Source organism: Delftia sp. S65 (assembly GCF_016516495.1).
GTDB lineage: Bacteria > Pseudomonadota > Gammaproteobacteria > Burkholderiales > Burkholderiaceae_C > Comamonas > Comamonas acidovorans.
Window position 1 is genome coordinate 280,697 of the sequence record NZ_JACVUR010000002.1, and the last position, 86,643, is coordinate 367,339.

General features: G+C 64.7%; 79 protein-coding genes (1 of these 79 running past the window's edge). 41 read left to right on the forward strand and 38 right to left on the reverse strand.

From position 1 onward, the window contains the following. From hsdR to IAE24_RS03230, 5 genes are all read left to right on the forward strand, one after another. Window positions 1-2,088: the 3' portion of a type I restriction-modification system endonuclease gene (gene hsdR, locus IAE24_RS03210; RefSeq protein WP_199958637.1), read on the forward strand. The gene continues 1,389 nt to the left of window position 1, outside the view; the window shows 2,088 of its 3,477 coding nt (coding positions 1,390-3,477); its start codon lies beyond the left edge, outside the window; its stop codon occupies window positions 2,086-2,088. Between the two features lie 175 nt (window positions 2,089-2,263). Then, a complete protein-coding gene (locus tag IAE24_RS03215; RefSeq protein ID WP_199958635.1) occupies window positions 2,264-3,718 on the forward strand; it encodes a class I SAM-dependent DNA methyltransferase in 1,455 nt (484 codons plus the stop codon). Next, the gene (locus IAE24_RS03220; protein WP_199958631.1) at window positions 3,715-5,058 is read left to right on the forward strand and encodes a restriction endonuclease subunit S; all 1,344 of its coding nucleotides are present in this window, start codon (window positions 3,715-3,717) and stop codon (window positions 5,056-5,058) included. The genes IAE24_RS03215 and IAE24_RS03220 overlap by 4 nt, the downstream gene beginning before the upstream one ends. A 95-nt stretch (window positions 5,059-5,153) precedes the next feature. Continuing rightward, window positions 5,154-5,918 (forward strand): DUF3944 domain-containing protein, encoded by a 765-nt coding sequence (locus tag IAE24_RS03225; RefSeq protein WP_199958629.1) that lies wholly within the window; start codon window positions 5,154-5,156, stop codon window positions 5,916-5,918. Then, the gene (locus IAE24_RS03230; RefSeq protein ID WP_199958627.1) at window positions 5,915-6,865 is read left to right on the forward strand and encodes a hypothetical protein; all 951 of its coding nucleotides are present in this window, start codon (window positions 5,915-5,917) and stop codon (window positions 6,863-6,865) included. Before IAE24_RS03225 ends, IAE24_RS03230 begins: the two co-directional genes overlap by 4 nt. Window positions 6,866-7,494: 629 nt before the next feature. Here IAE24_RS03230 and IAE24_RS03235 read toward each other — a convergent pair. The 7 genes from IAE24_RS03235 to IAE24_RS03265 all read right to left on the reverse strand — a co-directional run bounded on the left by IAE24_RS03235 (window position 7,495) and on the right by IAE24_RS03265 (window position 14,736). Beyond that, window positions 7,495-7,803 (reverse strand): hypothetical protein, encoded by a 309-nt coding sequence (locus IAE24_RS03235; RefSeq protein WP_199958625.1) that lies wholly within the window; start codon window positions 7,801-7,803, stop codon window positions 7,495-7,497. Window positions 7,804-7,910: 107 nt separating this feature from the next. Beyond that, window positions 7,911-9,734 carry a TniQ family protein gene (locus IAE24_RS03240; protein WP_199958623.1) on the reverse strand — a complete coding sequence of 608 codons (1,824 nt, stop codon included), beginning with the start codon at window positions 9,732-9,734 and terminating at the stop codon, window positions 7,911-7,913. Beyond that, window positions 9,731-10,696, reverse strand: a complete 966-nt coding sequence (locus tag IAE24_RS03245) for a TniB family NTP-binding protein (RefSeq protein WP_199958620.1) — start codon at window positions 10,694-10,696, stop codon at window positions 9,731-9,733. Before IAE24_RS03245 ends, IAE24_RS03240 begins: the two co-directional genes overlap by 4 nt. Beyond that, window positions 10,693-12,759, reverse strand: a complete 2,067-nt coding sequence (locus IAE24_RS03250) for a Mu transposase C-terminal domain-containing protein (RefSeq protein WP_199958618.1) — start codon at window positions 12,757-12,759, stop codon at window positions 10,693-10,695. Before IAE24_RS03250 ends, IAE24_RS03245 begins: the two co-directional genes overlap by 4 nt. After that, entirely contained in the window at window positions 12,722-13,444 is a 723-nt protein-coding gene (locus IAE24_RS03255; RefSeq protein ID WP_199958616.1) for a TnsA endonuclease N-terminal domain-containing protein, read from the reverse strand. The genes IAE24_RS03250 and IAE24_RS03255 overlap by 38 nt, the downstream gene beginning before the upstream one ends. Window positions 13,445-13,685: 241 nt before the next feature. Continuing rightward, window positions 13,686-14,117 (reverse strand): helix-turn-helix domain-containing protein, encoded by a 432-nt coding sequence (locus IAE24_RS03260; protein ID WP_199958614.1) that lies wholly within the window; start codon window positions 14,115-14,117, stop codon window positions 13,686-13,688. 289 nt (window positions 14,118-14,406) lie between these two features. Continuing rightward, window positions 14,407-14,736, reverse strand: a complete 330-nt coding sequence (locus tag IAE24_RS03265) for a hypothetical protein (RefSeq protein ID WP_199958612.1) — start codon at window positions 14,734-14,736, stop codon at window positions 14,407-14,409. A 41-nt stretch (window positions 14,737-14,777) separates the two neighbouring features. Here IAE24_RS03265 and IAE24_RS03270 point away from each other — a divergent pair, with 41 nt between their 5' ends. The 3 genes from IAE24_RS03270 to IAE24_RS03280 are packed head-to-tail and all read left to right on the forward strand — an operon-like array spanning window position 14,778 to window position 17,064. Beyond that, window positions 14,778-15,095, forward strand: a complete 318-nt coding sequence (locus IAE24_RS03270; RefSeq protein ID WP_199958610.1) for a DUF4031 domain-containing protein — start codon at window positions 14,778-14,780, stop codon at window positions 15,093-15,095. Then, a complete protein-coding gene (locus IAE24_RS03275) occupies window positions 15,092-16,396 on the forward strand; it encodes a nucleoside triphosphate pyrophosphohydrolase family protein (RefSeq protein ID WP_233626073.1) in 1,305 nt (434 codons plus the stop codon). The genes IAE24_RS03270 and IAE24_RS03275 overlap by 4 nt, the downstream gene beginning before the upstream one ends. Further along, window positions 16,393-17,064, forward strand: a complete 672-nt coding sequence (locus tag IAE24_RS03280; RefSeq protein WP_199958607.1) for a uracil-DNA glycosylase — start codon at window positions 16,393-16,395, stop codon at window positions 17,062-17,064. The genes IAE24_RS03275 and IAE24_RS03280 overlap by 4 nt, the downstream gene beginning before the upstream one ends. 20 nt (window positions 17,065-17,084) lie before the next feature. Here IAE24_RS03280 and IAE24_RS03285 read toward each other — a convergent pair whose 3' ends face one another. The 8 genes from IAE24_RS03285 to dnaA form a co-directional block, all read right to left on the reverse strand. Continuing rightward, window positions 17,085-17,804 carry a hypothetical protein gene (locus IAE24_RS03285; RefSeq protein WP_199958606.1) on the reverse strand — a complete coding sequence of 240 codons (720 nt, stop codon included), beginning with the start codon at window positions 17,802-17,804 and terminating at the stop codon, window positions 17,085-17,087. A 104-nt stretch (window positions 17,805-17,908) separates the two neighbouring features. Then, the gene (locus tag IAE24_RS03290; RefSeq protein WP_199958604.1) at window positions 17,909-18,544 is read right to left on the reverse strand and encodes a C1 family peptidase; all 636 of its coding nucleotides are present in this window, start codon (window positions 18,542-18,544) and stop codon (window positions 17,909-17,911) included. Then, complete coding sequence (locus tag IAE24_RS03295) at window positions 18,544-19,647, reverse strand: ImmA/IrrE family metallo-endopeptidase (protein ID WP_199958602.1); 1,104 nt, start codon at window positions 19,645-19,647, stop codon at window positions 18,544-18,546. Before IAE24_RS03295 ends, IAE24_RS03290 begins: the two co-directional genes overlap by 1 nt. Next, window positions 19,644-20,012 (reverse strand): helix-turn-helix domain-containing protein, encoded by a 369-nt coding sequence (locus tag IAE24_RS03300; protein WP_199958599.1) that lies wholly within the window; start codon window positions 20,010-20,012, stop codon window positions 19,644-19,646. The genes IAE24_RS03295 and IAE24_RS03300 overlap by 4 nt, the downstream gene beginning before the upstream one ends. Next, on the reverse strand, window positions 20,009-20,290 hold the full coding sequence (locus IAE24_RS03305; RefSeq protein ID WP_199958595.1) for a hypothetical protein: 282 nt from the start codon (window positions 20,288-20,290) through the stop codon (window positions 20,009-20,011). Before IAE24_RS03305 ends, IAE24_RS03300 begins: the two co-directional genes overlap by 4 nt. 260 nt (window positions 20,291-20,550) lie before the next feature. Continuing rightward, window positions 20,551-23,130 (reverse strand): DNA topoisomerase (ATP-hydrolyzing) subunit B, encoded by a 2,580-nt coding sequence (gene gyrB, locus IAE24_RS03310; protein ID WP_012201943.1) that lies wholly within the window; start codon window positions 23,128-23,130, stop codon window positions 20,551-20,553. 202 nt (window positions 23,131-23,332) lie between these two features. Beyond that, window positions 23,333-24,451: a DNA polymerase III subunit beta gene (dnaN, locus tag IAE24_RS03315; RefSeq protein WP_199958593.1), complete on the reverse strand. Its 1,119-nt coding sequence runs from the start codon at window positions 24,449-24,451 to the stop codon at window positions 23,333-23,335. Between the two features lie 121 nt (window positions 24,452-24,572). Then, entirely contained in the window at window positions 24,573-25,979 is a 1,407-nt protein-coding gene (gene dnaA, locus IAE24_RS03320) for a chromosomal replication initiator protein DnaA (protein ID WP_012201941.1), read from the reverse strand. 414 nt (window positions 25,980-26,393) lie between these two features. On the opposite strand from dnaA, the gene rpmH reads away from it, so the two are divergent. The 7 genes from rpmH to IAE24_RS03355 all read left to right on the forward strand — a co-directional run bounded on the left by rpmH (window position 26,394) and on the right by IAE24_RS03355 (window position 32,240). Beyond that, window positions 26,394-26,528, forward strand: coding sequence for a 50S ribosomal protein L34 (gene rpmH, locus IAE24_RS03325; protein ID WP_012207856.1), 135 nt, complete (start codon window positions 26,394-26,396; stop codon window positions 26,526-26,528). A gap of 58 nt (window positions 26,529-26,586) precedes the next feature. Then, on the forward strand, window positions 26,587-27,096 hold the full coding sequence (locus tag IAE24_RS03330; protein ID WP_199958591.1) for a ribonuclease P protein component: 510 nt from the start codon (window positions 26,587-26,589) through the stop codon (window positions 27,094-27,096). After that, the gene (gene yidD, locus IAE24_RS03335) at window positions 27,093-27,383 is read left to right on the forward strand and encodes a membrane protein insertion efficiency factor YidD (RefSeq protein WP_012207854.1); all 291 of its coding nucleotides are present in this window, start codon (window positions 27,093-27,095) and stop codon (window positions 27,381-27,383) included. The genes IAE24_RS03330 and yidD overlap by 4 nt, the downstream gene beginning before the upstream one ends. Next, window positions 27,380-29,092 carry a membrane protein insertase YidC gene (gene yidC, locus IAE24_RS03340; protein WP_013804811.1) on the forward strand — a complete coding sequence of 571 codons (1,713 nt, stop codon included), beginning with the start codon at window positions 27,380-27,382 and terminating at the stop codon, window positions 29,090-29,092. The genes yidD and yidC overlap by 4 nt, the downstream gene beginning before the upstream one ends. Window positions 29,093-29,190: 98 nt before the next feature. Then, window positions 29,191-30,612: a tRNA uridine-5-carboxymethylaminomethyl(34) synthesis GTPase MnmE gene (gene mnmE / locus IAE24_RS03345; RefSeq protein WP_199958589.1), complete on the forward strand. Its 1,422-nt coding sequence runs from the start codon at window positions 29,191-29,193 to the stop codon at window positions 30,610-30,612. A 219-nt stretch (window positions 30,613-30,831) separates the two neighbouring features. Beyond that, window positions 30,832-31,311 (forward strand): Crp/Fnr family transcriptional regulator, encoded by a 480-nt coding sequence (locus tag IAE24_RS03350; RefSeq protein ID WP_012207851.1) that lies wholly within the window; start codon window positions 30,832-30,834, stop codon window positions 31,309-31,311. 176 nt (window positions 31,312-31,487) lie between these two features. Further along, window positions 31,488-32,240, forward strand: coding sequence for a hypothetical protein (locus IAE24_RS03355; RefSeq protein WP_013804808.1), 753 nt, complete (start codon window positions 31,488-31,490; stop codon window positions 32,238-32,240). 17 nt (window positions 32,241-32,257) lie between these two features. On the opposite strand, the gene IAE24_RS03360 is transcribed toward IAE24_RS03355, so the two are convergent. After that, window positions 32,258-32,815 (reverse strand): adenine phosphoribosyltransferase, encoded by a 558-nt coding sequence (locus IAE24_RS03360; RefSeq protein WP_199958588.1) that lies wholly within the window; start codon window positions 32,813-32,815, stop codon window positions 32,258-32,260. Between the two features lie 98 nt (window positions 32,816-32,913). On the opposite strand from IAE24_RS03360, the gene IAE24_RS03365 reads away from it, so the two are divergent. Genes IAE24_RS03365 through IAE24_RS03380 form a run of 4 tightly spaced genes read left to right on the forward strand, consistent with a single transcriptional unit; the run spans window position 32,914 to window position 35,931 of the window. Beyond that, on the forward strand, window positions 32,914-33,915 hold the full coding sequence (locus IAE24_RS03365) for a KpsF/GutQ family sugar-phosphate isomerase (RefSeq protein ID WP_034397490.1): 1,002 nt from the start codon (window positions 32,914-32,916) through the stop codon (window positions 33,913-33,915). Beyond that, a complete protein-coding gene (locus IAE24_RS03370; protein WP_012207847.1) occupies window positions 33,915-34,475 on the forward strand; it encodes a KdsC family phosphatase in 561 nt (186 codons plus the stop codon). Before IAE24_RS03365 ends, IAE24_RS03370 begins: the two co-directional genes overlap by 1 nt. Then, a complete protein-coding gene (gene lptC / locus IAE24_RS03375) occupies window positions 34,472-35,089 on the forward strand; it encodes an LPS export ABC transporter periplasmic protein LptC (protein ID WP_013804806.1) in 618 nt (205 codons plus the stop codon). Before IAE24_RS03370 ends, lptC begins: the two co-directional genes overlap by 4 nt. 41 nt (window positions 35,090-35,130) lie before the next feature. Next, window positions 35,131-35,931: an SDR family oxidoreductase gene (locus IAE24_RS03380; RefSeq protein WP_199958586.1), complete on the forward strand. Its 801-nt coding sequence runs from the start codon at window positions 35,131-35,133 to the stop codon at window positions 35,929-35,931. A 105-nt stretch (window positions 35,932-36,036) separates the two neighbouring features. On the opposite strand, the gene IAE24_RS03385 is transcribed toward IAE24_RS03380, so the two are convergent. Together IAE24_RS03385 and IAE24_RS03390 are read right to left on the reverse strand one after the other, a co-directional pair. Next, window positions 36,037-36,564, reverse strand: coding sequence for an RNA recognition motif domain-containing protein (locus IAE24_RS03385; protein ID WP_199958584.1), 528 nt, complete (start codon window positions 36,562-36,564; stop codon window positions 36,037-36,039). Window positions 36,565-36,818: 254 nt separating this feature from the next. Beyond that, window positions 36,819-37,193 carry an RNA recognition motif domain-containing protein gene (locus IAE24_RS03390; protein WP_012207843.1) on the reverse strand — a complete coding sequence of 125 codons (375 nt, stop codon included), beginning with the start codon at window positions 37,191-37,193 and terminating at the stop codon, window positions 36,819-36,821. A gap of 493 nt (window positions 37,194-37,686) precedes the next feature. On the opposite strand from IAE24_RS03390, the gene IAE24_RS03395 reads away from it, so the two are divergent. The 4 genes from IAE24_RS03395 (at window position 37,687) to IAE24_RS03410 (ending at window position 41,337) form a co-directional block, all read left to right on the forward strand. Then, window positions 37,687-38,265, forward strand: coding sequence for a TMEM165/GDT1 family protein (locus IAE24_RS03395; protein ID WP_034397481.1), 579 nt, complete (start codon window positions 37,687-37,689; stop codon window positions 38,263-38,265). 106 nt (window positions 38,266-38,371) lie between these two features. Continuing rightward, entirely contained in the window at window positions 38,372-39,520 is a 1,149-nt protein-coding gene (gene metX / locus IAE24_RS03400; RefSeq protein ID WP_012207841.1) for a homoserine O-succinyltransferase MetX, read from the forward strand. Then, the gene (metW, locus tag IAE24_RS03405; RefSeq protein WP_199958582.1) at window positions 39,517-40,101 is read left to right on the forward strand and encodes a methionine biosynthesis protein MetW; all 585 of its coding nucleotides are present in this window, start codon (window positions 39,517-39,519) and stop codon (window positions 40,099-40,101) included. Before metX ends, metW begins: the two co-directional genes overlap by 4 nt. Before the next feature lie 72 nt (window positions 40,102-40,173). Then, on the forward strand, window positions 40,174-41,337 hold the full coding sequence (locus IAE24_RS03410) for a glycerophosphodiester phosphodiesterase (protein ID WP_199958581.1): 1,164 nt from the start codon (window positions 40,174-40,176) through the stop codon (window positions 41,335-41,337). Here the strand turns inward: IAE24_RS03410 and IAE24_RS03415 are convergent. Further along, window positions 41,321-41,971, reverse strand: a complete 651-nt coding sequence (locus IAE24_RS03415) for an NAD(P)H-dependent oxidoreductase (protein ID WP_199958579.1) — start codon at window positions 41,969-41,971, stop codon at window positions 41,321-41,323. The genes IAE24_RS03410 and IAE24_RS03415 overlap by 17 nt on opposite strands. Window positions 41,972-42,023: 52 nt before the next feature. Continuing rightward, window positions 42,024-42,410 (reverse strand): MerR family transcriptional regulator, encoded by a 387-nt coding sequence (locus IAE24_RS03420; RefSeq protein WP_043796959.1) that lies wholly within the window; start codon window positions 42,408-42,410, stop codon window positions 42,024-42,026. Window positions 42,411-42,532: 122 nt separating this feature from the next. Here IAE24_RS03420 and IAE24_RS03425 point away from each other — a divergent pair, with 122 nt between their 5' ends. Beyond that, window positions 42,533-44,041 carry a M20 family metallopeptidase gene (locus IAE24_RS03425; protein WP_199958577.1) on the forward strand — a complete coding sequence of 503 codons (1,509 nt, stop codon included), beginning with the start codon at window positions 42,533-42,535 and terminating at the stop codon, window positions 44,039-44,041. Further along, window positions 44,041-44,925 (forward strand): alpha/beta hydrolase, encoded by an 885-nt coding sequence (locus IAE24_RS03430; RefSeq protein WP_199958576.1) that lies wholly within the window; start codon window positions 44,041-44,043, stop codon window positions 44,923-44,925. The genes IAE24_RS03425 and IAE24_RS03430 overlap by 1 nt, the downstream gene beginning before the upstream one ends. Here the strand turns inward: IAE24_RS03430 and IAE24_RS03435 are convergent. Both IAE24_RS03435 and IAE24_RS03440 read right to left on the reverse strand, forming a co-directional pair. After that, entirely contained in the window at window positions 44,912-45,664 is a 753-nt protein-coding gene (locus tag IAE24_RS03435) for a 16S rRNA (uracil(1498)-N(3))-methyltransferase (protein ID WP_199958575.1), read from the reverse strand. The two genes, IAE24_RS03430 and IAE24_RS03435, sit on opposite strands and share 14 nt — an antisense overlap. 13 nt (window positions 45,665-45,677) lie before the next feature. Further along, window positions 45,678-46,775, reverse strand: a complete 1,098-nt coding sequence (locus tag IAE24_RS03440) for an aminoglycoside phosphotransferase family protein (RefSeq protein ID WP_199958574.1) — start codon at window positions 46,773-46,775, stop codon at window positions 45,678-45,680. 92 nt (window positions 46,776-46,867) lie between these two features. On the opposite strand from IAE24_RS03440, the gene IAE24_RS03445 reads away from it, so the two are divergent. The 3 genes from IAE24_RS03445 (at window position 46,868) to rsmA (ending at window position 51,616) form a co-directional block, all read left to right on the forward strand. Next, window positions 46,868-49,303, forward strand: coding sequence for an LPS-assembly protein LptD (locus tag IAE24_RS03445; RefSeq protein WP_199958572.1), 2,436 nt, complete (start codon window positions 46,868-46,870; stop codon window positions 49,301-49,303). Between the two features lie 41 nt (window positions 49,304-49,344). Next, window positions 49,345-50,772 (forward strand): peptidylprolyl isomerase, encoded by a 1,428-nt coding sequence (locus tag IAE24_RS03450; protein WP_013804794.1) that lies wholly within the window; start codon window positions 49,345-49,347, stop codon window positions 50,770-50,772. Between the two features lie 76 nt (window positions 50,773-50,848). Then, window positions 50,849-51,616 carry a 16S rRNA (adenine(1518)-N(6)/adenine(1519)-N(6))-dimethyltransferase RsmA gene (rsmA, locus tag IAE24_RS03455; protein ID WP_071953983.1) on the forward strand — a complete coding sequence of 256 codons (768 nt, stop codon included), beginning with the start codon at window positions 50,849-50,851 and terminating at the stop codon, window positions 51,614-51,616. 80 nt (window positions 51,617-51,696) lie between these two features. Here rsmA and IAE24_RS03460 read toward each other — a convergent pair whose 3' ends face one another. From IAE24_RS03460 to IAE24_RS03505, 10 genes are all read right to left on the reverse strand, one after another. Further along, window positions 51,697-52,122: a barstar family protein gene (locus IAE24_RS03460; protein WP_013804792.1), complete on the reverse strand. Its 426-nt coding sequence runs from the start codon at window positions 52,120-52,122 to the stop codon at window positions 51,697-51,699. A 149-nt stretch (window positions 52,123-52,271) separates the two neighbouring features. Next, window positions 52,272-52,691, reverse strand: a complete 420-nt coding sequence (locus IAE24_RS03465) for a ribonuclease domain-containing protein (protein WP_013804791.1) — start codon at window positions 52,689-52,691, stop codon at window positions 52,272-52,274. 310 nt (window positions 52,692-53,001) lie between these two features. Further along, window positions 53,002-55,311: an NADP-dependent malic enzyme gene (locus IAE24_RS03470; RefSeq protein WP_012207827.1), complete on the reverse strand. Its 2,310-nt coding sequence runs from the start codon at window positions 55,309-55,311 to the stop codon at window positions 53,002-53,004. 208 nt (window positions 55,312-55,519) lie between these two features. Further along, complete coding sequence (locus IAE24_RS03475) at window positions 55,520-56,986, reverse strand: M81 family metallopeptidase (protein ID WP_199958571.1); 1,467 nt, start codon at window positions 56,984-56,986, stop codon at window positions 55,520-55,522. Further along, a complete protein-coding gene (locus IAE24_RS03480; RefSeq protein ID WP_043820692.1) occupies window positions 56,983-58,278 on the reverse strand; it encodes a Zn-dependent hydrolase in 1,296 nt (431 codons plus the stop codon). Before IAE24_RS03480 ends, IAE24_RS03475 begins: the two co-directional genes overlap by 4 nt. Before the next feature lie 32 nt (window positions 58,279-58,310). Then, window positions 58,311-59,021 (reverse strand): ABC transporter ATP-binding protein, encoded by a 711-nt coding sequence (locus tag IAE24_RS03485; RefSeq protein ID WP_013804788.1) that lies wholly within the window; start codon window positions 59,019-59,021, stop codon window positions 58,311-58,313. Then, a complete protein-coding gene (locus IAE24_RS03490) occupies window positions 59,018-59,797 on the reverse strand; it encodes an ABC transporter ATP-binding protein (protein ID WP_043820693.1) in 780 nt (259 codons plus the stop codon). The genes IAE24_RS03485 and IAE24_RS03490 overlap by 4 nt, the downstream gene beginning before the upstream one ends. Beyond that, window positions 59,794-60,786 (reverse strand): branched-chain amino acid ABC transporter permease, encoded by a 993-nt coding sequence (locus IAE24_RS03495; RefSeq protein ID WP_170962116.1) that lies wholly within the window; start codon window positions 60,784-60,786, stop codon window positions 59,794-59,796. The genes IAE24_RS03490 and IAE24_RS03495 overlap by 4 nt, the downstream gene beginning before the upstream one ends. 5 nt (window positions 60,787-60,791) lie before the next feature. Continuing rightward, window positions 60,792-61,652: a branched-chain amino acid ABC transporter permease gene (locus IAE24_RS03500; protein ID WP_012207821.1), complete on the reverse strand. Its 861-nt coding sequence runs from the start codon at window positions 61,650-61,652 to the stop codon at window positions 60,792-60,794. Between the two features lie 172 nt (window positions 61,653-61,824). Next, window positions 61,825-63,030 carry an ABC transporter substrate-binding protein gene (locus IAE24_RS03505; protein ID WP_063328574.1) on the reverse strand — a complete coding sequence of 402 codons (1,206 nt, stop codon included), beginning with the start codon at window positions 63,028-63,030 and terminating at the stop codon, window positions 61,825-61,827. Between the two features lie 244 nt (window positions 63,031-63,274). Between IAE24_RS03505 and IAE24_RS03510 the strand changes: the two genes are divergently transcribed. Together IAE24_RS03510 and IAE24_RS03515 are read left to right on the forward strand one after the other, a co-directional pair. Further along, the gene (locus IAE24_RS03510) at window positions 63,275-64,291 is read left to right on the forward strand and encodes a FadR/GntR family transcriptional regulator (RefSeq protein ID WP_013804785.1); all 1,017 of its coding nucleotides are present in this window, start codon (window positions 63,275-63,277) and stop codon (window positions 64,289-64,291) included. 113 nt (window positions 64,292-64,404) lie between these two features. Further along, window positions 64,405-65,421: a Bug family tripartite tricarboxylate transporter substrate binding protein gene (locus tag IAE24_RS03515; RefSeq protein WP_013804784.1), complete on the forward strand. Its 1,017-nt coding sequence runs from the start codon at window positions 64,405-64,407 to the stop codon at window positions 65,419-65,421. Window positions 65,422-65,500: 79 nt separating this feature from the next. On the opposite strand, the gene IAE24_RS03520 is transcribed toward IAE24_RS03515, so the two are convergent. Further along, on the reverse strand, window positions 65,501-66,859 hold the full coding sequence (locus tag IAE24_RS03520; RefSeq protein ID WP_199958570.1) for an aspartate aminotransferase family protein: 1,359 nt from the start codon (window positions 66,857-66,859) through the stop codon (window positions 65,501-65,503). 245 nt (window positions 66,860-67,104) lie between these two features. Here IAE24_RS03520 and IAE24_RS03525 point away from each other — a divergent pair, with 245 nt between their 5' ends. Then, window positions 67,105-68,073 carry a LysR family transcriptional regulator gene (locus IAE24_RS03525; protein ID WP_071953990.1) on the forward strand — a complete coding sequence of 323 codons (969 nt, stop codon included), beginning with the start codon at window positions 67,105-67,107 and terminating at the stop codon, window positions 68,071-68,073. 427 nt (window positions 68,074-68,500) lie between these two features. Here the strand turns inward: IAE24_RS03525 and IAE24_RS03530 are convergent, their stop codons facing one another. After that, window positions 68,501-68,761, reverse strand: a complete 261-nt coding sequence (locus IAE24_RS03530) for a DUF2061 domain-containing protein (protein WP_013804781.1) — start codon at window positions 68,759-68,761, stop codon at window positions 68,501-68,503. 150 nt (window positions 68,762-68,911) lie between these two features. Between IAE24_RS03530 and IAE24_RS03535 the strand changes: the two genes are divergently transcribed. The 5 genes from IAE24_RS03535 to sigJ all read left to right on the forward strand — a co-directional run bounded on the left by IAE24_RS03535 (window position 68,912) and on the right by sigJ (window position 75,912). Beyond that, window positions 68,912-72,682, forward strand: coding sequence for a PAS domain S-box protein (locus IAE24_RS03535; protein ID WP_199958569.1), 3,771 nt, complete (start codon window positions 68,912-68,914; stop codon window positions 72,680-72,682). Beyond that, window positions 72,679-73,680 carry an HD-GYP domain-containing protein gene (locus tag IAE24_RS03540; RefSeq protein ID WP_012207812.1) on the forward strand — a complete coding sequence of 334 codons (1,002 nt, stop codon included), beginning with the start codon at window positions 72,679-72,681 and terminating at the stop codon, window positions 73,678-73,680. Before IAE24_RS03535 ends, IAE24_RS03540 begins: the two co-directional genes overlap by 4 nt. Window positions 73,681-73,774: 94 nt before the next feature. Then, window positions 73,775-74,299, forward strand: a complete 525-nt coding sequence (locus IAE24_RS03545) for a GNAT family N-acetyltransferase (RefSeq protein WP_199958568.1) — start codon at window positions 73,775-73,777, stop codon at window positions 74,297-74,299. Window positions 74,300-74,378: 79 nt separating this feature from the next. Then, complete coding sequence (locus IAE24_RS03550; RefSeq protein WP_043796522.1) at window positions 74,379-74,879, forward strand: NUDIX hydrolase; 501 nt, start codon at window positions 74,379-74,381, stop codon at window positions 74,877-74,879. Between the two features lie 70 nt (window positions 74,880-74,949). Continuing rightward, on the forward strand, window positions 74,950-75,912 hold the full coding sequence (sigJ, locus tag IAE24_RS03555; protein WP_199958567.1) for an RNA polymerase sigma factor SigJ: 963 nt from the start codon (window positions 74,950-74,952) through the stop codon (window positions 75,910-75,912). On the opposite strand, the gene IAE24_RS03560 is transcribed toward sigJ, so the two are convergent. From IAE24_RS03560 to fur, 3 genes are all read right to left on the reverse strand, one after another. Then, on the reverse strand, window positions 75,900-77,114 hold the full coding sequence (locus tag IAE24_RS03560) for a DUF1501 domain-containing protein (RefSeq protein WP_199958566.1): 1,215 nt from the start codon (window positions 77,112-77,114) through the stop codon (window positions 75,900-75,902). The genes sigJ and IAE24_RS03560 overlap by 13 nt on opposite strands. A gap of 17 nt (window positions 77,115-77,131) precedes the next feature. Then, entirely contained in the window at window positions 77,132-78,709 is a 1,578-nt protein-coding gene (locus tag IAE24_RS03565; protein WP_199958565.1) for a DUF1800 domain-containing protein, read from the reverse strand. A 143-nt stretch (window positions 78,710-78,852) separates the two neighbouring features. Next, complete coding sequence (fur, locus tag IAE24_RS03570) at window positions 78,853-79,278, reverse strand: ferric iron uptake transcriptional regulator (RefSeq protein ID WP_013804774.1); 426 nt, start codon at window positions 79,276-79,278, stop codon at window positions 78,853-78,855. A gap of 156 nt (window positions 79,279-79,434) precedes the next feature. Here fur and IAE24_RS03575 point away from each other — a divergent pair, with 156 nt between their 5' ends. The 4 genes from IAE24_RS03575 to IAE24_RS03590 all read left to right on the forward strand — a co-directional run bounded on the left by IAE24_RS03575 (window position 79,435) and on the right by IAE24_RS03590 (window position 82,247). Beyond that, window positions 79,435-79,983, forward strand: a complete 549-nt coding sequence (locus IAE24_RS03575) for an outer membrane protein assembly factor BamE (RefSeq protein WP_034397436.1) — start codon at window positions 79,435-79,437, stop codon at window positions 79,981-79,983. Between the two features lie 124 nt (window positions 79,984-80,107). Further along, on the forward strand, window positions 80,108-80,944 hold the full coding sequence (gene dapB, locus IAE24_RS03580; protein ID WP_199958563.1) for a 4-hydroxy-tetrahydrodipicolinate reductase: 837 nt from the start codon (window positions 80,108-80,110) through the stop codon (window positions 80,942-80,944). A gap of 64 nt (window positions 80,945-81,008) precedes the next feature. Then, window positions 81,009-81,743, forward strand: a complete 735-nt coding sequence (locus IAE24_RS03585; RefSeq protein WP_192368499.1) for a MotA/TolQ/ExbB proton channel family protein — start codon at window positions 81,009-81,011, stop codon at window positions 81,741-81,743. 24 nt (window positions 81,744-81,767) lie between these two features. Then, entirely contained in the window at window positions 81,768-82,247 is a 480-nt protein-coding gene (locus IAE24_RS03590; protein WP_012207802.1) for an ExbD/TolR family protein, read from the forward strand. A 27-nt stretch (window positions 82,248-82,274) separates the two neighbouring features. On the opposite strand, the gene IAE24_RS03595 is transcribed toward IAE24_RS03590, so the two are convergent. After that, window positions 82,275-83,489, reverse strand: a complete 1,215-nt coding sequence (locus IAE24_RS03595) for a mechanosensitive ion channel family protein (protein ID WP_043783749.1) — start codon at window positions 83,487-83,489, stop codon at window positions 82,275-82,277. Between the two features lie 362 nt (window positions 83,490-83,851). Here IAE24_RS03595 and leuS point away from each other — a divergent pair, with 362 nt between their 5' ends. After that, on the forward strand, window positions 83,852-86,587 hold the full coding sequence (leuS, locus tag IAE24_RS03600; protein ID WP_063328564.1) for a leucine--tRNA ligase: 2,736 nt from the start codon (window positions 83,852-83,854) through the stop codon (window positions 86,585-86,587). The last annotated feature ends 56 nt before the right edge of the window (window positions 86,588-86,643 follow it).

Genomic DNA, 86,643 nt, shown 5'->3' on the forward strand with positions numbered 1-86,643 from the left:
GGAACGGGCAAAACGCGCACCATCATCGGGCTGATCTATCGCCTGCTCAAAGCCGAGCGCTTCAAGCGCATTCTGTTTCTGGTTGATCGCACGGCATTGGGCGATCAGGCACTGGAAGCCTTTGGCGACATGCTGCTTGAGCAGAACATGCCGCTGTCCAAGCTCTACAACATTGCCGAACTCGGTGATATGGCGGCCGAGGCTGAAGACCGTGTACAGGTCGCCACGGTGCAAGCCATGGTCAAGCGCGTCTTTGGCAGCGACAGCCCGCCACCCGTAGACCTGTTTGACTGCGTCATCATCGATGAAGCCCACCGTGGCTACACGCTGGATCAGGAGATGACCGAAGGCGAAATAGAGCTGCGTGATCAGTCCCAGTACCTGTCCACCTACCGCCGTGTGCTGGACTACTTTGATGCCGTCAAAGTAGGACTCACGGCCACGCCTGCCAAGCACACCAGCGATATCTTTGGCCATCCCATCTACACCTACAGCTATCGCGAAGCCGTGGCGGACGACTGGCTGATCGATCACGAGCCACCGATTCGCTACACCACGCTGCTCTCCAAGAACGGCATCCACTTTGACAAAGGGGATGCGGTGGAAAGCATTCACCTGCAAACCGGAGAGATAGACAAGGCCGAGCTCGAAGATGAGCTGCACTTTGACGTGGCCAGCTTCAACAAGGGCGTGCTCAACGACAACTTCAACCGTGTCATCTGCAACCAGCTGGCACAGGAACTGGACCCGTTCAGTGACGAGAAGACCATGATCTTCTGCGCGACCGACACCCATGCAGACACTGTGGTGCGCATGCTCGGAGAAGCGTTCAAGGAACTGCACGGAGATGTCTATAACCAGGCCACCGTCACCAAGATCACGGGGAAGACCGACAAGGTCAGCCAAATGATCCGCAACTACAAGAACGAGGCCTATCCCAAGGTGGCAGTCACGGTGGATTTGCTCACCACCGGCATCGATGTGCCACCCATCTGCAATCTGGTCTTCATGCGCCGCGTGCGTTCACGCATCTTGTACGAGCAGATGATCGGCCGCGCCACACGCCGTTGCGACGATATTGGCAAAACCGTCTTTCGCATCTATGACCCGGTAGACCTGTACGCCGCGCTGCAAAAGGTCAACACCATGCAGCCGCTGGTCAAAAATCCCAACGTCACCATCGAGCAGCTGGTGGATGAGCTGAACAGCCCGGCTGCCTACGAAGCACCGGGCAGCACGCCGGAGCGCAAGCACGCCGACGACGTGCTCGACCAGTTGAACCAGAAGCTCATGCGCGTGCTGCGCAAGGCCGAGCACAAGGCCGAGAAAAAGCCCGTGCTCAAGGAGCGCCTGCAGCAGCTCGAACAAAGCTGGGGGGTGCCGCCGGCCCAACTGCACAAGCACCTGCATGAAGTCGCCAAGACGCAAGGAACACAGGCCGCCGCCAATTTCCTGAGGGACAACACCCGGTTGCTGCAGCAACTGGGCGAGGTGCAGGAACTCATGGGAACGGCCTACCGCCCTGTCTTGTCCGATCACCATGATGAACTCGTAGCCCGCGAGCAGAGCTGGGGTTACTACGCCAGGCCTGAAGACTATCTGGATGGTTTTGCCAGCTTCATCAAGGAGCAGCTCAACCAATCGGTGGCACTGTCCGTCATCGTCAACCGTCCCAAAGATCTCACACGCGAGCAGCTGCGCGAAGTGCGCCTGCTGCTGGACGGCGCGGGCTTCTCGGAGGCCGCCCTCAAGGCGGCCTGGCGCAACCAGAGCAACCAGGACATCGCTGCAGGCATCGTGGCCCACATTCGCAAGGCGGCGCTGGGTGAAGCACTGCTGCCTTTTGAGGACCGCGTCAACCGTGCCATGCAGCGTATCTACAGCCTGCACAGCTGGACGACGGCGCAGCGCAGCTGGCTGGACCGCATTGCCAGGCAGCTCAAGCATGAGACCGTGGTGGACAGCAGTTTTCTGAACGAGGCTTTCCGCCAGCAAGGCGGTACCAAGCAGGTAGACAAGGTACTGGGCGGACAGCTCGATACCGTTGTCATCCACCTGGCCGAAGCCCTCTGGCAAAAGGTGGCCTGACGCACCAGTGCTTGCCACTATGCTCTGCACCCAGCGCTGCCATCACTACAAGCTGGTGGCATCCAAAAAACAGTCGCCTGCGCACGATAGACGCCGGTTTCAGGCATGCACTGTGCCGAAACCAATCCCTATCAGGCGCTAACAGCGATCAAAAGACAGACAACTCTCATCTCCAATGACCACCTCCGACATCGTCCAGAAACTCTGGAACCTCTGCGACGTCCTGCGCGACGACGGCATCAACTACAGCGACTACGTCACCGAACTCGTGCTGCTGCTCTTCATCAAGATGGAGCACGAGAATCTCAAGTCCGGCGTCATAAAACAGCCGCTGCTGCCCGAGTACGCGCGCTGGAACCAGCTGCGGGGCCTCTCCGGCATCAACCTGCTCAACACCTACCGCCGCACGCTGCAGCAACTGTCAGAGTCCACCAGCCCCCGCATTGCAGCCATCTACGCCAATGCCCAGACCAGTCTGAGCGAGCCGCGCCATCTGGAGCAGCTCATCAGCGACCTTGACCGCATCGACTGGTTTGACACCGACAAGGATGGCCTCGGCGACCTGTACGAAGGCCTGCTGGAAAAGAACGCCTCCGAGACCAAAAGCGGCGCAGGCCAGTACTTCACCCCGCGCCCGCTGATCGACGCCATGATTGCCGTCATGCGCCCACAGGTCGGCGAGACCATTCAAGACCCGGCCGCTGGCACCGCAGGCTTTCTGATTGCCGCAGACCGTGCCATCCGCGCGCAGACCGATGATCTGCTGGATCTGACCGAGGCCCAGCGCGCCTACCAGATCCGCAAGGCCTACGCCGGCATGGAACTGGTGCCCAACACCCGGCGGCTGGCGCTGATGAACTGCCTGCTGCATGGCATCGAGGGCGATAACGAAGGCGCCATCCATCTGGGCAACACCCTGGGCACGGCGGGCCAGCGCCTGCCCAAGAGCGACATCATCTTCAGCAACCCGCCCTTTGGCACGGCCAAGGGCGGAGGCGGCCCCACGCGGGACGACCTGACCTACGTCACCAGCAACAAGCAGCTGGCCTTTGTGCAGCACATCGTCAAGCACCTCAAGGACGGTGGCCGCGCCGCCGTGGTGCTGCCCGACAACGTGTTGTTTGAAGTCGGCGTGGGCGCCGACATCCGTCGGGTCTTGATGGACAAATGCCGCCTGCACACCATCCTGCGTCTGCCCACAGGCATCTTCTACGCGCAGGGTGTGAAGACCAATGTGCTGTTCTTTGAGAAGGTGGGTGAAGCCGCCACCGGCAGCACCAAGAACGTGTGGGTGTATGACATGCGGGCCAACGCACCCAAGTTTGGCAAACGGACTCCGCTGACGGAGGCACACTTTGACGACTTCATCACAGCTTATGGTGAAGATGCGAACGGCAACAGTGTCCGCCCCGATGGGGGCGAGCAAAGCCGCTGGCGCAGCTTTAGCCGCGAATGGATCCGCACCGAAAAGCAGGACAGTCTGGATATCGCCTGGCTCAAGGACGATAGCGTGGAAGATGCCGCTGACTTGCCCGAACCTGCGGTGCTGGCGCGGGATATTACAGATGAACTGAATGCGACGCTGGAGGAGCTGGAAGGGATTTTGGCGGAACTGGGGGAGGGCGCATGACTATTGCTATTCCATCTGGCTGGCTCAATTTAGAGCTAGGCGAGGTGCTTGATTATGGATTAACCCAAAAAATTGAACCACAAGAAATATCTGCTGAAACATGGGTTTTAGAACTTGAGGATATCGAAAAAAACTCTAGCCGAGTTCTACAACGCTTCAACTATGCTCAGAGGAATTCAAAAAGTACTAAAAACAAATTTGCAGCAGGTGATGTGCTTTATGGAAAATTGCGACCCTATCTAAATAAGGTGATTTTTGCAGATTCTGAGGGTGTCTGTACCACAGAGATTGTTCCTTTGAGGTCGAATTTTGCAGTGCATGCAAAATATCTATTCCATTGGTTGAAGCATCCAAAATTTCTGAATTACGTCACTGAAGTCAGCCACGGTGTGAACATGCCAAGGCTAGGCTCAGACGCCGGCCGAAAGGCTCCATTTATACTGGCGCCGTTCCAGGAACAGTGTCGCATCGCCGACAAACTCGACACCATCCTGACCCGCGTCGATGCCCTGAACGACCGTCTCGCCCGCATCACCCCCTTGATCAAACGCTTTCGTCAGTCCGTCTTGGCTGCCGCCACTTCGGGGCGGTTGACAGAGGGTTGGCGAGCTCATTATAAATGTAATTACATTCAAACTTCACTTAAAGCAGTTTGTGAGAAATCTCGGGTCATCACTTATGGAGTAGTCAAACTCGGCAATGAGACGCAGGATGGCGTTCCGTGTTTACGCACAAGCAATGTCCGATGGCTTCGGTTTGATCTCGATGGCACGAAGCTTATTGATCCCGGTCTTTCGGCTGAGTACGCGCGAACGGTACTTCAAGGTGGTGAAGTCCTTGTCAATGTCCGAGGCACGTTGGGTGGGGTGGCTGTAGCACAGCCGAGTATGGTTGGTTGGAATGTTTCTCGCGAAGTGGCTGTCGTTCCGGTTGATAAAGATATTGCAGTTCCCGCCTTCATTGCTTTATGGATTGCTAGCGATGAATGCCAGAGATGGTTGACTGGCGTAACTAAGGGTGTTGCGTATGCGGGTATTAATATCGAAGACTTGCGAGCACTACCAGTAATTTTGCCGATTGTGGCCGAGCAAACCGAAATCGTCCGCCGCGTAGAAATCCTGTTCGCCTATGCCGACCGGCTGGAAGCCCGTCTACAAACTGCCCGCACCACTGCCGATCGCCTGACACCTGCGCTGCTGGCCAAGGCCTTTCGCGGTGAGCTGGTGCCACAAGACCCAAATGACGAACCAGCCACCGAGCTGCTGCGCCGCCTGCGCGAGGCGCGTGCAGCCGAGGCACCTGCCAAAAAGGTGCGTGGCCGCAAGGCGCAGGTGGTCTGATTTTTGATGACCAACATTTGCTCCGCCAGCACTGCGAAAATGCGCTGCGCTGGCGGAGCGGGCATTCCATATTCCTGAGAAAGAGGCAAGCCGTTATGGCAATCAAGTACCGTGAAGATCCAGGCCTGAAATTTCTGGCATTGTGCGACAACGATGATGTGTCGAATCTGGCGCAGATCCTGATTTATGACACGGATGGCGAGATGCGCCGTACCAGCAGCATCCTGACGGACCCCGGCTTTACCGCGCACTTGGATATGCCCGAAAAATGGCTCAGGAGCTGGCAGGCGGTGGCGGGCGAGTTGCAACTGTACGGCGGTGATTCGGTGGTGAATTTTTTCCGTGGCAACGGAGTGTTGTACGAGGAAATTCTGTCCGATGTGTGCGAGCGCGTAGGGGTGAAACTGAGCGCTGAGGATACCGAGGCTGTCCGAAAGGAAGAAAAGCTCATCGAGTTTCTGGCTGACAAAGCCTGGGAAAAGATGAATGAGGCGCAGCGCGCAGAGTTCTTGCAAAAGATCAATCTGCTGGAACGCTTTAAGCAGGCCAGTGGCCTGTCGCCCGTGCGACTGGCATTGGCTACGGGTGGTGCCGCTGCCATGCTGCTCTATGAATATGTCGCGGGGGCCATGCTGGCTTCGCTGGGGGCTGGGTTGGCTGCACGTTTTGCTGGCCCCATGGCTGCGCAGTTCATTGGTACGCGTTTGGGTACAGCGGCCTTTGCCGGGCCATTTGCCGTGGTCCTGGGTGTGGCGCTGACGGTGCCCATGCTTTCCGGTACCGCCTATCGCGTGACCATGCCTGCAGTGATTCAGATCGCCTATATGCGCAAGAAGTATCTTCAGAGGGACGTATTTTGATCAACAACATTGCAGATTTGGTGACCAAGATCTGGGTCCTGGACGAAGAATCCATTGGTGCGACTTTGGTGGAAGCCCTGCAAAAAAGCCAGGCCGTGATTTACGACGGAGTGGCGTATTGGGCGCAGGGCAGTGGCAAGACGGGCATCATCCAGCACCTGAAATTTACCGAGCGCACGATGGATGCGAGCAAGGAGATTCTGGAGCAGCTGAAGTCCGTGGCCTCTTCAGCGCAGGCCATACAGCATATGCAGAATGTGCTGATGGCGGTGCAGGTGCTCAGCACGGTGGCTGTGGTGGGCGCGATTGTGGTGCAGACGCAGTATCTGGGCCGCAAGCTGGATGCGATCCAGAGCACGGTCGATGAAATAGGCGCCTCGCAGCACGAGCAGAATCTGGTGTTCTACATGGACAAGATTGGCGACTACATGGGCGGCGTGGAATATGCGCGATCGCTTTTGCAGGACCGCGCACTGGTGCCTGAAATTCGCGATGTGGCTGCCCAGCTGCTGCCACAGATGGGCGCCAAGCGCAATCACATCATCTCGCTTGTGGACAATATTGCAGCTTATGTGCGCTCAAGCAGCAAGGAGCGCAATGAGAGCAAGAACTTCAAGCTGATGCTGGACTTCATTCACCTGCTGGTGGATGTGCTGCCGGCCGCACTGCATACGGAACATCTGCTGGCCGCACGTGTGGGCAAACCTCGTCTGGCACAGCAGATCTTGCAGACGGGCGCCACAAAGTATGAGCAGGTGCTTGGCAGCTACCGGGCGCTGATGAATCAGCTGCACCGAGAAGCGGTTGCTGGCGCATTGGGCTCCAGCGGGGAGAGGGCGTTCATGGAAAACAAGCCCAAGCTGCTGGAGCTGATGCAGTCACCCGTGAATCAGTTGTTGCTGTTCAGGCAGCCCGCCAGTATTGCCATAGAGCAAATGGCTGCCTAAGCTGCGGGCGTTTTGACCCATCGTGTGCGAGCAAGCGAGGAAGGATCACATGCCCGCTAGCGCTCTCGCGTCGCCACAATCGGATGCTCTTCATCCGTTTTCATCCGTTTTTGCCCGCGCTCTCCCATCCGATAGAACGCTCCACGCCCTGCACCTTCCAGCCGCAGCAACTCCGATCCCTGCATCCGTTTCAGCAAGTCCTTGGCCTGCCCTTCACTCAGGTGGCACAAGCCCATGATCTCTGCTCGGCGGATTTGCCCATGCTGCCGCGCGCAGGTATACGCCGACTGCCGTGGCTACCATCGATGGCACCTTGGGCACCGTAGTCAGTCCCGCCAGTTTGCGGTGCTCGGCATGCAGGCCGGTAGGCCTGCCGTCGCCCTCCACGCCCAGCGTCTGGGTATCTGTCGAGTGTCAGACAAACTGAAACTGAAGCGCCAGGCTCCGCGAGCAGTTTTTCATGGTTAGATGGCGGCGATCATCTAGAAGCATGGCGTAGAACTTGAAAAAATCTGTGGTGGCTGCCAAAGAAGCTGAAATGGTATGGAAGTGCAAGTTCAGCCGCATGTGACGAGCCTATGAAAGGCATTTCTATGTCGCGACAACCTGCTGAAAAATTAGCGCCACGCTCATAGGTCGGATGCATCCTGCTTTTTCAGCACATGGGCAGGAATCGCAAACTCCGCATCCAGCTCGGCTTGTGTCGGCTGTTTCCTTGATGGCTTATCCACAGGCGTGAAGAATTCAGGCTGCACGAAGCGGCGGCGTTGCTCGATGTCCTTGTGCCTGGCTTCAGCAGATGCGTCGGCCGTGGTTTGCCTGTCCTCCCGAGCCGATGCGGTCGCTGCGATGCCTTCCTGAACGCCCTGGTTCATCAGCGTATTCAAGCGGCCGTTGAGCATCATCTTGCGGAAAGCGGCGGTAGTTGGGTTCACCATCACAAACCTCCTGGTCCAATCGTCCTATTGTCCACAGGCCGGCAAAGCCCCTACCTCGAAGAGATGCGCTGAGAGCCACCGAACGGCACTATTCAATTCTGTCCCATTCAGTCCTCTACCGCCGCCGGGAGATTCAACCCTGCAAGGTCTTGCCTCCGGAAAAAATACTGCCGGCCGCCATCAATACGTGGCCCCGTCACAGGCTTGGCAGGTAGCATGGTGAGCAGGGCTGTCGCTGTGGTTCCTGCGGCCTTGGCGAGCGTGCTGAGTGAAACATAGTCGCGTTGAAAGGCTTTTAGGCTGTCATGCTGGATGCGCTTGAGCATCGAGCGTCCCCCGGAGACAAGATCAGCCACCAGCAGGTGCTTGCCGATGAGCTCGTACACCACCTGCTCCTTGACTTCAAGAAGCTTGGACGCCTGGGTCGGCGTTAGCCATGGGATCGTGCGGCGGCGGTGATCTTCAAGCCACGAGCGGGTGCGGTTGCCGTCAAGCACCATTGCCGAAATGACTGTGTTCTCGGTCATTCTCAGTGGCAGCTCACCACTCCAGAGCGCATCGAATAGGGCGCGCAGCTCCTGCGGCGCCAGCTGCCAGAACTGCAGCACCTCCCCGAGAGTCACGCAGGACCCCAGGGCTTCACCAGTGCTGAGCATGCGAAGGCGCGCGATGAAGTCTTGCAGCGCTGCTTTGTGGAAGTGCCAATGTGATCTCCGGCTCCAGTCAGGCCGGCAATCGGCCTGCAGGATGCCCAGCGCAACGAACTGGCGCAAGCGGGAGCGCTTCAAACCCAGTAACTGCGCCGTGCTCTTGAGATCCCGGTAGGCCGCCCGATCAGGCAGCAGCTCAGCAACTTGGGAGGCATTGACGGTAATCGTTTCGCGCCCCTGACCCGAGAGCGACCGGAATCGGATTCCCGGTAGGTAGTCGTTGTGCACCAGGCGTTTGAGCAGGCTACGGCCCATACCCGCTTCGCGGGCGAGTTTGGCGAGCCCCTTGCGGGGATGGTTTTGTAAGGTTTCGGGCCTGAAAGCTCGGTGCCGCCCACAAAGCTCTCCGCGCCAGTGTTCGAGCAGAAAGGTTTCAAATCCGTCGCGCAGGAACTGAAAAGCAGGCTCGGGCAACCGTTGATAGATCACCGTATACAAGGGCGTGAATACACGTCGGATGCTGCCATCCCACGGCGCGGCATCAACGAACTTTTGAAGGCAGCGCCAATACGCGTCTGGCCAATCCTGCAGCAAGGCCAACGTGCCTTGCACGATACCTCTTGCAACGTCCAGATCTTCCAGTGCGGCGATTTGTCCAGGGTGCTCCAGCGTCGGACCTTGAATCAGCCGGCCTGCATAGCGGAGCAACTTGGACCACTCGGCCGTGTTCATCCGCAGGGCAAGGTCTCCAGACACCAAATTGCCCGCTCCATGGAGCGAATCATCAATGGCGCGCATGAGTGCCCGTTCGGCGCTACCGACCTGGTGCGCCGAAGCGCGGTAGTGGAGGCCGCAGCCGCAGGCACCCGTGAGCGCGGTGTTCAAGCGTACGGGCTCATGGCATCGACGGCAGTGCTGAACTAGGGTGATGCCATGCACGGGGCACGCCGTCACTACCTTCAGGCGCCATAGCGGCCGAATCCACGGAGATTCGGCAACGCAGCTTGGGCAGACGCGCATGCGACGATGCGTAAAGCTGGTGGCGGGGAGGCCGAAGGATCGGACTGGAATGCCGATTTTCGGAATCGCGGGAGATCCAAAAGCCACCAGCGATTGACCACCCAGTAGGCCGGCAAGTCCTGCCAGGTGGTCATCTCCGCACTGGCGGATCAAGCGGGTCAGTTCGGAGGCGGTGCAGTCATTGGCATGGGCCAGCCGCTCGATATAGCTGTCCAGGGGCTCGCCAGCGATTGGAGCAGGTCGAAGGGGCAGGGCTTTCATTGCTTGCCCCTTCTCGCCGGCTGGGTGCCGACATCTCCCATCTGGAACGGTTCGCCTTGGCGATCAAGGTTTCGCCACTGAAAACCATGGTCAAACGGGTTCAACGGCCCGATGCCGGCGGGCCAGATGGAGGCCGTAAAAGCCTGGGCCAGTTCGGTGGCCGTGATGCAGTCGCTGCCGTTGTCGATCGCGCAACCATAGGCATGAACCAGTAGCTGCTTGACATAGGCGATACGCCCTTGCGTGGCGAAATGCAGCCGCAGTCCCAACTCCCGCCAGCCTTGAGGACTGGGACTCAGAGGAAGCGGCAGCGCCTCTGCCAACGAGGCGAGCAAGGCAATGCTGTCGGCTTCGTCGGGCTGCTGGTTGCCAGACTCCATCGAGAGCGAGAGGCAGTGAGAAAACCGTCGCCGCAGCTGCTCGTTGACCTGGAGCAAGCGTTGGGTGCGTGGTAGTCCCAGTAACGTCACCGGCAGGGACAGCGCATCGATGAATGCTTTGAGCCAGTCGCCCACGAAGTACTGGCTTTGCGATTTGCCGCGGTCCTGGATGTGCTGGGCCTCGTCGAAGACCAGCATTTCCACGGCGCAGCCTTTGGCCAGCTTGACGGCCCGGGCCGTCTTGACGGAAATCGTGCCACGGTCGGGCTGCAGGTCGCCCAACTGCGTCAGTATGGCTTCGACCGTGCCGGCAATGGTGGCTGCCGCGGGAACGCTGGCGTAGATCACCGGAACCACGTCGCGCTCGAGCAGAGCTTGCCTGGGATAGCGCTCGATGAACAACCGGGCCAGTGTGGTCTTGCCGGTACCGCTTTCGCCCAGCACCAGAAGATTCTGGGCGATGCCGGTTTTCCGATACAGACGCAAATTGGCATCCATGCGCTCAAAGGCCGTTTGGAATGCCGGAAACATCAAGCAAGTACTTTGTAGCTGCTTGACGGTGTCGTAGAACACCTCTGTCATGGACGGCCTCCGTTATTTTGCAGGTCCTGGACAGACCGCAGCAAGGGATACCGCTGAGGGGTGAAGTCCCCTCGCGGGTCCGTAGCGCGCGACGTCGGGATGGGGGTGGACTGCGGGGTCGATGTAGACGCCATGGGGCGAGGTGCCGGGGCTCGTGGCGGCCGCAATGAGCCAGGCGTATCCGTTGGCTTATCCTGCCGGCTGCTGTCTCCCTGGAGCTTGGCAGCCCGCTTGCGGTCACCGAGTTTGCGGCTGGCCATTTGCTCGCGCATCATGTCGATGAGGGTCAGCCGGGCCTCCTGCCTGGCCTGGACGTTGGTTTGTGCCGCGCCGCGTTCTTGCACCATCTTGCGTATGAGCTGGTTCTGCAATTGGGTGAGGCCATGGGCGTATTCCCAATCCAGTGCCTTGACCGTGATCGGGTCGGCCTGGTCCGGCCCCCAGACATGGATCTCGCCCAAATCATCGGGATCAAAGACGATACGCACTTCGACGCCAGGACCATGGGAGCGCAACAGTGGGAGCAATTCCGGGCCGCTGTACCGGATGCCATCAAGGAGGATGCCCTCCCTGCTGAGCTTGCGCTGGCTCACCTGTCCAATGCGCTGTGCCAGTGTGTGGCGGCTGCGGGGCAAGGTCGGCTCATAGTTCTGCAAGCCCTGGTGCCAGCGCGCCCATGGGGTCTCCTGGGTGGTGCGATGCACGGTTTGGGCGTAGTCGTCGAGCAGCCACTTTTCGAACATCTGCGTGAAGTCACCCAGCGTGAGCACCGCATGCTTGAGCGGGTCATAGTCCCCTCGATGGTGCCATCGAGAAAAACTGGTGCCAGGCAAGGTATGCAGGAAACGGCGCGAGATGCTGCCAAAAAAGCGCTCCACAGATCCTTTAAACCAGGGCTGGTATTTGGGGCAGAACAGCACTGCCATCCCCAGGTCCATGCCTATGCTCTGGAGCGCGTGGGCATGGAACTCCAGACCGTTATCTACGACGAGAACCTGCGGTAGCCCATGGCATGTCCACGCATGGGTAGGTACAAGTGATGCCTTTGCTGAAGTGCCGTCATGCTGCGTTGCCGCTGGCTTGGGAAGAATGGCATGCCGCAGCGCGCCAACCACGGCCGCAATGGATGGTGCCTGGTAGCTCACGTAGTAGCCCAAGGGCATCTTGCTGTAGTGGTCGATGCAAACCGTCAGCGTGGGGCGCCCCAATGGCAATTGGGTGCGCTCGTCGATCAGAAAGAGATCCAGGACCGTGTGATCGCACTCGACCCGTTCCAGAATGCGCTTGGAGACGACGGGGCCCTTCAGTACGCGAAATTTGCGCTCGGCTTCCGCTGAGCCATTGCGCAAGCTGAAAGCCTCGTAGGCCTCGACCCGCTGAAGCAGCCGGTACAACGTGCGCATAGAGGGCATGATCAGGAGCCCTGGCCCGTTGTGGCGGGAGATGTTTTCCTGATCGACCTTGCCCTGCAGGATGGATTGGATCACCGCCATGGTCGCGCGGCGCGAGAGCTTGTAGGCTTCGGTGACGGCTTCCTCTGCCAGTGCCAGGAGGCGGTCGGACTGGCGCGGATGGCGGCTTCCGCGGCGGTCATGGCGGGGGATCAAGGCCCGGAAATCGTTGTCGCGCTGGTAGCTCCTGATCCAGCGCCAGAAGGTAGGCGCCGATGGCGGCTGGGGATCGCCTATTTTCCTGGCAATCTCCTGCAATCGCGGCGCGAGGTACGCCTTGGTGAACAGGGGCGAGCCGTCGGCCAGTATCCCCTGCACATAGGCTTGGCGGCGCCGCAACTCCTGCTGCACCTTGGGCGTGAGATCGCTCAACGGGCGTGTGTACACATTGCCAGCAATGATGGGCTCGGAGGTGTTGGATGTCGCGGTGCTCATCGCAGACAGGCTTCCATCGGTATACGCCGTCAGCAACTCAGTGCGCGTCGATGAAACGAGTTGTCCCGAGTTCAGGCGCTCCAGCCAGACGTCGCCATTGGGATGAAGACGCTCGATGCGGTGCTGCGCACCTTGCCATTCAAAAACCGTGTGCTTGCGAAAGGCAAAACCATTCATGGCTTTTCTCCTCAATCAGGTGAAGTTCGGTGGAGGGGCCGAACGGAGTGCTCAGGTCGCACCAGAGGTAACCCATGAGCAGCAGATTGGCCGGGCGTAGGCGCATGGCGGCAACGGCTTGCTGGGCCTCTAGGTACGCCATGGGGAAGCGATGTTCGAGCTGGCGAAATGCGACAGTGACTGCCGTTGAGGTCGGCATCAGGTGGTCGGCTTGTTGCAGGATCTGCCTCAGATTGGTGAGGCGTGGCTCTTGTCGGATGACGGCGCTATCGAGCACCACAAAGGGCTGTCCGGTACGCTCGAGGTGCGCCGCGATGCAAGAGAGCTTGTGCTGTACCTCGGGGTTCTGCAGGCTGCGTACCGGCTTGATCTCGACAAGGAGAGCTTTTCCGGTATCAAGCACCACCTCGAAATCCGGGGTGTAGCGTCGCAAACGAGGGCCGTCCGGGTACTGCAGCGTCATGGGCTGCTCGCGGTACTGAGCGACCCGGTGATGGGCCTCAAAGAGCGTGATGGCATCGCGCTCCAATAGGCCCTCGTGGTGCACAAGGCGGCCGTTCTTTCTGCTGGGAACAAAGCCGCGCAGGATGCCGCCCGTGGGCCGTACGACTTCACGCGCGCGCTGATGGACCTGGCCAGCCGCGTTGCGGCCTTGCCAATGGCCGCGCCAAAAATGCGTGGACATAGGTTCTCCCTTCCGCCCGGTTTTGTTGTGCTCGGGCTGGAAACACGTCAAAGAGTCCCGCGTTTTTGGGCAAAAAGATGCCCGCACCGGGTCATGAACCGGTGTCACACGGGGATGGAGATTGGGGGGTGCCTTGACGCTGGGAGGGCAGCTGGGGATACTTGCGGTGCAAAACGACGTATCGAAAGATGCTTCACCCAGCGGGACGGTCCGAAAGGCTGTCCCGTTTTTTATTGCGCGATCACATGGTGGCCTCCTGTTTGGCATGAGGACGCTGGCGGGCGCCGCATGCATCTGCGGTGCAGGCAACCGCTTGCCCTTCTATAGGTAGGCTGAGCACGTCACGGATGACGCGTATCTGCGTGGGCGATAGCTTGTGCAGCCGCTCCCGCAACTCCTTGAGTAGCCAGTAGGCATCTTCCGGGATGTCGCTGTTCACGACCACTTTGCGCCGAGATGCATCGGCGGCCTCATGGAGGTGCTGGCGTTCTGCTTCGCTCAGCGACAGGGCGCGGACCAGTCTGTCTATGAATTCCGGCGTTGGAGGCCCCTTCAGACCCACCTCGACAGCTGAGATGTAGGTCTTGTCGTAGCCCATTTTTTCGGCAAGCGCGTTCTGCCTCAGATCGTGTCTTTGGCGTAATTCATGCAGCAGGCGAGAGAAGGGACTCACGATGACTCAGATGGGGCACTGGATTGGCTGTGAGCGTAATCGAGCGGTCAAGAAAAGTCAAAATAATCAATAAAAACAAGCACTTAGTGATATATTTCTATCGCACTGATTCGCGTTTTCCAGCGAGATGGCTTCGTACCGCCCTAGCTTTTTGAGGCATTTCTGCTGTGCAACATCCGCCGTGGGATTCTGGGCTAGCAGCGCTCCCGACCCGATGGGACTTTCTACAACTCACACATTTTTCTCAAAATGCTAGGTTGTGCGCATAGGGAAATAATTACCAACTGTGTCACATAAGCTGCTCTAGTGCGTCGATGAACGCCTTAGCAGCATCGGCGTGACGCTTAGAACGCTCAACGATCGCCTCAAACCGTTCAATAAGACTAGGTGTTGTCGGTGGTCGCTCAGCCTCCTCAAGTTCTTGCAAAATTAGAAGAAATTTTTGCAAATTTCCTCCTTCCCTTTTCATGTGGCCGTTCTCGAGACGTGACAACTGGCCTACGTTTACCGCGGTGAGTGCAGAGATTTCTGTCAGAGTTCTTCTGAGGGACTTCCGCCGGTTGCGAAGCTCTAAACCAAGAACCTTTGGATCAATAATGGGCTTGCGTTTTTGATTCATTTTGCATAAAATTATGCAATTAAATTTGCATGAGGGCAAGTATGGCCGTCTATGTTGATGACGAGCTGATCCCTTGGCGTGGGAAGCTCTGGTGCCACCTGGTAGCTGACAACCTCCCTGAGTTGCATGCGTTCGCGCGCCAACTGGGGTTGCGGCAGGCCTGGTTTCAGGCAAGCGCTGCTTATCCGCACTACGACGTGACGGTACGCGTACGCGACCGCGCTCTAAGCATGGGGGCAAGCATGGGGGATCGTCAGACCATCATTGCATGCGCAAGAGTCTTAAAGCATGAATTGCAATCGGAAAACGATCTATGGCACAGTCTTGATGCAGAAGATTGTATGAGGACGACAATATGAAAAATGCTGGAAGCGTGAGTAATGGCAAGTCCCCTATGTCACTTCAAGAGTATCAGGAGCGAGCTGATGCTGCGAATCAATTTAAGGGTAAGCCTGAAGCGCTCAGTCAACTAAGATTTGGCCTATTCGGAGAAGTTGGTGGTTTGCTTGCAGCGGTGAAAAAATCTTATCGTGACATTGGAGCTGCTCAGCAAGCAATCGTTCGAGAGGAGTTAGGAGATTGCTTTTGGTATTTGACGGCTGTCTCCGTTGAGTACGGACACTCGCTTTCCAGCGTCGGAATGGCAGGGTTTAATGAATTGCAACGCCGTTTTTCCATCTCTAGTTCGCAGCCTGTTGAGCAAATTACTTTCTTGCGATTTGATGGCGTTTACGCGATGTGCCACGAGCAGCTTCCATCGCTTGATCGTACTCAACAGCTATCGGATTTTGGGATCCATGCCGGTCAGCTGATGAGCATTACAAGTTCTCCTCAACTCTCGAACTCATCCTCTTTGGAGTTGCTTGCCAAGCTGTTGGCAGACCTAGTAACTGTAGGATGGATGTTCGAACTAAAATTTGCTGATATAGCTACTACCAATCTTGAGAAATTTGAATCACGCTGGCCTAAGGCGGGAACGCAATATATCCCCCCATTTGACGAGAAATCACCATCGCACGAAAAATTCGAGCGCAGGTTCGAGGTTTCCTTTATCGAACGTTTTTACAATGAAGGGCAAGATAATGAGCGCCCTTATGTCATCCAGCAAATCCGAAATGTCAACATCGGTGACCGCTTAACCGATAACCGAACAGAGTTGGACGGCTACCGATTTCACGATGTATTTCATCTCGCTTACGTAGCGCATTTAGGTTGGTCGCCAGTGATTCGATCTCTATTGAAAATCAAGCGGAAAAGCGATCCGAAGCTTGATGAGAATGAGGATGGAGCTCGGGCTGCTATTATAGAAGAAGGTATTGCAACCTGGATTTTTAATCACGCTGATCGTCACGACTTCTACGAAAACACAGAAATAGGTAAGCTAGAGTACGGACTATTAAAGCAAGTGCAGGATATGGTCGAAGGCTATGAAGTAGCGGTTTGTCCTCTCTGGCAGTGGGAACGGGCCATCCTCGATGGTTTCAAGGTGTTCCGCCAACTGCGTGACAGTGGTAGTGGTGTCGTCACTGTCGATATGGAAATGCACTCGGTAACCTTTGCTCCTTTAGATCTGCCACCTGAGTCCGCTCCGCAAACAAAGTCGCGACGCTCGCGGGAGATCGGCGTCACTTTGCCTCTCAAACCTGAATTTAAAGTATGACTCCACGCACATTTGTCGCTGCTCTTGCGAGCATCCAACTGCACGGCGTCTTCAATCCTTATAGTGATCACTGTGAAGTGCATGATCTAGCCAATGCACCCGCGATGCGACGAAAGAATCTACGAGACTACCTTGCTGCTGTCGAGAGTCTTGGCACAGACACGATATGGATGGGACGCGATTTGGGTTATCGTGGAGGGCGGCGCACAGGTCTAGCGTTAACAGATGAGGCACGCTTGCCCCTGATTGCAGCACATTACCCAGGCACGTCACCATGTAAAGCAACTAAGGGGCCGTCGATCGCCGAACGCACTGCGACAGAAATTTGGACAGTTTTGGCGCGCCTAGAGCAACCACCTCTTCTTTGGAATGTTTTCCCGCTCCATCCCCATGATCCCGATGACCCAATGACCAATCGGCGGTTTGCTGCTCGTGAGTTATCTGAGGTCACTGAACTCAACAATGCGCTCATTAACTGGTTGGGAATTCGTCGCATCGTTTGTATTGGACAAGATGCCGTAACTTATGCTTCAACCTTCGGTATTGAGGTAGAGTGCGTCCGTCATCCAAGCTATGGGGGGGTCACAGAGTTCCGGCAGGGCATGCATCGCATATATGGCGATGCAATGAAGCCAAATCAGATAGGGTCGCAGGCTGATTTGTTCTGAATAGGGTTTTGCTGAGTTATTTAAACGCCAAGAATGGAGTCTGTCTTTGAAACTCCACCCCATTCACTGACGTCGAGTTCAGCGTGAGTCGAGAGACAACTGAGCATGCCCACCTCGAGGTGGCTCTCTCTCGCCACGAAAGAAAGTAATTGAGCAAGGCCTAGAAGATTACCAAGCGCTCGTGCGCAATAGTGATGTGATCTATAAATTGCTGTTAGATCAACCGCATAGCCATTTTCGTGTGGAACGCGTTTAAAGCTTAGGTGCGAGAGGCATGGAAGGCCAAGCCATCTTTTCATGTCAAGCGCTGGGTTGTAGGTGGGTATTTCGCCTCCAACCTCTAGCTGGGGCTGCAAATCCTCTTGAGGATCTGCAACACTCAATTCATACGTTGAGACATACTGCGCCTTTACACCATCTTTTCTCTGTGGCTGCCCTTCGTTGGCTAGCTTGTTTACAAGGTACTCTAATGGATTAATTGTTGTGCCTGGTTCCTTCCCTGGTCGAGAAATCATCCGATGGGCATAGGTGCCCCATGTGTTTGCAGCCTTGCCGCGCTGCAGCATTTCCGCGTATTTTTCGTAGTAGCCGGGTCTTCCATATTTTTTGTACATGGCTATTGGAAATATCGTTCCAGCGACTGTTTTCAACGTAAGTGCAGACGTCGCTAGTGCCTGATCGACTTGGCCCATCACTGCGAGGTCCTCAGCAGTCAATTCCAGGGGATTCGAGATCTCCAAAAGAAGATTTTTCCCCTGTCTGGGTCGCTGTGTATTGAGGTACCGTGCTGCCGCCAACCAAGTTGGAACAATGCGATCTTGGGAATCAAAGAGTGTAGCCATATTTATATTAAAAAGCCGTCTACGAGAATAATATCCAGCAGCGCAGTTGGCATCCAGGCATGCCCGCTATGGCCCCAAGATGGACCCCATGAGTTGCGCAATAACACATGATTATCTCCGGATCCCGAATCAATACCGAGTCCCACACCAATCAGTGCATGATACTGATCTGGAATGACGAGAGGGTCGAATTCAATGATTCCATCCTTTGGTGCCAAGAGTGACTGACATACTTGAACAACCAAGCCAACGGGTTTATTATTGCTCAGTTGTCTTACAATCTCAGCGCTAGTCAGATCTGCCTGACGTGCAGTTGGTGAGTTGAACAGCTCGAAGTCGCCACTGGGAACAACTAGTGGCGTATCGTGACCGTATGGTTGATACGGATAGTGTATCTCGATTGGCTGGCCTGGGGTTCGAAGCGCACCGAGGACATGTTCAATTTGGAAGCCGCGGCCCGGTTGCCAATTCCCTGCTAGCTTCGCAGCGTAGTGGCACAGAAATTCTGTGCTTAAATGTCCAACACCTTTTGAATCTGCATTCAAGTCGGAGCCGGCGAAAATTAGACAGGTAGGCCTTTGGCCCTGGTCTCGAGCTTCACCCATTCGTGCTGAAAAATCGATTTGTGCGGTAATCATTAGACGTGTCGCATCCCTGCCAATCGCCGATCACGCTCAGGTTGCGAAAAACCATCCTCAACCCGTTCGAACTCCGCGAACAGGCTAAGTTGGCCAGTTGGCATTCGCCCCGGCTGCCATGGCGCACGTTCGCTAAGCGAAATCTTTCTCCTACGTGAATTTAACCTTAAAACGAGGTCTCCATCAGCAGCATAATTTTCGACCTCACCGTTTTCTATAGCCCAAGGAGCTGCAATATCGGAAGGCGTGGTCAGCTCATAGCGGAGCGTCGATCCATTACCTCCAACAAAAACATCTGAGCCGCGAGGCGCTGGCATAAGGCGGGCATCTCGCACAAATGGTTTTAGCAGAAAGCCTTCGCTCTGTGCCTCGTCGACCGACCAGATATGCCCTGAGCTAGCATGATTAGGTAAGTCAAAGACTATCTGGTCACTCATGCCTGGTTCTAATATGCGGTCACGGTCAGTTTCTGTCAGCATCCACACGTCACTGCGTGGATTGCTGAGGGTGGTGCCGCCAAGGAGTTCGCGCTTGAGTGAGCTCGGCTGAACATCGACGATTCCAAGAGCATCATTAAGCGAGAGGTGACCCAGACGATTGAGCGACCACACCATTGCTTTGTAGCTCATACCCAACCGCAACGACATCTGATAGACGATCGATGGGCGTCGGATACTGTCGCGGCCCCAGCTTTGACGGCGCATTGTTTGGGAAACCAGCCAGGATGGTGCTAGTAGAGCGTATGCAAATTGATTCGCGGTGCGCTCAATTAGGGCGGCCTGCTTAGAAACATCGACGGTTATGTCTGAGGTGCTCTCGTGACCAAGCGCGAAATGGCCGAGCTCATGAGCACAGGTCATGTGTACAAGGCCGCGCGGTCGATCCCAGTTAACGATGATTCCTGGGTTCCCGTCTTCGAGTAAAAATCCGCCGAGCAGCCGTTCGAATTTTCGATACATTACGATGACTTCTGAGGCAGACGCGATCAGCTCGGCATCTATCCGGGTGTAACCCGTATCAATGCGCTTCCTGACTTCAAATTCCTCAAGAACTTCGGTTGCTCTACGTGCGGCGGCCATTAGGGCTTCGTCATCGGCCTTCATACAGCGCGCCTTTTAGATTTCGGTGAATACTTCAGGAATGAAGCAAAGCGGGCAAGTTCATCTAAGTCGCTTTCAGACAGCCCTTGGGTCGCGCGTGCGAGGAAGGCGATGCGCGTGTTGTCTGCCGGAGCGTTCCCCGTTAAAAAATAGTCCACTGTTCTACCGTACAAATCGCTCAGTTTGCTTAGTTCAAACGCGTCAACTTTTCTTGCACCTGCTTCAATGTTGCCTACGGCTGGCCGGGATATTGATAGAGCGAAGGCTACTTCTTCCTGCGAAAGACCGACATACTCTCGCGCAGCCCTAAGACGTTGACCTAGCTGCAATCGGTCTAGCTCATCCACATCGGCCGTAGTCTTTTTCATAACTTCGCCTTCTTCGTTACATGGGCTAGTACAGCAGCACTGAGCTTGTTGACAAATTCATCCTTTGTGTTGTACCCGCCGGGTTGGATGATGGAATTGGGCAGCTGAACCCCAGTGATCTTATCCAAGACAACCAGTACTTCAACCGCAATCATAGACTCGACCGGGCCGATGAGATCATCGACGGTAGCTGCGGCCCCTTCTTCTGGTGGAATGGCGCGTTCATCCCAGAATGCCACCAATGCTGCTTTGATCTTGGCTGCTAGTTCATTAATCATTGTAGACCTCGTCATAAAAATCAACATTAAACGTACGAAAATCGTACATCAAGACTGATGTCCAAGCAAGCGATAGCGGTGGAGGGGTGTGGTGGTGACTATCAGTGCATCGACCGGCTACAGCAGTTCATGGCGCTTAGGTTGCACATATACGAAAAAAAAGTGAGCCCGGATTGCTCCGGGCTCACTTTTTGAAAAACTGTGTCAGAGATTTTTCACCAACTTGGCACAGTTTTCACTTTCTCTGTCACCCGACAGTATCACACGTCGATATTCCCGGCCCGCAGCGCATTCGTCTCGATGAATTCCCGGCGTGGCTCCACTTCATCGCCCATGAGCATGGTGAACACGCGGTCGGCCTCGATGGCGTCGCCGATCTGCACCTGCAGCAGGCTGCGCACGGTGGGGTCCATGGTGGTTTCCCACAGCTGCTCGGGGTTCATTTCGCCCAAGCCCTTGTAGCGCTGGCGGGCCGTGGTGCGTTCGGCTTCGTGCAGCAGCCATTGCATGGCCTGGCGGAAGTCGCCGGCCTTGTCGCTCTTGGCCTTTTCGCCCTCGCCACGCGTGACCTTGGCGCCTTCGCCCAGCAGGCCGTTGAAGTTCTGGGCTTCGTCGGCCAGCGCGGCGTAGTCGTGGCTGCGCACGAACTCCTGGGTGAGGATGGAGCTCTTGATGTTGCCGTGGTGGTGGCGGCTGATGCGCAGCACGGGCTTTTCGGAGACCGGGTCGATTTCGGCCGTGACCTCGGCGGGCACGCCCGTGGTGGTCAACTCGCGCAGCTTGGCCTCCAGGATGGGGGCGCAGGCCTGGGCCGCCTCGATGCTGTCCAGCGTGATCTGCACGCCGTCGGCGATGGCGCGCAGGGCCTCGGCATCCATGAAGTTGGACAGGCGGTCGATGACGGTCTCGGCAGCCAGGTGCATGTTGGCCAGCTTGGCCAGTTCCTCGCCGTCCAGCGTGCGCGGGTTGGCACCGCCGGTGCTGACGCTGGCGTTCATCAGCGCGATGCGCAGCAGGTACTGGTTGAGCGCGGGGCCGTCCTTGATGTACAGCTCTTCCTTGCCGTTCTTGACCTTGTACAGCGGCGGCTGGGCGATGTAGATGTGGCCGCGCTCGACCAGGTCCGGCATCTGGCGGTAGAAGAAGGTCAGCAGCAGGGTGCGGATGTGGGCGCCGTCCACGTCCGCGTCGGTCATGATGATGATGCGGTGGTAGCGCAGCTTGTTGGGGTCGAAGTCGTCGCTGCCGCTCTTGCCCGATTCGGCCGTGGCCTTGCCGATGCCGGTGCCCAGGGCCGTGATCAGGGTGACGATTTCGTTGCTGGTCAGCAGCTTTTCGTAGCGGGCCTTTTCCACGTTCAGGATCTTGCCGCGCAGCGGCAGGATGGCCTGGAACTTGCGGTCGCGACCTTGCTTGGCGGAGCCGCCGGCGGAGTCACCCTCGACGATGTAGATCTCGCACAGCGCCGGGTCCTTTTCCTGGCAGTCGGCCAGCTTGCCGGGCAGGCCCATGCCGTCGAGCACGCCCTTGCGGCGCGTCATCTCGCGGGCCTTGCGCGCGGCTTCGCGGGCACGCGCGGCATCGACGATCTTGCTGCACAGGATCTTGGCGTCGTTGGGCTTTTCCTCCAGGTAGTCGGTCAGCGCCTTGGCGACGATGTCCTCCACGGGCGCGCGTACTTCGCTGGAGACCAGCTTGTCCTTGGTCTGGCTGCTGAACTTGGGCTCGGGCACCTTCACGGACAGCACGCAGCACAGGCCTTCGCGCATGTCGTCGCCGCTGACCTCGACCTTGGCCTTCTTGGCCAGTTCGTTCTGCTCGATGTACTTGCCGATCACGCGCGTCATGGCGGCGCGCAGGCCCGTCAGGTGGGTGCCGCCGTCGCGTTGCGGGATGTTGTTGGTGAAGCACAGCACCTGTTCGGCATAGCTGTCGTTCCACTGCATGGCGACTTCGACGCCGATCTCGGTGCCGGGGATGCCGCCGTAGCTTTCCGCAGGACGCGTGCCGTTGGCGTGGAAGGCCGTGGGATGCAGCACCTTCTTGTTGGCGTTGATGAACTGCACGAAGCCCATGACGCCGCCGGCGCCGGAGAAGTCGTCTTCGCGGCCGTCGCGCTCGTCCTTGAGGCGGATGCGCACGCCGTTGTTCAGGAACGAGAGTTCGCGCAGGCGCTTGGCCAGGATCTCGTAGCGGAACTCATGGTTCTGCGTGAAGATTTCCGTGTCGGGAAGGAAGTGGACCTTGGTGCCGCGCTTGTCGCTCTTGCCGACCACGCGCATGGGCGAGACCTCGACGCCGTCCACGATCTCGATCGGGCGGTTCTGCACGTGGCCGCGCGAGAAGTCGATTTCGTAGACCTCGCCGTCGCGGCGCACGTTGAGCTTGAGCCAGATGGACAGCGCGTTCACGCAGGACACGCCCACGCCGTGCAGGCCGCCCGAGACCTTGTAGCTGTTCTGGTTGAACTTGCCGCCCGCGTGCAGTTCGGTGAGGGCGATCTCGGCCGCCGAGCGCTTGGGCTCGTGCTTGTCGTCCATCTTCACGCGCGTGGGGATGCCGCGGCCGTTGTCGATGACGGACAGGGAGCCATCGGCATGGATGGTGACCAGGATGTCGTCGCAGTAGCCGGCCAGGGCTTCGTCGATGGAGTTGTCCACCACTTCGAAGACCAGGTGGTGCAGGCCCGTGCCATCGGAGGTATCGCCGATGTACATGCCGGGGCGCTTGCGCACGGCCTCCAGGCCTTCGAGGATCTGGATCGCACCTTCGCCATAGCCGCTGGAGTCTGAGCCTTCGGGGGCAATGGTCTGGTTTTCTGGCTTGTTCTCGTCGGTCATGGAAGGCCCTGGGGTAGTTCCGTCGGAAGCTGTCGCTTCGCTTGAAAATGTTCGATTCGGCCGCTGGCGCGGTGCGTAGGGACGCGCGCTGCGGGCTACGAGTCGGGTAGGGTGGTTGCGCTCCGTGCACCGGCTTGTGCCACCGGGCGGCGGGTGCAGGGGCTGCGCAATGTGTCAGGCATCGGTGTCGTGTGGCGCGCGGTCAGATGCGCATGGGCATCACGACGTACTTGAAGCTGTCGTTCTCGGGGATGGTCAGCAGGGCCGAGCTGTTGCCGTCCTGCAGGTCGATCCTGATCATGTCCTGGCTCATGTTGGACAGGGCGTCGATCAGGTAGGTGACGTTGAAGCCGATCTCGATGGTGTCGCCACCGTAGTCGATGTCCAGCTCGTCCGTGGCCTCTTCCTGCTCGGCGTTGTTGGACGCCACGCGCAAGGTGCCGGGCTCCACCGTCAGGCGCACGCCCTTGAACTTGTCGCTGGTCATGATGGCCGTGCGCTGCAGGCTGGCCAGCAGCGGGGCGCGGCCCAGGGTCACGCTGTTGGTGTGGTTGCGCGGGATGACACGGTTGTAGTCGGGGAACTTGCCCTCGACCAGCTTGGTCACGAACTCCATGCCGCCAAAGGTGAACTTGGCCTGGTTGTTGGCGAACTGCATCTCGATGTGGGGCTGGTTCTCGCCGCCGGCATCCGACAGCAGGCGCTGCAGTTCCAGCACGGTCTTGCGCGGCAGGATCACTTCCTGCTTCGGCACTTCCACGTCCAGCTGGCTGCTTGCAAACGCCAGGCGGTGGCCGTCGGTGGCCACCAGGGACAGCTGCTTGCCCTCGGCCACGAACAGGATGCCGTTGAGATAGTAGCGGATGTCCTGCACGGCCATGGCGAAGGAGACCTGGCCCAGCAGGTCCTTGAGCACCTTCTGCGGCACGCTGAAGGAAGGGCCGAAGGCCGCAGCCTCCTGCACCAGCGGGAAGTCCTCGGCCGGCAGGGTCTGCAGCGTGAAGCGGCTCTTGCCGCCCTTGAGCACCATCTTGGCCTGCTGGGTCTCCAGGCTCACGGTCTGGTCGCCGGGCATGGTCTTGAGGATGTCGATCAGCTTGCGCGCGCCCACGGTGGTGGTGAAGTCGCCGGTGTCGCCGCCGAGCTCGGCGGTGGTGCGGATCTGGATTTCCAGGTCGCTGGTGGTCAGCTGCAATGCGTTGCCGGTCTTCTTGATCAGCACGTTGGCCAGGATGGGCAACGTGTGGCGGCGTTCGACGATGCCGGACACCGATTGCAGGACCGCGAGAACTTTGTCTTGTGTGGCTTTCAGGACGATCATGTCAACCTCTGATTTAAGGATGCGGGTCTCGGTAGGAGCGGCGGCTCACAAATGAGCCCCCTCTTGCCGCTCGAATCCCCCATTTTGCCGCGTACATACGACCAGAACGGGGGAGTTTTCATCAACCTTTGAGAGTTTGCTCCAGCACGTGCAGCTGCTGGTTCAGCTCGGTCAGTTGCTGGCGTTCGCCGGCGATCTTGCGCACCGCGTGCAGCACGGTGGTGTGGTCGCGCCCGCCGAACAGCTCGCCGATCTCGGGCAGGCTCTTCTGGGTCAATTCCTTGGCCAGGTACATGGCAATCTGGCGCGGCCGGGCGATGCTGGCCGGGCGCTTCTTGCTGTACATGTCGGCCACCTTGATCTTGTAGTAGTCGGCCACCGTCTTCTGGATGTTCTCCACACTGATCTGGCGGTTCTGGATGGACAGCAGATCACGCAGGGCCTCGCGGGCCAGCTGGATGGAGACTTCCTTTTGGTTGAAGCGCGAATAGGCCAGGATCTTGCGCAGCGCGCCTTCGAGCTCGCGCACGTTGGAGCGCACGTTCTTGGCCACGAAGAAGGCGACTTCCTCGGGCATCTCGGCGTTCTCGGCGCGGGCCTTGTTGATCAGGATGGCCACGCGCATCTCCAGCTCGGGCGGCTCGATGGCCACCGTCAGCCCGGAGTCGAAGCGCGATACCAGCCGCTCGTGGATGTTCGCCAGACCCTTGGGATAGGTGTCCGAGGTCATCACGATGTGGCTCTTCTTGGCCAGCAGCGCCTCGAAGGCGTTGAAGAACTCCTCCTGCGTGCGGTCCTTGTTGGCGAAGAACTGCACGTCGTCGATCAGCAGCAGATCCAGCGAGTGGTAACGCTCCTTGAATTCGTCAAAGGTGCGGCGCTGGTAGGCCTTGACCACATCCGAGACGAACTGCTCGGCGTGGATGTAGAGAACTTTCGCGTCGGGCTTGTCGGCCAGCAGCTTGTTGCCCACGGCATGCACCAGGTGGGTCTTGCCCAGGCCCACGCCGCCGTAGATGAACAGCGGGTTGTACAGGTGTCCGGGCGAGCCCGCCACATGCATGGCGGCCGAGCGTGCCATGCGGTTGGCCGTACCTTCCACCAGGGTCTCGAAGGTCAGCGCGGCGTTCAGGCGCGTGCGAAAGACGGGCGCTGCCGCGTCTTCGCTGGTGACCGTGGGCACCGAGGTGACAATGGTTTCCGGCGGGGCCGAGCGCTCGCTGGAGGAGGGGCGGACGTAAGTCCGCACAACGCTTTCCCGCTGAGCAAGTGCCAACTCAAGCGTCACCGGCTGGCCATAGAGCGACTCCAGCATGGCCGAGATGCGGCCTGCATATTGGGCGCGGATCCAGTCGAGCTTGAAGCGGTTGGCCACGTAGACGGTGACTTTGGAGAAGTCTTCGGCGACGTGCGCGGTCAGGGGCTTGATCCAGGTGTTGAACTGCTGTTCGGGCATTTCCTGCCCCAGTTGCTCAACGCAGACTTGCCACAGGCCCTGGCCTGCATCGTTCGTAGGTTCCTCTGTCATTGTCGAAGTCTAGTTGTGGATAGGAGGAACTGTTGCGAGGCTGCCATTGTAGCTTTTGCGGAAGTTATCCACAAAATATCAGGAGCTTGTCCTCCGCCTTGTCGCAAAATGGGCAGGCATCCTTCGGGTTCGAAGGGCATTGCATCAAGTGGACAACGCTGTGATAATCGCGGGTTTCCCTGAATGTGTTCAGGGTGATATGTCCCGCCCGTCTGCATCGGGTCTGCATGCTGCCGCTGGCGGCCTTGGGCGAAACCTCTCGGGGTTGCTCCTTGGGCTGCACATGGCAAGTGCATCGTGCAGATTTTTGGCAGGTGGCCTGGCGGTTTGCCTTTGTGGCGGCTGCTGACTGCACTGCGTGTAGCGTGCCGGATACGGGACCGGTGCAAAACTGAACCTTCTCTAGGAACCAACATGAAACGTACTTACCAACCCTCCAAGACCCGTCGCGCCCGCACCCACGGCTTTCTGGTCCGCATGAAGACCAAGGGCGGCCGCGCCGTGATCAACGCTCGCCGCGCCAAGGGCCGCAAGCGTCTGGCCGTCTAAGGCCAGCCATTGCTGGGCGGTTTGCTCGCTGCACTGAACCCCTGAACGGGGTGCTGGCATGCAACGGCTGAAAACACGTCCGCAGTTTCAGGCCGCCATGGCTGCCGGTACGGTATCGCGTACCGCGCATTTCGCCCTGCACCGTCTCGTTCTGACGGAGCAGGGCGGCGCCATGGCGCCACCGACAGGGCCCGGGTCGCAAGACCCGCAGGCCCTGTTCGGCGTTGGCGCCGTGCGCCAGGATGCCTGGCTGGGCGCCATGGTGCCCAAGCGCTGGGCGCGCCGCTCGGTGACGCGACACACCATCAAGCGGCAGATCTATGCCGTGGGCAGCGAGCATGAGACCCTGATGCTCCAAGGCGCCCATGTAGTGCGGCTGCGCTCGGGCTTTGACCGGCGCCAGTTCGTGAGCGCCACTTCTGATGTGCTCCGGCAGGCCGTGCGCGCCGAGCTGCAGCAGTTGTTCGCCTGTGCGGCGAAACGCCTGTCGCAGCCTGCGCCCGAGCTGCCGCAGCCTGCACAGGAACGCGCCGCAGCCGCTGGCGAGAGCATCGGGGTTGCGCCATGATGCAGCGGCTGCTGATGGCGCTGGTGCGCGGCTATCGGCTGATGCTCAGTCCCTGGCTGGGCTCGGCCTGTCGCTTCACGCCCACCTGCTCGGCCTATTCCCTTGAAGCGTTGGAGCAACACGGCGCTGCGGTAGGCTCCTACCTGACGCTGCGCCGCCTGGCGCGCTGTCATCCGTGGTGTGACGGGGGGCATGACCCTGTGCCAGAGCAAAAGCCCAGGCTGTTCACCAGCCTGACGGCTGCGCCCGAAAACACCCAACCTTCCTCACCTAAGAAGTCTTCATGAACGATATTCGCCGCACCATCCTGTGGGTGATATTTGGCTTTTCGCTGGTCTTGCTATGGGACAAATGGCAAGTGCACAGCGGCAAGAAGGCCACTTTCTTCCCCGCGCCTGCCGTTGCCACGGCCCCGGCACCTGAAACGGGCAAGGCGCCCGGCGATGCCAGCGTGCCCTCGGCGGCTGCTGCGGCAACGGCCGGTGCCGGCGAAGTGCCTGGCGGCGCTGCCGCCGCGCCCGAGGCAGCCCCGCGCCAGAACGTCACCATCAGCACCGACGTGCTGCGCCTGACTTTCGACAGCCAGGGCGGCACGCTGCGCCATGCCGAGCTGCTCAAGTACGCGGATTCCGTGCACAAGGACAAGCCCGTGGTGCTGTTCGACGAGAGCGTGCACCGCGTGTACCTGGGCCAGTCGGGCCTGATCGGCGGCGGTTTCCCCACGCACAAGACGACCATGACCGCGCTGCCCGGCGCGCGCGAGCTCAAGGACGGCGAGGACCAGATGGAACTGCGCTTCGAGTCGCCCGACATGGGTGGCGTGAAGCTGGTCAAGATCTGGACGCTCAAGCGCGGCGCCTATGACATCGGCGTGCGCCATGAAGTGGTGAACACCGGCACGGCGGCCGTGAGCCCGCAGCTGTACCTGCAACTGGTGCGCGACGGCAACAAGCCCGAAGGCGAACAGTCCACCATGTACTCCACCTTCACGGGCCCGGCCGTCTACACCGACGAGAAGAAGTACCAGAAGGTCGAGTTCAAGGACATCGAGAGCGGCAAGGCCAGCGTCGAGAAGTCGTCCACGGGCGGCTACGTGGCCATGGTCCAGCATTACTTCGCCAGCGCCTGGCTGCTGGCCGAAGGCATCCAGCGCGACAACTTCCTGCGCAAGGTGGACAACAACCTCTACGCCGTCGGCATGATCACGCCGGTGGGCACCATCGAGCCTGGCCAGAGCAAGAGCGTGGAAGCGCGCCTGTTCGCCGGTCCCCAGATCGAAAAGCGCCTGGAATCGCTGGCGCCCGGGCTGGAGCTGGTCAAGGACTATGGCTGGCTGACCATCCTGGCCAAGCCGCTGTACTGGTTGCTGGACAAGCTGCACGGCTTCCTGGGCAACTGGGGCTGGTCCATCGTGGCCCTGGTGCTGCTGCTGAAGATCGCCTTCTACTGGCTCAATGCCAAGGCCTACTCCTCGATGGCCAAGATGAAGGCCATCAACCCGCGCATCATGGAAATGCGTGAGCGCCTCAAGGACAAGCCCCAGCAGATGCAGCAGGAGATGATGCGCATCTACCGCGAGGAAAAGGTCAACCCCATGGGCGGCTGCCTGCCCATCATCATCCAGATCCCGGTATTCATCGCGCTGTACTGGGTGCTGCTGTCCAGCGTGGAAATCCGCAACGCGCCCTGGATCGGCTGGATCACCGACCTGTCGGCCAAGGATCCTCTGTTCATCCTGCCCGTGCTGATGACCCTGTCCTCGCTGCTGCAGACCGCGCTGAACCCCGCTCCGCCGGATCCGATGCAGGCCAAGATGATGTGGATCATGCCCCTGGTCTTCAGCGTGATGTTCTTCTTCTTCCCGGCCGGCCTGGTGCTGTATTGGCTGACGAACAACATTCTGTCCATTGCCCAGCAGTGGATCATCAACACCCGCATGGGCGTGCCGCCGCAGTTCAACCTGCCCAAATTCGGCAAGTCCACGCCGGCCAAGTAAGCCTGCGAAGGCCCTTGCTCCAAAGCCCGCTTCGGCGGGCTTTTTCATGGGCGGCCTATCATCGGCGGCCTGAAATCCCTCCCAAGAAAGCTCCATCCATGCTGCCCCGCCACAACGACCCCATCGCCGCCATCGCCACCGCCCCGGGGCGGGGTGCCGTGGGCATCGTGCGTGTGTCCGGCAAGGGCGTGGCGCCGCTGGTGCGGGCGCTGTGCGGGCGCGACCTCAAGCCGCGCGAGGCCACCTATCTGCCGTTTCGCGATGCCCAGGGCGGCCCCATCGACCACGGCCTGGCCCTGTTCTTCCCGGCGCCGCACAGCTATACCGGCGAGGATGTGCTGGAGTTGCAGGCCCACGGCGGCCCCGTCGTTCTGCAACTGCTGCTGGCGCGCTGCCTGGAGGCTGCGCAAGCCTCGGCAGAAGACCATCGCAGCGTGCTGCCGGGCCTGCGCCTGGCCCAGCCCGGTGAATTCACTGAGCGTGCCTTTCTCAACGACAAGATCGACCTGGCCCAGGCCGAGGCCATTGCCGACCTGATCGATGCCAGCACCGAGGCCGCCGCGCGCAGTGCGAGCCGTTCGCTGTCGGGCGCTTTTTCCGAGGAAATCCATGGCCTGCGCGACGCGCTGGTGCACCTGCGCATGCTGGTCGAGGCCACGCTGGACTTTCCCGAGGAAGAGATCGACTTCCTGCAAAAGGCCGATGCCAGCGGCCAGCTCGCGCGGCTGCGTGGCAAGCTGGACCAGGTGCTGTCGCGCGCCCACCAGGGTGCGCTGTTGCGCGAAGGCATCAAGGTCGTGATCGCGGGCCAGCCCAACGCGGGCAAGAGCTCGCTGCTCAACGCGCTGGCCGGTGCGGAGCTGGCCATCGTCACCCCGATTGCCGGCACCACGCGCGACAAGGTGCAGCAGACCATCCAGATCGAGGGCGTGCCCCTGCATGTGATCGACACGGCAGGCCTGCGCGAGAGCAGCGACGAGGTCGAGCGCATCGGCATCGCACGCGCCTGGGACGAGATCGCCGCGGCCGATGCCGTGCTCTTCCTGCACGACCTCACACGCATGGGCGAGCACGACTACCTGGCGGCCGATGCCGCCATTGCCGAAACCCTGGCCCAGAAGCTGCCGCGCCAGGTGCCCGTCATCGACGTCTGGAACAAGACTGATCGCGCGGAACCCGCCCAGATGCAGGCGCATGGCGGCCGTGAAGGCAGCGTGGCACTGTCGGCACGCACGGGCGACGGCCTGGATGCCCTGCGCCGGCGCCTGCTGGACGTGGCCGGCTGGCAGTCGGCCCCAGAAGGCCTGTACCTGGCGCGTGCGCGCCATGTGGAGGCGCTGCAGGCCGTGGCCGCCCACCTGCAGGAGGCCGAGCTCCAGCTGGCGGCCCAGGCCGCCCACCTGGACTTGCTGGCCGAGGAACTGCGCCTGGCCCAGGTCTCGCTGAACTCCATCACCGGGGAATTCAGCTCCGACGATCTGCTGGGCGTGATCTTTTCCAGCTTCTGCATCGGCAAGTGACCGGGCTGCCGGATGGCCCCGACCCATTCGCACAGCCGGCAGAGTTGCTGCAATACTTATCTTTTGCTACAAAATTTGCCGACGAAAACCCGCTTGCCGGCATTGGCGTGCCCGCTGCCGTCGCTTAGCATGCGGCGTGCCGCAGCGGCCCTCGTCGCTGCCTGCCGCCGGGCGCAGCCCTGGCGCGGGTGCGCGGCCCCAATTCGAACCGGATCCGCCATGTCTTCTTCCTCCCACAATGATTTGCGGCCACTGGCCCAGGCCATGTCGTCGGCCGTGGCTGTCGATGGTGTGCAGAACGCGCTGACCTTGGAGCAATGGGATCTGCTGGCGCCCTACCTGGTGCCGGTCACGCTGGCGGCGGGCGAGCTGCTGTTTGCCGAAGGTTCGCTGGACCGCAATCTGTACTTCGTGGAGTCCGGCAGCCTCAGCGTGCACTACCAGGATGCGAAGGAGCGCATCCGCCTGGCCATCGTCGGCCCGGGTTCCATCCTGGGCGAGGGCGCCTTCTTCGCCCACCGTGCGCGCCATGCCACCGTGCAGGCGGCTGCGCCGGGACGGCTTTGGTGCCTGACGGCCATGCGCTTCGCCGAACTCAGCAATCGCCAGCCCGGTGTGGCGCTGGCCCTGGTCATGGCGGCCGGCCAGGTGCTTGCCCGCCGTGCGGTGGACAGCCGCCGCCGGGTGGCCAGTACCTGAAAGGCTCCCGGGCAGCACCTGGGGCGGGGCGTTCTGCGGGCGCGGGGCGGTGACAGGCCGGCCTTTGCGCTGCGACAAATTGATACAGCGGTTTTGCTGCGCCCGTGCTCGAAATGTCGCAAAGTTGCAGGCACAATGCCGCGAGTTTGTGACTATTCGTGACAATGAGAGCCCCCATGTCTGTGTTCAACTGGTTTTCCCGCAAGCCTGTGCCGGAGCAGGGCCGTGGTTCGCCCGGAGACGATGGCCAGGCTAATGCCGTGGCGCGTCGTGATGCAGGGCCCGGCGGGCGCCGCAGCGAGCGTTCCGAGCGCCGTGAGCAGCTCTACGGTGTGGTGCGCGATGTCATGGTGCGTGCCGGGGTGTTGTCCGCCAGCTACAAGTTCAAGGTGCTCTCGCTGGACAACGTGGGTCAGCGCTTCGTGGTGATGATGGACCTGGCGCGGGCCTATGCCAGCGAAACCGCGCGGCTCAGCGAGATCGAGGCCATGCTGGCCCAGGCGGCCAAAGCCCGCATGGGCGCGGTCGTGACGGCCGTGTACTGGCGGGTCAGCGACCAGAACGCTGCAGCCCAGGCCCAAGCCCAGGTGCATTCCGCGGCGACGCGCGCACCGCGTCCTGCCCCGCCCATGGCCGTCCCGTTGGCGGCCTCGATGGAGGCGGCAGCGCCCCAGCGCCGCAGGCAGGACATGGCGCCCTTCGAACCCATAGATGATCAGGAAATGGCGGCCTTCAAGCTCGCCGTGGCAGCCATGCCCGCAGCCGGGCGGGGAGCGGGTTCTGCAGGCTCTGCTGCAGCGGCTCCCGCTGGTGTGCGCCGCTCGGGCCCCTTGCTCGGGCCGGGCGCAGGCGATCGCGGTGCGGACTTTCCCCACAGCACGCTGGACCACCTGGACCTGGGCGTCACCCAGTACGGCGAACTGCGCTGACCGGGCTGCGGCCTGGCTCAGTGGCCGGCGAAATCCACCAGCGTGAACAGCGGCAGTCCACCATCGCGCAGCAAGGTGGAGCCGCCCAGCTCGGGCAGGTCCACGATGGCCGCGCCCTCGATCACGGTGGCGCCGAGTTTTTCCAGCAGCCGCTTGCCGGCCATCATGGTGCCGCCGGTGGCGATCAGGTCGTCGATCAGCAACACGCGGTCGCCCGCCTTGACGGCGTCGGTGTGCAGCTCCACGGTGGCACTGCCGTATTCGAGTTCATAGGTTTCCTCCACCGTGGTGAAGGGCAGCTTGCCCTTTTTGCGGATGGGTACAAATCCCACGCCCAATTCGTGGGCCACCACGGCGCCCAGGATGAAGCCGCGCGCATCGAGCCCGGCCACCACATCGGGGCGCATGCCACGCTGCATGTAGCGGTGCACAAAGGCGTCGGTCATCACGCGAAAGACCTGCGGGTCCTGCAGCAGCGGCGTGATGTCGCGGAACTGCACGCCGGGCGCCGGCCAGTCGGGAACGGTGCGTATGTGCGTGCGCAGGTAGTCGTTGACGCTGGGGGTGGTATGCATGGCGCTGGATCGGGGGGCTGGAGAAGACGGGCCAGTGTACCCAGGCGCCCGATGGCGACCGCCGCCGCCGGATGGCCAGACCGCCTAAAATCATCCAGATGAATTCTGATGCTGCCACCCTGGATGCGCTGGACACGCCCCGTGCCCTGCGCCTGGCCCGCGACACCCTGGGCATCGAGGCCGATGCCCTTCAAGCCATGTCGCAGCGCCTTGATGGCGTGTTCGGCGAAGTGGTGCAGCGCATCCTGCGGCTGTCCGGCCGCGTCGTCGTGATGGGCATGGGCAAGAGCGGCCATGTCGGGCGCAAGGTGGCCGCCACCCTGGCTTCCACGGGCACGCCTGCGTTCTTCGTGCATCCGGCCGAGGCCAGCCATGGCGATCTGGGCATGGTGACCGGCATCGACTTGGTGCTGGCGCTGTCCAACAGCGGCGAGGCCGATGAGCTCGCTGCGTTGCTGCCGGCCATCAAGCGCCAGGGCATTGCGCTGGTGGCCATGACCGGCGGCGCGCAATCCACGCTGGCCCGCCATGCCGACTGGGTGCTGGACACCCGTGTCGAGCGCGAGGCCTGCCCCCTGAACCTGGCGCCCACGGCCAGCACCACGGCGCAGATGGCCATGGGCGACGCCCTGGCCGTGGCCCTGCTCGATGCGCGCGGCTTTGGCGCCGAGGATTTTGCGCGCTCCCATCCGGGCGGCGCGCTGGGCCGCAAGCTGCTGACCCATGTGCGCGATGTCATGCGCAGCGGCGATGAACTGCCGAAGGTCGGGGCCGATGCCAGCTTTGTCGAACTGATGCGCGAGATGAGCGCCAAGGGCCTGGGCTGCTCGGCCATCGTCGATGCGGCAGGCGTGCTGCAGGGCATCTTCACCGACGGAGACCTGCGCCGCCGCGTGGAGGCCGGCACGGACCTGCGCGCGCTGCAGGCCGGCGATGTCATGCACAAGGGGCCCCGCACCATCGCCGAAGACGCGCTGGCCGTGGACGCCGCCAGCATGATGGAGGAGCACGGCATCACCGCGGTGCTGGTGGCCGATGCGCAGCGTCAGCTGCGCGGCGTGGTCCATATCCGCGACCTGATGCGCGCCAAGGTGATCTGATGGCACGCGCTCCTTTGACGCCCGTGCAGAACTGGGACGCACAACTGCTGCTGCTGGCACAGGATGTGCGGGTGGCCTTCTTCGATGTCGATGGTGTGCTCACCGATGGCGGCCTGCTGTTCTCTGGCGAAGGCGAGGTGCTCAAGCGCTTCAACACGCTGGACGGCCATGGCCTGAAGCTGCTGCAAAAGGCCGGCATCACGCCCGCCGTGGTGACGGGCCGCGATTCGCCGGCCCTGCGCCTGCGGCTGAGCAACCTGGGCGTCACGCATGCGCGCTTTGGTACGGAAGACAAGGTGCCTGCCGCCGAGGCCATTCTGGGCGAGTTGGGCCTGCAGTGGCACCAGGCGGCAGCCATGGGCGACGACTGGCCCGACCTGCCCGTGATGCGGCGTTCCGCCTTTGCCTGCGCGCCGGCCAACGCCCATGACGAGGTGCTGGCCGTGGCCGACTGGATCACGCCGCGCAGCGGTGGCGAAGGGGCGGTGCGCCAGCTGTGCGACCTGCTGCTGGCCGCGCGTGGCGCCTATGCCGGGCTGCTGGCGGAATACGCATCATGATCCAGGCCTGGCGCCGCGTCGGTGACCGGCTTTCCCTGTACCTGCCCGTGCTGCTGATGGGCCTGCTGGCGCTGGGCACCTGGTGGCTGGTGCGCAATGCACCGCAACCCGTGGCCAGCGGCACCGAAAAGGCCGTGGCGCATGAGCCCGACTACTTCATGAAGGATTTCTCGATCAAGAGCTTCGACGCCACGGGGCGGCTCAAGAGCCAGATCGAGGGCAGCATGGGCCGCCACTATCCGGATACCGACACCCTCGAAATCGACAACGTGCGCATGTTCGCGGTCTCGCCTGAAGGCCGCATCACGCGCGGCAGCGCCAAGCGGGCGCTGAGCAATGCCGATGGTTCCGAGGTGCAGATGTTTGGCAATGCCGTCGTCACGCGCGAGCCATTTGTGACAGCAGGTAAACAACCGCAGCCGCAGTTGCAGTTCCAGGGCGAATTCCTTCACGCTTGGCCCAACGAGGAAAGAGTGAGTTCCAACCAGCCCGTGGTGCTGACCCGTGACAAGGACCGTTTCACGGCCGACAGCATGCAGTACAGCAACCTGGATCTGGTGATGAAGCTGCAGGGCCGCGTGCGCGGCACCCTGCAGCCGTCCAGGACCAAGTAAGGCGCCAGCGCAAGCGCAGGCCTGCCGATGGAGAACAAGCCATGACGACATCCTCGCGCAGCCCGGCACCGCTGGCCTTCATCACCGGCGCATCCAGCGGCATAGGCCAGGCCCTGGCCTGGCATGCCTACCAGCAAGGCTGGTCGCTGGCACTGGTTGCCCGGCGTGGCGACGTGATGGCGCAATGGGCTGCGCAGCAGGGCCTGGAGGCGCCGCGCTTCGCCATCTACGAGGCCGATGTGGCCGTGCCCGACAGCATCATCGCTGCCGCCCGGCGCTGTGAGCAGCAGCAGGGCCTGCCCGATGTCGTGATTGCCAATGCCGGCGTCAGCTGGGGTGTGGACACCTCGATGCGCGAGGATATCGACACCATGCAGCAGGTGCTGGCCGTCAACACCATGGGCGTGGCGGCCAGTTTCCATCCCTTTATCACGCCCATGGTGCGGCGTGGCAGCGGGCAGTTGGTCGGTATCGCCAGCGTGGCCGGGCTGCGCGGCCTTCCGGGACATGGTGCTTATTGCGCCAGCAAGGCTGCAGTCATTGCCTATTGCGAAAGCCTTCGCGGTGAATTACGCAGTAGTGGCGTAAAAGTCACTACATTGCTTCCTGGTTATGTAGATACACCCCTCACACGCGGTAACCGCTATGGCATGCCATTCCTATTGCAGCCCCATGAGTTTGCTGCAAGGGCCTGGCGTTCCATTGATGCCGGGCGCAGCCTGGCCATCATCCCCTGGCAAATGGCGTGGGTTGGCCGTTTGATGAAAATTCTGCCAAACCCCTTGTTTGATCGGCTGCTTGTAGGACGAAAGCGCAAACATCGTCATTCGAAAAATCCCTGAAGTTCGTCGTGCTCAGGGAATATGTTCATGCATAAACTTGCACCCGCAAAAAAGGCTCCCTGAAGGAGCCTTTTCTTGTTTGGGAGAACATGGGAGACCGGGGTCTCATTCTCCGTTGTTATTGTTGTTTCCCCAGCCGCCGCCACGGCCGCCATTGCGAGGGCCGGAGCCATAGGGGCTGCGGAAACCACCATCGCCACGGCCGCCGTAGCCTCCACCGCCGTCACCACGGCCATAGCCACCACCGCCGCCGCCATCGCTGCGTCCGTAGCCTCCGCCATCACCGCGGCCACCGCCACCGTAGCCACCGCCGCCGCCATCACCACGGCCATAGCCGCCACCACCGCCGCCGCCACCAAAGCCGCCCGAGCGCGGGGGACGGGGCTCCATGGGGCGCGCTTCGTTCACCACGAGGCTGCGTCCGCCCAATGGCTGGCCATTCATGCCTTGAACGGCTGCCTGTGCCTCGGCATCGCTGCCCATTTCGACAAACCCGAATCCCTTGGAGCGGCCTGTGTCGCGTTCCATCATGACCCGGGCGCTGGTGACAGCGCCGAACTGGCTGAATGCCTGCTCCAAGTCGTTGTCACGCACACCATAGGGAAGGTTGCCGACGTAAAGCTTATTGCCCATCAAAAACTCCTCAACTCCTCAATGCTCACTGGTTTGCGCTCGGCTTCAGGACGCACAGACATCAGGTTCTTTGTATACAAGAGCCTGTCCAACCTTCCTAAACACATAGCGTTCGAACGGGTCTGCCCGAAACCAAATTATGAAGCACAAAAATCAAAAAGATAAATGCTCGAAAACACAAGCTGATAACGTTTGGCAACAAAAAAGGGGCCCGAAGGCCCCATTTTTTGCTAACGCAAGCTCTAAGCGAGTGCTTAGTAGCTGTTGCGACGGCCGCCGCCACCGCCGTAGCCGCCGTCACGGTTGCCGCCGCCGAAGCCGCCGCCACCGCCGCCACCACCAAAGCCGCCGCCGAAGCCGCCGCTACGGGGAGCGCGGGGCTCCATCGGACGGGCTTCGTTGACCACCAGGTCACGGCCGCCGCGGTTTTGGCCGTGCAGGCCTTGGATAGCAGCTTGTGCTTCGGCATCGCTGCCCATTTCGACGAAGCCGAAACCCTTGGAACGGCCGGTGTCGCGCTCCATCATCACTTTGGCGCTGTTGACGGCGCCGAATTCGCTGAAGGCTTGCTCCAGATCGCTGTCACGGAAGGTGTACGGCAGGTTGCCGACGTAAAGCTTGTTGCCCATGGAGGACTCCTGAAAAAACTGGAAAACGCGATGGAGCCCTAGGGAGTCAACACGGGATGACAACGTTAGAGACGCAAACGCACTCGCCCTCATTGAGCCGAAGCCCGAACGAAAGCCTGCCCATTATGTGGCAGAAGTTTTCGCACGTTATTACTGTTTCGCAAAAATTCGTCGTGCCCGCCACAGAATGCCCCTGGGAGTAACCCTGAAATTGCGGCAGCGCATAAGCAAGTGCCGTGGCGGCAGTGGTGGTCGGCATGCGGATCGGGGGGCTGCTATGATCGCCGCCTCAGTCTTTGGGGAGTAGATCGTTCGGCTCAGTGGCCGGATGCATGCGTCAACAAACTTGGGCCTTCGCTGGCCTATGGCGTATGCGGCGCGCAGTGCAATGCTGCGTGTGACCGATCGAGACCATTGACCGCGCACCGATCCAAAGGCCGGAGTCGGAGCGTGGTCAATGCGTGCTCTATCCGGCCGGATAAATCCCCACACCATGGAAGCCTTCCTGATTTCAACCTCCGTCGTCGCACTTGCCGAGATGGGGGACAAGACCCAGCTGCTGTCGCTGGTGCTCGCCGCGCGTTTTCGCAAACCCTGGCCCATCGTTGCGGGCATTTTCGTGGCCACGCTGGTCAACCATGCGCTGGCCGGTGCCGTGGGTGCCTGGATCACCAGCTACCTGGGCGAGAACGCCATGCGCTGGATCCTGGGCCTTTCCTTCATCGCCATGGCGATCTGGATGCTGATCCCCGACAAGCTCGACGAGGACGAGGTCTCCGGGCATTCGCGCTGGGGCGTCTTCGGCACCACGCTGGTGGCCTTCTTCCTGGCCGAGATGGGCGACAAGACGCAGATCGCCACCGTGATGCTGGCGGCCAAGTACAACGCCTACCTGTGGGTGGTGGCCGGCACCACGCTGGGCATGATGCTGGCCAACGCTCCCGTGGTGTGGCTGGGCGACAAGCTGGTCAAGCGCGTGCCCATACGCCTGGTGCATGTGGTCTCGGCCGTGATCTTCCTGGTGCTGGGCGTGCTGGCCCTGTTCCTTCCGGGGACGGGCGTTTTGGCATAATGAGCCTTCATGCGCCGATTTGCTTCTGCTTGCGGGCGCTTTATAAATCCTGCTAAAGACGACACCAGAGAACCCGGCCTCGTTTTTAGCGATGCCGGGTTTTTTCATGTCCTTCATCGCCACACCACAAACCATGCACTTCGACGAGCCCCTGCCGCTGCAGGGCGGCGGCTCGATCCGGGACTACGACCTCGCCTACGAGACCTACGGGCAGCTCAATGCCGATCGCAGCAACGCGGTGCTGGTCTGCCATGCGCTCAATGCCTCCCACCATGTGGCAGGCGTCTACGAGGGCCAGGCCAAGAGCGAGGGCTGGTGGGACAACATGATCGGCCCGGGCAAGCCCGTGGATACGAACCGGTTCTTCGTGATCGGCGTGAACAACCTGGGCTCGTGCTTTGGCTCGACCGGCCCCATGCACGCGCATCCCGACACCGGCAAGATCTATGGCGCCGACTTCCCCGTGGTCACGGTGGAGGACTGGGTGGACGCCCAGGCCCGGCTGCTGGACCGGCTGGGCATTGGCCAGCTGGCCGCCGTGCTGGGCGGCAGCCTGGGCGGCATGCAGGCGCTGTCGTGGTCGCTGCGCCACCCTGACCGCATGCGCCACGCCGTGGTCGTGGCCAGTGCGCCCAACCTCAATGCCGAGAACATCGCCTTCAACGAGGTGGCGCGCCGCGCCATCGTCACCGACCCTGATTTCCACGGCGGGCATTTCTACGAGCACGGCGTGGTGCCGGCGCGTGGCCTGCGCATCGCCCGCATGATCGGCCACATCACCTACCTCAGCGACGACGTGATGAACCAGAAGTTCGGCCGCCAGCTGAGGGAGGGGCTGGACCTGAAGTACAGCACGCAGGACGTGGAGTTCCAGATCGAGAGCTACCTGCGCTACCAGGGCGAGAAGTTCAGCAGCTACTTCGACGCCAACACCTACCTGCTGATCACGCGTGCGCTCGATTATTTCGACCCGGCGCGCGCGCATGGCGGCGACCTGACCCGGGCGCTGTCCGTGGCCAAGGCCGGCTTCCTGCTGGTGAGCTTCACCACCGACTGGCGCTTTGCCCCCGCGCGCAGCCGCGAGCTGGTCAAGTCGCTGCTGGAGAACAACCGCGACGTCAGCTACGCCGAGATCGACGCGCCCCACGGCCATGACGCCTTCCTGCTCGACGACCCCCGCTATATGAAGGTGATGCGCTCCTACTTTGACAACATCGCCCAGGAAACCACGACAGCCGCCAAGGAGGCCGCATGACCGAGCTGAACACCATGCAGGCGATTGCGCGCCTGATCCCCAAGGGCTCGCGCGTGCTCGACCTGGGCTGCGGCGATGGCGCCCTGCTGTCGCACCTGCAGCGCGAGCGCGGCTGCACCGGCTACGGCGTGGAGCTGGACGATGCCAATGTGCTGGCCTGCGTGCGCCGGGGCGTGAACGTGCTGCAGCTGAACCTGGAGGACGGCCTGGCCATCTTCCAGGACAACAGCTTCGACGTGGTGCTGCAGATCGACACGCTGCAGCATCTGCGCAATGCCGAGACCATGCTGCAGGAGACGGCGCGCATAGGCCGCGCGGGCATCGTCGCCTTCCCCAACTTCGCGCACTGGCCCAACCGCCTGTCCGTGCTGCGCGGGCGCATGCCGGTGACGCGGCGCCTGCCCTACCAGTGGTATGACACGCCCAATATCCGCGTGGGCACCTACAAGGACTTCGAGGTGCTGGCCACCCGGAACCGGCTGCGCATACTGGACTCCTTCGGCCTGCAGGATGGCCGCAGCGTGCGCAGCCTGCCCAATCTCATGGCGGGCACGGCCGTCTTCCATTTCGAGCACGCCTGAGCGGCGGTCCGGGCCATGCCCGTGTCATGGGTGGCGCGCACAATCGACGGATTGCGAACCCGAAAGGCAGACATGAACCGCTTCCCACGCCGCCGCGCGCTGGCCCTGGCCGGCGCGGCCGCCGGCCTGCTGCTGGCAGGCTGCGCCACGCCGCAGGCCGCCAATTCCCCATCGCAGGCCGCGGACTGGCCTCCCCGGCCCGCGCTGATCGCGCACCGCGGCGCATCGGCGCTGCGGCCAGAGCACACGCTGGAGGCCTACCGGGAGGCCATACGCGCGGGCGCCGACTTCATCGAGCCCGACCTGGTCATCACGCGTGATGGCGTGCTGGTGGCGCGGCATGAGAACGCCATCGCCATCCTCGCGGCCGACGGCAGCCTCAAGGAGGCCACCACCAATGTGGCCGACCGCCCCGAGTTCGCGGCGCGCAAGACCACCAAAACCATCGACGGGCAGGCGATCACGGGCTGGTTCGTGGAGGATTTCACGCTGGCCGAGCTGAAGACGCTGCGTGCGCGTGAGCGCATCCCGGCGATCCGCCCGGCGAATGTGCAGTTCAATGACCGTTTCGAGGTGCCCACGCTGCAGGAGGTCATCGACCTGGCAAAGGCGGAGAGCGCGCGCACGAACCGCACCATAGGCATCTATCCCGAGACCAAGCACCCGAGCTACTTCCAGTCCATCGGCCTGCCGCTGGAGCCCGTGCTGCTGAAGCTGCTTGTGGACAACGGCTGGAACCATGCACAGGCGCCAGTCTTCGTGCAGTCCTTCGAGGTAGAGAACCTGCGCTGGATCCGTGCGCGCAGCAGCCTGCGCCTGGTGCAATTGCTGGCGCCCAAGGGCAAGCCCTATGACAGCGTGGTGCGCGGCACGGGCCCCGGCTATGCCGACATGGTCACGCCCGCAGGCCTGGCCGAGATTGCGCGCTATGCCAATGGCATAGGGCCGAGCAAGAGCATGGTGATCCCCGTGGTGCAGGGCGCGAATGCCGCGCCCACGGCGCTGGTGGCCGATGCCCACCGTGCCGGGCTGCTGGTCCATCCCTGGACGCTGCGGCCCGAGAACGCCTTCCTGCCCCTGAGCCTGAAATCGCCGCCCGCACAGGACGGCACCCGGCGCGGCAATGCGCGCGCCGACATGGACGATTTCCTGCGCACGGGCATCGACGGCATCTTCACCGACGATCCGTCGGTGGGGCGCGCGGCCATCGATGACCTGCTCAAACCGAAGCCTTGAGACGGCGCGCCGCCGCGCGCTTGCCTGCTGCCTGCGCCTGCTCCAGCCACTGCTGCACACGGGCGGCCTCGGCGCCGAGCACGGGGCCGAAGCTGTGTATGCGCACGGGCCGGATGCCGCTGAATTCCAGGATGGCGCGGCGCATCTGGTGGTGGCCCGGCATGTGCGCCACCCAGCGGTAGTACCAGGGCGGTGAATCCATGCTCACCAGCAGGTCGGCCGTGCGGCCGGCCAGCAGCCGGTCCCACAGCACCGAGCCCTTGCGGTACTTGAACGCGAAGCCCGGCAGAAAGATGCGGTCGATGAATCCCTTGAGCAAGGCCGGCAGGCCACCCCACCAGGTGGGATAGGCCCATGCCAGGTGGCTGGCCCACAGGATGTCGGCCTGGGCCCGCTGCAGGTCAGGCTCCAGGGGCTGGTCCTGGCGGTAGCCGGCATGCAGCAGCGGGTCGAAGTCCAGTTCGCCCAGGCGCAGCAGGCGTACCTCGGCGCCGCTGTCGCGTGCGCCCTGTGCGTAGGCGTCGGCCAGGCCTGCGCACAGGCTGCTGGCCGACGGGTGGCCGAGGATGATCAGGATGCGCTGGGGATGCGTATCGGCAGGAGGGCGGGAGGTGCTTGGAGACATGGCGCCCATGTTCGCCTTGCCCCTTGGGGCAGGGTCAAGCACCCGGGCTCAGGCCGCGTGCTCAGGCCAATGCGGGTTCGCAGGCGCCCTGGGTACCTGCCGTCTCCAGGCTGCATTCGAGCAGTTCGCGCTCCAGCGCCGCCAACTGGGACTGCTGTGCCTGGAGGCGCCGGATTTCTGCCTGAACCTGGGTGCTGCGCTCGCGCAGCAGCCGGGCCAGGGCTTCCCAGCTTGTGGCCTCATGGATGCGGTGCAGGCCGTGCAGCTCGTCCAGCCGAAAGCCCAGTCCCAGCGCCTGGCGTATGCGCTGCACAAGCACCAGGTCCTGCTCGCCATAGATGCGGTAGCTGCCTGCCCGTGCCACGGCGCCGAGCAGGCCCCGTGATTCATACAGCCGGACGGCCTTGGGCGAGCAGCCGGCGCGTCGGGCGAGTTCTCCGATATACATGGCGCGATCGTAGTCGTTGGCGGCGGGGTGTCCGGGGTCCGTGCCGCCTTGGCGCACAATGACCGGATCGCGGCGCTGGCTTCGCTCGAACGGTGCGCCGACCCATGACACGAGGACCCGCCATGAACGCACGCACCCCTTCGCAACTGCTGCAGCCCGCAGCCGCGCTTGACCAGATCAGCCGCTCCTGGGACGAGCGCATCGTCCCGGCGCTGACCGAGTACATCGCCATTCCCGCCAAGTCGCCCATGTTCGCGCCCGACTGGGAGCAGCAGGGTCACCTGGAGACCGTGCTGCGCAATGCGGCCGACTGGGTGCTGGCGCAGAAGGTGGCGGGCCTGACGCTGGAGATCGTGCGCCAGCCGGGCCGCACGCCGGTGCTGTTCTTCGAGGTGGAAGGCACGCAGGACAAGGCGGCCTCCAGCCCCACGGTGCTGATGTACGGCCATCTGGACAAGCAGCCCGAGTTCGACGGCTGGCGCAGCGACCTGGGCCCGTGGACGCCCAAGTACGAGAACGGCAAGCTCTATGGCCGTGGCGGCGCCGACGACGGCTACGCGGTCTACGCCAGCATCGCGGCCGTGCAGGAGCTCAAGCGCCAGGGCGTGCCGCACCCGCGCATTCTGGGCCTGATCGAGACCTGCGAGGAAAGCGGCTCGCGCGACCTGCTGCCCTATGTCGATGCCCTGCGTCCGCGCCTGGGCGATGTGGGCCTGGTGATCTGCCTGGACAGCGGCGCCGGCAACTACGACCAGCTGTGGCTGACCACCAGCCTGCGCGGCATGGCCAGCGGCACGCTGAAGGTGGAAATCCTCACCGAGGGCGTGCACTCGGGCGATGCCTCGGGCGTCGTGCCGTCGTCCTTCCGCATCCTGCGCCAGGTGCTGGATCGGCTGGAGGACAGCAAGACCGGGCGCCTGCTGCCTGCCAGCTTCCACTGCGAGGTGCCGGCCGAGCGCATGGCGCAGATGCGCGACACGGCGGCCATCCTGGGCGAGGAGACCTATGCCCGCTTCCCCTGGGCGCACTACGACTGCGGCGGCTCCACGCTGTTCGCCCTGCCCACCACCACCGACCCGGTCCAGGCCCTGGTCAAGCGCACCTGGGAGCCCACGTTGAGCGTGACCGGCGCCGAGGGCCTGCCCGCGCTGCAGGATGCCGGCAACGTGCTGCGCCCCTATACCGCCTTCAAGCTCAGCCTGCGCCTGCCGCCCCTGGTCGATGCCGCTGCCTGCGTGCAGGAAATGAAGGCGCTGCTGGAGGACAACGCGCCCTACCAGGCCCGTGTGACCTGGCAGGGCCTGTCGGGCGCCAGCGGCTGGAATGCGCCAGCCATGGACGGCTGGTTCGAGGACGCGCTCAACGCGGCAAGCCAGGCGCATTTCGGCGCCTCCTGCGGCTACATCGGCCAGGGCGGCACGATTCCGCTGATGAACATGCTCAGCCAGGGCTTTCCCAAGGCCCAGATGATGGTCTGCGGCGTGCTCGGTCCCAAGAGCAATGCCCACGGTCCCAATGAATTCCTGCACGTGCCCTATGCCAAGAAGCTCACGGCCGCCGTGGCCCAGGTGATCGCCGCCATGGCCGGGGCGCAGGCAGCCGCCGAGGCGGACGCTGCTGGCGTGGCGTGATGGCAGCGCCGGCCCCCGCACCCGTTCCCGCACCTGCCTCGCAAGGCCAGGTCACGCGCCTTGCGTCCAGCGACGGCGCCGAGCTGTCACTGTGCGACTGGCCCGTGGACGGGGGCCAGGCGCGCGCCACCGTGCTGCTGGTGCACGGCCTGGGCGAGCACATCGGCCGCTATGAGGCGCTGGCCCGGCGCCTCAATGCCTGGGGCTATGCGGTGCGCGGCTACGACCAATACGGCCATGGGCGCTCGGCAGGGCCGCGCGGCGGCTTGACGGCCGATGGCCGGCTGCTGGATGACCTTGCGGCCGTGGTCGATGCCACGCGTGCCCAGCAGCCCGCTGGCCAGCCGCTGGTGCTGCTGGGCCACAGCCTGGGCGGCCTGGTGGCTGCGCTGTTCGTGGCGCGTGCCATCCGGCCTGTCGATGCGCTGGTGCTGTCTTCGCCGGCCCTCGACGTGGGTTTGTCGCCCATCCAGAAACTGCTCGTGGGCACGCTGCCGCGCCTGGTGCCCGACCTGCGCGTGTCCAACGGCCTGCAGATTCCCTATCTCTCGCATGACGTTGCGGTCTGCGATGCCTACCGCGCCGATCCGCTGTGCCATGACCGCATCTGCGCGCGGCTGGCGCGGTTTCTGGCGCAGGGCGGCCCGCAGGTGCTGGCCCGCGCGGGGCAGTGGAGCGTGCCCAGCCTGCTGATGTGGGCAGGGGACGACAGGCTGGTGGCGCCGGCCGGCAGCCAGGCCTTTTCCGACCGCGCGCCGCCAGCCGTGGTACAGGCGCAGTGCTTTGACGGCGCCTACCACGAGCTGTTCAACGAGCGCGATGACTTCGCCGCGCCCGTGTTCGCGCGGCTGCGCGACTGGCTGGGCCGCTTCAGGCCAGCGTGAGCGCCGCCAGCGCGGCCAGGGGCGCGGTTTCCGCGCGCAGCACGCGTGGCCCCAGCGTGACGGGGACAAAGCCCTGAGCACGGGCCAGGGCCTCCTCGGCAGGCGACAGGCCGCCCTCGGGCCCGGAGAGAAAGACCACGGGTGCATCCTCGGCCGTGGCATCCAGGATCTCACCCAGCGGCCGCGTGCCCTCGCCCAGCGACAGCAGCAGGCGCAGCGTGCCGGGCGGCAGATGTTTCGCACCGCCCTCCAGCCAGTCCTCCAGGTCTGCAGGGGTGTGCAGCGGGGGAACGCGGTTGCGCGTGCACTGCTCGCAGGCCGATACGGCCACGGCCTGCCAATGGGCGAGTTTTTTCTCGGCGCGCTCGCCCTTGAGCTTGAGCACGCTGCGCTCGGCCACCAGTGGGGTGATGCTGGCGGCGCCCAGCTCGGCCGCCTTCTCCACCAGCCAGTCCATGCGTTCGTTGGCCGTGATGCCGGCCAGCAGGTGCACGGGGCGCAGGGGCTCGCGTTCCACGGCGTGGTGCGCGCCTATGCGCACGGCCACGTCGCTGCGGCCCATGCGCAGCACGGTGGCCTCGAACTCGCCGCCGCTGAAGCCTTCGCCGGCGCGGCCTTCGAAGAGGGTGATGCCGTCGCCGGGCTGCAGGCGCAGCACCTGCACATGGCGCGCCGCGCCGGGCGGCAGGTCGATGTCGGCGCCGCTGCGCAGCGCAATGGGGCAGTGAAAGCGTGGCATGGCGTATCCGTTCTCAGACGCGCCCGTAGGCCCAGCCGACCTGGGGCTGGATGTTTTCGATCTGGTCCACCAGGCGCAGCAGCGGCGTCAGCTCGCGGTAGCGGCTGCAGGTGGAGCGGATGTAGTGGATGAAGCGCGGCGCGTCGGCCAGGTAGCGGGGCTTGCCGTCGCGCAGCGTCAGCCGCGCGAAGATGCCGGCCACCTTGAGGTGGCGCTGCAGGCCCATCCACTCCACGCCCCGGTAGAACTCGCCGAAATCGTCGCCCCAGCCGCTTTGGCTGCGCGCGCCGACCAATCCCGACTTGCGCGCCTTCTCCCAGTAACGCACGGTAATGTCGATGACAAAGTCCTCTTCCCAGCTGATGAAGGCATCGCGCAGCAGGCTGGCGATGTCATAGGTCACCGGGCCATAGACCGCATCCTGGAAGTCCAGCACGCCCAGCGGGCCGCTGGCGGTCACGGGCTGCATGAGATTGCGCGTCATGAAGTCGCGGTGCACGAAGACGCTGGGTGCCTCCAGGTTGTGGGCCACGATCTGGTCGAAGGCCTTGGCCAGCGTGGCCTGCTGCCTGTCGTCGAGCACGGTCTCGCGGTGGCGCGCGATGTACCAGTCGGGGAACAGCTGCAGCTCGCGGCGCAGCAGCGCGTCGTCATAGGCGGGCAGCACGTCGGGGCGCGAGGCGGTCTGCCAGGCCAGCAGCACCTCCAGCGCCGAGCGGTACCAGGCTTCCGCGTCCTGGGGCTTTTCCGGGTCCAGCGCCTCGATGACGGTGTGGCCGCCGAGGTCGGACAGCAGCATGAAGCCGTGCGCCGCATTCCAGTCCAGGATCTGCGGCACGGCCAGCCCGGCCTCGGCCATCAGCGCCTGCACATTGGCGAAGGGCGCGCAATCTTCCTTGTCCGGCGGGGCATCCATGACGATGAGGCTGGCGCCAGCGCTGGTGTCCAGGCGCAGATAGCGGCGAAAGCTGGCATCGGCCGAGGCAGGGCGCAGGGTTTCGGGGCGCAGCGCGTGGCGGGCGGACAGCGGGGCCAGCCAGGCGTCGAAGGCGGCGTGGCGGGCGGGGTCGGCCCAGACAACGCCGGCCGTGGGGGTGTTTGGATGGCTCATGGATAATCGCGATTCTACAAACCGCCACCCCGGCGAATGCCCGGCGGTGATGCTAGGCTTGCGCCTTTGTCCACCCGCCGCTGTTGACCACCGTGTACCTCCGACCGCCGCTCCCCGATCCGCTGGCTGCCCGCGCGCCCGCGCGCCCCGCTGTACGCCCGCTGGCCTGGCTTGTGGCTCTCGCATGGGCCGGTGGCTCGACGATGGCCCAGGCCCAGCCCGCTGCAGCCGACGAAGGCCGGCTGCAGCAAGTCCGCCCGCTGCGCCCCAGCACGCTGATGCAGGAAACCTATCCCGAGGCAGTGCGCTCCCAGCAGCCCGTCTATGTGCGCGGTGACGCGCTCAGCGGCCAGCCAGACATCAACTCGGTGGTCGAGGGCAATGCCGAACTGCGCCGTGGCGACACCATGATCCGCGCCGACCGGCTCGAGTACCAGGTGCCCGACGACCGCGTCAATGCCTCGGGCGCGGTGCACATCAACCAGGCCGGCAATGTCTACGAGGGCTCGCAGCTGGACTTGGAGGTCGATGCCTTCAAGGGCTTTTTCGACAACGCCGGATATCGCTTCCTGGCCAATGGCGCCTACGGCAAATCCTCGCGCGTGGACTTCATCGACCGCGACCATGCCGTGGTCCACGATGCCACCTACACCACCTGCCAGCGCGACGACGAAGCCAGCTGGGAGCCGGCCTGGATGCTGCGCGCCCGGACCCTGCACATCGATATGGCCGAGGAAGTAGGCGTGGCCGAGGGCGCGGCCCTGCAGTTCAAGGGCGTGACCGTGCTGCCCGTGCCGCGCATGAGCTTTCCGCTGTCGGACAAGCGCAAGTCGGGCCTGCTGCCTCCCACCATGGGCCTGGACAAGCTCAGCGGCATCGAATACACGCAGCCCTACTACTGGAACCTTGCGCCCAACCGCGACATGACCCTGTATCCCTCGGTCATGAGCAAGCGCGGCGTCAACCTGGGCGCCCAGTTCCGCTACCTGGAGCCGACCTATTCGGGCGAGGCCTATGCGGCCTACATGCCCGGCGACCGCCAGCGCGACCGGGACCGCTGGGCCTACTCGCTGCAGCACCGGGGCGTCATCGACTCGCCCATCGGTGGCCTGGGGTTGAACATGAACCTCAACCGCGTCAGCGACGACAACTACTGGCGCGACTTCCCGCTGGCCGCGAAATCGCTGCGCGAGCGCCTGCTGCCCAACGATGTGAACCTGTCCTGGGCACGTGGCGACAATGTGCTGACCCTGCGCACCCTGTACTGGCAGACCATGCAGGATGCATCGGCGCCCATTGCCCCGCCCTACGGCATGAAGCCGCAGCTGCAATGGCGCTACACGCCGCTGGACCTGCCGCATGGCCTGGACTTCAGCTTTGTGGCCGACACCACGCGCTTCGAGATCGACAAGCCCCTGGCCGGCATGACCTACAACAACGGCCAGCGCAGCTACATGCTGGCCCAGGTGAGCCGCCCCTTCCTGTCGCCGGGCGCCTTCATCACGCCCAGGATCCAGTTGCACACCAGCAACTACCAGGTGGACAGCCTGATGAGCAACGGCAGCCGCAACGCCTCGCGTACGCTGCCTACGTTCAGCGTGGACAGCGGCCTGGTGTTCGAGCGCGACACCACGCTGTTCGGCCGCCAGCTGCAGCAGACCTTCGAGCCGCGCGCCTTCTACACCTATACGCCCTACCGCGACCAGAGCTTTCTGCCGCTGTACGACACGGGGCGCAACGACTTCAATTTTGCCAGCATCTATGCTGAGAACGACTACAACGGCCAGGACCGCATTGCCGACAACCACCTGCTGACCCTGGGCGCGACCACGCGCCTGATCGACGGGACCACGGGTGCGGAAAAGGCGCGCTTCGGCATTGCGCAGCGCGTGCGTTTCTCCGACCAGAAGGTCATCCTGCCCGGCGAGGTGCCGGCCACCAGCCGCCTGTCCGACGTGCTGCTGGGTGCGGCCATCAACTGGACCGATGCCTGGTCCACCGAAGGCACGACCCAGTACAACCGCGACCTCAACCGCTCGGTGCGTACCACCTTTGGTGCGCGCTACAGCCCCAGCTCCTACCGCACGGTGAACGTGGCCTACCGTACCCAGTACGACACCGTGGCGCGTACCGACGCCAGCAAGCTGGTCGATGTGGGCTGGCAATGGCCCATCAACGACCTGTGGGGCGACAAGGGGCGCGACCTGGGCGCCGGCCGTGGCCAGGGCGGCGGGCGCTGGTACACGGTGGGCCGGTTGAACTACAGCCTGAAGGACCGCAAGCTCGTCGATACCGTGGTCGGGCTGGAGTACGACGGCTGCTGCTGGATTGGCCGCGTGGTGCTGGAGCGCCTGCAAAGCTCCATCACCCAGTCCAACACCCGGCTGTTGTTCCAGATCGAGTTCGTCGGCTTCTCGCGGCTGAGCCTGGGTGCAGACCCGCAGCGCAGCCTCAAGCAGAATGTGCCGCGCTACCAGTACCTGCGCGAGTCCGTGACGCCTCCCAGCCGCTTCACCAACTACGATTAGAGCCAACGCTCCAAACACGCTTTTTGCAAGGCATCTCTCCCATGCGTTTTCTTTCCCAGACCCATTGCTGCGCAGCTGCCGCTGTGGCGCTGGCCTTGCTGGCCACCACAGCCCAGGCGCAAGGCCTGCGTGTTCCGGGCCAGTCCAGGGCGCCCCAGGCCGGCGATGCCTCCGTCTCGCGTGCGCTGGACGCCACCAACCTGCCCTCGTCGCGCGATCGCGGCGCCAAGGCAGGCGTGCGCTCGGCCGATTACATCGTCGCCGTGGTCAACTCCGAACCGGTGACCAACAACGAAGTGCGTGCCCGCATGGCGCGCGTGGCGCAGAACATTGCCGAGCAGGGTGGCCAGATGCCGCCCGAGGCGCTGCTGGCCCGCGAGGTGCTCGAGCGCCTGATCGTCGAAAAGGCCCAGCTGCAGGAAGCCAAGGACACGGGCCTGCGCGTGGATGACTACGCCGTGGACCAGGCGCTGACCAATGTGGCGCGGCAAAACGGCCTGGACAAGGCTGGCCTGCAGTCCCGCCTGCGGGCAGAAGGCGTGAACGAAAAGCAGTTCCGCGAAGAGCTGCGCCGCCAGATCACGCTGCAACGTCTGCGCGAGCGCGATGTGGACGGCCGCGTGCGCGTCACCGATGCCGATATCGATCGCTACCTGGCTGAGCAGCGCAGTGGCGGTGCCGACAAGGCACCGGCCGCCGTGAACCTGGGCCACATCCTGATTTCCGTGCCCGAGAACGCCAGCCCCGCCGAAGTGGCCGAGCGCGAGGCCCGCGCCAAGCAGGCCGCCGAGGCCGCCCGCACGCAAGGCGACTTCCTGGCCGTGGTCAAGGAGTTCTCCGATGTGCCCGACGGCCAGGGCGGCGGCGCCATGGGCATGCGCCCGCTGGACCGCTATCCCGAGCTGTTCACCAAGGCCGTGGGCCAGACGGCGCAGGGCGGCATCGTCGGCCCCTTCCGTTCGGGTGCGGGCTTTCACGTGCTCAAGGTGCTGGAGAAGTCGCAGGCCGGCATGCCGTCCGTGGTCACGCAAAACCATGCGCGCCACATCCTGCTGCGCATTGGCGACCAGATGACCGAGGCCGATGCCGCCAAGCGCCTGGCCGACTACAAGCGCCGCGTGGACAGTGGCCAGGCCAGCTTCGAATCGCTGGCCCGCGAGTTCTCGCAGGACGGCAGCGCGCGCAACGGCGGCGACCTGGGCTGGGCCTCGCCCGGCCAGTTCGTGCCCGAGTTCGAGCAGGTGCTCAATGCGCTGCAGCCCGGCCAGGTCAGCGACCCGCTGGTCTCGCGCTTCGGTGTGCACCTGATCCAGCTCATCGAACGCCGCCAGGCTGCGCTGACGCCCCGCGAGCAGCGCGACATGGTGCGCAACGTGGTGCGCGAGCGCAAGCTCGAAACCGACTACCAGACCTGGCTCCAGGAGCTGCGTGGCCGCGCCTACGTCGAGTACCGCGAGCCTCCGCAATAAGACACCCCCCGAGCAGCTGCGGCTGCGGCAGTCCACAATGGAAGGCGGTGCCATGGCGCACCGCCTTGCTTTTTCTATGAAACACATTCCTCGCAAACGCTTCGGCCAGAACTTCCTGACCGATGACGGCATCATCGACGGCATCGTGAGCGCCATCGACCCCCGGCCGGGCCAGTCCATGGTCGAGATCGGGCCGGGCCTGATGGCCCTGACCCAGCCCCTGGTCGAACGCCTGGGCCGGCTCACCGTGATCGAGCTGGACCGCGACCTGGCCGTGCGCCTGCGCCTGCACGAGCAGCTCGACGTGGTCGAGTCCGACGTGCTCAAGGTGGACTTCCGTGCCATTGCCGCGCGCCTGGGCGTGCCCAAGCTGCGCATTGCGGGCAACCTGCCCTACAACATCTCCAGCCCCATCCTCTTTCACCTGCTCGAGCAGGTGGACGTGGTCGAGGACCAGCATTTCATGCTGCAAAAGGAGGTCATCGACCGCATGGTGGCGTCGCCCTCCACGGCCGCCTATGGGCGGCTGACGGTCATGCTGCAGTGGCGCTATGCGATGGAGAGCGTGCTGTACGTGCCGCCCGAGAGCTTCAATCCGCCGCCCAAGGTGGACAGCGCCGTCGTGCGCATGGTCCCGCGCGAGGCGCCGGCGACCCTGGACGCGAAGCTGCTGGAGGAGATGGTGCAGGTGGCCTTCAGCCAGCGGCGCAAGATCCTGCGCAACACGCTGGGGCGCTGGCTGGAAGCCAAGGGCTTTGACGGGGAATTCGACCTGCAGCGCCGCGCCGAGGAAGTGCCGGTGTCCGAATACGAGGCACTCGCCGCCCGGTTCACGCGCGCCTAGGCACAGGCGGCGCCCAGCGACTGCAGAGCCGACAGCACCCGATTGGGCGCTGTCGGCTCTGGGCCATCAATGTCCTGCGCTTACAGGAACGAGTAGAAGCAGCGGAACGGAATCTTGCGCTCGGCCCAGTACTCGGCCGCGTCGCGGAAGCTGTCCAGCAGCTGCTCGCGCACTTCCTTGTCGAACTTGGGCGTGGTCGGGATCTGGTCGAGCACGAGCACAAAGCCCGGCTGCGGGCCGGCCTTGTGGATGGGGTCGGTCAGGCAGTCGTAGAGCGCGTCGAAGTTCTTGCCGAAATGCGCAGGGAAGAAGAACTGCGTGGCCAGCAGTTCCAGGATATCGGCCTTGGTCTGCGCATGGGCCAGGTTGGCATACAGAAAATGGCACCCCAGCGTCTCGGCCGCCTGTTGCAGATCCTCCACCCTGTAGGCGCGGATGGACTGCACGATGTTGGCGCGCACGTTCCGCAAAGGGGTGTCGGGGATCTTACGAAGTGGTGCATCCATCTCCGTGGCTCTTTCTCTAACGTGGATGTGGCCTGCGGGGACGGGCTCATGGCCTTCGGCATCCCTGGGCTGTGGATGAAATGCAGACCCCTGCCAGCGCACTGCGTCGGACACGGAGGGTCGAACTGGCTGTAGAGACTGGGTCGAGGTCATTCGATGATCTTGCGAAAGCTGCTGTAGTGGTCGCTGGTGTAGTAGCAGGCATCGGGCTGCTGGGGCTCTCCGCCGCAGACGATGCGGCGGGCTCCACGGTCACGCGAACCGGGCGTGCGCACCGTGTACTCACGGTAATAGCCACGCGACTGGCGCGGCAGGATGCGCTCGCGGTTGCCGAACACCGTGCCGTCCTTGTCGTGGGCAAAAGGCCCGCCGCGCAGGATCAGCGTATACGTGGAACGGCCTTCGCGCGGCAACTCGGACAGGGCGACGGTGGCCACGGCCGCCGTCGTCTCCACGCTCTCGGGCGCCGAGCGGCGCGCATCAGCGAGCGAGGGCGACAGCACAAAGGCGGCCCCGACGATGAGCGCTAGACCGGACTGGTACGCCTTGGCGGCGGCTGCCTTCAGCATCAACTACACCTTTCAGAAATCCAGGGAAGCCCTGAAATCTCGACCCGCTAGTGTGACGGAACACCCCTCAAAATGCAAGTTCTGCCCAAAAAACAGGCAGCTTGACCAAGGAAATGTCTGGGGATTGAACAGTGAGAAGGCAACTCTGCGCCTGAGTTGCCTGCTATTCAATGCAAATGCCGCCCGTTGTCAAAAAAAGCGCGCGCGGCCAAAACGAGGGACACCGAGCAAGGGCCGCCCCGCAGCGAGGGTGTCGTCCCCCTCCCGCGAAGCGAGAGAGGGGGAAGCGGCGAAGCCGCTCAGGGGGTGCTTACCGATTAGCGTTAGCGTCCGCCACCGTCAGCGCCGTCATGTTGACGATGCGGCGCACCGTCGTGCTCGGCGTGAGGATGTGCACGGGACGGGCGGCGCCCAGCAGCACGGGGCCGATGGCAATGCCGCCGCCAGCGGCCTGCTTGAGCAGGTTGTAGCTGATGTTGGCCGCGTCGATGTTGGGCATGACCAGCAGGTTGGCATTGCCCAGCAGCGTGCTGTTGGGCATGAGCTGGGCGCGGGCCTTGCCGTCCAGGGCCACGTCGCCGTGCATCTCGCCGTCCACTTCCAGCCACGGTGCCTGCTCGCGCAGCAGCTCCAGGGTCTGGCGCATCTTGACGGCGCTGGGCTGGTTGCTAGAGCCGTAGTTGGAGTGCGACAGCAGGGCGGCCTTGGGCTTGACGCCGAAACGCATCATTTCCTCGGCGGCCATGATGGTGATCTCGGCCAGCTGCTCGGCCGTGGGGTCGTAGTTGACGTGGGTGTCCACCAGGAAGACCTGGCGGTCGGGCAGCAGCAGGCCGTTCATGCAGGCATAGGTCTGCACGCCGGCGCGGCGGCCGATCACCTGGTCCACATACTGCAGGTGGTGCGATGTCTGGCCCCAGGTGCCGGTGATCAGGCCATCGACTTCGCCCTTGTGCAGCAGCATGGAGCCGATCAGGGTCAGGCGGCGGCGCATCTCGATCCGGGCGATGGGCACGGTGATGCCCTTGCGCTCGGTCATGCGGTGGTAGGTCTGCCAGAAGTCGCGGTAGCGCTCGTCGTGCTCGACGTTGACCACGTCGTAGTCCGTGCCTTCCTTCAGGCGCAGGCCGAATTTCTCGATGCGCTGGGCAATGATGGCCGGGCGGCCGATCAGCGTGGGGCGCGCAATGCGCTCGTCCACCACGATCTGCGTGGCGCGCAGGATGCGCTCTTCCTCACCCTCGGCGTAGGCCACGCGCTTCTTGGCGGCCTTCTTGGCCGCGGCGAACAGCGGCTTCATCATCGTGCCCGAGGCGTAGACGAAGGTCTGCAGGTGGGCGCGGTAGGCATCCATGTCCTGGATCGGGCGCTGGGCCACGCCGCACTCGGCGGCAGCCTGGGCCACGGCCGATGCGATCTTCATCATCAGGCGCGGATCGAAGGGCTTGGGGATCAGGTACTCAGGGCCGAAAGTCAGCTGCTCGCCCACGTAGGCGGCCGCCACTTCCTCGCTCTGCTCGGCCTGGGCCAGCTCGGCGATGGCGTGGACGGTGGCGATTTCCATCTCGGTGGTGATGGTGGTCGCGCCGCAGTCCAGGGCACCGCGGAAGATGTACGGGAAGCACAGGACGTTGTTGACCTGGTTGGGGTAGTCCGAGCGGCCCGTGGCGATGATGGCGTCGCTGCGCACGGCCTTCACGTCTTCGGGAATGATCTCGGGGTTGGGGTTGGCCAGCGCGAAGATCACCGGACGCGCGGCCATCTTGACCACCATGTCCTGCTTGAGCACGCCGCCAGCGGACAGGCCCAGGAAGACGTCGGCGCCTTCGATGACCTGGCCCAGCGTGCGCAGCTCGGTGGCGCGCGCGAACTGGGCCTTGTCCTCGTCCATCAGCTCGGTGCGGCCCTCGTAGACCACGCCGGCCAGGTCGGTGACGAACACGTTCTCGCGGCGCAGGCCGACCTTGAGCAGCAGGTTCAGGCAGGCCAGGGCAGCGGCGCCCGCGCCCGAGGCCACGAGACGGACCTCCTCGATCTTCTTGCCGGCCACCTTGAGCGCGTTGACCATGGCCGCTGCCACGGTGATGGCCGTGCCGTGCTGGTCATCGTGGAAGACGGGGATCTTCAGGCGGCGGCGCAGCTCGCGCTCCACGAAGAAGCACTCGGGTGCCTTGATGTCTTCCAGGTTGATGGCGCCGAAGGTGGGCTCCAGCGCGGCGATCACATCGACCAGCTTTTGCGGGTCCTTCTCGTTGATCTCGATGTCGAAGACGTCCACGCCCGCGAACTTCTTGAACAGGACGGCCTTGCCTTCCATCACCGGCTTGGAGGCCAGCGCGCCGATGTCGCCCAGGCCCAGCACGGCGGTGCCGTTGGAGATCACGGCCACCAGGTTGCCGCGCGCCGTGTACTTGAAGGCGGCAGCCGGGTCCTTGACGATCTCTTCGCAGGGCGCTGCCACGCCGGGCGAGTAGGCCAGGGCCAGGTCATGCTGGTTGGCCATGGGCTTGGTCGGCACGATGGTCAACTTGCCGGGCTTGGGAAACTCGTGGTATTCGAGTGCGGCACGGCGCAGCTGGGCACGTTTATCGGAAGGGGTCGGGGCCGTGTTGTCGGACATCAAGCGTCTCCAGCGAAGGCATGGCCAACGCACGCGCGGATCAGCCCGCGTGCCGTCGGCCGAGGTAGGGGGGAACCGATTGTAGGCCGACAGGCAATAGCCGGGCCCTGCTGTGAAACTGTTGTGATGCCTGGTTGCCCAATGCCCCGCAGCGGCGGCGGTCTTTGCTTGCGCGCCGCCGCAAAGCCGGGCAATCACCTGGCATCCATCAGATGGCGTCCAGCGGAAACACCGGGCGGCTGACCCGGGCGAACGGAAAGCGCGAATAGTCCGAGGTGGTCACGCCGGGGCTGTCGCATTCGACCAGGCCGGCCGACAGCGGCACGAAGACGGGCCGGCAGTACATGCGCGACTTGAGCAGCACGAAGCGAAAGCGCGTCGGGTCGATGCGCACGCAGTGGAACACGCCCAGGTCCCAGGGCTCGTGCGTCTGCTCGGTGATCACGATCTGCGCTGCGCCCGTGTCCAGGCAGACCGTGCGGCCCATGTGGCAGCGCTGGCCCGTGTAGATGGGGCCGCTGACCGTGTAGGCGCCGTCGCTGACGGCACGCACCGTGCCGCGCAGCCGCAGCGGCTGCTTGTGCAGGCCTATGCCTTCGAGCGATACCTTGTTGCCCAGCGCGATCTCCACCTCGGCGCCTTCGCCCGCCGCCGTGAGCGAGGCAACCGCTTCGGGGTCGCACAGCGGGCCTACGGCAATGCCTGACAGGCCCAGCTCCAGCGCGGTCTGCAGCACGTCCATGGTGTCGCAGGTGCCGCCGGACATGCAGTTGTCGCCGTGGTCGAGCAGCAGCACGGGGCGGTCGGCGCCTTCGGCCAGGGTTTGGGCGCGGCGCAGCGAATCGGCCAGCGGCTCGCTGCGGTAGATGAAGTCGGCGCGCCGCTGCCAGATCCGGGCGGCCAGCGCGTCCACGCTCGCCTGGGTGGCCGCGCGCTCCTCGGTGCGACAGGTGGCGACCACGCTCACGCAGGGCGCGGCGATGTCGGCCAGCGAGAAGCCGCCGAACACCGAGACCGCGGGCAGGCCCTCCGCTTCCAGGGCGCGCGCTGCGTTCACGGCGTCCAGCATGGGACCGTCCAGCGTGGTGCTGCGCAGCGTGTGGCTCATCAGGGGCAGGCGGTGCCAGCACACGGCGTAGCGCGCGCGGCCGGCCAGCATGTCCAGCAGCAGGCGGCCCGCGTGCTCGCCGGTCTCGTACATGTCGATGTGCGGATAGGTCTTGAAGCCGACCATCACATCGGCATTGCCCACCATTTTTTCGGTGATGTTGCCGTGCAGGTCCAGCGCCACGCCAACGGGCACGCCGGGCGCGGCGGCGCGCACGCGTTCGAGCAGGTCGCCTTCGCCGTCGGCGCTGTTCTCGGCCACCATGGCGCCGTGCAGGTCCAGCAAGATGGCATCGCAGCCCGGCGCGGCCGCCACGATGCGGTGCGTGAGTTCGTCGTAGGCGGCCGCATGCACGGGGCCGCTGGGATTGGAGGTGGCCGACACGGGCGTGACCAGGGTGGCGCCCGCCGCCTCGGCCAGGTCGATGAAGGCGGCCATGGCCGTGCGCATGCCCTTGTTGGCCGAATAGGCGGCCTCGCCATAGGTGGGCGCAAACGCCTCGATGGGCGTGGGCACGGGTGAGAAGGTATTGGTCTCGTGGTTGAGCCGGGCAATCAGGATCTTCATGCCGGCACCCCGCCGTCCGCTGCCTGCACCACGCCCGCGGCCGCCAGCATGGCGCGCAGCAGCACGTTGCAGCCGGCCTCCAGGTGGGCGGGCTCGGCGTCCTCGATCTCGTTGTGGCTGATGCCGTCGGCGCAGGGCACGAAGATCATGGCGGCAGGCGCCACGCGGGCCAGGTAGACGGCATCGTGGCCCGCGCCGCTGACCACGTCCATGGCGCTGTAGCCCAGGTCGGCGGCATTGGTGCGCACGGCCTCCACCAGGTGCGGCGTGAAGGGCTGGGGCGGGAAGTAGACGACCTGCTCCACGCCAATGGTCACGCCACGCGCGGCGGCAATGCGCTCGCAGGCCGCGCGCAGTGCGGCATCCATGTCCAGCAACTGGCCGTCGTCCGGCGCGCGCAGGTCCACGCTGAGCTTGACGCCGCCCGGGATCACGTTGCGCGAGTTGGGAAACACCTCCAGCGATCCCACGGTGCCGCGCGCATGCGGCAGGCGGTCCAGGGCGATGCGGTTGACCTCGGCCACGATGCAGCTGGCGGCCAGCAGTGCGTCGTGGCGCAGCTCCATGGGTGTGGGGCCGGCATGGGCCTCCATGCCCTGCACGCTGACGTCGTACCAGCGCTGGCCCAGCGCGGCGCTGACCACGCCGATCACGCGTTCATGGTTTTCCAGCACCGGGCCCTGCTCGATATGGGCTTCGAAATACGCGCCCACCGCAGGCGCCGGGCCGGCCGGCCCGGCATAGCCGATGGCGCGCAGCGCCTCGTCCACGCTCACGCCCTGGGCATCGCGCTGGGCCAGCGCATGCTCCAGCGTGAAGGCATTGACGAACACGCCCGAGCCCATCATCACGGGCACGAAGCGCGAGCCTTCCTCGTTGGTCCACACGGCCACCTCCATCGGGGCACGCGTGCGCACGCCGCCGTCGTTGAGCGTGCGCAGCACCTCCAGCCCGGCCAGCACGCCGTAGTTGCCGTCGAACTTGCCGCCCGTGGGCTGGGTGTCGATGTGGCTGCCCGTCATCACGGGCGGCAGCGCATCATCCAGGCCCGCGCGCCGCGCGAAGATGTTGCCGATGGCATCGACGCGGATGCTGCAGCCGGCCTCGCGCGCCCACTGCACGAAGAGATCGCGCCCCTGGCGGTCCAGGTCCGTCAGCGCCAGGCGGCACACGCCGCCCTTGGGTGTGGCGCCTATGCGCGCCAGGTCCATCAGCGATTGCCACAGGCGGGCGCCGTCGGTGCGCAGCCCGGCCGCAACGGCGGTGGCTGCAAGAGGGGTACTGAGATCCATGAATGACTCCTGGGAATGCGAAAAGCGGTGGATCAGGCGATCCCTACACCGAGATACCGGTCCTTGATGGCGTCATCGGCCAGGAAAGCGGCATTGCCTGCCTCGTGCGCAATCGCACCCTGTTCGATGATGTAGTGGCGGTCGGCCAGCTGGGTGCAGACCTCCAGGTTCTGCTCCACCAGCAAGATCGCCACGCCAGCGGCCTTGATGGTCTTGAGCTGGGCCACGATCTCCTCCACGATCACGGGCGCCAGGCCCTCGACGGGCTCGTCCAGCATGAGCAGGCGCGGCGCGTTCATCAGGGCGCGGCCTATGGCCAGCATCTGCTGCTCGCCGCCCGACAGCTGCCCGCCGCCGTTGCCGCGCCGCTCCTTGAGGCGCGGGAAGATGCGGTAGATGTCGGCCAGCTGCCAGGGGGAGCGTTTGCGCTGGCCCAGCAGCAGGTTCTCCTCCACCGTGAGCAGCTTGAAGATGCCGCGGTGCTCTGGCACCAGGCAGATGCCGCGCTGGGCCACCTGGTGTGTGGCCAGCCGGTGCACGGGTTCACCGCCGAAGCGGATCTGCCCCTGCGAGGGCTGCATCACCCCCGCGATGGACTTGAGCGTGGTGGTCTTGCCCGCGCCGTTGCGGCCCAGCAGCGTGACCAGCTCGCCGTCCTGCACCTGCAGCGACACGCCCTGCAGCACATGGCTCTTGCCGTAGTGGGCGTGTATGCCCTCGACCGAAAGCAGGGGACCGCTCATGCCTTTCCTCCCGTGATCATGTTGCCCAGATAGGCGCTGCGCACGCGCTCGTCGGCGCGGATCTCGTGGGGCAGTCCTTCGGCCAGCACGCGGCCTTGCTGCATGACGGTGATGGTGTCGGAGATGTCCATGACGATGTTCATGTTGTGCTCGATGAGCACCACGGTGTGCTCGTCCCTGAGGCCCTGGATCAGGCGCTTCATCTCGTCCAGGTCGTCGATGCCCATGCCCGAGGTCGGCTCGTCCAGGAAGATGGCCTTGGGCCGTGCGGCCAGGGCCATGCCCACCTCCAGCCGCCGCTGCTGGCCGTGCGAGAGGTTGCCGGCCGGCGTGTCCGCGTGGCGCTCCAGGCCCAGGCGCGACAGCACGCTGGCCACGGTGTCGGCCATGGAGCGCGCGCCCACGGGCGCGTTCCAGCAGTCCAGGGCCCTGGCGGGGGCCACGCCCTGCGCGGCCAGGCGCAGGTTCTCGCGCACGGGCAGGGTCAGGAACAGGCTGGTGACCTGAAAGGACCGTGCCATGCCACGGCGCACGCGGCGGTGGTCGGGCTCGCGCGTCACGTCGTGGCCGTCGAAGACGATGCGCCCGCCGCTCACGCTCTTGGTGCCCGTGAGCATGTGGAACAGCGTGGTCTTGCCCGCGCCGTTGGGGCCGATCACCGAGTGCACGGTGTGGGCGCGGACCTTGAGGTCCACGCCGCCCAGGGCGACGAACTTGTCATAGCGCTTCTCGACGCCCACGGCCTCGAGCAGGATGGGAGATGCTGCGGCGCTCATGCCTGGCCTCCTTTGGTTTCTGCAGCGGCCGCCTCGGCATCCGCCGGCCCTTTGCGTCGCACCAGGGCCCACAGGCTCTCGCCCAGGCCCCACAGGCCGCGCTGCAGGCCCAGGCTCACGATCATCAGCACCACGCCCAGCAGCAGCAGCCAGCGCGGCCACAGGGTGGACAGCCAGTCGCCCAGCAGCACATAGAAGGCCGCGCCCAGCACCGAGGCCAGCAGGTTGCCCGTGCCGCCGATCACGGTCATCACCAGGATCATTTCGCTGGTGTGGTACTCGGCGTTGGACAGCGGGGCGATGCCCGTCATCATGGCGTGCAGCGCGCCGGCCAGGCCCGTGACCGCGCCCGAGATCACGAAGGCCTGCAGCTTCAGCAGCCTCAGGTCGTAGCCCACGGCGGCGGCGCGTTCCTCGTTGTCACGCACGGCCAGCAGGGTGCGGCCGAACATGGAGTCGCAGACGCGGCGCAGCAGCCAGAACACCACCAGAAAGAGCACGGCCACAAAGCCGTAGTACTGCCAGGGCGTGGCCAGCGGCCACAGCGTCTGGCCGGCCACCGCGAGGGCGGGGCGGGGCACATCGAGCAGGCCGTTGTCGCCGCCGGTGATGTCCGTGGCCGAGTAGGCCAGAAAATAGAACATCTGCGCAAACGCCAGGGTGAGCATCACGAAGTAGGTGCCGCGCTGGCGTATGGCCACCCAGCCGACGATGGCCGCGCCCACGGCGCCCATGGCCGTGGCGGCCAGCAGGGCCAGCGGCATGGGCAGGGGCCAGCGCGTCAGCAGCAGGGCGATGGTGTAGCTGCCCAGGCCGAAGAAAATGCCCTGCCCGAAGGACAGCAGCCCCGTGTAGCCCAGCAGCAGATTGCAGCCCATGGCCGCAAGGCCGAAGATCAGCACTTCGCTGGCCAGCGAGCCCGACTGCATGCACAGCGGCATGGCCACCACGATGGCCAGCGCGAGAAGGAGATGGGAATGCCTGGTCATGGTCTTCATCCTTTGCGGCCCAGAAGGCCATGGGGTCGCAGCAGCAGCACCGCGGCCATGGCCACGTAGATCATCAGGCGCGCGCCCTCGGGCCACAGCGTGCTCATCACGCTTTGCACGATGCCGATCAGCAGGCCGCCGACCAGGGCGCCGCCGAAGCTGCCCAGCCCGCCCACGACCACGATCACGAAGGCCACGCCCAGCGCCTCCACACCCATGAAGGGCTCGGCGCCGCGTATGGGCGCAGCCAGCACGCCGGCCAGCGCCGCCGTGGCCGCGCCCAGCGCGAACACCAGGCTGAAGATGCGCAGCACGTTCACGCCCAGCAGGGACACCATCTCGGTCGATTCGCTGCCCGCGCGCACCGCACTGCCCAGCCGCGTGCCCTCCAGCAGCCACCACAGCAGCACGGCCAGCACGGCCGTGAAGCCGATCACGAACAGCCGGTACTTGGGATAGACGAAGCTGCCCCACATCACCACGCCCTGCAGCAGATCGGGCACGGCCACGCTGTCGCCCAGCGGGCCCCATTGCACGATCACCAGCTCCTGCACCACCAGGGCCAGGCCCACGGTGACGATGATGTGGAACTCATGCGCCTTGGCATACACATGGCGCAGCATGAGCTTTTCCACCAGCCAGCCCAGCGCGCCCACGGCCAGCGGCACCACGACCAGGGACAGCCAGAAACTCATGCCCCAGCGCGTCATCTGGTAGCAGAAATAGGCGCCCAGCAGGTAGAAGGCACCGTGCGCGAAATTCACGAAACGCAGCAGGCCGAAAACGATGGACAGGCCCACGGCCAACAGGAAATACAGCATGCCTATGCCGATCCCGTTGATGGTCTGAAGCAGATAGATGCTCATACAGGGTCCGAAACGATGGACGAAGGAGGCGCCGTGGCGGCCTTGATGCGCGGTTCGCCATGAAACTGGCGAGGCCCAGGCGAGGGGCACCGAGCAAGGGCCGCCCCGCCGCGAGGGTGCCGTCCCCCCCGCGACGCGAGAGGGGGAAGCGGCGTAGCCGCTCAGGGGGCTTTCAAGCCAATTTGCAGCCGGTCTGATCGATGGGCAGGAAGGACTTGCCGGAGCTGACCACATCCACGTAGTCGTCCTTGTTCTTCATCTTGGACTTGGCCTTGCCCTTGAGCAGGTAGTAGCTCTTGAGCACCTGGTGGTCGGCCTTGCGCACTTCTTCCTCGCCCGTCAGGCCCTGGTACTTCATGCCTTCCAGCGCGGCGACCACGGCCTTGGGGTCGGCCGTGCCGGCCTTGATGATGGCGTCGATCATCAGCTTGGTGCAGATGTAGTGGCCGGCCAGGCTGTAGTTGGGATTGGCCTTGAACTTGTCGTTGCAGCGCTGCACCAGATCGCGGTTGAGCGGCGTGTCCACCGTGTGCCAGTACTGGGCGCCGAAGTACACGCCGTCGCACAGGTCGGCGCCCAGCGATTCGAACTGCTCCAGCCCCGAGGCCCAGGCGATCAGGATGGTCATGTTCTTGTTCATGCCGAAGCTGATGGCCTGGCGCAGCGTGTCCGAGGACTGGGCGCCGAAGTTCAGCAGCAGCAGCACGTCGGGCTTGGCGGCCACGGCATTGGTCAGGTAGCCGCTGAACTCCTTTTCGGTCAGCGAGTGGTAGCTGTTGCCCACATGCTCGATGCCCTTTTCCTTGAAGATGTTCTTGGCCGCCGTCAGCAGGCCGTCGCCGAACACGTACTGCGGCGTGATGGTGTACCAGCGCTTGGCCTTGGGCAGGGATTCGACCAGCGGGCGCACGGTCTGCTCGATGGCGCCGAAGGTGGGTGCCGACCAGCGGAAGGTGGCGCTGTTGCAGTCCTTGCCCGTGATCTCGTCGGCGCCTGCGGTGGTGATGAAGATGCCGCCGGTCTTCTCGGCCTCCTTGCCCATGGCCAGCGCCTCCGACGACAGGATGCCGCCTGCGAAGAAGCGCGTGCCCTGCTGCTGCGAAGACTCCTGCAGCTTGCGCACGGCCGTGGCGGGCTTGCCCTCGGTGTCCAGCACGGTGTAGGCCAGCGGCCGGCCCAGCGCCTTGCCGTATTGCTCGATGGCCAGCTTCATGCCCAGGTCCGCATACTTTCCGTTGGCCGCGAAGGCGCCCGACATGGGCACGGGGCAGGCGAACTGGATGCTGTCCTTGGACTGCGCCCAGACGCTGCGGCCCAGGCCCAGCGATGCGGGCAATGCGCCCAGTGCCGAGAGTTGCAGGAGGTGACGACGTTGCATGGGATCTCCGTGATGGGAACTGAAGGCGCGGCGGCCCGGGTACGCTTTTCAGAGCAAGTTGCATGCCAGTCGAAATGGGTGCGTGCAGGCTCCTTGATTCATATTTATAGTGATAAATAGAAGAAATATGGCGCGTGCTAACCCTAGGCGGGCACGGCCACGCGCCATGGCGGTGCATACTGCACCAAACCCGCATGCAGACTGGGCGCGGACACGATCCGGTGCCCTTCCGGAGAACACAACAATGGATACACCCAAGTCGCCCTCCCTGGCAATCCGGCAGCTCAAGCGCCCGGATCTCGTGGCCCAGGAGATCAAGCGCCTGATCACCGAAAAGAACCTCAGCCCTGGCGACCGCCTGCCGCGCGAAAGCGAGCTGCAGGCACAGTTCCAGGTCAGCAAGGGCACGATCCGCGAGGCCCTCAAATCGCTGGAAGTGCAGGGGCTGATCACCATCTCCACCGGCCCTTCGGGCGGTGGCACGGTCGTCGAGGTGCCGCTGGACCGCACGCTGCAGTTCATGCAGAACTACCTGTTCTTCCAGGAGGTGACCATCGACGACATCTACACGGTGCGCCAGATGCTGGAGCCCGAGCTGGCGGCAGGCGCCGTGCCCCATCTGACCGAGGCGGATTTCGACGCGCTGGAGCACAGCATCGCCTGCTGCGACCCCACGCAAAGCAGCGAGGACCTGGTGAGCCAGCGGCGCGAGGACGTGAACTTCCACGACATCCTTGCAGCGGCCAATCCCAACCCCTTCCTGCGCTTCACCTGCGAGCTCATCAACGAGATGATTCGCCAGCTCATCGTCTTCGCCAACCGCACGCCCCAGTCCGAGCACCGGCGCTTTGGCGAGGCCAATGCCCGGATCCACCGCGACATCGTGCAGGCCGCACGCGAACGCGATGCCGTGAAGGTGCATGCGCTGATGCAGCAGCACATGCGGGATGCAGCCAGCAGCGTCAAGCGCATGAAGGGCCGCATCCAGGGGCGGCTCATCCTGGATGCCGACAGCCTGCGCAGCCCGCGTCCGCAACGCGCCGTGCAGCCGGTGGAAAAGCCTGCGATGGCAGTGCCGAGGACTGCACCAAAAAAGGCACCGAAACCGGCAGCAAAAGCAGCGCCAACAACAACGGCAAGGCCGGCCGCAAAGACCGCCGCAAAAGCCGTCGCGAAGACCACCGCAAAGGCGGCTCCGAAGGCGCCCGCCAAGCCACTGTCGGCGCGTCCCGCCGCCGCACGCAAGCGCGCGGCCTCCTGAACTGTCCCGCGCCGGTCATTGCCGGCCCAGGCCACGCGTTTCGCGCCGCCCGCTGCTGGTATGCTGCCGCGCGCTCGGCCTTCACGCATTCCACCCCCTCACGAGACAACAGCATGAGACAAACCCCTTTCGCATCTTCCCGTACCCCTGCCCTGTGGCGCGCCCTGGCCGGCGGCCTGGCGCTGGCGGCCACGCTGGCGGCGCCCCTCGCCCATGCCCAGGGCGCAGGCAGCTATCCGTCCAAGACCATTCGCCTGGTCGTGCCCTTTGCGCCTGGCGGCTCCACCGACATCCTGGGCCGCCTGCTGGCGCAAAAGATGGGCGAGAGCATGCACACCACGGTGGTGGTGGACAACAAGCCCGGCGCCAACGGCACCATCGGCTGCGACCTGGTGGCCAAGGCGCCGGCCGACGGCTACACCGTGGTGCTGGGCGATGTGGGCTGCATGGCCATGGCCAAGGGCCTGTACACCAAGCTGCCCTATGACCCGCTGCGCGACTTCGCGCCCATCAGCCTGGTGGCACGCAGCCCGCTGGTGCTCACCGTGGGCGCGCAAAGCCCGTTCCACTCGCTCAAGGAGCTGACGGCGGCGGCCCAGGCCCAGCCCGGCAAGCTCAACTACCCCTCGTCGGGCACGGGCGGCCCCAACCACCTGGGCGCCGAGCTGTATGCCATGCAGGCCAAGGTCAAGATCGGCCATGTGCCCTACAAGGGCAGTGCGCCTTCCGTGGTGTCGCTGGCCGCCGGTGAGACCGACTTCGGCTTTCTCACGGCCGTGACGATTGCCGCGCAGCTCAAGGCCGGCAAGGTGCGTGCCCTGGCCGTGGCCCACAACGAACGCCTGCAGTCCATGCCCGACGTGCCCACCATGTCCGAGGCCGGCCTCAAGGACTTCACGGCCGATGCCTGGTTCCTCGCGGCCGTGCCCGCAGGCACGCCCAAGCCCATCGTGGACAGGCTCTACGCCGAGATCGCCAAGGCCCTGCCCGCGCCCGAGGTCAAGGAAAAGCTGGACGCCATGGGCGTGCTGCCCTCGGGCCTCAAGCCCGATGCCTCGGCCCAGTTCCTGCGCGTGGAAGTGGACAAGTGGCGCGATGTGATCAAGAACGCGGGCATCACGCTGGACTGATTTCGCAGCCTTGCCATTGCCATGTAAAAAGCCCCTGCGGCCTCACGGCCCAGGGGCTTTTCTCATGTGCCGGAGATGCTCAGTTCGTTTCGGTCAGGGCATCGCCCAGGGCGCTGACCAGCCGCTCGATCTCGGCCTTCTCGCTGATGAAGGGTGGCGCGATCTGGATGGTGTCGCCGCCGTAGCGCACGTAAAAGCCCTTGTCCCAGCACTTCATGGCGATCTCGTAGGGACGGCGGGCCGGCTCGCCGGGCAGCGACTCGATGGTGAAGCCCGCAGCCAGGCCGAAGTTGCGGATGTCGGCCACATGCTTTGCTCCCTTGAGGCTGTGCACGGCCTGCTCGAAGAACGGGGCCAGCGCGCGCACGCGGCCCGGGCCGTCCTCGCGCTGCAGCAGGTCCAGCGCGGCCACGCCTGCTGCGCAGGCAATGGGGTGGGCCGAGTAGGTGTAGCCGTGCGGGAACTCCAGCATGTACTCGGGGCCGCCCGCTGCCATGAAGGTGTCGTAGATCTCCTTGCTGGCCACCACGGCGCCCAGGGGCTGGGCGCCATTGGTCACCTGCTTGGCGATGTTCATGATGTCGGGCGTGACGCCGAAGGCCTCCGCCCCCGTCATGGCGCCGCAGCGGCCAAAGCCCGTGATGACCTCGTCGAAGATCAGCAGGATGTTGTTCTGCGTGCAGATCTCGCGCAGGCGCTGCAGATAGCCGGCCGGCGGAATCACCACGCCGGCCGAGCCCGAGAAGGGCTCGACGATGACGGCCGCGATGTTGCTGGCGTCATGCAGGGCGATCAGGTCCAGCAGCCGGTCGGCCAGCGCGCGGCCATCGGTGGCGGGCATGCCTTTGTGGAAGGACCCCAGCGCCGGCTGCGTGTGCGGCAGGTGGTCGGCCTCCACGCCCTGGCCGAAGGTCTTGCGGTTGCCCACCATGCCGCCGACGGAGATGCCGCCGAAGTTCACGCCGTGGTAGCCCTTCTCGCGCCCGATCAGCCGGGTCTTGCTGCCCTGGCCCTTGGCGCGCCAGTAGGCGCGTGCCATCTTCAGCGCCGTGTCGGCCGCCTCCGAGCCCGAGCCCGTGAAGAACACATGGTCCAGGCCTGCAGGCGTCAGCTCCTTGATCTTGTTGGCCAGCGCGAACGAGGCCGGGTGGCCGAACTGGAAGGCCGGCGCATAGTCCAGCTGCTGGGCCGCGCGGCCGATGGCTTCGGCGATCTCGCGGCGGCCATGGCCCAGGCCCGAGCACCACAGGCCCGACAGGCCGTCGAAGATCTTGCGGCCGTCGGCATCGGTGTAGTAGGCGCCCTGGGCGCTGGTGATCATGCGCGGGCGCGCCTTGAACTCGCGGTTGCCGGTGAAGGGCATCCAGTGGGCGTCAAGCCAGGCGGCATCGGTGCGCGTGGCGGCTGCAGCGCCTTGTTCGGTGGGAACCAGGGTCATGGTGATCTCCTCGGGCCGGGAAAGAAATAAAGGAACCGGCCCATTGTGATCGTGCCTTTTGATTTCTCGAAGTGCGTGATATCGAGGTTCACTTGCGGATTCCTGCAAGTGAGCAGGGGCTTGCCGGTCCGGGCCCGGAGAGCGCGCATTGTGGGAATCCATGGCCGATGCCGCCCTGGTGCTCGCCTATAGTGGCTCCCCTGTAGTGGTGGCCGGTTCAGGCGGGCACCGGGAGGCGAAGGGCGATGGCGGATTTTTCGATGGACAGCACCCCAGGCCGCCCGGCGCGGGACGGGCGCGCGCGCGCCGCGCTGGGCCAGCTGGGCGACATGGACCTGCGCCTGCTGCGCGTGTTCAAGGCCGTGGTCGAGTGCGGCGGCATGTCGGCTGCCGAGCTGGAGCTGAACATCGGCAGCTCCACGCTGAGCCGCCATATGAAGGACTTGGAGGAGCGCCTGGGCCTGACGCTGTGCCGGCGCGGGCGCGCGGGCTTCGCGCTCACGCCCGAAGGCCACCGCATCTATGAGGCCACCTTGCAACTGCTCGGTGGCGTGGAAGGCTTCCTGGGCCAGGTGGACGACATCCATGGCCGGCTGGCCGGCACGCTGGACGTGGCGCTGTTCGACAAGACCGTGGGCAATCCGCAGTCGCGCATTCCCGAGGCGATCGGCGTTTTGCACGACCAGGCGCCGCAGCTGCATCTGCGCCTGCATGTGGCCTCCATCCAGGCCATCGAGCGTGGGCTGATGGAGGGGCGCTGGCAGGTGGGCGTGCTGCCATCGGCACCCAGTTCGGGCGCGCTGGACAGCGCCCGGCTGTTTGGCGAGCGCATGCAGCTGTATTGCGCTCCCGGCCATCCGCTGCATGGCGCCGACCATGGCGCGCTGGACTGGAGCAGCCTGGGCGCGCATGCCTTCGCAGGCCTGGGCTACCAGTCGCCCAACATGGCGCTCAGCCACCAGGCCGGCCTGCAGCGCCAGGCCACCGGTTTTGACCAGGAGGCCATTGCCATGCTGGTGCGATCGGGCCGCTACCTGGGCTTTCTGCCCGATCACTATGCACAGGCCATGCAGGACCAGGGCCTGCTGCAGGCCGTGGCACCGCACCGCTTTTTCTATCTGTGTGATTTCTTCGCGGTCTGGCGCAATGCCGTGGCCCCTGGGCGTGCGGCCCGGGTGTTCATTGACGCCCTGCTGTCCGTGCACCATGGATGAACGGGTTCATCACAGCCTTGGAAAGAGGAAATTCACAGGTTTGATATCAGGATGTGCACAGGTTTTTGCACAGCTTGTGCTCAGGTTTTTGCAGCGTATGCGCTTGACAATGTTTGGCATTGTGGCCGGGGCCAGGGCTTCAGTCCGCCCCGATTGCGCCGACATGCATGCATGGATTCCGTGTCGGCCCTGGGCCGTACGAGCAGCGCCTTGATACCAACGATTTCGCATTTCCCGGGTTCTTGCCACCATGCGCCGCCATGTCCACCTCTCTTGCCGCCACGGCAGGGCCGGGTTTCAGCCCGTGCCGCCATCGACCATCCTGGCCAGGGTCTCGGCCAGCCATTTCCCGAATGAGTCTGCGCCAAGGGGCTGCATGGGTGTCGGCATGGGCATGGGCATGTTCATCTCCGTGTTCCCGGCAGGCTCAGGCTGCGGCCGTGGGCGGCGCCATCGCGGCGGCGGCATCGGCACGGCGGCGCAGGCCCCGTTCCCAGAGCTTTTCATGGAAGAAGAAGGCCACGGCCTGGACGGTGGGCTCCAGCAGGCTGAGCGTCAGCGCAGCCCAGAGGTTGCGGGTCACGGCATAGGCCACGGCCGCCGCCACCGTGACGTGGATGACGTAGTAGCTGGCGGTTTTCATCAGCGTGTGACGGTGGTGGTGCAGGGTCTGGCGGATGCGGGTCATGGGGCTTTCCTCGGGGCTTTTCTCGTGATGAGACTCCATGCTAGGTGTGATCAATAGCTGCGGCCAATCGAAAATGATTATCAAAGATATTAAGACTATCGATGGCGGGCAGGCAGGTGCCGTGGCCCTGTGCCATTCAGGGGGGGCGCCATGAATTGGGACGAGATCTTCGTGCTCGGATGGGCACCCCATCCGCAGTGGTTCCAGTGGCTGCATCCGGGCCTGGTGGCGCTGTCGGTGGGGGTGGCCGTGGCCACGTCGATGATGGCCATGCAGATCGCGGGGCTGGCGCGCAATGCCGCCTCGCCCCGGATACGCCGCACCGGCGTGCTGACCGGCGCCTTCTGCCTGGGCGCCGGCATCTGGGCCATGCATTTCATCGGCATGCTCGCCTTTGTGCCCTGCACCTTCGGCGACTACGACCCCTGGATCACCGCGCTGTCCATGCTGCCCAGCATGCTGGCGTCCTGGCTGGCGCTGACGCTGATGGTGCGGCCCCGGCTGTCCGCCCAGGCGCTGGTCGGCGGCGGCGTGCTCATGGGGCTGGGCATTGGCTCCATGCACTACATCGGCATGGCGGCGGCCCAGACCTGGAGCCTGATGCTCTACGACCCCTGGGGCGTGCTGCTGTCGGTGATCGTGGCCGCCACCATGGCCATGCTGTCGCTGTGGGTGCGCTTTCGGCTGGGCAACACGGGCCGCCTGTGGCCCACGCTGGTGGCCGGCATAGTCATGGGCCTGGCCATTTCCTGCATGCACTATGCGGGCCTGTACGCACTGCGCCTCAAGCCCGGTATCGATGCGCTGGCGCAGCAGCAGGCGCCCACGCATGCGCTGCTGGTGTTCTCCATCGTGGGCGTGGTGGTGCTGATCTTCGGCCTGGTGCTCGCGGTCAACATGACGCTGCGCTACCGCCAGATCTACCGGCAGGTCCAGCGCAGCGAGTCGCGCCTGCGCGCCGTGGTGGATACGGCGGTGGACGGCATCGTGATGATCGACGGGCGCGGCAGCATCGTCTCGTTCAACGGCGCGGCCGAGCGGCTGCTGGGCTGGACGGCGCATGAGGTGCTGGGCCGCAGCGCCAGCCTGCTCATGCCTGCGTCGGGCTGCGATGGTGAGGGCGGCTCGCTGGAAAAGCAGCTGGCCGCGGGCTTTGCAGGCCTGCTCGGCTCCAGCCGCGATGTCCATGCCCTGCACAAGGACGGCACGCAGATCGCCGTGCGCCTGGCCGTGGGCCGGGTGGCGATTGCGGGCGATCCGCTGTTCGTGGGCTTTGTGACCGACATCCGCGAGCGCCGCCAGATGCTGCAGTCGCTGCGCCGCAGCGAGGAGCAGTACCGCACCCTGATCAACAACGTGCCGGGCACCACCTTCCGCTGCCTGTATGACGGCAAGTGGACGCCGCTGCTGCTCAGCCGCTCCATCAAGGAGCTGACCGGCTGGACTGAGCAGGACTTCACGGACGGACTCACGGGCTGGGACCGGCTCATCCATGCCGAGGACCGCGACCGGCTGGAGGCTGCGGTCTCGCATTCGCTGTCACGGCGCCAGACCTACAACGCCGACTACCGCCTGCTGCACCGCGACGGCAGCACCCGCTGGGTGTCCGAGACCGGGCGCGGCGTCTTCAACGAGCACGACGAGCTGACCTGGATCGACGGCGTGATCATGGACCAGACGGCGGCGCGCGCGCGCAATGCCGAGTTCGAGGGCACGGTGCGCGCCATCGACCTGTCGCTGGCCACCATCGAGTACGACCTGCTGGGCCAAGTGCTGCGCGCCAACCGCAATTTCCTGGACCTGTTCGGCTACCGGCTCGACGAGGTCGCGGGCCGCCACCACGGCATGTTCTGCGAGCCCGGCTATGCCCACACGCCCGAGCATGTGCAGTTCTGGCGCCGCCTGGCCGAGGGTGAGTTCCAGGCCGGCGAATTCCTGCGCTGCGGGCGCGAGGGGCGGCGCATCTGGGTGCAGGCCACCTACAACCCCATACGCGACGCCGACGGCCGGCCCTACAAGATCGTCAAGCTGCTCACCGACATCAGTGCCCAGCGCAAGCTGGCCCAGGAGCTGGTGCTGGCCAAGGAGCATGCCGAGGCCGCCGCCGCCGCGCGCAGCACCTTCCTGGCCAACATGAGCCACGAAATCCGCACGCCCATGAACGCCATCATCGGCTTCACCGAGGCACTGCGCGAAACCGCCCTGCAGCCCACGCAGGCGCGCTACCTGGACACGGTGCACTACGCGGCGCGCTCCATGCTGCGCCTGCTCAATGACATCCTGGACACGGCCAAGCTCGACAAGGGCGCGGTGGAGCTGGAGATCGAGGATTTCTCGGTGCGCGAGCTGTGCCAGCAGATCCTGGCGTCGCTGCGCATCACGGCCGACCGCAAGGGCCTGGACCTGCGCCTGGACTACGATCCGCACACCCCGGCGGCCCTGCGTGGCGACGGCATGCGCGTGCAGCAGATCCTGGTGAATCTGCTGGGCAATGCCGTGAAGTTCACCGAGCGTGGCCATGTGCTGCTGCGCGTGCGCTACGAGCAGGGCGTGCTGCAGCTCGATGTGCATGACACGGGCATCGGCATCGCGCCCGAGAAGATCCACCGCATCTTCGACCCCTTCGCCCAGGCCGACGCCTCGACCACGCGGCGCTTTGGCGGCACGGGCCTGGGCACGACCATCTCGCGCCAGCTGGCCGAGCTCATGGGCGGCAGCATCCAGCTGCACAGCACCGTGGGCGTGGGCACGGTGTTCGAGGTGCGCCTGCCCCTGCCGGTCGGCGAGAGCCCGCTGTCCGAGCGCGGCGCGGCCAGCCGCGGCCTGCCGCCGCTGCACATCCTGGCCGTGGACGATGTGCCCGAGAACCTGGAACTGCTGCAGATCAACTTCTCCAGCCAGAACCACCAGATGGCGCTGGCGCATGACGGCGCCGAGGCGCTGCGCTGCGTGCAGGCGCAGGAGCCGCCCTTCGACGTGGTGCTGATGGACCTGCAGATGCCGGGCATGGATGGCCTGGCGGCGGCGCGCGCCATCCGCGTCTGGGAGCGGCAGCTGCAGCGCCGGCCCGTGCCCATCGTCGCGCTGTCGGCCAGCGTGCTGGAGAAGGACCGCAGCGACGCCAGCGCCGCCGGCATGGACGGCTTTGCCTCCAAGCCGCTGGACATGGCGCGGCTGCAGGCCGAGATCGCGCGGCTGCTGTCGCTGCAGGTGGCGCTCAAGGAGGCCAGGCCGCCCGCGCCCGCCAGTGCCCAGGCGGGGCTGCCCGATGTCACGGTGGACTGGGCCTCGGGCATTGCGCTGTGGGGCCGGGTCGATCCGCTGGTGGCCGCCATTCGGCGCTTTCTGAACGAGCAGCTCGACCTGGCCGATCGCCTGCGCCGCGCCCTGCAGCGCCCGGGGACCGAAGCCCTGGTGGGCCTGGCGCACCGCGTGCGCGGCGCGGCAGGCAACCTGGGGCTGCAGGCCATATACCGCCTGGCATCGCGCCTGGAAGGCCATGCGCAGGATGGCGCCCCGCAGCCCCAGCTGCTTGCACTCATCGACCAGTTGCAGCAGGCGCTGGATGCGGTGACGCAGGAGCTGCGCCAGCGCCATCCGGCCGCCATGCCGGTGGGCGAGGTCGCGGGTCAGGCGCTGCCCGGCGGTACGGCACCGGCGCCGCCCGTGGCCGATGCCGGGCCGCAGGGCGGCGCGTCCTGCCTGCCGGCCGATACCCGGCCCTGGCTGGAGCGCATCGTTGCCGCATTGCAAAGCGGGGAGCTGGACGGGCAGGCCATGCAAGCCCTGGTGCGCATGCTGACGGCCGAACAGCTGCAACCACTGCAGCAGGCACTGGATAATTTCGACTTCGAGCGTGCGCAGGAATGCGCCCAGCAGCTGCAGCAGCAACTGCCCTCGATCGATGGAGACAGAGCATGAATGCGCCCAATCTACTGGCAACGGACAAGCGCCCGCGCCTGCTGCTGGTCGATGACGACCCGACCAACCTGCATGTGCTGCGCCAGATCCTGGGCGAGGACTACCGGCTCTCGTTCGCCACGGACGGGCGCAAGGCACTGCAGCTGGCACAGCACCAGCCGGACCTGATCCTGCTGGACATCATGATGCCCGAGCTCGATGGCTACGCCGTGTGCCGCCAGCTCAAGGCACAGGCCGACACCGCCCGCATCCCGGTGATCTTCATCACGGCCCTGTCGGACGGGCAGGACGAGGCGCTGGGCTTTGCCTCCGGCGCGGTGGACTACATCGTCAAGCCCGTGCGTGCGCCCGTGGTGCGCGCGCGGGTGCGCAACCACCTGTCGCTGGTCAAGCTCGACGAGCTGCGCAGCACGCGGCTGCAGATCGTGCAGCGCCTGGGCCGCGCGGCCGAGTACCGCGACAACGAAACCGGCATGCACGTGATCCGCATGAGCCACTACGCAAAGACGTTGGCGCTGGCGGCCGGCTGCACCGACGAGTGGGCCGACGACCTGCTCAACGCCGCACCCATGCACGACGTGGGCAAGATCGGCATCCCCGACGCCATCCTGCTCAAGAACGGCCCGCTGACGGCCGAGGAATGGACCGTCATGCGCCGCCATCCGCAGATCGGCGCCGAGATCATCGGCGAGCACGACTCCCAGGTGCTGCAGATGGCCTACAGCATTGCGCTGACCCATCACGAGAAATGGGACGGCACGGGCTACCCGCAGGGCCTGGCGGGCGAGGACATTCCGCTGGCCTCGCGCATCGTGGCCGTGGCCGACGTGTTCGACGCGCTCACCACGGAGCGCCCCTACAAGCACGCCTGGACCGTGGACGACGCCATGGAGCACATAGAGCAGCAGGCCGGCGCCCACTTCGACCCGCGCCTGGTGCCGCTGTTCATCGGCCTGCGCCCGCAGCTGGAAGACATACGCGAGCGCTGGAAGGATTGACCGCACCGGCAGCACCGATTCCGGCAGGGCATGCTGGGGCATGGACCATCGCTTACCCTGGCGGGCCTGCCATCGGCGCTCAAATGACCTGTCCATGTCTTCTCCCCCGCCCCTCGCTGGCCGCTTCCATGTCCGCGCACTGACCGCTGCCGACCTGTCCGATCTGCTGCACATCCAGCTGGCCTGCTATGGCGCGGACTATGCCGAGAGCGGCGAGGTCTTTGCGCGGCGCCTGGCCAGCGCGGTGAACTGCTCGCTGGCGCTGGAGCAGGGCGGCCGGGTGCGCGCCTACCTTGCGGCCTACCGCAGCCGGATGGCCAAGATCACCCCGCTGCATGGTGACTTCGAAGCCGTGGAGCAGGCCGACACCCTCTACCTGCACGACATGGCCGTGCACCCCGACGCTGCAGGCCAGGGCCTGGCGCGCGCGCTGCTGGCGCCGCTTTGGGACAGGGCGCGTGCCGAGGGCCTGCGCCACACGGCCCTGGTGTCGGTGCAGGGCTCGCGCGGCTACTGGGAGCGCCATGGCTATGCCGTGCAGGCGCTGGCGAACCCGCTGCAGCAGCAGCGCCTGGACAGCTATGGCGATGGTGCGCTGTACATGGTCCGGCCGCTGTAGGGCGCGGTGTCGCGTGGGTGGCCGGCAGGGCGTGTTGAGGGGGTTTTGGCCGGGGACGTGGCGGCCGCCTCTGGTCATAATGCGCGCCATGCCCGATCGCTGGAAACCCAATGTCACTGTGGCGGCCATCATTGAGCGCGATGGCCGTTTTCTGCTGGTGGAAGAAGACACGGCCGATGGCGTGCGCTACAACACGCCCGCAGGCCATCTCGACCCGGCCGAGTCGCCCATCGCCGCCTGCGTGCGCGAGGTCGACGAGGAAACCGCGCACGACTTCGTGCCCACGGCCCTGGTCGGCATTTACCTGAACCGCTTCGTGCGCACGCGCACGGGTTCGGACATCACTTATCTGCGCTTTGCATTCACGGGCGAGCTGGGCGGGTTCCGGCCCGGCCAGCCGCTGGACGACGGCATCCTGCGCACGGTCTGGATGACGCTGGACGAACTCAAGGCCTGCGCAGCCCAGCACCGCAGCCCGCTGGTGATGCAAAGCATCGAGGACTACCTGGCCGGCCGCCGCTATCCGCTGGAGCTGATCCATACCGATCCCAGCGTGATGCAGGCTCCGCAGCCCCACTGAGTCACCAAGGCACCGAGCACCATGCCGGCCCTGTCTGTCACAAAACGCCACGCTCCCGCGTCTTGATGGCATGCAGACCTCCTCCGCCCCTGACGATCCCCTGGCGCTGTTCGAGCGCCACCGCCCGCGCCTGTTCGGCCTGGCCTACCGCATGCTGGGCCAGCGCGCCGATGCCGAAGACCTGGTCCAGGAAGCCTGGCTGCGCTGGCATGGCGCCGAGCGCGCCGGCATAGAGCAGCCCGAGGCCTGGCTGGTCTCCGTGACCACGCGTCTGGCCATAGACCGGCTGCGCCGCCTGCGCGCCGAGCGCGAGCACTACCAGGGCTTCTGGCTGCCCGAGCCCCTGGTCCAGCCCTGGGCCGAGGAGGCCGCGCCCTCGGCCGAAGACCTGCTGGAGCGGGCCCACGACGTGTCCACGGCCCTGATGTTCGTGCTGGAGCAGCTCACCCCCGACGAACGTGCGGCCTTCCTGCTGCGCGAGATCTTCGATGCCGACTATGCCGAGGTGGCCCAGGCCCTGGGCCGCAGCGAGGCCGCCTGCCGCCAGCTCGTGCACCGCGCCCGCAGCCATGTACAGGCCGGCCGCCCGCGCTTTGCGGCGCCGCCCGAGGCCCATGCCGCGCTGCTGCAGCGCTTTGCGCAGGCCGTGCAGGGGGGAAACTTCGCGCAGATCCAGGCGCTGTTCGCGCCCGATGCCGAGCTCATCAGCGACGGCGGCGGCAAGGTGCCCTCGTTCGGCCGCGTGCTGGAGACGGGCCGGCGCCTGGCCCTGCTGTACTTCGCCACCACGCGCCGCATGCGGCGCAACGGCCAGCGCCAGACCCTGCATTTGGCGCGCGTCAACGGCCTGCCGGGCCTGCTGCGCTGCATCGACGGCGAACTGGAGTCCGTGCAGACGCTGCTGGTCGAGGACGGCCTGATCCGCTGCATCTACACGCTGCGCAACCCCGACAAGCTGGCCGGCGTGGCCGTGCCGGCGCCACTGCCGTTCCCGGCAGGCCCTGCAGCGCAGCCAGATGGTCAGATGAACTGAAGATCGCGGGGCGTGACGCCCTCGAACACGCGCTGCAGCTGGGCCGGGCTCAATCCATACATGCGCTGGAACAGGCCGCCCAGCACGGCGCGGTACTCGTTGAGCACGGGATGGTCGCGGTTCTGGAACAGGTTTTTCTGGTTGACCTCGACCTGCTCGCCCACGATGCGCCCGCCCGCGCGCGAGGACAGCCCGCCGCCCAGCAGCCAGTAGGTCGTGCCGTGGCCGTGGTCCGTGCCCTTGTTGCCGTTCTCGCGGAAGGTGCGGCCGAACTCGCTGATCACCACCACCACCGTATGCCGCCAGGCCTCGGGGCCGATCTCCTGGGCAAAGCCGGCCAGGCCCCGGCCCAGCTCGTCCAGCCGCCCGGCCAGCGCGCCCGTGGCGCCGCCCTGGGCCACGTGCGTGTCCCAGCCGCCCACATCGACAAAGCCCAGGTCGAAGCGCTCGCGCATCAGGGCCGCCATGCGCTGCGCCACCAGGGCAAAGCCGCGTGCGCTGATGGCATTGCGCCCGGCCTGGTCCATTTCCTCCTGCACGCTGCGCTGCACGGCATCACGCACCGCAAAGCCCTCCTGCACGGCCGGGCCCAGGGCCGTGCCCGCGTACATGGCGGCAATGGCCTGGCTGCGGCGATCGTCCAGGCCGCCCTTGCCCACGGATGCCAGCGCCATGTTGGCGGCCGGCAGGCTGCCGCGCAGCAGCAGCGGAAGCTGGGGCGTGAAGGCCATGGGCGATACCGCCGTGCGGCCATCCTGTCCCAGCACCTGGGCCAGCCGGTTCAGAAAGCCCGACTGGTAGCTGCGGCGCCCGTCCAGGCCCTGGCCCAGCTCGATGGAGTCCTGCGTCTCGAAATGGCTGCGCGACAGGTCGTGCGTGCCCGCAAAGGGCACAAAGCAGGCCTGGCCTGCCTGGAACAGCGGGTGGATGCTGTCCTGCAGCACCGGGTGCAGGCCCCAGCGGTCGTCCAGCGCCAGGGCGCCCCGGGCCTCGCCGGGCCGGGCAATGGCGATGCTGGGGCGGGCCTCGTAGTAGAAGTCGCTGTGCGTGGGCACGAGCAGATTGCTGCTGTCATAGGCGCCGCGCAGGAACACCAGCAGCAGGCGCGGCGTGGCTGGCCGGGGCGTGGCGGCCTGCAGCCGGCCCAGGTGGGCGGCAAAGGGCACGGTGGAGGCCAGGGACAGAAAGTGGCGTCGCTGCATGGACAGTCTCCCGGGGGTCAGCGGAACATCATTTCGGGGGCGGACAGGAAGTAGGTATTCCAGTCCGCCGGACTGCGGGCCTGGGCCAGTGCCGCCTGCGTGGCCTGGCTCCACTGCGGCAGGCGCTGGCGCACGCTGGCCAATTCCGACAGCGTGGGGTAGGGCGGCTTCTCCAGCGCGTCTGCGGGGTCGGCGCGGAACAGGACGGCGCTGCGCGTGGCGATCTGGCGCGCCACCTCGAAGCGCGCCGCCATCTGGCCCGAGCTGGCCCAGTCGGACTGCATCTGCGGATAGCCGTCCGGCGTCTCATGCGCATAGAGGTTCTGCCCCAGCCGGTTGACCCAGCCCAGCACCGGCGCCACGTCGGCCGCCACGCGCTGATCCACCGACAGCCGCGTGGCGGCCAGCACGTAGTGCAGCGGATCGCGGAACTTGCGGCCGAAGCGGGCGGCCTCGGGATCGGCCAGCAGCGTGGCCACGGTGGCCGCGATATCGCCCCGGCTGCGCGTGAAGGCCTGGGCCGTGCGCTGCACCAGGGCGGGCGGCGGATCGTCGGCAATGAAGAACACCGCCAGCTTGCGCGCGATGAACTGCGCCGTGGCCGGCGAGGCGACGATGCGGTCCAGCGCCTCCTGGACCTCGGCCATGCCGCGTGCGTGCATGGGCTGGCCCAGGAAGGTCTTGGGGCCGTAGTCGTGCCGGTTGGGGTTGAACTCGAAAAAGCCCGAGCGCAGGTAGTCGCCCTGGCGCTCGGGGCGCATGCGCGGCGGCGGCGTGCCGGCCGGCTGCAGGCTGATGCCCACGCCGGTCAGGATGCGCGCCATCTCCTGCACATCGGCCTGGGTGTAGCCGCTGCCCACGCCCATGGTGTGCAGCTCCAGCAGTTCGCGCGCGTAGTTCTCGTTGATGCGGCCTGCCGCATTGCTGGCGTTGTCTAGGTAGCGCAGCATGGCCGGGTGGCGCAGCGAGGCTTCCAGCAGGCTGCGAAAGCTGCCCAGCGCATGCGGGCGTATGGCCTGCTCCTCGTAGTCGCCCACCCAGGCGCGGATATCGGCCTTGCGCAGGCTGACGCTGAAATGGTTCATCCAGAACCAGGTCATCTGCTCCTGCAACTGCGCCGGCGAGTACAGCGCACGGATCACGAAGCGCTTCTGGGCATCGTTGCCCAACTGGTTCAGCGTGCGCTGGTAGGTCTGCTGCAGCGCGGCCTTTTCATCGGCCGATGCCGCCTCCTGCACGGCTTTGCGCTGGGACTCCAGTTCCAGCAGAACCTCGTTCATGGGGCGCTGGCTGATGCCCAGCTGGTCAATCCGCTGCTGTGCCTGCGGCGGCAGCGGCCGGGGGCCGGGCTGCAACTGCCGGGCCAGCCAGGCCTTGAGGCCCAGGCGCTGCAGCTGTGCATCCTCGCTGTCGGTGGCGCCCCAGGTCACGCGGTCCAGCCATTGCTGGCGCTGCGCGGCGGTGAGGGGCGCATCGGGCAGGGCATGGAGTGCAGGCGTTGCGGAGGAGGGCGGCGCCTGCAGGGGCGCGCAGCCCGTGGCCAGGGTGATGGCGCAGAACGTGAGAGCGATGGCGAACGGCGATGTGCGGCGCATGGTGTCTCGGTGGGGAGGGGGCATCCATTGGACGCCAGCATCCTCCGCCCATGTGCTTCGCCCTGTAAAGCGCCGGTAGCAAAAAGTAAAAGGCAAAAAAAAGCGGAGTGCTTCACACTCCGCTTTTTTTGAGGGACCCGGCCTTATTTGCTGGGCCGGCTCGCGCATTCCGCGCACTGTCCGTACAGGGCCATCGAATGGTCCTGGATCACCCAGCCCTTGGCCTTGGCGATCAGGTTCTGGCGCTTTTCGATATCGGGATCGTAGAACTCCTCGACCTTGCCGCAGCTGGTGCACACGAAGTGGTCGTGGTGCTGGCCTTCATTGAGTTCGTAGACGGCCTTGCCGCTCTCGAAATTGCTGCGGATGAGGATGCCGGCCTGCTCGAACTGCGTGAGCACGCGGTAGACCGTGGCCAGGCCGATGTCCGAGCGTTCGTCCAGCAGCACGCGGAACACGTCTTCGGCCGTCATGTGGCGTTGCGCACCCGTCTGGAAGATCTCCAGGATCTTCAGGCGGGGAAGCGTGGCCTTCAGGCCGGTACTCTTGAGTTCGTCGATGTTCTTCATGTCTGGGTCTTTGGCAGAGACTGCCCGCTGGACTGCCACCATGGCAGGCGCGGGGCGGCGAACAAAATGGCCCTGGTGCCAGGGGCGTCGCATGATCGCAAGCCCTAGGGACCAGCCGCTACAATGATCCACGATCATATCCCTATGCTGATACCAATGCATGTTCAAGCCCGTTGCCGCACGAGTGCGGCCCTGATGCTGTCGATCGGGGTGGCGCTGGCAGGCTGCAGCAGCCTCGATGGCGCCGCGCACCGAGTCGCCAATGTCGTCACTCCCTACAAGGTCGAGGTCGTCCAAGGCAACTTCGTCTCCCGTGAACAGGTCGAGGCCCTGCAGCCCGGAATGAGCCGCCAGCAGGTGCGCGACATTCTCGGCACGCCGCTGGTCACCAGCGTATTCCACGCCGACCGCTGGGAATATGTGTTCACCATCAAGCGCCCCGGCGTCGATTCGCAGGTGCGCAAGCTGACCGTCTTCTTCAACGGCGACCTGTTTGCCCGCTCCGAAGGCGACGAGATGCCCACCGAGGCCGAATTCGTCGCCAGCCTGGGCTCCAAGAAGAAGCTGGGCAAGATTCCGCAGCTGGAAGCCAGCGAGGAGCAGCTGTCCAAGTTCCCGGCCGCCAAGCCTGTGGAAGAGCCCGTGGCCGCCGAGCCGCCGCCCACAGCGGCCAGCTACCCGCCACTGGAATCCGGCGCCCGTTGATATCGCCGCCCGCGCGCCGCAAGGCATGCGGGCGTTTTTCCGTGGATGGCGGCCGCCGCAGTGCCTGTCTGGCGCCGCTTTTGCCTGCTGTCCGTGCATTGAGCTTGTGCATCCCTTTCCCGACATGAACGCCACGACTGCCACTTCCTCCAGCAACAACCAGCGCCTGCGTGTGGCCGTGGCCGGCGCCTCCGGCCGCATGGGCCGCATGCTGATCGAGGCTATCGCGCAAAGCGATGACCTTGCGCTGGCCGCCGCGCTGGACCGCGCCGACAGCCCTTCGCTGGGCACCGACCCCTCGGCCTTCCTGGGCCAGCCCAGCGGCATCGCCATCGAAAGCGATGTGCGCGCCGCGCTGTCCAAGGCCGACTGCCTGATCGACTTCACGCGCCCCGAAGGCACGATGGAGCACCTGGCCATCTGCGCCGAGCTGGGCGTCAAGCTGGTCATCGGCACCACGGGCTTCAGCGACGAGCAAAAGGCCCGCATCGCCGAGTACGCCCAGCGCACGGCCGTGGTGCTGTCGCCCAACATGAGCGTGGGCGTGAACGTCACCTTCAAGCTGCTGGAGATGGCGGCCAAGGCGCTGTCCAGCGGCTATGACATCGAAATCGTCGAGGCCCACCACCGCCACAAGGTCGATGCCCCCTCGGGCACGGCCCTCAAGATGGGCGAGGTCATCGCCGAAGCCCAGGGCACGAAGCTGGCCGACCGCGCCGTCTACGAGCGCTTCGGCCACACCGGCGCGCGCGAGCACAACACCATCGGCTTTGCCACCGTGCGCGGCGGCGACATCATCGGCGACCACACGGTGCTGTTCGCGGGCACGGGCGAGCGCATCGAGATCTCGCACAAGTCCAGCAGCCGTGCCGGCTATGCGCAGGGCAGCCTGCGGGCGGCGCGCTTCCTGGCAGGCAAGGCAACGGGCCAGTACGACATGAACGATGTCCTGGGTCTGTGATGGCACAGACCCAGGGCCGTAGCGCCGCGTACCTCTCTTTGGCCATACGGGCGAGATAAAGACCATGACCGGCCCACTCTGGCTCTGGTGGCAGCAAGGCGACGCCGTGGCGCGCGGCACGGCGCTGCTGCTGCTGGCGCTGTCGGTGGCCAGCTGGGTGGTCATTGTCTGGAAGATCTGGTTCATGGCCGCCAGCCGCCGCCGAGTTCCACAGGCCATTGCGGCCTTCTGGAGTGCGCCGGACCTGGCCACGGGCCAGGCCCGCATGGCCGAGGGCGATCGCCAGCAACTGGTGGCGCCCATGGCCGGGGCCGTGTCCCAGGCCCTCGCGCCCACGGGCAGCAGCGGCATGGCGCTCTCGGGGCGCGCAGCGCGCTCCGTGCGCCTCACGCGCGGCCTGCGCCAGGCGCTGCAGTCGGCCAGCCACCAGCTTCAATGGGGCCAGACCCTGCTGGCCACCGTGGGCGCCACGGCGCCCTTCGTAGGCCTGCTGGGCACCGTCTGGGGCATTCACCACGCGCTGGCCACGCTGGCCGGCAGCGGACAGATCGGCATCGAGCAACTGGCCGGCCCTGTGGGCGAGGCCTTGGTGATGACGGCAGCCGGCCTGGCCGTGGCCCTGCCGGCCGTGCTGGCCTATAACCTGCTGGGCCGCGCCGCCGCCCAGATGGAAGCCCTGCTCGAAGGCTTTGCCCATGACCTGCAGGCCATGTTCGGCCTGGAGCAGCCCGGGCAGGCGCAGCCGGATGACGGCATGCCCGTCGCCGGCCTGCCGGCCGGCCCCATGGAAGCGCCCTGACCGGGCGGCCAGGCAGGAGCGCACATGGCCTTCGGACGACTGAGCGGCAAGGAGAGCGCCCCCCAGCCCATGCACGCCATCAATGTCACCCCGCTGGTGGACGTGATGCTGGTGCTGGTGGTCATCTTCATTCTTGCGGCACCCATGCTGGCTGCCTCCCTGCGCGTGCAATTGCCCCAGGCCCAGGGCACCCAGCCCATGGCGGCAGCGGGCGAGGACGATGCGCTGCTGCTGGAGGTCGATGCGCAGGGCGCGCTCTGGGTGCAGGGCCAGCCCACCACGCCCGAGGCACTGCGCGAGCGTCTGGCCCGGCTTGGCGCCCGCAATCCCCAGGCCGAGCTGCAATTGCGTGCCGACCAGGCCGTGCCCTATGGCCGCGTGGCCGAGCTCATGGGCTGGGCCCACGCGGCGGGCCTGACGCGCATGGGCTTCGTGGCAGAGCCTGCGCGAAGCCAGGAGGGCCGGTCCGCCGCCGTCCTGGGCCCTTCCGGCGCCGGGCGCTGAAGCGCCGCCGGGCCTGCGTCCGCGAACCTATTCCTGTCCTTCGGGCCAGCGCTCGCTGCCCGCCAGCCGCAGATGCTGGCCATGGTCCGAGGAACGCTGGTACAGGCTGAGCCCGAACAGCGGCAGCATGCCGATCAGGTGGTCGAAGATCGCGCCCTGTATGGCCTCGTACTCCACCCAGACCGTGGTGCTGGTGTAGCAAAACAGCTCCAGCGGCACGCCCATGGGCGAAGGCTCCATGGTGCGCACCAGCAAAAACATGTTCGGCGTCTTGTGGATGTGCGGATGGCGCAGCAGGTAGGCGTATGCATAGGCCTTGAAAACGGCCAGATTGCTGAGTTGCTGCGCGGCCATCTCGCTGCCTGCAGGCGCGTCGGCCATGCGCAGGTCGCCGCTGCGGGTCCAATGGTCCTTCAGGGGCTCCAGCAGCGCCAGTTTCTGCCGCTGCTCGGGCGTCAGCAGGCGGATGGTGTGGGCGTCTATGTGCAGCGAGCGGCGGATGCGGCGCCCGCCCGACTCGAACATGCCGCGCCAGTTCTTGTAGCTGTCGCTCATCAGCCGCCAGGTGGGAATGGTGGTGATGGTCTTGTCCCAGTTCTGCACCTTCACCGTGTGCAGCGCGATGTCGATCACGAAGCCATCGGCGCCGACCTGGGGCATCTCTATCCAGTCGCCCACGCGCAGCATGTCGTTGGAGCCCAGCTGCACGCCGGCCACGAAGGACATGATGGTGTCCTTGAAGATCAGCATCAGCACGGCCGAGGCCGCGCCCAGGCCCGACAGCAGCAACAGCGGCGAGCGGTCCACCAGGGTGGCGACGATGAGCACGATGGCGATCAGGAACACCAGCAGCTTGCCCAACTGCACATAGCTCTTGATCGAGTGGGCCTGCGTGGCCTTGCGCTCTTCCTTGAGCTCGTGCGCCTCGTTCATGGCGTTGAGCAGGGCGCTGATCACGCGGGCCACGTGGTAGATGGTGCAGGCGATGGCCAGGTTCAGGATCAGCGTGGCCCACTGCGGCTGCAGCTGCGGTATGGCCTGCACGCCCGACTGCATGACCAGCGAAGGCACGGCCTTGGCCAGCCGCTGCAGCACGCTGTCGTGCAGCAGCACCTGCGCCCATTCCATCTCCACCAGCGTGCTGCGCATGCGCGGCAGCACGCGCAGCAGCAGCCATTGCACGACAAACCCCGCCGAGCGGGCCAGCAGCACCAGCGCGCACAGCGCGGCCAGGGCCTGCATGACGGGATCCCAGCCGGAAATCAAAGACCAGTTCAGCAAGAAAAACTCCAGGGCGTTGCAGTGCCGGCCTGCCTGCGGCCGGCACCATGAGGCCGCGCGCAGTGGCGGCATGCCCGGGAGATGCGCATCGGTTCCTGCGCAAGCCCGGGCTGGCGATGGAGGAACGCCTGCGGCATGGCGCCGCAGAGTTGGCAAGCATACGCAGTGCGGCTTTTCCCCGTGCCATAGGCGGGCAAGCGGCCGCCGATGACGCAGTACCGCCTGCGGGCTTGTGGGCGGCTTCGGGCACGGCCGGGCCGGGGGCCTAAAATCGCCGGTTGATTCCGGCAATCCACCTTGTCAGGCCCCTGGGCCGCAGCACCATGCAAGAGAAATACAACCACATCGACGTTGAGCGCGCAGCGCAAGACCACTGGTCCGCCCGCGACGCTTACCGCGTGACCGAAGACCAGGCCAAGCCCAAGTTCTACGCCTGCTCCATGCTGCCCTACCCCAGCGGCAAGCTGCACATGGGCCATGTGCGCAACTACACCATCAACGACATGCTGACGCGCCAGCTGCGCATGAAGGGCTACAACGTCCTCATGCCCATGGGCTGGGACGCCTTCGGCCTGCCGGCCGAGAACGCTGCGCTCAAGAACAAGGTGCCGCCTGCGCAGTGGACCTACGACAACATCGCCTACATGAAAAAGCAGATGCAGGCGATGGGGCTGGCAATCGACTGGAGCCGCGAGATCGCCACCTGCGACCCCGACTACTACAAGTGGAACCAGTGGCTGTTCCTGAAGATGCTGGAAAAGGGCATTGCCTACCGCAAGACCCAGGTCGTGAACTGGGACCCGGTGGACCAGACCGTGCTGGCCAACGAGCAGGTCATCGACGGCCGCGGCTGGCGCACGGGCGCGCCGGTCGAAAAGCGCGAAATCCCCGGCTACTACCTGAAGATCACCGACTACGCCCAGGAGCTGCTGGACCATGTCCAGGTGGGCGGCGACAAGGCCACGCTGACCGGCTGGCCTGAAAAAGTCCGCCTGATGCAGGAAAACTGGATCGGCAAGAGCTCCGGCGTGCGCTTTGCGTTCACCCACGACATCCGTGGCGCCGACGGCCAGCCCATCCAGGACGGCCGCCTGTACGTGTTCACCACGCGTGCCGACACCATCATGGGCGTGACGTTCTGCGCAGTGGCGCCCGAGCATCCGCTGGCCCTGCACGCCGCCGCCACGAGCCCCAAGCTGGCCGCCTTCATCGAAGAGTGCAAGAAGGGCGGCACCACCGAGGCCGAACTCGCGGTCAAGGAAAAGGAAGGCCTGCCCACGGGCCTGTTCGTCACGCATCCGCTGACGGGCGCCCAGGTCGAGGTCTGGGTCGGCAACTACGTGCTCATGAGCTACGGCGACGGCGCCGTCATGGGCGTGCCCGCGCATGACGAGCGTGACTTCGCCTTCGCGAAGAAGTACGGCATCGCCATCCGCCAGGTCATCGCGGTCGAAGGCGAGACCTTCAGCACCGAGGCATGGGCCGACTCGTACGGCGACAAGCAGCGCGCTGTCTGCATCGATTCCGGCGAACTCGACGGCCTGCCCCATGTGGCGGCCGTGGACAAGGTGGCCGAACTGCTGGCCGCCAAGGGCCTTGGCGAGAAGAAAACCACCTGGCGCCTGCGCGACTGGGGCGTGAGCCGCCAGCGCTACTGGGGCACGCCGATTCCCATCATCCACTGCGAGGACTGCGGCGCCCAGCCCGTGCCCGCCAAGGACCTGCCCGTGGTCCTGCCCCAGGACCTGGTGCCCGATGGCTCGGGCAACCCCCTGATCAAGAGCGAAGCCTTCCACGCCGGCGTGGTCTGCCCCTGCTGCGGCAAGAGCGCGCGCCGCGAGACCGACACCATGGACACCTTCGTGGACTCGTCCTGGTACTTCATGCGCTATTGCGACGCCAGGAACAGCGAGCAGATGGTGGCGGAAGGTGCCGAGTACTGGATGCGGGACCAGAATGCCGCCACCGGCGGCAGCGGCATGGACCAGTACATCGGCGGCATCGAGCACGCCATCCTGCACCTGCTGTACGCGCGCTTCTGGACCAAGGTCATGCGTGACCTGGGCCTGGTCAAGGTCGATGAGCCCTTCACCAAGCTGCTGACCCAGGGCATGGTGCTCAACCACATCTACAGCCGCCGCACGGCCAAGGGTGCCAAGGAGTACTTCTGGCCCAAGGATGTCGAGCATGTGTTCGACGAGACCGGCAAGATCGTGGGCGCCAAGCTCAAGGCCGAGGTGGACAGCGCCGATGGCCTGCTGCCCGTGGGCACGGACATCGACTACGAGGGCGTGGGCACCATGTCCAAGTCCAAGAACAACGGCATCGATCCGCAGGAGCTGATCGAGAAGTACGGCGCCGACACCGCGCGTCTGTACACCATGTTCACCGCGCCGCCCGAGCTGACGCTGGAGTGGAACGATGCCGCCGTCGAAGGCAGCTACCGCTTCCTGCGCCGCGTCTACAACTTCGGCGCCAAGCTGTCGCAGATGGACATGGCCGGTGCCGTGCAAAGCGTGGCCGGCGCCAAGTCGCTGGACGACGTGGAGTTCGGCAAGGCCGCCAAGTCCCTGCGCCTGGAGATCCACACCGTGCTCAAGCAGGTGGAATACGACTACCAGCGCATGCAGTACAACACCGTGGTCTCGGGCGCCATGAAGATGATCAACGCGCTGGAGGACTTCAAGTCCTTCGACGACGCGGGCGCCCAGGTGGCGCTGATCGAAGGCTTCGGCATCCTGCTGCGCGTGCTCTACCCGGCCACGCCCCACCTGGCCCATGCGCTGTGGAGCGAGCTGGGCTACGCCGCCCACCTGGGCGACGTGCTGGATGCGCCCTGGCCCCAGGTCGATCCCCAGGCCCTGGTGCAGGACGAGATCTCTCTGGTGCTGCAGGTCAACGGCAAGCTGCGCGGGGCCATCCTGGTGTCCTCGACGGCCGACAAGGCCGAGATCGAGCGCATCGCCCTGGCCAACGAGGAATGCCAGAAGTTCACCAACGGTGCCGTGCCCAAGAAGGTGATCGTGGTGCCTGGCCGCCTCGTCAACGTCGTGGTCTGACCCCCTGGGGGGCCGGGCCCCCCCCCCCCCCCCCACGCAACAACCAGCAAAAAACA

Excerpts from the sequence above, each read along its gene's own strand:
- IAE24_RS03515 (WP_013804784.1), top strand. The coding sequence starts at position 64,405 with ATGAGACAAACCCCTTTCGCATCTTCCCGTACCCCTGCCCTGTGGCGC.
- rsmA (WP_071953983.1), top strand. The coding sequence starts at position 50,849 with ATGAAACACATTCCTCGCAAACGCTTCGGCCAGAACTTCCTGACCGAT.
- IAE24_RS03300 (WP_199958599.1), bottom strand. The coding sequence starts at position 20,012 with ATGAAAAAGACTACGGCCGATGTGGATGAGCTAGACCGATTGCAGCTA.
- IAE24_RS03410 (WP_199958581.1), top strand. The coding sequence starts at position 40,174 with ATGAACCGCTTCCCACGCCGCCGCGCGCTGGCCCTGGCCGGCGCGGCC.
- IAE24_RS03495 (WP_170962116.1), bottom strand. The coding sequence starts at position 60,786 with ATGACCAGGCATTCCCATCTCCTTCTCGCGCTGGCCATCGTGGTGGCC.
- IAE24_RS03305 (WP_199958595.1), bottom strand. The coding sequence starts at position 20,290 with ATGATTAATGAACTAGCAGCCAAGATCAAAGCAGCATTGGTGGCATTC.
- IAE24_RS03550 (WP_043796522.1), top strand. The coding sequence starts at position 74,379 with ATGCGCGCCATGCCCGATCGCTGGAAACCCAATGTCACTGTGGCGGCC.
- dnaA (WP_012201941.1), bottom strand. The coding sequence starts at position 25,979 with ATGACAGAGGAACCTACGAACGATGCAGGCCAGGGCCTGTGGCAAGTC.
- gyrB (WP_012201943.1), bottom strand. The coding sequence starts at position 23,130 with ATGACCGACGAGAACAAGCCAGAAAACCAGACCATTGCCCCCGAAGGC.
- dapB (WP_199958563.1), top strand. The coding sequence starts at position 80,108 with ATGAACGCCACGACTGCCACTTCCTCCAGCAACAACCAGCGCCTGCGT.
- IAE24_RS03360 (WP_199958588.1), bottom strand. The coding sequence starts at position 32,815 with ATGCATACCACCCCCAGCGTCAACGACTACCTGCGCACGCACATACGC.
- IAE24_RS03480 (WP_043820692.1), bottom strand. The coding sequence starts at position 58,278 with ATGGATCTCAGTACCCCTCTTGCAGCCACCGCCGTTGCGGCCGGGCTG.
- IAE24_RS03390 (WP_012207843.1), bottom strand. The coding sequence starts at position 37,193 with ATGGGCAACAAGCTTTACGTCGGCAACCTGCCGTACACCTTCCGTGAC.
- IAE24_RS03490 (WP_043820693.1), bottom strand. The coding sequence starts at position 59,797 with ATGAGCGCCGCAGCATCTCCCATCCTGCTCGAGGCCGTGGGCGTCGAG.
- IAE24_RS03240 (WP_199958623.1), bottom strand. The coding sequence starts at position 9,734 with ATGAAAGCCCTGCCCCTTCGACCTGCTCCAATCGCTGGCGAGCCCCTG.
- IAE24_RS03520 (WP_199958570.1), bottom strand. The coding sequence starts at position 66,859 with ATGACCCTGGTTCCCACCGAACAAGGCGCTGCAGCCGCCACGCGCACC.
- IAE24_RS03535 (WP_199958569.1), top strand. The coding sequence starts at position 68,912 with ATGAATTGGGACGAGATCTTCGTGCTCGGATGGGCACCCCATCCGCAG.
- IAE24_RS03270 (WP_199958610.1), top strand. The coding sequence starts at position 14,778 with ATGGCCGTCTATGTTGATGACGAGCTGATCCCTTGGCGTGGGAAGCTC.
- IAE24_RS03510 (WP_013804785.1), top strand. The coding sequence starts at position 63,275 with ATGGATACACCCAAGTCGCCCTCCCTGGCAATCCGGCAGCTCAAGCGC.
- IAE24_RS03265 (WP_199958612.1), bottom strand. The coding sequence starts at position 14,736 with ATGAATCAAAAACGCAAGCCCATTATTGATCCAAAGGTTCTTGGTTTA.
- rpmH (WP_012207856.1), top strand. The coding sequence starts at position 26,394 with ATGAAACGTACTTACCAACCCTCCAAGACCCGTCGCGCCCGCACCCAC.
- IAE24_RS03440 (WP_199958574.1), bottom strand. The coding sequence starts at position 46,775 with ATGAGCCATCCAAACACCCCCACGGCCGGCGTTGTCTGGGCCGACCCC.
- metW (WP_199958582.1), top strand. The coding sequence starts at position 39,517 with ATGACCGAGCTGAACACCATGCAGGCGATTGCGCGCCTGATCCCCAAG.
- yidC (WP_013804811.1), top strand. The coding sequence starts at position 27,380 with ATGAACGATATTCGCCGCACCATCCTGTGGGTGATATTTGGCTTTTCG.
- IAE24_RS03545 (WP_199958568.1), top strand. The coding sequence starts at position 73,775 with ATGTCTTCTCCCCCGCCCCTCGCTGGCCGCTTCCATGTCCGCGCACTG.
- IAE24_RS03255 (WP_199958616.1), bottom strand. The coding sequence starts at position 13,444 with ATGTCCACGCATTTTTGGCGCGGCCATTGGCAAGGCCGCAACGCGGCT.
- IAE24_RS03585 (WP_192368499.1), top strand. The coding sequence starts at position 81,009 with ATGACCGGCCCACTCTGGCTCTGGTGGCAGCAAGGCGACGCCGTGGCG.
- IAE24_RS03590 (WP_012207802.1), top strand. The coding sequence starts at position 81,768 with ATGGCCTTCGGACGACTGAGCGGCAAGGAGAGCGCCCCCCAGCCCATG.
- IAE24_RS03365 (WP_034397490.1), top strand. The coding sequence starts at position 32,914 with ATGAATTCTGATGCTGCCACCCTGGATGCGCTGGACACGCCCCGTGCC.
- IAE24_RS03540 (WP_012207812.1), top strand. The coding sequence starts at position 72,679 with ATGAATGCGCCCAATCTACTGGCAACGGACAAGCGCCCGCGCCTGCTG.
- IAE24_RS03575 (WP_034397436.1), top strand. The coding sequence starts at position 79,435 with ATGCATGTTCAAGCCCGTTGCCGCACGAGTGCGGCCCTGATGCTGTCG.
- IAE24_RS03235 (WP_199958625.1), bottom strand. The coding sequence starts at position 7,803 with ATGGTGAACCCAACTACCGCCGCTTTCCGCAAGATGATGCTCAACGGC.
- IAE24_RS03290 (WP_199958604.1), bottom strand. The coding sequence starts at position 18,544 with ATGATTACCGCACAAATCGATTTTTCAGCACGAATGGGTGAAGCTCGA.
- IAE24_RS03370 (WP_012207847.1), top strand. The coding sequence starts at position 33,915 with ATGGCACGCGCTCCTTTGACGCCCGTGCAGAACTGGGACGCACAACTG.
- IAE24_RS03420 (WP_043796959.1), bottom strand. The coding sequence starts at position 42,410 with ATGTATATCGGAGAACTCGCCCGACGCGCCGGCTGCTCGCCCAAGGCC.
- IAE24_RS03250 (WP_199958618.1), bottom strand. The coding sequence starts at position 12,759 with ATGAATGGTTTTGCCTTTCGCAAGCACACGGTTTTTGAATGGCAAGGT.
- IAE24_RS03460 (WP_013804792.1), bottom strand. The coding sequence starts at position 52,122 with ATGGATGCACCACTTCGTAAGATCCCCGACACCCCTTTGCGGAACGTG.
- IAE24_RS03565 (WP_199958565.1), bottom strand. The coding sequence starts at position 78,709 with ATGCGCCGCACATCGCCGTTCGCCATCGCTCTCACGTTCTGCGCCATC.
- metX (WP_012207841.1), top strand. The coding sequence starts at position 38,372 with ATGTCCTTCATCGCCACACCACAAACCATGCACTTCGACGAGCCCCTG.
- IAE24_RS03385 (WP_199958584.1), bottom strand. The coding sequence starts at position 36,564 with ATGGGCAATAAGCTTTACGTCGGCAACCTTCCCTATGGTGTGCGTGAC.
- IAE24_RS03470 (WP_012207827.1), bottom strand. The coding sequence starts at position 55,311 with ATGTCCGACAACACGGCCCCGACCCCTTCCGATAAACGTGCCCAGCTG.
- mnmE (WP_199958589.1), top strand. The coding sequence starts at position 29,191 with ATGCTGCCCCGCCACAACGACCCCATCGCCGCCATCGCCACCGCCCCG.
- lptC (WP_013804806.1), top strand. The coding sequence starts at position 34,472 with ATGATCCAGGCCTGGCGCCGCGTCGGTGACCGGCTTTCCCTGTACCTG.
- IAE24_RS03595 (WP_043783749.1), bottom strand. The coding sequence starts at position 83,489 with ATGCAGGCCCTGGCCGCGCTGTGCGCGCTGGTGCTGCTGGCCCGCTCG.
- yidD (WP_012207854.1), top strand. The coding sequence starts at position 27,093 with ATGATGCAGCGGCTGCTGATGGCGCTGGTGCGCGGCTATCGGCTGATG.
- dnaN (WP_199958593.1), bottom strand. The coding sequence starts at position 24,451 with ATGATCGTCCTGAAAGCCACACAAGACAAAGTTCTCGCGGTCCTGCAA.
- leuS (WP_063328564.1), top strand. The coding sequence starts at position 83,852 with ATGCAAGAGAAATACAACCACATCGACGTTGAGCGCGCAGCGCAAGAC.
- sigJ (WP_199958567.1), top strand. The coding sequence starts at position 74,950 with ATGCAGACCTCCTCCGCCCCTGACGATCCCCTGGCGCTGTTCGAGCGC.
- IAE24_RS03245 (WP_199958620.1), bottom strand. The coding sequence starts at position 10,696 with ATGACAGAGGTGTTCTACGACACCGTCAAGCAGCTACAAAGTACTTGC.
- IAE24_RS03220 (WP_199958631.1), top strand. The coding sequence starts at position 3,715 with ATGACTATTGCTATTCCATCTGGCTGGCTCAATTTAGAGCTAGGCGAG.
- IAE24_RS03355 (WP_013804808.1), top strand. The coding sequence starts at position 31,488 with ATGTCTGTGTTCAACTGGTTTTCCCGCAAGCCTGTGCCGGAGCAGGGC.
- IAE24_RS03475 (WP_199958571.1), bottom strand. The coding sequence starts at position 56,986 with ATGAAGATCCTGATTGCCCGGCTCAACCACGAGACCAATACCTTCTCA.
- IAE24_RS03280 (WP_199958607.1), top strand. The coding sequence starts at position 16,393 with ATGACTCCACGCACATTTGTCGCTGCTCTTGCGAGCATCCAACTGCAC.
- fur (WP_013804774.1), bottom strand. The coding sequence starts at position 79,278 with ATGAAGAACATCGACGAACTCAAGAGTACCGGCCTGAAGGCCACGCTT.
- IAE24_RS03465 (WP_013804791.1), bottom strand. The coding sequence starts at position 52,691 with ATGCTGAAGGCAGCCGCCGCCAAGGCGTACCAGTCCGGTCTAGCGCTC.
- IAE24_RS03395 (WP_034397481.1), top strand. The coding sequence starts at position 37,687 with ATGGAAGCCTTCCTGATTTCAACCTCCGTCGTCGCACTTGCCGAGATG.
- IAE24_RS03350 (WP_012207851.1), top strand. The coding sequence starts at position 30,832 with ATGTCTTCTTCCTCCCACAATGATTTGCGGCCACTGGCCCAGGCCATG.
- IAE24_RS03225 (WP_199958629.1), top strand. The coding sequence starts at position 5,154 with ATGGCAATCAAGTACCGTGAAGATCCAGGCCTGAAATTTCTGGCATTG.
- IAE24_RS03430 (WP_199958576.1), top strand. The coding sequence starts at position 44,041 with ATGGCAGCGCCGGCCCCCGCACCCGTTCCCGCACCTGCCTCGCAAGGC.
- IAE24_RS03330 (WP_199958591.1), top strand. The coding sequence starts at position 26,587 with ATGCAACGGCTGAAAACACGTCCGCAGTTTCAGGCCGCCATGGCTGCC.
- IAE24_RS03500 (WP_012207821.1), bottom strand. The coding sequence starts at position 61,652 with ATGAGCATCTATCTGCTTCAGACCATCAACGGGATCGGCATAGGCATG.
- IAE24_RS03425 (WP_199958577.1), top strand. The coding sequence starts at position 42,533 with ATGAACGCACGCACCCCTTCGCAACTGCTGCAGCCCGCAGCCGCGCTT.
- IAE24_RS03215 (WP_199958635.1), top strand. The coding sequence starts at position 2,264 with ATGACCACCTCCGACATCGTCCAGAAACTCTGGAACCTCTGCGACGTC.
- IAE24_RS03560 (WP_199958566.1), bottom strand. The coding sequence starts at position 77,114 with ATGCAGCGACGCCACTTTCTGTCCCTGGCCTCCACCGTGCCCTTTGCC.
- IAE24_RS03530 (WP_013804781.1), bottom strand. The coding sequence starts at position 68,761 with ATGACCCGCATCCGCCAGACCCTGCACCACCACCGTCACACGCTGATG.
- IAE24_RS03505 (WP_063328574.1), bottom strand. The coding sequence starts at position 63,030 with ATGCAACGTCGTCACCTCCTGCAACTCTCGGCACTGGGCGCATTGCCC.
- IAE24_RS03435 (WP_199958575.1), bottom strand. The coding sequence starts at position 45,664 with ATGCCACGCTTTCACTGCCCCATTGCGCTGCGCAGCGGCGCCGACATC.
- IAE24_RS03415 (WP_199958579.1), bottom strand. The coding sequence starts at position 41,971 with ATGGGCGCCATGTCTCCAAGCACCTCCCGCCCTCCTGCCGATACGCAT.
- IAE24_RS03295 (WP_199958602.1), bottom strand. The coding sequence starts at position 19,647 with ATGAAGGCCGATGACGAAGCCCTAATGGCCGCCGCACGTAGAGCAACC.
- IAE24_RS03380 (WP_199958586.1), top strand. The coding sequence starts at position 35,131 with ATGACGACATCCTCGCGCAGCCCGGCACCGCTGGCCTTCATCACCGGC.
- IAE24_RS03275 (WP_233626073.1), top strand. The coding sequence starts at position 15,092 with ATGAAAAATGCTGGAAGCGTGAGTAATGGCAAGTCCCCTATGTCACTT.
- IAE24_RS03485 (WP_013804788.1), bottom strand. The coding sequence starts at position 59,021 with ATGAGCGGTCCCCTGCTTTCGGTCGAGGGCATACACGCCCACTACGGC.
- IAE24_RS03525 (WP_071953990.1), top strand. The coding sequence starts at position 67,105 with ATGGCGGATTTTTCGATGGACAGCACCCCAGGCCGCCCGGCGCGGGAC.
- IAE24_RS03450 (WP_013804794.1), top strand. The coding sequence starts at position 49,345 with ATGCGTTTTCTTTCCCAGACCCATTGCTGCGCAGCTGCCGCTGTGGCG.